Consider the following 111,837-nt stretch of genomic DNA (forward strand, 5'->3'; position numbering starts at 1 on the left):
CGCCACGAAGACCCGTCTGCTCGACGCCGGACGCAACCCGGTGACCGACCTGAAGGTGGCGGACGTGGGCTCCTTCGCGGTCGATCCCGCGACCGGGAAGGTGACCTTCACGCCGGTGACCGGCTATTCCGGGACGGTGACCGTGCCCTACCGGATCGTCGACATCGATGGAGGGACGAGCGACGCGATCCTCACCATCGTCGTGGGCACCCCGCCGACGGCGCAGGACGACAGCAAGACGGGAACGCCGGGAGCGGTGGTCACGGTCGACGTGATCGGGAACGACAAGCCCGGCTCCACCCCGATCGACCCCAGCTCGGTCCGTCTCGTGGATCCGACGTCGGGTGCGCTCGTGACGACCGTGACCGTGCCGAACGAGGGCACCTACGTGGCCCACCCGGACGGCACGATCACGTTCACCCCGGTGCCCGGGTTCTCCGGCACGTCGAGCATCACGTACTCCGTCGCCGGCGTGGACGGCAGCAGGGCTGTCGCGAAGCTGACGGTCACGGTCCCCGCGGCACCGGCGCTCGCGATCACCGGCGGGGCGCTGGCCTGGCCCGCGGTGCTCGTCGGAGTCGTGCTGCTCGCGGGCGGCGCGTGGCTCCTCGTGATCCGCCGACGCCGGAGCAGGACCGCCGACTGAGGCCTGACTGACCCCTCAGGGCCGGGTGCGCGAGAGCGCACCCGGCCCTCGTCCGTCGACCGGAGCCGCCCACGGGATCGGGATCCTTAGACGTCGCATAGCCGCGTCACAGCGCTGGCCGCCCGCGCGGCGCAGAATGGAAGCCACGACGGACACGTCCTGCACTTCGGAGCATGGGCGCACGGGTCCGCATGAGGCACGGACGAGGGACGGACGAGGGGAGCAGCGTGGCCGATCCGCAGAACCCGCAATCGACGGAGCGACACGACGCCGCCGCCGGACCGCTCGGCCTGCCGCCGCTGGCCCGGGCCGACGGCTCGCCCGCTCGGGCGCTCGTGGTCGACGACGAGCAGGCCCTCGCAGGAGCCGTCGGAGGCTCGCTCCGCGCCGACGGCTGGGAGGTGCGGGTCGAGCATCGGGGGCGCAATGCGCTCATCGCGGTGCGCGAGTTCCAGCCCGATGTCGTCGTGCTCGACATCATGATGCCGGACATCGACGGACTCGAAACGCTCGACCGGATCCGCGCGATCCGGCCCGAGATCCGCGTGCTCTTCCTCACCGCGCTCGACGGGCACGACGACCGGATCGCCGGACTGCGTGCCGGGGGCGACGACTACCTCACGAAACCGTTCGCCGTCGCCGAACTTCAGGCGCGGGTGCGGGTGCTCGCGCGGACCGCTTCGGCGATCGGGCGGCCGGAGGCGGCCGTCCTCCGCGTCGGCGATCTCGCGCTGGACAAGCCCCAGGCCACCGCCGCGCTGGGCGGACAGGCGCTCGAGCTCACGCCGACCGAGTTCGAGCTGCTGCTCCTGATGGCCAACAACGCCGGGCGGGTGCTGCGCCGCTCGCAGATCCTCGAGGCGGTCTGGGGCTACGACTTCGGCGCGGAGTCGAACCTCGTCGAGGTCTACGTCTCGAGCCTGCGGCGCAAGCTGGCAGCCAGCGCGGTGCTGACCCTGGAGACCGTCCGCCTCGTCGGATACGTGCTGCGGGTCGGGGACGGGGGCTCATGAAGCACGCGCGCAGCCTGCGGCTGCAGGTCGTGCTCATCGCGTCCGCACTCGTCGCGGCGGTGAGCATCGTCGTCGGCGTGCTCGCCGTCGTGTCGTTGAACGAGTATCTGCTCGGCCAGCTCGACAACCGCGTCGACGGCGCCGCTCACCGGGGGGCGGAGATCGTCGACGGCTCCTTCCCCGGGCGCCCCGACTCCGGGTCGACGCCGCCCGCCCGCGACGACGTCGTCGGCGCCCCCGGGCAGTTCCCCGGCACCGTCACCGCGGTCTTCCGAGACGGCTCCTTCACGGTCGGCGGATGGATCGCGGCCGATGGCGTGCGGCACGATCTGAGCGCGGCGCAGCAGAGCAGCCTCGCCGCCCGCCTGCCGAGCGCGGAGGGAGCGGATGCGCGGCCCACCACGATCGACCTGGGCGGATCCCTCGGCGCGTACCGGGTCGTCGCGCGGACCGCCTCGACCGGGGCGGTCGTCGTGACGGGACTGCCGCTCGACTCGGTCGAGGCCGCGACAGGGCGGCTGCTGCTCGTCGTCACGCTGGTCGGGATCGTGTGCATCGCGCTCGCCGTCGTGGCCGCGGCCTTCGCGATGGGCAGGACGCTGCGGCCGCTGCGCCGGGTGGCCGGAACCGCGGCCGCGGTGACGGCCGTGCCGCTGGATCGCGGCGAGGTCAGGCTCGCGCAACGGGTGGAGGCGAAGGACATCGCATCCACGACGGAGGTCGGTCAGGTCGGCACGGCCCTCAACGACCTGCTGAACCACGTCGAGCAGGCGCTCTCGTTGCGCGAGCAGAGCGAGTCGACCATGCGACGCTTCGTCGCCGACGCGAGTCACGAGCTGCGCACGCCCCTAGCCACGATCCGGGCCTACGCACAGCTGTCGGGGCGCCCCGGTGCGGACGCCGGAGAGGTCCAGGGGCATGCCGCCCTCATCGACGTCGAAGGCGTGCGAATGGGCGCTCTCATCGATCAGCTGCTCCTGCTCGCCCGGCTCGACGCGCTGCCGGAGGTGGCGCGCGAGGACGTCGATCTGCGCCTGCTCGTCGCGGAGGCCGTGCTCTCGGCACGTCTGGCCGGACCGGAGCACACCTGGACGATGGAACTCGGCGACGCCCCCGCCGTGGTCCGCGGCGACGCCGGCGACCTCCGCCGCGTCGTCGACAATCTGCTCGCGAACGCCCGTCTGCACACGCCTTCAGGAACGACGGTACGGATCCGCCTCGATCCGGTCCCTGCGCCCGCCGACGTCCCGGGCGCCGGGGGTGAGGCGGACCGGGAGGTGGCCGCGATCCGTCTCACGGTCGCGGACGATGGGCCGGGGCTGCCTGAGGCCGTCCGCGACACGGTGTTCGAGCGCTTCGCCCGCGGTGAGACCTCGCGCTCCCGCGAGGGCGGTGGAACCGGCCTGGGCATGGCGATCGCACGCGCGGTCGTCGAGGCGCACGGCGGCACGATCGCGGTCGGGTCGGGACGCGGCGCGGTCTTCCTCGTGACGCTGCCGACCGCCGCCGACAGTGCCGGAACGACAGAGCGGGACGAGAGCGACGGATCCTGACCCCGGAGCCCCGCTCACGCGCCGCGACGTCGAGGGAAACGACGCGGGAACCGGGAGCCGCCCCGTCCGGCGGACTACCCTGGACAGGTGTCAGCGTACGTCTCGGCCTTCGATCTCTTCTCCATCGGCGTGGGGCCCTCCAGCTCCCATACCGTCGGCCCGATGCGTGCGGGTCTCGACTTCGCCCGGCGTCTCGCGGCGAGCGGCGTGCTGGATCGCGTCGCGCGCGTGACGTGCTCGCTGTACGGCTCGCTCGGGGCCACCGGGCTCGGGCACGGCACGCCCGATGCGGTCGTCGCCGGGCTGCGCGGACTCGCGCCGGAGACGTGCGATCCGGCCGACGTGCGTCGCGCCTGGGTGGACTGGGTCGACGGATCGGCGCTGGCCCTCGACGGCACGCACGAGATCGTCTTCGCGAAGGACGACATCACGCTCGAGCCGCGCACGCGCCTGCCCGGCCACCCCAACGCGATGACCCTCCGCGCCCTCGACGCCGACGGGATCCATCTGGCCCAGGAGACGTACTTCTCGATCGGAGGCGGCTTCATCCGTCGCGACGGCGACGATCCGGGGCGCACCCTGGACGCCGCCGCCTTCCCGTTCGCCTACGCCGACGCGGCCTCCCTGCTCGCGCAGTGCGACGAGAACAATCTGACGATCGCCGAGCTCGCCCGCCGCAACGAGACCGCGCTGCGCGACGAGGAGGAGGTCGCCGCCGGCCTCGACGCGATCTGGGACGCGATGTCGGCGTGCGTCGACGCGGGCCTGCACGCCGAGGGCACCCTGCCCGGGATCCTCAAGGTCAAGCGTCGCGCCGGCGCGATGCGCGCGCAGCTCGACGAGGTGGAGTCGGAGGGGCATCCGGCTATCCCCGGCGAGTGGCTGGGTGCGTTCGCGCTCGCCGTGAACGAGGAGAACGCCGCGGGAGGCCGGGTCGTCACCGCGCCGACGAACGGCGCGGCCGGCATCCTTCCCGCGGTCGCGATGTACTGGTGGCGCTTCCTCGCCGACTCGGGACTCGGTGCCGGCAACGCGGTCACGCCGTACGGCGAGCTCGTGGGCAGCGCGCTGCTGGGCTTCGGCGCGGAGGCCTCGCTCGTCGCGGTCGGCGCGATCGAGGATCCGGACGCGCTCGCCGAGGCCAACCGCCGCCGCGGGATCCGCCGGTTCCTGCTCACCGCGACCGCGCTGGGATCGCTCTTCAAGGCGAATGCGTCGATCTCGGGGGCCGAGGGCGGATGTCAGGCCGAGGTCGGATCCGCATGCGCGATGGCGGCGGGCGGGCTGACCGCGGTCATGGGCGGGACGAACCGGCAGATCGAGAACGCGGCCGAGATCGCGATGGAGCACCACCTCGGGCTCACCTGCGATCCGATCGGCGGGCTCGTGCAGATCCCGTGCATCGAGCGCAATGCGATCGCCGCCTCGACCGCCGTGACCGCGGCACGGCTCGCGCTGCGCGGCGACGGAGAGCACTACGTCTCCCTCGACGCGGTCGTCGAGACCATGCGTCAGACGGGGCTCGACATGTCGACCAAGTACAAGGAGACCAGCGAGGGCGGACTCGCGGTCAACGTCATCGAGTGCTGAGCCGTCGGAGCCGGGACGGGGACCATGACCACGACGAGGCGACGCGGGCGGCCCAAGGGGGAGTCCGGCGCACGCGAGCGCATCGTCGCGGCCGCCGAGCACGAGTTCGGTGAGCACGGCTACGACAGCGCCACGATCCGCGCGATCGCCGCTCGCGCGGGCGTCGATCCCGCCCTCGTGCACCACTACTTCGGCACCAAGGCCGATCTGTTCGCCGAGGTGATCGGCATTCCGCTGCGCCCTGACGTCGAGGTGCCGCGGATCCTGGAGGGGCCGCGCGACGGGGTGGGCGAGCGGCTGCTGCGCTACGTGCTGCAGGCGTTCGAGCAGCCGGACGTGCGCCGGCGCGGGGTCACGATGATCCGGGTGGCGGTGGGGTCGAAGCTCATGGCGCAGCCGCTCGTCGGTTTCCTCTCGCGCGAGCTGCTGGGCCGCATCGCGGGAGCGCTCGACGTCCCCGACGCCTCGTTGCGGGCCAATCTCGTCGCCTCGCAGATGGCCGGGCTGCTGCTCACCCGCTACGTCGTACGCCTGCCGGCCATCGCCGAGGCCCCGATCGAGGAGCTGGTCGCGCGCATCGGCCCGACGCTGCAGCGCTACCTCTTCGACTGACCCCGTGCGGCTTCGCTGGCCCCACGGCGCCCCGTCTCGGTGCTCCGTGCGGCCCGGACCGTTCCCAGGACGGTTCGCGCTCTTCCGGGCCATCGGTGCCGATGGGCCCGCCCGGTGACAGTCCGACCTGAGAACGGTACGACTCGCGTCGTGCCCTTGACCCCCTTGTCCGGCCGGCAGATAATTCATCGCATGATGAATAATGCGGTGACGGTCGAGGGGCTGCGGGTGCGCCGCGGCCGGCACGACGTGTTCGCCGGTCTGGATCTCGCCATCCCGCGCGGGCAGGTGACGGGCCTGCTCGGTCCGTCGGGCTGCGGCAAGACGACGCTCCTGCGCGCGATCGTGGGCGTGCAACGTGTGCGCGGGGGGCGCGTGGACGTGCTGGGCGAGCGAGCCGGATCCGCGTCGTTGCGCCGCCGCGTCGCGTACGGGACGCAGGGCGCCGCGGTCTATCCGGATCTGTCCGTGCGGCAGAACCTGCGCTACTTCGCGACGGTGATCGGCGCCGGCAAGGACGAGGCCGAGCGCGTCATGGATCGGGTGGGGTTGACGCCGTTCGCCGGTCAGACGGTCGGGGCGCTGAGCGGCGGCCAGGCGAATCGGGTGTCGCTCGGGGTCGCGCTGCTCGGCGACCCCGAGCTCGTCGTCCTGGACGAGCCGACCGTGGGGCTGGATCCCGTGCTCCGCGCGGAGCTGTGGGCGCTGTTCCGCGCGATCGCGGACGCCGGCACGACGATGCTCGTGTCGAGTCACGTCATGGACGAGGCCCTCCGCTGCGACCGACTGATCCTGCTCCGTGAGGGCAGGATCGTCGCCGCTACGACACCGGCCCGGCTCCTCCAGGACACGGGGACCACGGATCCCGAGCGCGCGTTCCTCGCCCTCATCGCGCGGGATGCCGAGGTTGCGCCGGAGCATCGGACAACCCGACGCGAACGTCGGACGGAGGCTGGATCATGAACCCGCGGCGGACGTTCGCGACCGCCCGGCGGGTGCTGGCTCAGCTGAGGCACGATCCGCGTTCGATCGCCCTCATGGTGATCGCGCCGAGTCTGCTCGTGGGCCTGTTCGCCTGGCTGTTCACCGACGAGAAAGGCGTGTTCGACCGATTCGGCGGCGCGATCCTGGCACTGTTCCCGTTCATCGTGATGTTCCTCGTCAGTTCGATCACGACCCTGCGGGAGCGTCGCTCCGGCACGTTGGAACGCCTCATGACCACGCCGCTCGGCAAGGCGGACTTCGTGCTCGGCTATGCGCTCGCGTTCGGGCTGATGGCCGTGCTGCAGGCGGTCGTGACGGTCGCGTTCGCGGTGGCCGTGTGCGGGCTGAGCGTCGACGGACCGCTCTGGCAGCTCGGGCTGGTCGCGGTCATCGACGCCCTGCTGGGCACCTCCTTGGGCCTGCTGGCCAGCGCGTTCGCGCAGACCGAGTTCCAGGCCGTGCAGTTCATGCCGGTGCTCGTGTTCCCGCAGATCATCCTCGGAGGGCTCTTCATGCCGAGGGACAGGATGCCGGACGTGCTCCACACGATCTCGGACGTGCTGCCGCTCAGTCATGCGATCGACGCGATCCAGGCGGTGACCGCCGGGACGGAGGGCTGGGATCTCTGGCGGCCGGTGCTCATCGTCGCCGCGTTCGCCGTCGCGTTCCTGATCCTCGCGCCGCTCACCCTGCGCAGGCGCACGCCCTGAGCAGCCACGGGGCACGGCACCCGTCAGCCGCCGCGGAGCTTCTCCGTCAGCGCGGCGAGAGCACGCAGCTCATCGTCGTCCAGGCGGGACATGCGCTCGGCGATCGTACGCCCGTGGACGGTCGCGATCTGGCGGAACGCCTTCGTGCCGTGTTCGGTCGCGTGGACGAGGGATCCGCGCTTGTCCGCCGGATCCGGGCACTTCTCGAGCAGCCCTCGCGCCACCATGCGGTCGACGAGACGGGAGACGCTGGGCTGGCTGATGAGCATGTTCGCCGTGACGTCGCGCAGGCGGGCGGTGCCGCTGTCGCACCGGGTCACCGTGAGCAGGACGTCGTACTCGGCCGGAGCGAGGTCGGTGCCGTCGAAGTCGCCCGACATCTCGGTGAAGAGCTCGTGCTGCGCGCGGAAGAGGCTCTCCCAGGCCTCGACGGCCAGCTTCCGATCGCTCATCGCCTCAGGATATCCGTCTGCGCCGACACGGCGTCCTGCCGGGTGCAGTAAGGGCCGGTCGGAGAGGCTTCCGGCCGGCCCTTGTCCCTTGCACCAAGAGTGTCCTGCAATCACATGCGATGAGAGCCACAGCAAACTTTCACCGTGCGATCACTGTATAACAGGGAGGTCACGACGGCAACGGTTTGATAACGGACTGGGGAGATTCATAGAGTGCGGCGGGCCCGTGTGACGACCGGGCCGCCGCATGTTCTGTTGTCGAGATCAAGACTACTACACGACGTAGAAATAAATCGGACGCGTCTCGTCAGGCGCTCGTGAAGAACTTCTTGAGCCGGGGGATGCGGCGGATCAGCAGCTGGTCCAACGCGAGGATGATCAGCACCGAGAGCCCGAAGAGCGGGAGGAAGACCCCGAGGACGACGAGGGCGGCGATGATGATCCCGTTGCCCCAGATCGGCAGCGCGGCACGCGGCGCGGCCATGCCGGACGCGGTCCCGCGTCGCGTCCACCACATGATCGGCGCGGACACGCACAGGAACATGACGGCCACGCAGAACAGCGTCGACAGCACGGTGTTCACCGGCCCGAGCCGCCGACCCTCGTGGATCGCGATGCCCTGCGACACGATCTTGGCCGGGAGGGTGTAGTCGGCGTAGCTGTACTCGCGCACGACCTCGCCGCTGTACCGGTCGACGTGGACCGTCTTCTCCAGGCTCACCTCGGACTCGGCGGGGTTGCCGTTGTCCGACCACTGGCTCGCCATGACGCTGAAGACCCCCTTCTCGCCGTCGGGGTAGATCACGGTGAAGGGCGGCAGCGCCCCCGCGGTGCGCGCGGCGGTCGTCGCGGCATCGATGGAGATGCTGTGCGTGCCGGCAGCGGTGCTCTCGCCCTGCGGTCCGTTGCCGATCGCCCAGCCTGCTTCGGCGCTCGTGCCGTTCGTCTTCTCGATCAGCGTGTCGATCTTGGACTCCGCGCCGGGGTCCTGTCCCCACAGGGAGACGTTCCCGCCCGATGCCACCTGCTGCGCGACGGAGCCCCACACCCCGGTCCAGGGCAGGCCGGAGACGACCAGCATCAGGATTCCGAGGCCGACCGGGAGCCCGACGATCGCGTGGAGTCCCCGCAGCCGGCTGCCCCGGATGCCCTTCTGCCGAGCCGTCCGACGGGTCCTGCGTCCCAGGAAGAAGATGAGGAACCCGGTGATGGTGAGCACGATCGCCCAGCTCGCGCCGAGTTCGACGATCCGGTCGCCGACGCCATCGGTGCCGATGAGGAGGTCGCCGTGGATGCGCTCCGCCCAGTCCGAGACGAGCTGGTCCGCCGTCAGCGCGCCGGTCACCTTCTCGCGGTACGGATCCACGTAGACGTTCACGCTCTCGCCGTCCGCGCGCTGGGTCACGAACACGGTCGCGCGGTCGCCGACGTGGTCGACGACCGAGAGGATCGGCCGATCCGGGAACGCGGTGCGCACGACCTCCTCCTGTGCGGACAGCGGCGCCCTCGTCGCACCCGCCGGCTGCGAGACCGTGAGCACGCCCGGGTGCGTGAACGCGTCGACCTGGGCGCGGAACATGTAGGTCATGCCGCTCACGGCCAGGACGAACAGTACGGGGACGACGAGGATGGCACCATAGAAGTGCCATCGCCAGAGTGCGCCGTACCAATTGGTGCGGCGTCTCCGTGGCGATGCGGGGCGATCCCCCGGGTGCGGATCATCGGCGGCCGGGCTCGTTTCGGGGGCGGTCTCGGTGCTGGTCATCGGGTTCTCCTGGACGGATGAATTTTGTTCTACATAATGTAGTACTAAACTCGCCTCGTGATCGACGCGCCGTGGAACATCGTCCTGACCCTGCTCTTCGTCTTCACGGGTGCGGTGTGCGCCCGGGAGCTGATCGTGCGGCGCGGGCGACCGCGGACGCAGAGCGGCGTCTCCGACGACGCCGTGATCGACATCACGCACCTCGTCATGAGCGCGGCCATGATCCTCATGCTCTGGGTCATGGTGATCGACGCCGTCACCTGGGCGCAGGTCGCGCTGTTCGCCGTCTTCGCGCTGGCGCTCGTCCCCGCGTTCCGGACGAGCCGGGATGGGGCGGCGCGCATCTCGCTCGCCGGACACGTCGTGCTCGACGCCGCGATGATCTGGATGCTCGCCGCGATGCCCCTGCTCATGTCGGACATGCCGATGTCCGGAGGCGGCCACGCCGCGCACCACGGCGGCATGGCGATGGCGGAGCCGACGCCCACCCCCGTCTGGGCCGATGTGGTCAATGGGGTTTTCATCGTCCTCTGCCTGGCCGTGGCGCTGTGGTGGGCCGTGCAGCTCGTCCGAGTCCGCGGCCACCGCCTGCATGCGTCCTGTCATCTGCTGATGGGCGCCGGGATGGCCGCGATGCTCTGGCTGATGAACGCCTGAGCTTCAGGCGCGGTCCCGGCCCGGAGCCCGCAGCTCCTCGACGAGCGGCGCCAGGAAGTCCCGGGACAGTGCCGTGAGCTCGGTGCCCGCCCGCTCGGGCGTCCCGGCGTCGAAGGGCGGCTCGGGGGCGGTTACGGTGGTGCCACGGCCCGAGCCGTTCCGCGCAACCGCGAACGGATCAGTGCGCGTGGGCCTGCTGCACGGCGTCCACGAAGACCGTCGAGACGGGCGGGAGCAGGCGCGCCGGGCGCCACGCGTGGCCCTGGAGGCGTTCCGCGCGGAGCTGTGTGAGCTCGTCGCCCGTCGCCGCGCCGACCCGGGTCAACGCGTTGGCGAGGTGCACGGCGCCCGACGAGCGGGCAGCGCTGTCGTCGGCGATGAGCTCGACGAGCAGTCCGGTGGCCCGCCGCAGCTCACGGGCCGCCCTGCTGCGAGGCAGGCAGGCCTGGTTGAGATCCGCGAGCCGGAGTGCCCAGTGGTGCTTCTGGCGCAGATGCGCGCGTTCGTGGGCGACGACCGCTCTCAGCTGCGCCGGGGTGAGCACACCGATGAGGCCGGTCGTGACGAGCACCGTGTCGCGTCGATCCGGGATCGAGCAGGCGATCGGATCGGCGGCGTCGCACACGCGGAGCTCGGTGCGCGGATCCAGTGCTCTGGCGGAGTGGGGGAGCGCGAGCAGCGCGCCGCGATTCATCCGCGAGGCGGTACCCACACCGTCGCCGCCCGCGGCGACCGCCATGATGATCCCCCCGACACCGGCCAGGGCGATCCATCCGAGGACGGTCGCGACGACCGCTTCCGCCGCGTGCGCGCTCGTCACCGCGAGGGTGTCCGCGACGGCCAGGGCGATCGCGGTGACCGCCGCTCCCGCTCCTGCGAGGAACGCGAGGTGCCAGAGTGCGAGCGCGAGGCGGGGGTGGCGCACCTGCCAGTGCCCGCGGGTGAGCGCCCGAGGGGCGGACCAGATCAGCGCGAGCGCGAGCGCGAGGAAGGCGACGATGACCACGTCGTCACCGCGGGTCCAGGGCTGCGCGCAGGAGGGCGGCATCGCCCTCGTCGAGGTCGCCGACGAACTTGAGCAGCACCGCCCGTCGATCCTCGTTCGCAGAGAGCGCCTGCATCATGCTCGCGCTCGTGCTCTCGGCGGCGGTCTGCGTCGCCGAGAACCGGACCTTGCGCGGGGATTCCTGGTGGCGGACGACCTCGCCCTTGTCGTAGAGGCGGTCGAGCGCCGTGAGCACGGTGGTCGGCGCCGGCGTCTCACCGGCGACGGCGTCGCGGATCTCGTTCGCGTTCAGCGGCGAGGCGGATGCGCGGAGCACGCGAAGGATCGCGGCCTCGAGCTCCCCTCGATTGCGGGTCCTGATTCCAGCCATGTGCTCGACCTCCGCCTCGATTCTACGAGATGTCGAAGAGGTGTCCTCGATCGGCTTAGACTACATGCGGTAGAGAACTGCGGATCTCCCGTTCGGAAGGAAGGCTTTCATGACCACGTCGGACGTCGCCGCCCATACCCTGACGATCGAGGGGATGACCTGCGGCCACTGCGTCTCCTCGGTGCACGATGCGGTGTCGGCGCTGCCCGGCGTGCGGTCCGTGCGCGTCGACCTCGGGGCGGGCACCGCCGAGGTCGAGCACCACGGGACGTTCGACGTCACGGCGGCCTCGGCCGCGATCGCGGACGCCGGTTACCGCGTCACGGCGTGAGCACGACGGCCTCCGCCGAGCTCCGCGGCTACGAGCAGCCGTCCCTTCGCCGCAACGGGGGGCTCACCCTCTTCGTCGTGGCCGGAGGTCTCCTCCTCGCCTTCGTTCCCGCACTGCTGACCGCCGCCCTCGCGGGCGACACCTGGTTCGACAAGCTGCTGCGGGGCTACCCCGGGTCCCTGGACGTGCTCATCGCTGCGGGGATGCGCACGGCGACGGATCTGGCGGGATGGGTGACGGCAGGAGCGATCTTCGTCCTCCTGTTCCTCGTCGCGCGGCCGGGGCGGGATCGGTGGTCGCTCGACGAGCAGCCGGAATGGCGGCTCGCGCGCAACGCGGCGTTCGCCTGGTGCCTCCTCGCCGCCGCGATGGTGCCGATCGACGCAACCGACGCGAACGGCGCGCCGCTGTCGCGCCTGCTCATCCCGGGGGGTCTGGCGTACCTGATCCAGAACACCTATCTCCCGGGCGCCTGGATCGTGGTCTTCCTGCTCGCGCTCGTCGTGACGGTGTGGATCCAGTTCGCCCGCACCTGGACGGGATTGCTCGTGCCCGCCGCACTGACGGCCCTCGGCCTGCTGACGCCCGTCGTCGTCGGCCAGGTGCTCGTCGGCCCCGACCACGACTTCGGATCCGATGCCGCCACGTTCCAGACCCTCGCGGCTGCGGTGCTGTTCGGCTCGGTCGTGGTCCTCGCGCTGCGCGCGGCGAGCGGACGCCTGCTCCGCCCGGTCACGATCGCGCGCGCCTGGTCGGTCGCGGCCGGCTGCTGGATCCTGATCGTCGGCTCCGACATCGTCCTCGCCGCCTTCAAGCTCGCGGGCCCTGCGGCGGGCAACCCCACGGCGGCGCTGATCGCCGCTCGGGCGGGCGTGACGCTCGCGGTCGGGGTCGTCCTGCTCGTCGCCCGCGCGCGCCGTCGCTCCCTCACCGACCGAACGGTCTGCACGGTGCTCGCCGTGCTCGCGCTCCTCGCTTCGGCGTTCGCGGGCCTGACCGCGGCGATGCTGCGCGTGCCGCCGCCGATGTACTTCACGCCGACGAGCGTGCAGCAGCTGTTCTTCGGTTACGACCTCCCCGATGCTCCGTCGATCGTCGTGCTCGCACTGCAGTGGCGCCCCAACCTGCTCTTCCTGGGGATCGCGCTCGCCGCCTCCGCGCTCTACCTGCTCGCCGTGGCCCGGCTGCGACGCCGCGGCGACGCGTGGCCCGTCGGGCGCACCGTCTCCTGGATCCTCGGCTGGACGATCGTGGTCGTCGCGACGAGCTCGGGAGTCGGCAAGTACGCCGGGGCGAGCTTCGCCGTGCACATGGGGGCGCATATGACGCTCAACATGCTCGCGCCGGTGTTCCTCGTCCTCGGCGGGGTGGTGACGCTGCTCCTGCGGGCGACCCGGCCGGCTTCCCGGCACGCGGCGGCGGGGCCGCACGAGTGGCTCACCGCCGCCCTGCACTGGTCGGGCATGCGCATGGTGTTCCATCCGCTGCGCGTCTTCGTCGTCTATATCGCGACCTACTACGTGCTGTACTTCACCCCGCTCTTCGAGAGCTTCATCCGCTTCCACTGGGCGCACCGGGCGATGGACCTCGAGTTCCTCGCGGTCGGCTATCTCTTCTTCGCGCTCATCATCGGCGTCGACCGCCCGCCGCGCCCCCTGCCGCCGATCGGCAAGCTCGGCTTCACGCTCGCCGCGATGCCGTTCCATGCCTTCTTCGGCGTCATCCTCATGACGGCCGCCTCGCCGATCGCCGAGAACTTCTACGAGACCGTCGCCGCGCCCTGGCTCCACGACCTCATGGGCATCCAGTACGTCGGGGGCGGCATCGCGTGGGCCGGCGGCGAGATCCCGCTCCTCATCGTCGTCACGGCCCTCGGGATCCAGTGGGCGCGGCAGGATCAGCGCGAGGGACGACGCAAGGACCGACACATGGACGCGGGGCTCGACGACGACTTCGAGGCGTACAACCGGATGCTGCGCGAGCTCGAATCCCGATCCCACCGACGCCGTCCCGCCACCGTCGGCGGCGGCAGCAGCGTCGAGACACAGGAGGACTCCGATGAGCGCACCCGCGCCGATCGCACCGACGCGTGAGCCGGTCGCCCCGATCGAGCTGTCGATCGGCGGGATGACCTGCGCTGCCTGCGCAGGCCGGGTCGAACGTGCGCTGAACAAGCTCGACGGCGCCTCCGCGACGGTGAACTACGCCACCGAAAGGGCCATCGTCTCGGGCCTCGGTCCCGACGGCGCGGAGCGCGCGCTGGCCGCGGTCCGAAAGGCCGGATACGACGCCGCCGTGCGGGCCGACGGAGACGACGAATGGTCTCGTCGAGCCGCCCTCGACCGGATCGGGTCGCTGCGCCGCCGGCTGCTCGTCGCTGCGGTGTTCGCGTTCCCCCTCATGGACCTCACGCTCGTGCTCGCCCTGGTCCCGCGATTCCGCTTCCCCGGATGGGAGCTGCTGTGCATCGCGCTCGCGGTGCCGATCGTGACCTGGGCGGCGTGGCCGTTCCATCGCGCGACCCTGCGCAATCTCCGGCACGGTGCGGTCACGATGGACACCCTCGTGTCGCTCGGCATCGTCGTGTCCTTCGGCTGGGCCTGTGCGACGGCGCTGATGGGCGAGGGCGCCGGCAGCTATTGGATCGGGTACGGGGCGACGCCGGCGGGCGCCAGCTCCATCTACCTCGACGTCGCGGCGGGCATGACGACGTTCCAGCTTGCGGGCCGCTACTTCGAGACGCGTTCGCGACGACGGGCGGGGGACGTGCTCGACGCCCTCGCCGCGCTCGCGCCCGACAGTGCACGGGTGATCCGGGACGACATCGAGGTCGTGGTCCCGGCGGCGGCTCTGCGCCCCGGGGATCTCGTCGTCGTCCGCGCGGGCGAGACGATCCCGGCCGACGGGGTCATCGTCGAGGGGCGCGCATCGGTCGACACCAGCACGATCAGCGGAGAGCCCGTCCCCCGCGATCTCACGACCGGGGACACGGTGTCCACCGGCTCGCTCAGCACGGACGGGCGTCTCGTGTTCCGGGCCTCGGCGGTCGGCGCGCACACCCAGCTCGCCCAGATGACCGCCATGGCCGAGCAGGCGCAGGCGTCCAAGGCGCGAGTCCAGACCCTCGTGGACCGAGTGGTCCGGTGGTTCGTCCCCGCCGTCATCGTGCTCGCCGTGCTCGTCGCTGCGGCCTGGCTGTTCGGCGGGGCCTCCGCGTCGCACGCCATCGGCGTCGGCATCTCCGTGCTGATCATCGCGTGCCCCTGCGCGCTCGGACTCGCCACGCCCACGGCGCTCATGGTGGGCATCGGGCGCGGCGCACAGCTCGGCATCCTCATCAAGGGACAGGCGGCGCTGGAGGCGTCGGGTCGGATCGACACGGTCGTGCTCGACAAGACCGGCACCCTCACCCTCAGCGTTCTGCGCGTCGGGGGTCTCGACGTCGACGACGAGGCCCAGCGGGACAGGGTGATCCGTCTCGCCGCCGCGGTCGAGGCGGGATCGGAGCACCCGGTCGCCGACGCGATCCGCGTCTACGCCGAGTCGCACGTCGCCGACCTTCCCGAGGCGTCCGACTTCCGCACGCTGCCGGGGCGGGGCGCCCGGGCCGTCCTCGGGAGGAGAGAGGTCGCGGTGGGGGGCGAGGCGCTGCTCGATCTGGTCGGCGCGACGGTCCCCGGCTGGGCCGCGCCCGCGGTCGAGAAGGCACGCGACACGGGATCCACCTCGATCTACGTCGTCGAGGAGGGGCGACTCATCGGCGTGTTCACGGTCGCGGACGACGTCCGCGCGAGCGCCCGTGCCCTGACCGATCGTCTGCGGGAGATGGGGTTGGCCACGGTGCTCCTGACCGGGGACAGCCCGGCGGCCGCGCACCGCGTCGGGCGGGAGCTCGGCATAGACGACATCCGCGCCGGCGTGCTCCCCACCAACAAGGCGGGAGTGATCGAGACCCTCCAGCGGCGCGGGCACCGAGTGGCGATGGTCGGCGACGGCATCAACGACGCGGCGGCGCTCGCGACGGCCGACCTGGGCATGGCGGTCGTCGAGGGGACCGACATCGCGATCCGCTCCGCGGACATCGTCCTGGTCCGCGACGACCTGACCGTTGTCGCCGACGCGATCGCCCTCGCGCAGCGCACGCTGCGCACGATCCGCGCGAACCTCGTCTGGGCCTTCGCCTACAACGTCGCGGCGATCCCGATCGCGGCCGCCGGCCTGCTCAACCCGCTGATCTCCGCTGCGGCGATGTCGCTGTCGTCGGTGTTCGTGGTGTGGAACAGCCTGCGGCTGCGGTCCGTGCGGCTCCACTCGCGCTGACGCGCTACGCCGCGGGAATCGCTGCGCCTCACTCCCCGCGGGACTCGCGCGCTGCCAGGAGGATCCGCTGCCAGTCCCCGGGGACGCGCCCCGCGGGCCCCGGCGTGGGCTGGTCGAGGGGATGGTGCTCGGGCGGCGGCAGGATCCCGCCCGCGACCGGCCGCTCGTCCCGGTAGTCCCAGAACCAGTTCTCTCCGGGCTCGAAGCTGCGCAGATAGCGATGGCCGGTGGTGCGGTAGTGCCCGGTCGCATGACGGCCCAGCGAGTCGTCGCAGCAGCCGATGTGCCCGCATTCGACGCATCGCCGGAGGTGGAACCACCATCCATTGTCGGCGTCGCACTCCTCGCATCCGGTGCCCGAGGGGAGGGGCGCCTCTGCGAGGACGTCCTCGGGGATCCTGGCCTCGTCGCTCATGCGGCCGAGTCTACGACTCCGCGGCGCGCCGGAGGAGAGCACGCAGAGGGAGAGCGCGCCGGAAGCGGCGGCGGCGCGCGATCACTCCGCGGCGACGGGCTCGCTGACGCCGAGCAGCAGCTCCGGCAGCGTCTGCTGCACGTAGCTGGATCGGGCGAAGGACTGCTCGTTGCCGCCCGACATGATCCACGATTCGAAGGAGCGCTCGTAGGTGAGGATGAGGACTCGCACCGCGAGCGTGGGCTGCCAGGCGAAGCGCCGGCCGATCCGCCCCAGGAGCAGCTCGAACGCGTCGAGCAGCGCGGGCAGGAACGCGCGCTCCGCTTCGAGGACGTCCTCGCTGCGGGCTCCCGTCGATGCGGCGAGAAGGCGTTCGCGCAGCCGGATCGTGAGAGAGCTCCAATCCAACGGATACGCCTGGGCGAGCGCGACCGAGAGGGCGACCTCGGGCGCCTCTCCGGAATGCGCGTCCGGGTCGAACGCCTCCGCCGCCGAGCGCACGCGTTGGGCGCACTCCTCGAGGAGGGCGTGGTCGACCGCCTGGAGCAGATCGCGGTCGTCCGGGAACAGCGTCCGGAACGGTCCCTCGGCGAAGCCCGCCTCGCGCTGGAGCTGTGCGCGCAGTTCGCTCAGCGACCCGTTCCAGGTCGGCAGCAGGATGCGCGCCATCGTCACGATCCGCGACCGGTTCGAGCTGCGGGTCGCCTCGACGCGCGGTGAGGGGGGCGTATCGGCGGGCACGGCGATCCTTCGGTCCAGGCGGTCTGTCCCTCTCAGCGTAGAGCGCCGCGCCTTTCCCCGGGCCGGGCGCCCGGCTTTGCGGCTTCGGGGACGGCGTGCGTCGTCGTCGCGCGACCCCCGCCTCCGCACCTACGCTGGAACTCACCGCCGGATCGGCCGGGATCGAAAGGATCGAGGATCGTGACCACGCAGCCCCCAGGCAGCCCCTTCCTCGCGGGCGCGTCCGCGCGCCTGCTCGTCTGCGTGCTGATCGGCGCCGTCGCGGGGGCGGTGTTCGCCGTGTTCCGCGACGCGGGTCACGGCCTGCTCCTCGGCATCGCGCTCGCGGAGGCCCTGTTCGTCGTCGTGGGCTGGATCGGCCTGTGGCGGATGGACTCGGCGGCGACGGAGCGCACGTCGCGGCGGGACGGCGCGCACGCGCGGATGGACGAGATCGCGGTCGTCGGCTTCGCGGTCGCGGGTCTCGTGAGCATCGTCCTGCTCCTGCTCTTCGGGAAGGGGAGCGACCACGCGCTCACCTCGGTGCTCTCGTTCCTCGGCGCCCTCCTCGCCTGGGCGAGCTTGCACCTCATGTACGCGAGCCGTTACGCCCGCGAGTACTTCGCGGCGCAGGGCGGCATCGACTTCAATGACGACGAGCCGCCCACCTTCCAGGACTTCTTCTACTTCAGCTACAACCTGGGCATGACGTACCAGGTGTCCGACACGAGCGTGTCGAGCAGGGCGATCCGCGCCGTGGTCCTCCGGCACACGCTGCTGTCCTACCTCTTCGGCACGGTGGTGCTCGCGACGACGATCAATCTCGTCGTCTCGGCGATCGCCTCCTGACGTCCGCCGCCTCACATCCGCGCGTACCGGGCCCGCACGACGCAGAACAGGCCGTACACGATGAGACCGGCGCCGACGGCGTACAGCAGCGCGCGACCGAACGGGAGTCCCGCGAGGGATCGGAGAGCCGCGTCCAGCCCCGCGGCCTTCTGCGGATCGTGCGTGAGCGCGGCAACGACCACGAAGACGCCGGTCGCGCCCACCGCGATCCCCTTGGCCGCGTAGCCGACCGTCCCGAAGGCGAGGATGCCGATCCGGGCCGCGCCGGACGGAAGCGTCAGCTCTCTGGTGAACGACCGGGTGACCGCGCCGAAGGCGAATCCGACGCCGATTGCGATCACGGACAGGCCGACCACCACGAGCAGGAACACCCCTCCGGGGGCCGAGAGGATCCGTGAACTCAGCGTCTGCGACGTCCGGGACGAGTCGGTGCGCCCTCCGACGGCGAAGACGAGCGCGGTCGTGGCGAGCGCGAGGTAGACGACGGCGATGCCGAGCCCTTTCAGCCGACGGCCCCACGTCGTCGTGCCCTTCGGTGCGCGGGTGAGGAATGCGTCGGCGATCTGCCACACCGCGAGGGCGAGCAGAGCCACCGCGATCGCGCCGAGCACGAGGCCGCCGACGGCACTCTGGCGGATCTGCTCCATCGCGCCGGTCTGGTCGGCCTTCGCCCCGCCGGATCCGCCGCGGACCGCGACCGAGATCGCGGTCGCGCCGATCACGACGTGCAGCAGGCCCAGCACCGCGAACCCGGCCCGCGCGGTACGTCGGAGCACCGGCGAACGCCGCACCGTCCGTGCCGCATCCTTCGCCTTGTCCGTCGCATCGTCGCCGGTCGTCATCCGAGCAGGCTATCGCCTGGCGGCGGGAGTGGTCCGGCGTGCGGTTGAGGTCGTCGGCCCGAGGTCGTCGGGCTCGCGGTCGTCGCGTCTTCGGCGCCGGCGGCTCAGGCCGCGACGAGGTCGGTCTCCGCTTCCCGGGCGTCCCTGGTCGCCTCGGCGACGACCCGCCGCGAGCGCTCGAGCGCCGCGCCGACCATGACCAGCGTCACCCCGGCCGCAGCCCACAGGGCGAGGCGCAGCGCGGCGAATCCGATGCTCTGGTCGGGGAAGTAGGTGAGGTCGCGAGCGGCTTCGAGCCACGCGGCGCCGTTCCAGAAGGAGTGCAGACCGGCGAAGAACCAAGGGGACAGGGAGGCGGGGTAGACCCCGCCGGAGCTCGTGAAGTTGAGCATCACGAACAGGGCGGTGAGGGTCGGCGTCGTCCACTTTCCGAGGATCGGGTGCAGCCCGATGCCGATCGAGACGATGCCGAAGACGTAGAGCGCGCCGAGGAGCCAGATGTTCCATTCGCCGCCGTTGAGCGCCCGGTAGACGCCGCCCGTGATGACGACGGCGATCCCGGAGAGGGCGAGGGAGACGACGGCGCCGATGCCGAGGCGCCACGCGGCGCGCAGCTTCGCCGTGGCCGCGGCGATCGCGACGGCGCTCGCATAGGCGCCGACGCTCAACGCCACGAGCAGGAAGAACAGGGTCTGGCCGCCGGGGTCCTGGGCCGTGCCGGGGCGCACGTCCACGACGTCGACCGGAAGGTGCTGCTGGTACGCGATCGGCAGGAAGATGCTCTGCGCCGCCGCCGCTCCCGCCTCGGATGCGGCGTGCGAGACGTACAGGGTCGCGCCCTGGGTGCCGGTCTCGTACGCCGCGAGGATCTTCTGATCCTCGATCTGCGCCTTCGCCTGCGCGGCGTCGGCCACCGTGCGCACGGCGACCGCGCCGTCGCCCTTGTCGTTGAGGGTCTGCGCGAACACCGCGGTCTCCGGGGAGGTGCCGACGACGGCGACGGGGAGGTCGTGCGCGCTTGGGGCGTGGAACGCGCCGAGGTAGGCGAATGCCATCCCGATCGCGAGGAACAGCGGGATGAGCAGGTGCGACCCGATCGAGCGCCAGGTCGCCGCATCCGGGACGCCGAAGCCGCGACGGCGGTGGGCGGTCGCGCGGGTCGGAGCGAGGACGGTCGCGGGCGGCAGGACTGCCGTGGGCAGGGCCGCAGGGGACGGTGTCGCAGTGGACGGGGTCGTGCGGAGGGGAGTGGTCGTCATCGTGCTCTTTCGACGGATCGGCGATGTTGCACAAAGCAACTGTTGCAATAAGCATCATAACACTTCGTTGCATAAAGCAACGAAGACGTCTAGAATCCGGGGATGAGCCCCGACGATCCCACCGATCCCTCGGCGGAGCGGGATGCCGCCCTGGCCCGCGTGCACGGCGGGCTGAGCGTGGTCGCGCGGCGCGGATCGGCGCGCAACCGCCCCGCGGCCGGAACGCTCTCCCACGTCGATCAGACCCTGCTGCGCATGCTCGCGGACCATCCCGGTGCGCGCGTCGTCGACATCGCCGAGTACTTCGGGTTCAACCGCTCCACGGCCTCGCGGCAGACCGCCGCCCTTCTCGACGCGGGGCTCATCGAGGAGGTCCCCGCCGGCGACGACGCGGTCAGCCGGAGGGGTCAGCCGCTGCGCCTCTCGACCCGCGGGCGGGAACTGCTCGCGGCCCAGGCGGGGGCGATGCGGGCCGTCACGGACCGCCGCATGCGCGAGTGGACGACGGCCGACATCGAGCGCTTCGCCGACGTCCTCGATCGCTACAACTCCGGCCCCGAGGCCTGAGCCGCGCCGGACCGGAGGTCGGCTGCACCTCCGCACCGGGCGGATCCGCGTCCTCCGCGCCCGCCGTCTCGCCGACGAGGAGCGGCGACGCCGCGGGGAGCGGGTGCTGGGTGCAGATCTACGACGGCGACGGCGACGGCTTCGACGACAGCGACGGCGAGTTCACGCTCACGACCGCCGGCCGATATGCGACGGTGGCGAAGCTGCCTGGCGCGGACAAGGACTGGACGCGGGAGGCGGACAGCGTGAAGGTGGGGGACGCGGCGACCGTGACGGTCTGGGAGAAGGACGACTTCTCCTCGCTGGAGCTCGCCTGCGGCTGAGAAGGGGGCGATCCCGCACGCCGTAACAGGCTGTTCATCGCAGCACGCCCGCACGAAACCGATCCGAAACATGCGGCGAACCGAGGCGCAATGCGCCGGTGGGAGGCTGAACGCCACCCGACGCCGCAGGGGCGTCCTCACCCGAGAGGATCGGTTCGAGATGGATCAAGGGAACACGGCTTTCGTGTTGATCTCGGCGGCGCTCGTGCTGCTGATGACACCCGGTCTGGCTTTCTTCTACGGCGGTCTCGTCAAGGCGAAGAGCGTCATCAGCATGATGATGCTCAGCTTCGGCGCGATCGGCCTCATCGGCGTGCTGTGGGTCGTCTACGGCTACGCCATCGCTTTCCCCGGTAACAAGGGCACGGTCGCTCCATGGTCGATCGACTGGTCCGCGATCGGCCTGAACAGTCTGCTCGAAGTGCCCAAGGGCGCCGCTTACCCGCCGCTCGCCTTCGTCGCCTTCCAGGCGACCTTCGCGATCATCACCGTGGCGCTCGTCTCCGGCGCCATCGCCGACCGGGCCAAGTTCGGATCCTGGATGATCTTCGCGGGCGTCTGGGCGACGATCGTCTACTTCCCTGTCGCGAGTTGGGTGTTCAACTTCGGCCTCGCGAAGGACGGCAGCTTCGCCTACGGCGGCTGGATCACGCACGGTCTGCAGGAGCTCCTGGGGGTGGGCGCGATCGACTTCGCGGGCGGGACGGCGGTGCACATCAACGCCGGTGCGGCCGCCCTCGCCCTCGCCCTTGTGCTCGGCCGTCGCGTCGGCTTCCAGAAGGGCGCGGACGTGCCGCACAACCCGCCGTTCGTGCTCCTCGGCGCGGGACTGCTGTGGTTCGGCTGGTTCGGGTTCAACGCGGGCTCGGAGCTCGCCGCCGACGGCACCGCCGCGGTCGCCTTCGTGAACACCATCGCCGCCCCGGCTGCCGCCCTGCTGAGCTGGCTGCTCGTCGAGAAGCTGCGCAACGGCAAGCCGACCTCGGTCGGTGCCGCGTCCGGCGCGGTCGCGGGACTCGTCGCGATCACGCCCGCGTGCGCGTCGCTCACGCCGATCTGGGCGGTCGTGCTGGGCCTCGTCGCCGGTGCCGTCTGCCAGCTCGCGGTCGATCTGAAGTTCAAGCTGGGCTTCGACGACTCCCTCGACGTCGTCGGCATCCACCTCGTCGGCGGCATCATCGGAACGCTCTACCTGGGCTTCTTCGCGAACACCACGGGCCTCATCTACAGCGGCAGCTTCGCGCAGCTCTCCGCGCAGGCGATCGCGGCGATCTCGGTGCTCGTCTACTCGTTCGTGCTGGCGTTCGCGATCGGCTGGGTCGTCGAGAAGATCTTCGGCTTCCGGATCAAGGACGAGGACCAGATCGCGGGGATCGACACGCTCGTCCACGGCGAGGAGGGCTATGTCCTCATCGGCGCACGGGTCTGAGCCGGTGAATCCGGTGCCCTCGGTGCGGGAGGCGGCGCAGACGCGGCTGCTCTCCCTGCGCATCCTCCCGCGGCGGGGGCTCGCCGCGGGAGGCGGGCACGTCCGCGAGATCCACGCCTGGACGGACGCGAGCGGCCGCCACGCCGGGTCGTTGCAGCTCGTCGAGCTGCGCGGCCCGGTCGGGGTGCTGGCCCTGGCTCCCGACGCGGTGCACGTGCTCGCCGGGATCGGGGGACCGCAGGTCGAGGTGGGGACGAACCCCGCGATCGGGCTGCGCAAGGAGCGCGTGCTGCGCTGCACGGGCTCGCACGTCGAGCTGAGGCGGCCCCGCCTGCGGGCCGCCGAACTCAGCAGGATCGTGGTGCTCTCCGCGGCGGCGGAAGTACCGGTGCCGTCGCTGGTGTTCGCGGATCTGCAGGGCACCGCGGCGCTCCCGGAGCGCACCCGCGCGATCCTGGTGCGCTCGGGACGGGTGACCACGGGGGTACTCACGGGGCGGGCGATGGACGTGCTGCTGCTCGCCGACGGGCAGACGACCGTCGAGGCGGCCGACGCCCGAGTGCTCCTGCTCGTAGGTTGAGCAGGAGCGCAGGGCCGTCGTCGACGTGCGAACCCGTCTGCGCGATCGCCCCGGGCGGCGGCGATGTCGGAGGCGGCGGCTAGTCTCGGGCCATGGTCATCACCGGTCCCGTCTCCCCGGCGGCCGAGCAGCGCGCCGGGGTCAGCCGTGGCGTGCTCGACACGCCGGTCGGTGTGCTCGTCGTCGAGAGCGACGGCGCGGCGATCCGTCGCGTGGGGTGGTCCGCGCGCGCGGCGCGACCGTCCGGCGGCGATCCACTGCTGGCCGAGGCGCTCGCGCAGGTCGCCGCCTATTTCGCGGGGTCACGCCGCGACTTCGATCTGCCGCTCGATCTCGGCCCCCAGACGGAGGTCACCCTGGTGGTGCTGCGGACGCTGTTCGAGACCGTCGACCACGGCGAGACCATGACGTACGGCGAACTCGCGGAGCGCAGCGGCACCGGGGTGCCGGCGAGGGCGATCGGCTCGATCATGGGCGCGAACCCGATCCCCCTCATCGTCCCCTGCCACAGGGTCGTCGCGAGCGACGGGCTGGGCGGCTACTCCGGGGGAGAGCCGGGGCAGGGGCTCTCCACGAAGCGCTGGCTGCTCGAGCACGAGGGTGCCCTCCCGGCGGCGCTGTTCTGAGGCGTTCGCGGATAGGGGTCCGGACGCGCGCGGCCGCTCAGCCGCGACCGAACAGCGCCCCGCCGTTGACCTGGAGGATCTGGCCGGTCGTCCAGCCGCCTTCGGGGCCGGCGAGATAGGCGACCGCCCCGGCCACCTCGTCGGGCGTGCCGGCACGGTTCATCGGGACCTGCGCGAGGCGCGAGGCGACGATGTCGGGGGTGCGGCGCCCGTCCCAGAAGCCGGTATCCGGCACGTAGCCGGGGGCGACGGCGTTGACGGTCACGCCCTCGGGGGCGAGATCGGCGGCGAGGCCCATCATCCAGCCGTGGATCGCCGCCTTCGCCGCGCCGTAGCCGTTGGCCCCGCGCAGCGCCGCGATCGAGCTGATCGAGACGATCCGGCCGCCGGGCCGGACGATGCGCGGCAGCAGCGCTTCGGTCAGGAGCACCGTGGTGAGCACGTTGAGGGAGAAGTTCGCCTCGAAGTTCGCGGCGATCCCGGCCAGTCCTTCGCCCCGGTCGAGCACGTTGCCGCCGGCGTTGTTCACGAGCACGGCGACGGGGCCCTCGATCTCGCCGGCCGCCCGGGCCACGTCGTCAGGATCGCGGAGGTCCGCCGGGATCGTCTGCACCCGCGCCTCCGGGGTCTGCCGCCGGACCCGTGCTGCCGCATCGTCGAGGACCTCGGCGCGGCGGCCCAGGAGGACGAGATCGAAGCCGTCCCTGGCGAGGCGGAGGGCCGAGGCGAACCCGATGCCCGTGCCCCCTCCGCTGATCACGGCCTGAGGGCGGGACGATCCTGCGTGCGGCGTACCGGTTGCGCTCATGCGCACCAGCCTAGGAGCACGTGCGCCGATCCGGAGAGCGGGAACGGCGATGCCGCACCGCTCTCCGGATGGCCGCTGCGCCTTACGGCGGGAAGGAAGCGCGCGCTACGAGGCCACGAAGAACGGGATCGCGCCGGTGAGAATGCCCACTCCGAGCATCACGAGCGAGACGATCGCCGCACGCCAGAGCACCTTGCGGTGGTGATCGCCGAGGTTGACGCTCGCGAGCGAGACGAGCAGCAGGATCGCGGGGACGAGCGGGCTCTGCAGGTGCACGGGCTGCCCGGTGATCGAGGCGCGGGCCATCTCGACGGGATCGATGCCGAAGTGCGCCGCGCTCTGCGACAGCACGGGCAGGATCCCGAAGTAGAACGCATCGTTCGACATGAAGAACGTGAAGGGGATCGAAAGGACGCCGGTGATGGGAGCAAGGAACGGTCCGAGCGCGGGGGGCAGCACGTTCGTGATCCACGTCGCCATCGCGTCGACCATGCCGGTGCCGGTCAGCACTCCGACGAGCACGCCCGCGGCGATCACCATCGAGACGACGCCGACGATGCTGGGCGCGTGGGCGACGATCTCCGCGGACTGCTCCTTGAGCCTGCGGAAGTTGACCACCAGGGCGACGGCCGCGCCCACCATGAACACGTACGGCAGCGGCAGCACGTCGAGCACCAGGAGCACCATGACCGCGACGGTGAGCACGAGGTTGAACCAGATGAGCTTCGGGCGCAGCGTCTTCCGGTTCGGGTCGAGCATCGTGTCGGCCATCGCCGTGTCGGCGAGATCGACGCCCGTCGCGACGACGGCCCCGTGGCCGCCCGCGACGGTGACGAGGTTGCCGGTGTGCAGCGCCGCCCGGGCGCCGGGCTTCGTGTCCCTCCCGCGGAAGAGCCGCGGGGCGGAGGCGAGCAGACCGTCGTCCGGGGAGCCGGAGAGGCGGCCGGCGTCGATGCTTCCCAGGCGGCGGCGCTCCTGCACGCCGAGCATCCAGGCGAAGGCCAGCGCGACCACGATGCCGACGCCGAGCGCGGGGAGCATCGGCACGAAGATGTCGGTCGGCTGCACGCCGAGCGCAGTCGCCGCGCGCACGGTCGGCCCGCCCCAGGGGACGATGTTCAGGGTTCCGTTCATCAGACCGGCCACGCACGTCAGCACCACGGGACTCATGCCGAGGCGCAGGTAGATCGGCAGCATCGCGGAGGTCGTGATGATGAAGGTCGTCGAGCCGTCGCCGTCGAGCGAGACCGCCGCGGCGAGGATCGCGGTGCCGAGCACGACCTTGGCCGGGTCGTTCCCGAGGACCCGGGTGATCACGCGGATGAGCGGGTCGAACAGGCCGACGTCGATCATGATCCCGAAGAACATGATCGCGAACATCAGCAGCGCCGCGGTCGGCGCCATCTTGGCGATGGAGTCGAGGATCATGTCGCCCAGGCCCAGCCCGGCGCCCGCGAAGAGTCCGAAGGCGGTGGGCACGAGGATGAGCGCCACCATCGGCGTCAGACGCTTCGTCATGATCAGCGTCATGAAGACCAGCACCATGGCGAAGCCCAGCAGCACGAGGACCCACTCCGGGGGCACGAAGGCCACGTCGTAGCTGGGTTTGTCGTCGGCCGCGTGCACGAGGGACGGCACAAGGGACAGCTCAAGGATCTGGGCGGTGAGCATGGGACTTCCTCGTCTTTCTCTCCTCCGTCGACGTCGACGGACAAGGCGACGCTAGGGGTGACCGGCCGGGGGGACCGGGTATGTCGCATTGCGAGGACTAATGCGCGTAGCGTGACTTCTGCGCATATTGCTCAACGACGAGGGAGGGGGCGACGATGCGGACACGGACGGGCCGGATCGGGGATCCTCCCGCGGCCGCCGAGCGCACCGCCGCGCGGGTCGTGCCTCGCCGCCGGCGCATGCGGCTCGCGACGCGTGCGCTGCTGCTGCAGCTCGGAACGGTGATCCTCGTCGTGGCGCTCTGCACGGGGGTGTATCTCGCGCTCGCCGTCCAGCAGCTCCGGGCCGAAGCGCAGTCCTCGGCGCTCGCGATCGCCCGCACCCTCGCCGAGGACCCGCAGATCCGCGCGGACGTCGCGCTCGCCTCTGCCGGCCCCGGCACGCCCTCGGCCCCGGCGCTGCGCGACGGCTCCCTCCAGCGCACCGCGCTCGCGGTCATGCATCGCACCGGGGCGCTGTTCGTCGTCCTCACCGACGACCACGGGGTGCGCCTGAGCCACCCGGATCCGGACCGCCTCGGCGAGCAGGTGAGCACGCCGTTCCGCGAGGTGCTCGCCGGCAAGGAGGTCGTCGAGTGGGATACCGGCACGCTCGGGGAGTCCGCGCGCGCGAAGGTCCCGGTGCGGAACGCGACCGGCACGCCCGTCGGCGAGGTCAGCGTCGGTTTCGCGCGGGCCGGGGTCTTCGACGACCTCCCTCCGCTGCTCGCGGTGGTCGGCCTCTCCGCCGCGGGCGCGCTCGTGCTCGCGACCGTCGCCGCGCTGCTGCTGCGGCGACGGTGGGAGCGCGTGACCCTCGGGGTGCAGCCCGAGGAGCTGGTGGCCCTCGTACAGAACCGGACCGCGGTGCTCGACGGCGTGGTCGACGGGGTGCTCGCGGTCGACGAGGACGGCGTGGTGCAGGTCTGCAACGCGGCCGCCCAGCGCCTCCTCCGAGACGGCGGCGCCGACGACCCCGTCGGGAGGCCCCTCTCCTCCCTCGGCCTGCCGCGCCCGATCCTCGACGCGGCCGCCGGTCGTCGCCCCCGCGCCGAGGCCGTGCTGGGCGCGCGCGTGCTCTACGTCGACGCGCACCGGGTCGTCCGGGACGACCGCAGCCTCGGCACGGTCGTGATCCTGCGCGATCGCACGGATCTGGTCGCGCTGTCCGAACGGCTGGAGACCGTGCGCGCCATGACGGCGGCCCTGCGTGTGCAGCGGCACGAGTTCGCGAACCGGATCCATGTCGCCGCGGGGCTCATCGACGCCGACCGGGTGCCGGAGGCGCGCGCGTTCCTCGACGACCTGCGCGAACGCGGATCCGTCGACTTCCCCGTCCCGGGGCTGGAGAGGCTGACGGATCCGTTCCTGCACGCCTTCCTCGGGGCGAAGGCGATCGAGGCGACCGAACGCGGAGTCGGGCTGCGCGTGGCCGAGGACACCCAGATCCACGGGACCGTGATCGAGGCGGAGGATCTCGCCGCGGTCCTGGGCAACCTCGTCGACAACGCCGTGACCGCCGCCGTCGCAGGCCGTGCCCCCCGCTGGGTGGAGGTCGCGTTCTTCGACGACGGGGACGCTCTCGTGTTCACGGTCGCCGACTCCGGTCCGGGCATGGACAGTGGCTCCGGGCTCCCCACCGCGGAGACCGGGTCCGGCGCGGACGCCTCGCGCAGCGCCGCGGAGCACGACGCCGGAGACCTGCCCGACACGGTGCACGGCCACGGCCTCGGGCTCCCGCTCTCGAGGGAGATCGCGCGTCGACGCGGTGGCGACCTCTGGATCGTCGACCGGGGCGGAGAGGGACGCGGTGCCGTCTTCGCGGCCCGGCTCGGCGCGGCCCTCGCGCCCGCCGCCGCCTTCCCCGCGGGCACCCCCGCGAGCCCCCGTTCCGAGGAGAACCCATGACCGACCCGATCCGCGTGCTCGTGCTCGACGACGACTTCCGTGTGGGCGGGCTGCACCACGGGGTCGTGGCGGCGCGCGCGGGGTTCGCCGCTCTCGACCCCGTCCGCACGATCGCCGAGGCGCGCGCGGCGATCCGCGACCATCGACCGGACCTGCTCCTCGCCGACGTGTACCTGCCCGACGGGGACGGGATCGCCCTCGTGCAGGAGGCCGCCGTCGACGCGGTGCTCATCTCCGCGGCGGACGATGCCGGGACCGTGCGGCGGGCGTTGCGCGCGGGCGCGATCGCGTACCTCATGAAGCCCTTCGAACAGCGACGGCTCGTCTCCGTGCTCGACCGCTACGCGCGCTATCGCAACCTGTTGTCCGGGGAGCACGCGATGCGGCAGCAGGACGTGGACCGGGCACTCGCGGTGCTGCACGGCGCAGGGGAGGCGAGCACGACGCCGTCACGCTCGGCGACCGAGCAGCTGATCCTCGAGGCGCTCGGCTCCGACGAGGCCTCCGCAGCGGAGATCGGCGAGCGGGTCGGCATCTCGCGCGCGACGGCTCAGCGCCATCTCACCGCTCTGGCAGAGCGGTCCGCGGTCGACGTGCGACTGCGCTACGGTGCGGCGGGGCGCCCCGAGCACCGCTACACGGTGCGCGGCTGAGGCGCGACGAGCCGACGCGGTGTGCGGCTCGCGCGGTGCGGCTCGGGCGGTGCCGCCCGGTGGGACCCGGTCCCGCGGGCGAGGACCTCCGGTCCCACCGGCGTCGCTTTCGCGGCTAGCATGACCTCGATGAACGCACCCGCCCCGGGCATCGCCGACCGGCTGTCCCGCATGATCCAGCTCCCCACGGTCTCGGCCGAGCTGGATGAGCGGGGATCGGAACCCTTCGACCGGTTCGTCGCCCTGCTCGCCGAGCTGTACCCGAGGGTGCATCAGGCGCTCACGCTCGAACGGCACACCGACTTCGGGCTGCTCTTCCACTGGCGGGGACGCCGTGTCGCGGCGGACGGCCCCCTCGTGCTCATGGCCCACTACGACGTGGTCCCGGTCGATGCCTCGGACGCATGGACCCATCCGCCGTTCGCGGGGACGATCGCGGGCGGATCCGTGCACGGACGAGGAGCGCTCGACGACAAGGGCCCTCTCATCGTGATCCTCGAAGCGGTCGAGAACCTGCTCGCCGACGGATTCGTGCCCGCCCGCGACGTCTACCTGTCCTTCGGAGGCAACGAGGAGACGTTCGGCGCCGCCGCGATCGCGATCGCCGAGGCGTTCCGTCGGCGCGGGATCGTCCCCTGGCTCGTGATCGACGAGGGCGGGGCGGTCGTGGACGCCCCCCTGCCCTTCGTGCCGGGGCGCGCCGCGATGATCGGGGTCGGGGAGAAGGGCGTCCTCACCCTCCGCCTCAGCGCGCGCGGGGAGGGCGGACACGCCTCCGCACCGCCGGCGCGCACGGCGGTGCGCCGGATCGCGCGCGCCGTGGAGAGGCTGGGGCCCGCCACTTTCCGCCCGCGCGCGCCCCGGGCGATCTCGCACATGCTCACGCGCCTGTCGGCCGGCGCGTCGGGTCCTGCGCGGCTGCTGCTGCGCACGCTCGGCGCCCTCCCGCCGGTGACCGCGCGGGTGTTCGCCGCGCTCGGGGGCGAACCGGCCGCGCTCGTGCGGACGACCGTCGCGGCGACCATGCAGTCGGGAGGAACCGCCGCGAACGTCCTCCCGTCCCAGGCGTCCGCGACGGTGAATCTGCGGATCGCGCTGGGGGAGAGCGTGCAGAGCGCCGTCGCGCGCGTGCGCCGGAGGATCGCGGACCCCGCCGTGAGCGTCGAGGTCGTCGAGGGCAGCGATCCTTCGCCGGAGTCGCCGACGGACGGGGCGCCGTTCGCGCTCCTCGCCGAGGCGCTCGCCGTCTCGCACCCCGGCGTGCCCGCGGTGCCCTACGTGATGATGGCGGCGACCGATGCGAGGCATTTCCACCGCTTCTCCCCGGCGGTGTACCGGTTCGCGCCGCTGGAGATGTCGAACGCCCAGCGTGCGTCGATCCACGGCGTCGACGAGAGCGTGGAGATCTCGGCGCTCGAACGCGGCGAGCGTTTCCATCGCACCCTTCTGCAACGACTACAGTGAGCTGACCCGGGGCGCGCGGACGCGCCCGCACCCGTCCGGTCCCTGGGGCCGGACTCGGAAGGAAGAGTCGCGATGACGCGCACCGCTACCCTCGGCACCCTCGTCGCCGTCGTCGGGTTCCTCGCCTTCGTGGAGTTCACCAGCGGGGTGCTGCAGGGGTACTACACGCCGATGCTCACCGACATCGCGAGACATCTGCAGATCCACGACGCCGACGTGAACTGGTTCGAGGGGGCGCAGCTCATGCTCTCCGCCCTCGTCGTCCCCGCCTTCGCGAAGCTCGGCGACATGTTCGGACGCAAGCGCATGCTGCTGGTGTCCACGGCGATCACCGCGGTCGCCGCCTTCGTGCTGCCCTTCACGACGAGCTTCGGCGTCTTCCTCGTCGCGTGGGCCTTCATGGGGTTCTACGTGGTCTGGCTTCCGCTGGAGATCGCGCTGATCTGGTCGCGCGCGCGTCGCGCCGAGGGCAGTGCGTCGGTCACGGCGAAGGCGGCGGGGATCCTCGTCGCGGCGCTCGAGGGCGGGGCGATCGTGGGCGCGCTCGCGGGCGGCGCGCTCGTCGACGTGCTTCCTCTCGCCGTCGTGCTCGCCGTGCCGGCGTTCCTCATCGCGGTGTGCTTCTTCGTGATCCTCTTCGGCGTGGCGGAGTCGCCGGAGGTGTCTGGCGGCCGGTTCGACACCACGGGGCTCGTGCTCGTGTCCCTCGCGCTTCTCGGTCTCACCGGCGGGCTCAGCCTCCTGCGCCTGCCCGGCGGCGTCGCCAACCCGCTGTCGTGGATCGTGATCGTCGTGGGCGTCGCGATTCTCGTGCCGTTCGCGCTGTGGGAGCTGCGCCATCCGGATCCGCTCATCGACGTGCGCATGTTCCGCAGCCCTGCGCTCGGCCCTGTCTTCCTGACCGCAGGGCTCTTCGGTGTGAGCGTGCTCGGCGCCCAGGCGCCGCTGTCCACGTTCGCCCGCACCGATCCCGCGGTCTACGGCTACGGACTCGGCACGACCGGATTCCAGACCTCGCTCATCATCGGGATCTACCTCATCGCGATGATCGGGGGCGCGCTGTCCTTCCCCGTCGTCGCCCGGCTCGCCACGCCGCGGATCACGCTCGTCGGCGCCTCGCTGCTCGTCGCGATCGGTTTCCTGCTGTTCCTGCGCTTCCACGCGACCTACGGGCAGCTCCTCACGAACATGGTCGTGGCGGGCATCGGGTCGGGCGCCCTGGTCGCGGCCCTGCCGGCCGCGGCCGCCTCGGCCGCTCCCTCGGCGCAGACCGGCGTCGCGACGGGACTGACGAACTCGGTGAAGACCGTCGGAGGCGCGGTCGCGTCGTGCGTCTTCGGGATCGCGCTCATGCACGCGGTCGCGGGATCCGGCGGCGGCGCGGAGGGCACCGCAGGATCGTTCTCCGGCTACGTCACCGTCTGGGTGGTCTGCGGGGTGACCGCGCTCGTCGCGGCGATCCTCCTGCTCTTCGTGCCCAAGCAGGCCTTCACCGACCGCGTGCAGGACCCGGTCGCCGCAGCCTGACGTCCTCGCCCGTCCTCCCGGGGTCGTTGAGCGAGGACGCCGCAGGCGCCCGAGACGAAACGCCGCCCCTCAGCGCTCGCCTCGGCTGAGCTTCGAGGGCCACCACACCGCGCGGCCGACGTCGTGCACGAGCGCCGGCACGAGCAGCGAGCGGACCACGAACGTGTCGAGGAGCACTCCGAACGCGACGATGAACGCGAGCTGGGCGAGGAACAGGATCGGGATCACCGCCAGGGCCGCGAAGGTCGTCGCGAGGACCAGGCCCGCGGAGGTGATGACGCCGCCGGTGATCGCCAGACCGCGGCGCACGCCCTCGCGCGTGCCGTGCCGGCGCGACTCCTCGCGCACGCGCGTCATGAGGAAGATGTTGTAGTCGATCCCGAGCGCGACGAGGAACACGAATCCGTACAGCGGCACGGCGGGGTCCGCCCCGGGGAAGCGGAAGATCCCGTTGAACACGAGCGCGGAGACGCCCATGGCCGCGCCGAAGGAGAGCACGGTCGTGAGGATCAACAGCACCGGAGCGAGGATGGCGCGCAGCAGCAGCATGAGGATCAGCATGATCACGACGAGGATCACCGGGATGATCAGCGCACGGTCGTGCAGCGACGCGTCGTTCGTGTCGATGGCGGTGGCGGTCACCCCTCCGACGAGCGCGCCCGTGGCGGTCAGGTCGGGGTCGGCGCGCAGTCGGCGCACGGTGTCCTCCGCCGCGGAGGAGTCGGCCGCGGCGGTGAGCGTGCCCTGCAGCAGCACGTCGCCGTCGACGACGGTCGGATCCGGCGCGGGGGTGCCGGGGCGGCCGACGGGCTGGATGCCGTCGGAGGTGACCGGTGCGGATCCCGAGGGAGAGTCCTTCGCGGTGACCGAGACTCCGTCGATCCCCTTGTCCGCGAGCAGCACGTCCGCGGCGCGCTGCAGATCGTCCTGCGCCACCACGACCTGCACGGGGCTGCCGGATCCGCCGGGGAAGTGCTCGCCGAGCGCCTTCTGTCCGTCGCGCGCCTGGGAGGTGCCGAGCACGAGGTCGGACTGCGGAACGCCCGAGGCGTCGAGCTGGGCGACGCCGACCGTGCCCGCGGCGAGGACGACGGTCGTGACGATCCAGACGACCCTGCTGTGCCGCCGGATCAGCTCGGCGAGCCGCGCCCACACGCCGCGGGTCGGCATGCCGCCCTCCGCGGCCACCGCCTCGGGGTCGTAGGCGGGTCGTCGCGGCCAGAACGCGGCCCGGCCGAACGCCATGAGAAGCGCGGGGAGGAGCGTGAGTGCGGAGAGCATCGCGAACACGATGCCGATCGCGGCCACCGGACCGAGGGCGCTGTTCGACTTCAGGTCGCTGAGAAGGAGGCAGAGCAGTCCCGCGATCACGGTGCCGCCCGAGGCGAGGATCGGCTCGACGGATCCCGTCCAGGCGGTCAGCACCGCCGTGGTGCGGCTCTGCTCACTGCGCAGGGCCTCTCGGAAGCGGGAGACGAAGAGCAGCGCGTAATCGGTCGCGGCGCCGATCACCAGGATGAACAGGATCCCCTGCGTCTGCCCGCTGAGGAGCAGCACGCCCCATTTCGCCAGCCACCAGACCAGCAGCAGCGCGACGCAGAGAGCGAAGAGGCTCGTCAGCAGCACGACGACCGGCAGGAGCAGCGAGCGGTAGACGAGGACGAGGATCACGAGGACCGCCGCGAGGGCGACCCCGAGGAGGATCCCGTCGATCCCGGCGAAGCCGGCGACGAGGTCCGCGCTGAATCCGGCAGGGCCGGTGACGTAGATCCGGACCCCGTCGGGCGCGGCGGCGGCCAGGTCCGTGCGCAACTCCGACACGACGTCGGCGATCTCGGCGTCGGCATGGATCGGCACGAAGGCCTGCATCGCCTTGCCGTCCTCGGAGGTGATCGCGGGGGAGACCTCGTCGGCGACGCCCGGGATGTCCGGCGTCTTCTCGACCGCGTCCGAGACGGCGGTGCGCTCCGCCTCGGTGAGAGCGGAATCGGAGACCGCGACGACGATCGCGGGAAGCTCGTCGGATCCGGCGAAACGGGTCTGGAGCTCCTGCACGCGCGTGGCGTCCGCCGAGGAAGGGAGGTAGGCCGTGCGGTCGTTGGAGGAGACCTCGTCGACCTTGCCGAACAACGGGCCCCCGAAGGAGGCCGCCGCGAACCAGGCGAGGATGATGACCGCGGGAAGGAAGACGCGCAGGATCCGGAAAACGGTGCCGGGACGTGCGGCGTGCTGCGGGGAGGTCATCGGGATCCTTTCGTCGCTTCCTCGAAGCCTAAAGCCCTTTCTCTAGCCAGGCAAGTAATAAACATGGTGTATAGAACGCTCGGAGTAGCATGGACGCATGATCCAGCGCGGAGCGGCGACGGATCGGGCGGCCAGAGAGACCGACGATCCGTCGCAGGACGGGGTCGAGCCTGACACGGTCTACGACATCGAGGCGACCGATCCCTCTGGCGTGCTTCTGGACCGCAGCGGTGTCGACCCCGGCTCGCTGCGGCAGATCGCCGTGCTGATGACGGCGCTGGCGGGCCTGCGCGATGCCGAGCAGCGACTCGCCGAGGCCTCCCGCGCCTACATGCGACTCAACGAAACCGATATGCGGGCCCTGCACTACCTCATCGTCTGCGCGAACCGCGGTGTGGTCGCGACCCCCGGCGGCATCTCGCAACACCTGGGCATCTCGACCGCGTCCACGACGAAACTGCTCGATCGCCTGCAGCGCGGCGGGCACATCATGCGCGAGCCGCACCCCTCCGATCGGCGCGCGCTGGCGATCTCGATCGCGGAAGACACGCACCGCGCGGCGATGGAGACGGTCGGACGGCAGCAGGCGCGGCGATTCCACGCCGCCGCGCGCCTCACGCCGGACGAACGCGACGTCGTGATCCGGTTCCTCCGCGACATGACGCAGGAGCTCGCGATCGTCGAGCTCGGCGATACGGGAGGCACCGGCTCTCGCGGGGGCTCGTCGTCCGGCGGCGCCAATGGGCATCGCGAGGACGACGAGCCCGCACGAGAGGCCTGACGCCGACCGTCGTCGTCGCCCGGTCTGGCCGGTGCGGATCGATCAGGCTGGGCTCTGACCGGCCGAGAACATCCACGGGGTCCCGAAACGGTCCACGAGCATCCCGAACTGATCTCCCCAGGGGGCGGGGCCGAACGGCAGCGTGATCGTCGCGCCCTCCGAGAGTCGGTCCCACACCGCACGCAGGGCGGACTCGTCGTCTCCGGCGAGAGAGACCGACATGCCCTGCGCGGGCTGATGGGACATGCTCGACGGGGTGTCGGAGCCCATGAGCACCATCCCGTCCGCCGTGGTCAGCTGGGCGTGCATGACGAGGTCGTTCTCGGACGGATCGGCCATGCCGGGATAGTCGCCGAACGAGAAGATCCGCAGCTCTCCGCCCAAGGCCTGCTGGTAGAACGTCATGGCCTCGCGCGCGTCGTCGCGGAAGGACAGGTACGGGTTGAGGATCGTCATGGCATGCTCCGTCGCTGCTCGAGTCGCGCGCCGAATGCGCGCACGATCAGTCTGAGCGCCGGGAGCCGAACGGGCAACGGGTTCGGGCCGCTATCTCAGTCTGCGGGCTTCTCGCGCGGCGGATTGTGCATGAACTCGAGGCGGATGCCGTCGTCGTCCTCCACGAAGGACGCGTAGTAGCGCTCGCTGAAGCGGGGATAGACCTTCGGATCCCGCACCGTCGTCCAGCCCGCGGAGGTCGCGATCGCGTGCAGGCGATCGACCTCCTCGCGCGAGTCGACAGCGAAGGCGAGGTGCTGCCAGCCGACGCGGCCGTGCCGATGCGTCTCCGGTCGATGCGGATCCTCGTCGTCGATGCGCGCGCGGTAGAGGATCAGCTCCGTCTCGCCGTCGCGCCACCAGGCGACCCCGCCCTCCAGCTCACCGCCCTCGGTCTCGCAGCCGAGGGCGGTGAGGACCGGGTTCCACTGGCTGAACGCCCGGTCGAGGTCGGAGACGGTGAGACCGAGATGGTCGAAGAGGGGCATGCGGTCAGTCTGCCGGATCGCGCGTCTTCGCGCAGTGGACCTTCGGTGCTCCGGCGGCGCGGCGCTCGACGCGGCGGGTGCGCATCTGACCGATGTCATCAGCACCCGGGTCCTGGTCGCATCGAGCGATCGCGAGGAGCTCAGGGCGGCTTGGGGCGTCGTGCGGGACGCGTTCGGAGCACATTCCGTGCCGAGCACGCTCCTGGGCGTCACCGTGCTCGGCTACGACGACCAGCTCGTCGAGGTCGAGGCGGTCGCCGCCGTCGTCGATTGATCAGTCGCGGTCGAGACCGAAGGTACGTTTCACGAGCGCCTGCACATCCCGGTCGATGCCGTCCATCCGCACGTTGACCGCGTCGAAACGGGCATTCATCTCGGAGCGGAGCCCGCCGAGCTGTCCGTTCATCTCCGACCGGAGCCCACCGATCTCGCTGCGGACCACGCGGACGAAGAGTGTGGAGACCACGGTGAGCATGCCGAACATCAGGGCGGTGAAGGCCCCGACCATCGTCCAGATCTGTGCGTCGTTCATGTGTCCCACTCCCTCATCGTCGCACCGTCTCGTCGAGCGTGCCAGAGAGAACACGCCCTCGGGTGCGCCAGACAGAATCGGTGCACTCTGGGGGAAGAGTGCGATCGGTGCAGGGGGAAGGATCAGTGCGGCGCGTGGTACTCCGCCTCGCCGCGCTTCCAGTAGCCCTTGACGACCGCGTGCGCGGCGTCGAGGCCCCAGTGCTCGAGCAGCGCACGGCCCGGCTTGACGATCGTCTGCTCGGCGGCGACGAACACGAACGGCACGGCGCCGGGGCGGTCGCCGACCTCGAGATCCTCCAGGAACGCGGAGAGCGCCGAGCCGGCCGGGTCCTCGCCGCGATGGATCCAGGTCACGTCGACGGGCGCATCGATCGCGATCTCGCCCCGCGCATCCCGCACCTCGATCGCGATGCGCGCGGGCGCGCCCGCCGGGATCCGCCCCGCGAACCGCCGGATCGCGGGGATCGCGGTCTCGTCGCCGGCGAGGAACCAGCCCTCCGGCTCCCCCTCGATCACGAGCGATCCGCGGGGGCCGCCGACGCCGATGGTCGAGCCCAGAGGGGCCTTCGCGGCCCACGGCGCGGCGATGCCCTGGTCGCCGTGCACGGCGAATTCGACGTCGAGCCAGTCCTTCCCCCAGGCGAGCGGCGTGTACTCCCGGCTCGGGAACGCCCGGAGCTCGTCGACCGTGGCCGCCGCGGCGTCGGTGCCGGGCTCGGCGATGAAGAGTCGCATGTGATCGTCTGCCCCGAGGGAGTCGAAGCCGGTGAGATCGGGTCCGGTGAGGCGCACCCGGACGTAGTCGGGCGTCAGCCAGTCCCGCGCGGCGAGGGTGAGCGTGCGGAAGCGCAGCTCCAGCGGACGACGGACGAGGGCGAAGGAAGCCATAAGGCAAGCCTAACCTCATCTCTGACCTGGTCGGCGTCGGCCCTGTCGGCGTCGGCTCTGGTCAGCGTCGGCGGTGATCCTCGGGCGCGAGCCGCGGACCGCGGCGCGGCTCGATCGCACCGCTCATCCGGATCAGTCGAACGACCCGCTGCCGATGCCCCGACCACGGGGCGAGGAGCGCGAGCATCCCGGCATCGTCCGTGCGCCTCCCGGTCAGCGCGTAGCCCACCTCGTGCGCCAGGTGGTAGTCGCCGACGCTCACCGCATCGGGATCGCCGAGGGCGCGGATCCGAGTCTCCGCGGCGGTCCACGCGCCGATCCCCGGCAGGCTGGTGAGGACGGCGTCCCTCGCCGGGCCGTCGAGTGCGGAATGCAGCGCCCGTGCGATGCTCGGGGCGCGCTCCGCGGCGCGGACGATCGTGCGTGCCTGCGGCGGTTCGACGCCGGCGCGATGCCACGCCCAGGACGGGATCCGTCGCCAGGTCTCCGCGGAGGGAGCGGCCTGCAGAGGGCGGGGCGCGGGCCCCGGCGCCGGATCGCCGAACCGGGTGACCAGCGCGCGCCAGGCGCCGAAGGCCTGCAGCCCGGTGACCTTCTGCTCGATGGTCGCGCCGGCCAGCGCGTCGAACACGGCGTCGGTGCGGGTCAGACGGACTCCGGGTCTGCGTCGCGCGGTCGCCGCGAGCAGCGGATGCGACGAGGGATCGAAGTCCGAGGGATCGTCCTCGGCCCCGCACAGCCGGGGAACCTGCGCGAGCGCTTCGCCGGCACCGGCGCCCCAGGCGGTCGCGCGCACCTCGCCGCCCGCCGCGCGCAGGGCGAGCGTCGCGATCCCGGCCGGCGTGCGCAGCGCCCGCCAGATCACCGGACCGTCGATCGCCATGGTCGGATCCCGCCGCCCGCGCTGCAGGATCCCGACGGTCGCGAGCAGATCCAGCGGGTGCCTCGGGCGGTAGGTCGTCGTGCGCGGCTCATCGGACGCGTCGGCGGGGAGCGCTGCCGGATCCGCCGCGAGAGTCATGGGAACACGATAGATCGCACCGCTGACAATCACGCGCGACGGACGATCACACGCGCCGGCCGCCCGGCCCGGAGGCGACGCGGGGAGCCGCGTTCCTGCCGCAGTGCCCGCAGCGGAGAAGGGTCAGAACCGGTCCGGAGACGGGGTGCCCACGCCGTAGCGGATCGCGACGTCCGCGTGCCGGTCGAAGCGGTAACCCACACCGCGGACCGTGCGCACGATGTCCTCGTAGCGACCGAGCTTGGCCCGCAGTCGACGCACGTGCACGTCGATCGTGCGCTCGCCGGGGGCCTCCTCGTCGGAGGTCTGCCACAGCGCAGAGACGAGTTCGCTGCGCTCGATCGTCGAACCCTCGCGCAGCACCAGGTACTGCAGCAGCTCGAACTCCTTGTAGGTGAAGGCCGCGGAGTCGCCGTCGATGAGCACGCGCTTGCGGGAGATGTCGACCACGACGCCGCCGCCGTCCTGGGGCTCGCGCTCCTCGGCCTCGGCCTTGGAACGGGCGATCGCGCCGGGCTCGTGCAGCGCCAGCCGCACGACGTCGAGATCGCGGCCGCCCGCGGTCTGCGGAGCGAGGGCGACGGTCGCGTGCGTCTCGGCGTCGGGGGCCAGCTCGGCGAGCGTGCGGCGCAGCGCGTCGACGAGGAGCGGAAGGCTCACGCCGTTCGTGGCGGCCTTGAGCTCGTCGATGCCGACGTAGAGGGCGAAGCCACGCGGGGAGCGGGTCGGCGCGGCATCGGCGGGCGGGGCGTCGATCTGCGTGCGGGGCACGGCGTGCAGACGGGGGGCGACGGATGCGGAGGGACGCTCGAGGAGGGCGGAGTTCGACATGATGATGGGTCCTTGGAAGGAAGGAGTCGGTCGACGACTCGGAGTGCGTTGCGAAGGTGGACCGGCGAGCCGGGGATCGAGCACGCGGATGGGTGCTCGAGGACTCAGCTCGCGACGATCACGACGAGCGAGTCACACGGAGTGTTGTGGCTTCAGCGACACATTCGGCAACACATGCCAACGCAACCGGGCATCATCATCCCGGTCGTCCCGTTCGCCTCCTGGGCGGACATGGGGCGTGCGTTGGTGGTCATGGGGCCGATTATTACCGAACACGACGCGAAGTGTCAAAACGAGCCCTCGGGCGTCCGCGCGGGCGTAGCGTGACGGGGTGGACATCGGAACGGGCCAGGGCGCACTCGTGATGACGCACGAGCCTGACGCCTCGCGCTACACGCTGACGCGCGACGGAGCGCTGCTCAGCGTCCTCGACTACCGCGACGACGGCCGCACCATGGCGCTCACCCGTGCGTACACGACCCCGGTTTTCCGCGGATCCGGATACGCCGGAGTGCTCGTGGAGGGCGCGGTCGACGAGATCGCCGCGCGCGGAGACCGGCGCATCGACGCCGTCTGCTGGTACGTCGCGGACTGGTTCTCCGCTCATCCCGAGCGCGCCGACCTTCTTCGCGTGCGCTGAACGGCGGTCGGGGACGCGGTGTGTGACGCCGTGTTACGACCCGGAGCGCCCAGGCGAACCCGACTTTCCGGACCGGGTCCACCATCGAGCGTGAGGGCCAGGGCGAGCGGATCCGGCACGCCTCGCCAGGAATGTCCGACGCCCTCCCTAGCGTTGAGGCATGAGGATCCTGCACACCTCCGACTGGCACATCGGCCGGGCGTTCCACGGGCATTCCACGCTCGACGCCCTCACCGCGGTGCTCGACGCGCTCGTCGCACAGGTGCGCGAGAACGACGTCGATGTGGTGATCGTCGCGGGAGACGTCTTCGATTCGGCGACGCCCGCCTCCTCCGCCTACACGGTGCTCACCGACGTCCTCGCCGCCATCCACGACGCGGGGGCGCGGGTCATCGTCACGAGCGGCAACCACGACTCCGCCGCGCGGCTCGGCTTCCAGGCGCGTCTGCTCCGAAGCGGGATCCACGTGGTCACGGACCCTCGCACGGTCGGCGAGCCGATCACGATCGAGGATGCGCACGGCCCTGTCCGATTCTTCGGCATCCCCTATCTGGAGCCGGCGATCATGCGCCGGCACTGGCCGACCGACGCGGAAGGGCGTCCGCTCCGCACTCAGGCGCAGGCGCTCGCGCAGGCGATGAGCCTCGTTCGCGCGGGAAGGGAGGCGAACCCCGGCCGTGCCGTCGTGATCGCGCACTGCTTCGCCGCGGGGGTCGACCCCACGGCCGGACTCGAGCGTGAGATCCGCCAGGGCGGGATCGACCTGGTCCCCGTGTCGGTCTTCGACGGCGCGGACTACGTCGCGCTCGGGCACATCCACGGACGACAGGTCCTCGACGAGCGCGTCCGCTACGCCGGCGCGCCGCTGCACTACAGCTTCGGCGAGCAGCACAAGGAGCGCGGATCCTGGCTCGTCGACCTCGCCGCCGACGGCACGCTCGCGACCGAGTGGCTTCCTCTGCCCGTCCCCCGCCGGCTCGTGACCCTGACGGGGACGTTCGACGAATTGCTCGATCCCGCCCTCGGGGAAGCGCATCGCGACGACTGGGTCTGCGCCGTCTACACCGACGACCTGCCGCAGACCGACCCGATGCGCCGGCTCCGCGACCGCTACCCGTTCTGCGCGCTCGTGCAGCACGCTCCCGTCATCGCCCCGGATTCCTCGGAGCGTTCGTACGGCGAACGTCTGCGTGCGGCACGGAGCGACGAGGAGCGGATCGACGCCTTCCTCGCCCACGTGCGTGGCGGCGTCGGCGCGACCGAGCGGGAGCGGGAGCTGATCCGAGACGTGCTCGGCGACAGGGCGCGAGCCGAGGCGCTCGTCTAGTGCGGCTGCACCGACTCGAGATCGAGGGGTTCGGCCCCTTCCTGCGCCGGCAGAGCATCGACTTCGACGCCTTCGCCGACGATGGGATCTTCCTCATCGGCGGGAGGACGGGCGCGGGCAAGTCCAGCATCCTCGACGCCGTCTGCTTCGGGCTCTACGGCGGGGTGCCGCGCTACGAGGGCGGGGAGAAGCGGCTGCGCAGCGATCACTGCGCACCGGGCGACCCCACCGAGGTGGTCGTCGAGTTCAGCACGACCGCGGGGCGGTTCCGGGTGACGCGATCGCCTGACTACGAGCGCCCGGCGAAGCGCGGCGGGGGGATGACCACGCAGGCGGCGGCCGTCGCGCTCGAGGAGCGGATCGACGGCGCCTGGATCGGTCGCGCGGCGCGCGCGGTCGACGTCGCGCACGAGCTCGACGGGATTCTGCAGCTGACCATGCAGCAGTTCCTGCAGGTGATCCTGCTCGCGCAGGGGCGCTTCGCGCGCTTCCTCCTCGCCGACAGCAAGGAGCGACAGTCGCTGCTGCGCAAGCTCTTCGGCACCGACCGGTTCGACGACTACCAGTCCCGGTTCGACGAGCGGCGCCGTGCCTCGGAGCAGACGCTCGGCGCGGGGAGGGCGACCACGCTCGCGCGGATCGAGGAGGCCGAACGCCTCGTCGACGAGAACGGCCTCGCGCCGGAGGGGGCCGGCGGCGACGTCCTCGCAGGCACCGACATCGGCGCGGCTGCGGCCGGGCCCGGCTCTGCCGAGAGGGCGACGGACGTGGATGGCCGCCTCGATGCGCTGGCCCGCGCACAGGCGCGTGCCGACTACCGTGCAGAGCGACGCGCGGCAGAGCGGGACGAGGCCGAGGCCACGCACCGGGCCGCCGCCGCGGCGCTCGTCGTCGTCCGAGAGGAGCGACAGGCGCAGGCCGAGCGGGACAGGGCGCGATCGGCGCTGGCGAGGTTGGACGCGGAGACGGACCGCATCGCCGCCGACCGACGCGCTCTCGACGATGCGCGCGCCGCCGAGGCGATTCGCGGCGCACTCACCGCCGCCGAGCGGGCGCACACGGTGCTCGAGACGGCCGCCGAGGCGGCGGAGACGGCAGCGGAAGGCTGGGCCCCGCTCGTCGTGGCGGATCCGACCCTGCCCGACGGCTCATCCGCTCGGGCACTCCGCGATTGGGCGCAGGAGCGCACCAGGGAGAGCGGCGCCTGGACGCAGGCGGCCGACGCCGAGAGCCGCCTTCCCGCTCTCGCCGCTGCGGTGCGACAGGCCGAGGCCGCGCTCGCGTCCGCCGAGGCGGCTCAGTCCGCAGCGGACGCCGAGCGCGCCGCCCTTCCGGCCGAGGTGACCGCGTTGATCGTCGAACGGGATACGCTGCGTCGTCGGGCGGATCGTGCGCCCGACCTCGCCCGATCGGTGGAGCAGGCGTTCTCCCGCCTCACCGGCGCCCGGGAGGCCGAGCAGCTCGCCCTGCGGCGCTCCGCCCAGGCGGATGCCGTGGCGCGCCGGGAGGACGAGGCCTCCGCCGCATTCTCCCGCGCGGCCGAGCTGCGCCGCCGTCGCGAGGCGGGGATGGCCGGGGAGCTCGCTCTCGCCCTCGTCGAGGGCGAACCCTGCAGCGTGTGCGGATCGACGACCCATCCCCGTCCCGCCGAGCACTCCGATCCCGTGTCCGCCGCCGACGTCGCGGCGGCCACGGAGGCGCGCGAGCAGGCCGCCGAGGTCGCCCGCCACGCCACCTCGGCGCTCGCGGCCATCGATGCGGAGCTGGCCGCCGCCACGGCCAGGGCCGACGGACGGACGCTCGCCCAGGCGGACGCGGAGCACGGGGCGGCCGTCGCCGATCACGCGGCGTCGCAGGACGCGCAGGCGCAGGCCGACCACGTCGCGGCGCGCCTGCAGGCCGTGCAGGAACGCTCGTCCGAGCTCGACGAGGAGGCGGCGGTCCTCGCCGGTCGGCGCGCGGAGACGGCTCAGTCGCTCGCCCTCGCGCGGCAGGCCTTGGGTGCGGCCGAGGAGATCGTCGAGGAAGCGCGAGGGGATTGCGCGACCGTCGCCGAGCGGATCGCCGCCGCCGCCGAGAGCATCGGAGCGGCCCAGGCGCTCGCGAGGGCGCGGGAGGAGGTCTCTCGGCGGGAGTCCGCGGCCGCAGAGGCCCGGACGGACCTCGCCCAGCAGCTCGCGAACTCGTCTTTCGTCGACGAGAGTGCTGCCCGGGCAGCCCTTCGTCCCGCCGCGGAACAGGCCGCTCTCGACGAGCGCATCACGGCGCATGCCGTCGAGCGCCGCAAGGAGCGCGAGATCCTGCTCGACCTCGAACTGCGTGCCCTCCCCGAAGACCCGATCGACGAGGCGCCCGCGCTCGCGGCCGAAGCGGCCGCCCGCACGGCGTGGACCGCCGCCGTCGACGCAGCGAGCCGCATCGCGACCACCGCCGCGCAGCTCGGCGCGCTCCGGGAGTCCGCCCGCGCAGCGCACGAGAAGGGCGCAGAGGCCGCGCGGGAGCACGAGATCCTGCAGGGGCTCGCGGACGCCTTCGCGGGACGCGGATCCAACTCCTATCGCATGAGTCTGGAGACCTTCGTGCTCGCCGCCGAGCTGGAGGAGATCGTCGACGCGGCGAACCTGCGTCTGAGCGACATGTCGTCGGGTCGCTACGCCCTGAGGCACAGCGACGCGCGCGCGGCCCGCGGCGCGGCGAGCGGGCTCGGGATCGTGGTGTTCGATGCGTTCACCGGGCAGACCCGTCCACCGCAGTCGTTGTCGGGAGGGGAGACGTTCCTCAGCTCCCTCGCGCTCGCCCTCGGACTCGCGGAGGTCGTCACCGCGCGCGCGGGCGGGATCCAGCTCGACACGCTGTTCATCGACGAGGGCTTCGGCTCACTCGACGGCGAGACGCTCGAGATCGCGATGCGCACGCTCGACGAACTGCGCGCCGGGGGTCGTACCGTCGGGGTGATCAGTCACGTCGAGGCGATGCAGGAGCAGATCCCCGCGCAGATCGCGGTGCGCGCGACCGCCGACGGCCCGAGCGTGATCGAGGCCTGAGGGCGAGGCGCAGAGCGCTCAGTTCAGATGCATGTCCGCGAGGACTCCGGTGCGGGTGCGCGTGAAGGCCGTGACGATGCCCCGGTCGCCGGTGCCGACCCAGAAGGAGGCTCCGTGGTCGGGCCGGTCGACCGGATCGCCCCAGAGCTCGCGGCACGCGGCGGACAGATCAGCGCGCCGACCATACCGGTCCCTCTCCTCGCCGCCGACGACGGTCACGTTCACGCGATGATGCTCCGCGACGGGAACCGTGGCGACGAGAACGTCGCGCAGCACGTCCGACGGCACGATGACCGTGTCCTCCGTGCCGTCGGCGGACGCGGAAGGATCGGTGGAGGAGGACGGATCCGGCGCGTCCGCCTCGGCGGCGGGCGATGTCGCGGGGGCCGACGGCCCGGGGAGGATCTGCACCTCGAGATGCAGGTTGCAGGCGCCCTCGCAGTCGTCCGACCCGCGCAGGGCGACGAAATCCCACCGTCCCTCACGGGTGTCGACATCGGTGAGGGCAGACTGCGCGGCTCGGACGGAGGCATCCGTCTCAGCGCGGCGAGCCCCGTCCGGCGAGTCGAACGGTGATCGCCCGTCGATCAGCGGAACCACGAAACATCCCGAAAGCGCGAGCGACGATGCGATCGCCAGCGCAGCGATGGCAAGGAGTCTCGGAACGGCACGTCGCAGGTCCATGGTCACGATTGTGATAGGGCGCACGGAGGCAGCGGATCAGAGCAGTTCGTACACGGTGGCGTTCGCCATTCCGCCGCCCTCGCACATGGTCTGCAGGCCGTAGCGGAGGCCATTGCGTCGCATGTGGTGCAGCAGTGTCGTGGTCAGCCGCGCCCCGGAGGCGCCGAGCGGGTGACCGAGCGCGATCGCGCCGCCCAGCGGGTTGACCCGCTCCGGGTCGGCCCCCGTCTCGCGGAGCCAAGCGAGCACGACGGGGGCGAAGGCCTCGTTGACCTCGAAGGCTCCGATGTCGTCGATGCCGAGCCCCGCACGGGCGAGCACCTTCTCCGTCGCCGGGATCGGTCCGGTCAGCATGAGGATCGGGTCGGATCCGACGACGCAGACGCTGTGCACGCGGGCGAGCGGGGTGAGCCCGAGTGCGGACGCCCTCTCGCTCGTCATCATCAGGACCGCGGCCGATCCGTCCGAGATCTGCGAGGCGCTGCCCGCCGTCACGACGCCGTCGGCGCGGAACGGCGTCGGCAGTGCCGCGAGCCGTTCGACCGTGGTGTCGGGGCGGATCCCCTGATCGGTGGCCACGGTGCCGTCCTCGGTCGGGACCGGCACGATCTCCTCGTCGAAGAGGCCCGCCGCCCGTGCGGCGGCGGCCCGGGTGTGGGAACGCGCCGAGAACGCGTCGAGCTCGACGCGGCTCAGGCCCCACCGCTGCGCGATGAGCTCTGCGCCCCGGCCCTGGTCCCCGAGCTCGGGGTAGCGGGCGTGCATGAGCGGCCCGAAGGGATCCACGCCGACGGTGCTCGAGAACATCGGCACCCGGGACATGGATTCGACCCCGCCCGCGACGATGACGTCGGCGTGGCCGGCGATGATCGCGGCGGCGCCGGCCTGGATCGCCTGCTGCGACGAGCCGCACTGCCGGTCGATGGTCATGCCGGGAACGTGTTCGGGCAGCCCAGCCGCGAGGGCGGAATTGCGGCCGACGTTGAAGGACTGCTCGCCGACCTGCGAGACGCAGCCCCATAGGACGTCGTCCACGAGAGCCGGATCCAGGCCCGTCTCGGCCAGGACGGCGCGGATCGGATGGGTGGAGAGGTCGACGGGATGGATCCCGTACAGCGCTCCTCGCTCCGGCTTGCCGATCCCGACGGGGGTGCGGCGCGCGGCGACGACGACGGCGTCTCTGGTCATGGCACCATTCTCGGTCACAGCCCGAGGCTGCGGGCGATCAGCATGAGCTGCACCTCGCTCGTGCCCTCGCCCACCTCGAGGATCTTCGAGTCCCGGTAGTGCCGGGCCACGCGGTACTCGTTCATGAAGCCGTTGCCGCCGAACACCTGGGTCGCCGCGCGGGCGTTGTCCATCGCGGCGTCGCTCGCGGTGAGCTTGGCGATCGCCGCCTCCTGCTTGAACGGCTTGCCCGCGAGCATGAGGGCGGCGGCGTGGTAGTACGCCCGGCGGGCGACCTGCGCCCTGGCCTCCATGCGCGCGATCGTGAACGCGATGGACTGGTGGCCGCCGATGTGCGTGCCGAAGGCCTGGCGCTCCTTCGCGTAGCGCACCGCCTCGTCCACGCACCCCTGCGCGGCCCCGACCGCGAGCGCCGCGATCGCGATGCGGCCCTCGTCGAGGATCCGCAGGAAGTTCGCGTAGCCGCGGCCGCGCTCCCCGAGCAGGTTCCCCGCGGGCACGCGCACGTCGTCGAACGACAGTCCGTGCGTGTCGGACGCGTTCCAGCCGACCTTGTCGTACGGCGGGGCGACGGTGAAGCCCGGGGTGCCCGAGGGCACGGTGATGGTCGAGATCTCCTTGCCCCGCTCCGTCTCGCCGGTGACCGCGGTGACCGTGACGAACGCCGTGATGTCGGTGCCGGAGTTGGTGATGAACTGCTTCGAACCGTTGATCACCCATTCGTCGCCGTCCAGGCGGGCGGTGGTGCGGGTGCGCCCGGCGTCGCTGCCCGCGTCGGGCTCGGTGAGGCCGAAGGCGCCGAGCGTGCTGCCCGCGGCGAGGGAGGGCAGCCAGCGCTGCTTCTGCTCCTCGGTTCCGAAGCGGAAGATCGGCATCGCGCCGAGCGAGACCCCGGCCTCGAGCGTGATCGCGACGCTCTGGTCCACCTTCGCGAGCTCCTCCAGGGCGAGGCAGAGGGCGAAGTAGTCGCCACCCATGCCGCCGTACTCCTCGGGGAAGGGCAGACCGAAAAGGCCCAGCTCCGCCATGCCGGCGACTACCTCGTACGGGAAGCTGTGCTCGCGGTCGTGCTGGGCGGAGACCGGGGCCACCACCTGCTCGGCGAAGTCGCGGACCGTCGCGGACAGCTCGCGATACTCCTCGGGGAGTTCGGACGGGATGGTCTCGGACACGCTGATCAGCTCCTCGGTGAACGATCGGTAACTGAAATAGATGTTATCGACCGTTCACCCGGCTGTCCAGGATCGCTATCCTGGCGGCATGACCACCGCAAGGGCGCAGGGGAAGGCGCGTACCCGACAGCGCTTTCTCGACGCCGCGGCGCACCTGTTCGCGGATCGAGGCTTCCACGCGGTCTCGATCGGCGAACTCGGCACCGCGGTCGGCGTCAGCGGTCCCGCGCTGTACCGGCACTTCCCGAGCAAGGATGCGATGCTCGAGGAGATCCTCATCGGCACGAGCGAGTACCTGCTGCAGGGCGGCCAGGACATCGTCGCGGCCGATTCCCCCTCGGACGAGGCGACGCTCGACGCGCTCATCGACTTCCACCTGACTTTCGCGCTCGGCCATCGGGACATCATCCGGGTCCAGGACCGTGAACTCGGGACGCTGCCGACGTCCGCGAACCGCCAGGTGCGCAAGCTGCAGCGGCAGTACCTGACGCTGTGGGCGGAGGTCGTGGGCCGGATCCGCCCCGAGACGACGCCCGCGGACCGTCAGGTCGCCATGCACGCCGTCTTCGGGCTGCTGAACTCCACCGCGCACAACCGGGACAGGCTCGCCTCGGCCGACGAACGGGGGATCCTCTCCGCCTCGGCGCGTCGCGTGCTCGTCGGCTGAGCCGTCCTGCCTCGCGGGTGCCGAACGCGGGTGCCGAACCGGGGGGACGCGGAGTCGGCCTGCACCGTTCTCAGGACGGGCGTGCCGTCCCGACGGCAGGGCGCGTCGGAACGGTCGATGTCGCGATTCCGGCCTGAGAACGGTTCGTCGGACGGGCGCTGAAGATCCGCACCAGCGCTGCAGGACCGCCTAGCGCCCCAGCACCGCTCTGGCCTGCCGCAGCACCGGTTCGTCGATCATGCGGCCCTCGAACCGGAAGACGCCGGGCTGATGCGCGGCCTCCGCGAGCACGCGCTCGGCCCAGGACCGTTCCTCGTCGGTCGCCGCGTAGCCGTCGCGGATCACGGCGACCTGGCTCGGGTGGATGCAGGCGGTCGCGTCGAAGCCGCTCGCGGCGGCATCGACCGCCTCTGCGCGCAGCCCCTCCCGATCGGCGATGTCGAGGTGGACCGCATCGATGGCCGCCCGCCCGAACGCCTTGGCCGCGAGCAGCACGCGCGCACGGGCGTGCCGCGCGACGTCGCGGTAGACGCCCGCGGAACCGCCCTCGTCGATGCGGCTGGACCGGCCGCCCAAGCTGGCGACGAGGTCCTCCGCGCCCCACATCAGCCCGAGCGTCGCCGGATGCGCGGCGATCTCCTCGGCGTGCACGACGCCCTTCGCGGTCTCGCACAGAGCGAGCACGCGGAGTCCCGCCGCATGCGCCGCGTCCAGATCCGCCGCGCGCTCGGCCTTCGCCAGCATCACCGTGTCGTAGCGCGTGGCTGCGAGCGCGGCGAGGTCGAGGGCGTGCTCCGGCGACGCGGCGGGGTTGATCCGCACGATCGTGCGCCGGGGATCCAGGTCGCTCGCCACGAGCTTGTCCCGGGCTGCCGCCTTTTCGCCGGGTGCGACGGCGTCTTCGAGATCGAGGATCACCGCATCCGCGGCGGCCAGGGCCTTGGCGTAGCGGTCATTGCGATCGGCCGGGCAGAACAGCAGAGCGGGACCGGGGAGGCGTCGATCCGCGGCCCCGTCGAAGGCATCCTCGGCGCTCATGACGGATCCCCCGCCGCAGGCTGGCACCGCACGAGCGTGGCGCGTGTGGCGAGCGCGACGACTTCGTCGCGCTGATTGCGCATCGTGTGTGCCAACTCCACGATCCCCTGTCCCGGCCGGGTCGACGAGAGTCGCTTCGAGACGATCCGGGTCTCGGCGTAGAGCGTGTCGCCGACGCGGACCGGGGCCGGGAAGGACACATCGGAGAAGCCGAGATTCGCCACGATCGTGCCCATCGTGAGCTGCGCGACTGAGAGACCGACGAGGGTCGACAGGGTGAACATGCTGTTCACGAGCCGTTCGCCGAACTCGGTCTGCGCGCTCCAGGCCGCGTCCAGGTGCAGCGCCTGGGTGTTCATGGTCAGGGTCGTGAAGAGCACGTTGTCGGCCTCGGTGACCGTGCGCCCCGGACGGTGCAGGTAGACCGCGTCCTCCGCGAACTCCTCGAAGAACAGCCCACGCTGTTCGATGCGTCTCTCGGTCATGCGTCCTCCTCGTTCGCGGCCGCGCCAACCAGCGGATCCGTTCCGTCCCCCGTCGGTGCGGCATCCGGATCCGCGGGCAGGATCACCGCGAGGGTCTGCCCGCGTGCGACGGTCTCACCGGGGGCAGCCTTCAGCGAGACCGTTCCCGCGACGCCGGCGCGCAGCACGTGCTCCATCTTCATCGCCTCGACGACGAGGATGGGATCGCCCTCGGCCACGGTGGCGCCGTCCTCGACCTGCACCAGCACGACCGTGCCGGGCATGGGCGAGTCGAGGTGCGGCGCTGCGGCCGCGGGCCCGCCCGGAGCGTGGGCGGTGCGCGCGAGGGACACCTCGAACACGGCGCCGTCGACAGCGATCGAGACGCGGTCGGATCCGTCCTGCAGTGCGGCGATCGTGCGGGTCGATCCGTCCACGGTCGTGGTGACGGCCAACCCGGCCGGGGTGCGGAGGGCCGCGGGCACGAACGCGCCCGATCGATCCGGGTCGCTCCCTGCCGCGGTATCCGCCGCGGGGTCGGCGACGACGGAGATCGCGAGATCGGCTCCTGAGCCGCGCACCCGAACCGCTGCGCTCCGGTCCTCGCTGACGAGCCGGTAGCGACGGTCGACGGCGGGTCCGAGGCGCCAGCCGTCGCGTCGCGCCCAGGGTCCCGCTCCCGGATGCCCCGCGCCCTCCGAACACGACGCAGGAGATCCGGCAGTAGCGGCCTCGGATCCGACACCCACACCGGCCGAACTCCTGCGTCCTGCACCGGAGGAGGCCGTATCGAGCAGCAGCGCCGCCTCGGCGAATACCCGGACGTCCGCCTCGGCGAACGCGAGCTCGGAGAACCGGCGTGCGATGAGGCCGGTGTCGAGGTCGCCCGCGGCCACCTCCGGCAGCTCCAGCAGGGCACGCACGAACTCGACGTTCGTGGGGAAGCCGAACACCGCGGTGTCCGAGAGGGCGCCGACCAGTCGTCGCCGCGCCTGCTCGCGGTCCGCTCCGTGCGCCACGATCTTCGCGAGCATCGGGTCGTAGTCGATCGAGACGTCCAGTCCGTCCGCCAGCGCCGTGTCGACCCGGATCCCGGCGCCTCCCGGGTGGATCACGCGGGCGACGCGTCCTCCCGTGGGCAGGAACCCCGCCGCGGGGTCCTCCGCGTAGATCCGCGCCTCGATGCTGTGCCCGTGCAGCTCCACGTCCTCCTGGGCGAAGGGGAGCCGCAGGCCGGCGGCGATGAGCAACTGCTGCTCGACGAGATCCAGACCCGTCACCTGCTCCGTCACGGGATGCTCCACCTGCAGACGGGTGTTCATCTCCATGAAGAAGAACTCGTCCGGACGGGTGGCCTCCACGATGAACTCGACGGTGCCGGCGCCGCGGTAGTCCACGCTGCGCGCGGTCTCGCACGCGGCCTCGCCGATCGCGGCGCGGGTCCGCGCGTCGAGCAGGGGGGAGGGTGCCTCCTCGATGACCTTCTGGTGGCGCCGCTGCAGCGAGCACTCGCGCTCGCCGAGGTGGACCACCGTGCCGTGGGCGTCGGCGAGGATCTGCACCTCGATGTGCCGCGGCGTGGTCAGGTAGCGCTCCAGGAACAGTGCGTCGTCGCCGAAGCTCGCCGCCGCCTCCCGTCGTGCCGCGGCGAGGCGATCGGGCAGGGCGGACGCGTCCTCGACGACGTGCATGCCCTTCCCGCCGCCGCCCGCGGAGGGTTTGATGAGCAGCGGGTATCCGATCTCCGGGGCCGCGGCGATGAGCTCGGCGTCCGTCAGACCGGGACGGGCGATGCCAGGGACGGTCGGCACGCCCCGCTCGGCGACGGCGAGCTTGGCGGTGATCTTGTCGCCCATCGTGCGGATCGCGGCCGGCGTCGGCCCGATGAACGCGATCCCGGCGTCGGCGCAGGCCTCGGCGAACGCCGCGTTCTCGGCGAGGAAGCCGTATCCGGGGTGGATCGCCTCCGCACCCGTCGCGCGCGCGGCGTCGAGCACGGCCTCGATCGAGAGGTAGCTCTGCGCGGCGGGGGCAGGGCCGATGCGCACGGCGACGTCGGCGAGCGCGACGTGGCGGGATCCGGCGTCGGCGTCGCTGTAGACGGCGACCGAGCGGATGCCGAGTCGGCGCAGCGTCGCGATGATGCGGCAGGCGATCTCGCCGCGGTTGGCGATGAGGACGGTCTGGAACATGCGCATCACATCCGGAAGACGCCGTAGCCCGGCTGGTCGGCCGCGGCGCGGGGCGCAGGGTCGGGGAAGGAGCGCAGCACCACGTCGAGCGCCAGGCCCAGCACGTCGCGGGTCTCCTCCGGCGCGATGATGCCGTCGTCCCAGAGCCGGGCCGTCGAGTAGTAGGGGCTGCCCTGCTCCTCGTAGGCCGCGCGGATGGGAGCCTGGAACTCGGCCTCCTCCTCGGCGGACCAGGATCCTCCGGCCGCCTCGATCTGGTCGCGGCGCACAGTGGACAGCACGGAGGCCGCCTGGGGGCCGCCCATGACCGAGACGCGCGCGCCGGGCCAGAGCCAGAGGAACCGGGGGGAGTACGCCCGCCCGCACATCGAGTAGGTGCCGGCCCCGAAGGATCCGCCGACGACCACCGTGAGCTTCGGCACCGAGGTCGTCGCGACCGCGTTGACCATCTTCGCGCCGTGTTTGGCGATGCCCGAGGCCTCGTACTCCCGGCCCACCATGAAACCAGTGATGTTCTGCAGGAACAGCAGCGGGGTGCGACGCTGCTCGCACAGCTGGATGAAGTGCGCCCCCTTGAGCGCCGACTCCCCGAAGAGCACGCCGTTGTTCGCGATGATGCCGACCCTGTGCCCGTGGATGCGGGCGAAGCCGGTCACGAGCGTGGTGCCGTACTCGGGCTTGAACTCGGCGAAGGTGTCCCCGTCGACCACGGCGCGGATGATCTCCCGGGCGTCGTAGGGGGTGGTGAGCTCGACCGGCACGGTCGCACGCAGATCGACCGGTTCCGGATCCACCACCGGGGCGGGCGCCTCGGCCGGCGCGGGGGAGGGCGGGAGCGTCGCGACGATGTCGCGGACGATCTCCAGGGCGTGCTCGTCGTTCTCGGCGAGGTGGTCGGCGACGCCGGAGATCCGCGTGTGCACCTCGCCGCCGCCGAGCTCCTCCGCGGTCACGATCTCGCCGGTCGCGGCCTTCACGAGGGGAGGTCCGCCGAGGAAGATCGTGCCCTGGTTGCGCACGATGACGGTCTCGTCGCTCATCGCGGGCATGTACGCGCCGCCCGCCGTCGACGATCCCATCACCGCGGCGATCTGCGGGATCCCGTCGCGGGACATCCGCGCCTGGTTGTAGAAGATCCGCCCGAAGTGGTCGCGGTCCGGGAAGACCTCGTCCTGCAGGGGCAGGAAGGCGCCGCCCGAGTCGACGAGGTAGATGCACGGGAGGCGGTTCTCGGCGGCGATCTCCTGAGCGCGGAGGTGCTTCTTGACCGTGATCGGGTAGTACGTGCCACCCTTGACGGTCGCGTCGTTCGCGACCACGCACACCAGCCGGTCGTGCACGAGGCCGATCCCGGCCACGACCCCTCCCGAGGGCGCGTCGCCGTCGTACAGGCCGTCGCCGGCGAGGGGGGCGATCTCGAGGAAGGGGCTTCCGGTGTCGAGCAGGTGGTCGATCCGGTCGCGGGCGAGCAGCTTGCCCCGTTCGGTGTGCCGTCGACGGGCCTTCTCCGGGCCGCCGAGGGCCGCGGCGGCGCGCCGCGCGTGCAGCTCGTCCACCAGCTGCTGGTAGGTCGGCGCTGGCGCGTTCGGGGCGGATGTCATCGACACGGGATCCTCCATCGGCACTGACGGCGTTCCCGTTTAGATTAGCGGCCGTTAACTGAAATGTCCACGGGTGGGAGCTCGTCGGACCGCCCGGTCCTCAGACGCCGTACTCGGCGCGGATCCGATCGCGCAACTGCACGCTGCACGCCGCCACCGTCTCGTCCCAGACGGTCGTGGCGCCGTCCTGCGCGGTGTCGGAGATCGCGCGCAGCACGCGGATCGGCACGCCGAACTGGTCCGCCACCCAGACGTAGGCGAAGGTCTCCATGTCCACGAGCACGCCGCCCAGGCCCTGGATCCGCTCGACGGCCGCGGCGTCGTCGACGAAGATGTCGCCGGTCGCGATCACCAGACCCTCCCTGCCCGTCTCCACCCGCGGCGGGAGCGACACGTGCTGCCCGATCACGCCGTCCAGATCCTGCACGTCGTGCTGGATCGCCGCGGTCACCTCGTACACCCCGCCCGGCAGCTGCGGATCCACTCCGCCCGCGGTGCCGACGACGACGACCTCCTCGTACGGGGCCGCGTCCAGCGCTCGCGTGAGACCGTACGCCGCCTTGAGCTTGCCCGGTCCTGTGACGAGCCGCTCGAAGCCGGCGAGGTCTTCCGGGAAGGCCTGGAGTTCGGATTCGAGCGCGGCGACGAGGAGTCTCATGCCTCCATCCTCCCGCACGTTCACATTCCCGAAACGTGTGAGGGCGGATACTGGGAGGACGAGCGAAGGAGAGCCATGACGCTGCAGCAGGAGATCGCCGAGGATCTGGGCGTTCGGCCGGAGATCGACCCCGCGGCCGAAGTCGAGCGGAGGGTCGGCTTCCTCGCCGAGTACCTGCGACACACCGGGGCGAAGGGCTACGTGCTCGGCATCTCGGGCGGCCAGGACTCGACGCTCGCCGGACGTCTGGCCCAGCTCGCGGTGGAGCGCGTGCGGGCCGAGGGCGGCGAGGCCGTGTTCATCGCCGTGCGCCTGCCCTACCGCGTGCAGCACGATGCGGCCGACGCCGCGGAGGCGATCGCGTTCATCCGCGCGGACGAGGTCGTCGAGGTCAACATCGAACACGGCGTCGACGGGCTCGAGCAGGATCTGGAGGCCGCGGGCGTCGGAGAGATCAGCGACTTCACCCGCGGCAACATCAAGGCGAGGCTGCGGATGGTCGCGCAGTATGCGATCGCCGGCCAGCGCGGCCTGCTCGTGATCGGCACAGATCATGCCGCGGAGGCCGTGACGGGGTTCTTCACGAAGTTCGGCGACGGCGCCTGCGACCTCACCCCGCTCGCCGGGCTCAGCAAGCGGCAGGGGCGCGCGCTGCTGCGCGTGCTCGAGGCGCCGGAGCGGCTGGTGGTCAAGGTGCCCACGGCGGATCTGCTGGACGGCACGCCCGGACGGACGGACGAGGACGAGCTCGGCCTCGCGTACGAGCAGATCGACGACTACCTCGAGGGGCGCGTGGTCGCCGCCGACGTGGCGCAGCGCATCGAGGCGCGCTATCTCTCGACCGCGCACAAGCGCCGCCAGCCGGTCACCCCCGACGATACGTGGTGGCGCTGACGGCCCTCGGGACGGCCGTGTCCGCGGTCCCGTCTAGGGTCGAGGCGACGGCCTGATCGGGTCGCCACCCGAAGACAGGAGCCGTCGTGCGCGTGATCACCCCCTCCGGATCCGACCGGAATCGCGTGATCTGGAGCGCCACGGATCTGAAGCTCGCGGCGGAGTGCGAGTTCGCCTGGGTGCGGTCGCTCGACGCGAAGCTCGGGCGCATCGACGCCGTCGAGGATCCGGAGGATGCGACGCTCGCCCGTGCCGCGGCGATGGGCGACGCGCATGAGCAGGTCGTGCTGGAGGACTACCTCGAGCGTCACGGACGCGCGGTCGACGGCGGGCCGGGCGTCGTCGAACTGCCCAAGGTGTCCTCGACCGACGCCGGGGCCCTCGCGGCGGTGGTCGCCGACACCGAGCGTGCGCTGCGTTCCGCGGCGACGGTCGTCTACCAGGCCGCTTTCTCGACGCCCGAGTTCGTGGGCTTCGCCGACTTCCTGCTGCGCGATCCCGACGGCCGATGGCGCGTGCAGGACTCCAAGCTCGCCCGTACCGCGCGCGTGACCGCGCTCATGCAGCTTGCGGCATATGTCGATCAGCTCGACCGCCTCGGCATCCCTCGCTCGGACGAGGTCGACCTCATCCTCGGGGATCGCCGGGTGTCGACGCATGCCGTGGCAGATCTGCTGCCGCTGTTCCGCGTGCGCAGGGCCCGGCTGCGGGCCCTCATCGCCGACCGCAGGATCGAGCTCGGCGCGCGGGGCGAGCCGCTGGCCTGGGGCGACGATCGCGGCGACCTCCAGGTGGTGGCCTGCGGCCGATGCGCGACCTGCACGATCGAGGTCGAGACGCACAGGGACCTGCTGCTCGTCGCGCGCATGCGCCCGGTGCAGCGCGCGCGGCTGCGTGCGGCCGGCATCGAGACGATCGATGCCCTCGCGTCCGCCGAGGTCGGGCCGGAGGGGATGAACGCCGAGTCGTTCCATGCCCTGCGCGCACAGGCCCGCCTGCAGGTGAGGGCCCTGGCAGAGGCGTCGGCGGCCGAGGTGGCCGAGTTCCCTCCGGGGGCCGAGCAGGGCGGTGTGCCGGTCGCTCCAGTCGTCCCGCCGTTCGAGGTCGTGTCCGCCGCGGCCATCGGGATGATGCCGCGGCCCAACCGCGGCGACCTGTTCTTCGACTTCGAGGGGGATCCGCTCTACACCGAGCCGGGCGAGAAGCAGCCCTGGGGGCTGGACTACCTCTTCGGCTGGGTCGACGACGCCGAGCAGTACTCCGCGCTCTGGGCGCACGACTTCGCGGCGGAGCGTCAGGCCTTCCTCGACTTCCTCGACTTCGTCACCGCGCGCCGGGCGGCGCACCCGGACATGCACATCTACCACTACGCGCCCTACGAGACCTCGCACCTGCAGAACATGGCGGAGCGCTACGGCGTCGGGGAGGCCGAGGTCGACCGGCTGCTGCGCGACGGCGTCTTCGTGGATCTGTACCCGCTCGTGCTGCGGACGGTGCGCGTCGGATCCCGGTCGTACTCGATCAAGAAGCTCGAACCGCTCTACATGGGGGCGGAGATCCGCACGAGCGAGGTGCAGAAGGGCGACGAGTCCATCGTCCAGTACGTGCAGGCGCGGGAGCTCGCCTCCGCGGGACGCACGGCCGAGGCGAAGGAGATCCTCGACGACCTCGCCGACTACAACCGGTACGACTGCGTATCGACGCGGCGGCTGCGCAACTGGCTGATCTCGCTCGCGCGCGAGGCGGGGGTCCTCCCGGCGCCGCCGGACGAGCCCGAGGCCCGCGCGTACGAACCCGCACCGCTCTCCCTGGCGCTGCAGGCCGAGGCGCGGCGCGCGCAGGCGTTCGCGGGAGCAGAGCCGACCGATCCCGACGGCGACGCGCAGACGTACCGGGTCGCCGCCGCGGCGATCGACTACTTCCCCCGCGAGGCGAGGAGCTTCTGGATCGGGCACTTCCAGCGCCTGCGCGAGCCGGTCTCGCTCTGGGAGTCGACGCGCGACGTGCTGCGCGTGGATCCCGATCGTTCCGAGGTCGTCGAGGACTGGGGGATGGACGAGGGCGCACGGGCCGTCACCCGCCTCGTCGACGTGCGCGGCGAACTCGCTCCGGGCAGCACGCTCGGAGTGGGCGGAACGCCGTTCGCGCTCTACTCCGCGCCGGCGCCCTTCTCGGGTTCCTTCCCCTCTCGGGTGATCCATGTGCCGCACGAGGTGCAGATCATGGAGGTGCTCGACGACGGATATCGTGTGCGCGAACGCTCCGTCGGGGGGCAGACGTGGGACGAGCTGCCCCTGGCCCTTACTCCGGCCGCGCCGCCCCGCGTGTTCTCCCTGCAGGGCGCGATCGAGGAGTGGGCGGCGACTCTGTTGAACACCGCGCCGGTGTTCCCGCACGACGCCGCGACCGACATCCTCCGACGCGCGGTGCCCCGCACGACGTCCGGGGCCCCGCTGCCCGTCGCCGAGCCCCGCGGCGACGCCGAGAGCGGCGACAGCATCGACACGGCCGACGCGATCGTGCGCGGCGTGCTCGACCTCGACCACAGCTATCTCGCGGTCCAGGGCCCGCCGGGCACGGGCAAGACCTTCACCGGCGCGCAGGTGATCGCGCGACTCGTGAACGAGCACGGCTATCGCATCGGCGTCGTCGCCCAGTCGCACGCCATCGTCGAGCATCTGCTCGACCGGGTGGTCGCGGCGGGTGTCGACCCGTCGCGGGTTGCGAAGGCGCCGAAGGATCCGCACGGCGCCGAGCCGGTCTACACGCCGATCCGCAAGGACGGCATGGCCGCGTTCCTCGCGCAGCGCGGTCCGATGGGCGACGGGACCGGTGCGGTCGTGGGCGGGACGGCGTGGGACTTCAGCAGCACCAAGCGCGTCGGGCGCGGCGAGCTCGATCTGCTCGTCGTCGACGAGGCAGGGCAGTTCTCGCTCGCATCGACGATCGCGGTGGCCGCGAGTGCCCGGAACCTGCTGCTGCTCGGCGACCCGCAGCAGCTCCCCCAGGTGAGCCAGGGCACGCATCCGGAACCGGTGGACACGTCGGCGCTCGGCTGGATCATGCACGATCGCGCGGTGATCGATCCCGCGTACGGCTCCTTCCTCGCGCGATCCTGGCGCATGCACCCCGCGGTGGCGGCGCCCGTCTCGCAGCTCGCCTACGCGGGACGGCTCGCGTCGGCCGAGGGGGCGCAGCGGCGGCGGATCGAAGGGGTCGCGCCCGGGCTGCACGTGCGGCCGATCCGGCACCGCGGCAACGCCACGCAGTCGCCCGAGGAGGCGGCCGAGGTGGTCCGGATCGTCGAGGACCTCATCGGACGCGTCTACATCGACGGGATGGACGGCGACGGGCAGGACAGCGACGCCGGGATCGGCATCGGTGAGGGCGCTCGTCCGCGCCCCCTCGTGCCCTCCGACGTGATCGTGGTCGCGCCCTACAACGCGCAGAAGCAACTCATCCACGATGCGCTGGACGCGGTCGGACTCGGCGACGTCGCGGTCGGCACCGTCGACAACTTCCAGGGGCGGGAGGCGGTCGTCTCGATCACGTCGCTGGCGGCCTCGAGCGGCCGCGATGCCCCGCGGGGACCGGAGTTCCTGCTCCTGCAGAACCGGCTCAACGTGGCGATCTCGCGCGCGAAGGTCGCGGCGTTCCTCGTGCATTCGCCGGCGCTGCTCGACGACCTGCCGTGGACTCCGGAGGGCGTGGCGCGTCTCAGCGCTTTCGCGCACCTCGTCGGGGCGGATCGGGAGGACGATCCCGCCGTCTGATCCGCCCCGTCAGCCCGTGCGGTTCCGCGCCTCAGACCGTGCCGTAGAGGCGGTCTCCGGCGTCGCCGAGGCCCGGCACGATGTAGCCCTTCTCGTTCAGGCGCTCGTCGAGGGCGCCCAGCACGAGGGTCACGTTGCGGTCGCCCACGAGATTCTCGATCGCGGCGACGCCCTCGGGGGTGCCGAGGAGGCAGATCGCGGTGACGTCGTCCGCACCGCGATCGAAGAGGAACTGGATCGCGGCCGCGAGGGAGCCGCCGGTCGCGAGCATCGGGTCGATCGCGAAGCACTGCCGTCCGCTGAGGTCGACCGGCAGCCGCTCGGCGTACGTCGTCGGCTCGAACGTCTCCTCGTCGCGGACCATGCCGAGGAAACCGACTTCGGCGGTGGGGAGCAGCTTGACCAGCCCTTCGAGCATGCCGAGCCCGGCGCGCAGGATCGGGACGACGATCGGTCGAGGCTCGGAGATCTTCACCCCCATCGTCTTCGTGACGGGTGTTGTGATCTCGATCGGCGTGACCCGTACGTTGCGCGTCGCCTCGTAGGCGAGCAGCGTGACGAGCTCTTCGGTCAGCTGGCGGAACACCGGCGACGGGGTGCGCTCATCGCGCAGCACCGAGAGCTTGTGGGTGATGAGGGGGTGATCGGCCACGTGAACGCGCATGGGTACAGGGTATCCGGTGCGCTGCTCGGACTAGGCTCTGGCGTGGGGAGGCCCGGTGGACGCAGCAGGATCCGCGATCGACGACGCGGCGATGGCGCGTGCCCTGGCCCTGGCCGCGGAGGCCGCCGTCGCGGCGGAGATCCCCGTCGGCGCCGTCGTGCTCGATCCTGACGGAGCCGTGGTGGGAGAGGGTCGCAACGACCGCGAGGAGACCGCGGACCCGACGGGGCATGCGGAGATCGTCGCGCTGCGTGCCGCGGCCGCGGCCCGTGGATCCTGGAACCTCTCCGGGTGCACGCTCGTCGTGACGATGGAGCCGTGCGTGATGTGCGCCGGCGCGATCCTGCAGGCGCGCGTCGGGCGCGTCGTCTTCGGCGCCTGGGACGAGAAGGCGGGCGCGGCCGGCTCGCTCTACGATGTGCTCCGCGACCGACGGCTCCCCTCGCGCGCCGAGGTGGTCGGTGGCGTCCGCGAGGCCGAGGCGACGGAGCTCCTGCGCGCGTTCTTCGCCGCGCGCCGCTGAGGCCTCGCCGGCGAGGTCTGTGCGCCGGCCCGTTCAGCGCGCATCAGCGGCGTGACGCCCGACGGGACAGCTGGTCGACCACGAACAGATACGCCTGCCCGTCCGTGGCGAAATAGCCCCGATGGACCTCGCCGTCCTCGTCGACCGCCGTGCGCGAGGCGTGCCCTTCGGTCGCCTCGCCGCGGACGCCCCGCGTGCCGGGCACCGTGCCGCCGTCCGCCCCGAACACGACCGCCCCGTCGATGTCGCGGGGATCCACGGGATGCGCACCGAGCCGGCCGAGCGGCGCGGTGGTGTCGCTCGACGCCTCCGTCGCGAAGAAGGCGAGCCGTCGCTCCGCGATGGCCTCCGCGACGGCGTCGGCGGCCATCCGGGTCATCCCCGCCGACGCGATCGAGAACGCCTGGGACACGGGGCCCGCCCCGTCGATCAGGATCAGCTCGCCGAGCAGCGTGGACGAGTAGGAGTACGCGACGAGCGAGAGACGCGCCGTGGGATTGCCGTGCCGGATCCGCACGAGATCACCCGCGAGCCGGGCCGCTCCGATCGTGGCGTGCCCGGTCGCCAGCGCCGTCAGATGGCTGCCGGAGTCGTAGCCGAACCAGGCGACCGTCGCGACCCTGTCCGATCCGCCGCGGCGTGCGCTCGCGCGGATCACATCCGCGCACAGCCGGCGGGCGATCGCCGCCCAGCCGGGCAGAGCGGAGAGATCGGTGTCGACCCCGTGCAGCAGGACGACGACGAGGTCCGCGCTGCCGACCTCCCCGAACGCGATCGAGGCGCGCGGCTCGTCGCCGTCGAAGAAGAGAGACAGCAGCGCCGCCTGCGGATCCGCGTCGAGCTCCTCGCGCAGCAGTCGGAGCGTCGCCCGCGCGGGCGCGGGCAGAGCCGGATCGCCGAGCGCTTGGGCGAGCGGATCCACCATCGCAGAGTCCCGGCGCCTCGGCGCGTCAGTCCGCGGAACGCAGCACGAAGGCGTCGGTGGAGGGCGACGGATCCAGCGAGGGACGGTAGACGTCGGGTTCGAGGTAGATGACCCGGGCGGCCGGGACGGCGGCGCGGATGCGTCGTTCGATCACGTCGATGTCGTCGGACGCCGCCCGGACGGTCTTGTCCGAGGGCAGGCCGATCTTGGCGGCCACGAGCAGCTCGTCCGGGCCCAGGTAGAGCGTCTTGATGTGGATCAGCTTCTCGACCTCGTCGCCGTCGAGGATCGCGTCGACGATGCGGTCGTGGTCGGCGTCGGAGGCCCCTTCGCCGACGAGCAGGCTCTTGGTCTCGATGCCGAGCACGATCGCGATCGCGACGAGCAGGAGGCCGATCATGAGCGTTCCGAGGGCGTCGAACACCGGATTGTGCGTGATGAGGGTGAGGCCGACGCCGAGCAGCGCGAAGAGGAGTCCGGTGAGGGCCCCCGTGTCCTCGAGCAGCACGATCGGCAGCTCGGGCGCCTTGGCGCGGCGGATGAACGACACCCAGGACTGGCCCTTCGGGCGCACGTGATTGCTCTCCTTGATCGCGGTGCGCAGCGAGAACGACTCCAGGGCGATCGAGACGACCAGCACGGCGAGCGGCAGCCACCACCAGGCGCGGTCGATCTCGTGCGGGTGGATCAGCTTCTGCACGCCTTCGTAGACGGCGAACATGCCGCCGACCGAGAACAGGATGATCGAGACGACGAAGGCGTAGACGAACCGTTCGCGACCGTGCCCGAACGGGTGCTGGCGGTCGGCGGCCCTGCGCGCCCTGCGTCCGCCCAGCATGAGCAGGAGCTGGTTCCCCGAGTCGGCGACGGAGTGGATCGCCTCCGCGAGCATCGAGGCGGAGCCCGAGAGCGCCCACGCGATGAGCTTCGCGAGGGCGATGCCCATGTTCGCGAGGAACGCCGCCAGGATCGCCTTGCCGCCACCGGATGCACTCATGCCACGAGTGTATGACGGGGTCCGTGCGCCCGGGGTGCGCTCCTAGACTGGACGCATGGTCGATGCACTCGAATCCGTCGCATTCATCGGAGCGGGATCCATGGGAGGCGCGATCCTCCGGGGCCTCGTCGCCAGTGGCATCCCCGTCTCGGGCGGGATCACCGCCACCAACCGCTCGGTGGAGAAGGCGTCCGAGCTGGCCGAGCTCGACGGGGTGCGTTCGATCGCGCTCGCGGAGGAACCGGACGGCAACGCGGTCGCCGCCGCGGCGCGGATCGTCGTCGTGGGCGTCAAGCCCGCCATGGTCGAGGACCTGCTGGCGGAGATCGCCCCGCACCTGGCGGAGGACGCGATCGTCGTGTCGATCGCGGCGGGCGTCACGCTCGCGACGTTCCGGCGAGTGCTGGGCGACGGGGTCAGCGTGCTCCGCGCGATGCCGAACACGCCGTCGACCGTCGGTCGTGGGGTGACCGGGCTCGCGGCCGCGGAGGGGGTGACCGACGAGGAGCGCGCCCTCGTGCGGAGCCTGTTCGAGACGGTCGGCACGGTCATCGAGGTCCCGGAGGAGCAGATCGATCCGCTCTCCACGATCTCCGGATCGGGCCCCGCGTACGTCTACCTGCTGATCGAGGAGTTCACGAAGGCCGCGACCGGCAAGGGCTTCGCGGAGCGCGAGGCGCGGATCATGGCGGAGCAGACCTTCATCGGCGCGACCGCGCTGCTGGAGGCTTCGGGAGAGAACCCGGCCGAGCTGCGCCGTCGCGTCACGAGCCCCAAGGGGACGACCGAGCGCGCGGTCGCGGTGCTGCAGGACGCGCGGCTCGACGACGTGTTCGCCCGGGCGACGGATGCGGCGCTCGCCCGTGCTCGCGAGCTCGCCGGCGGAGCCTGAGCGCACACCCCGCGCGCGGGAGAGCGGAGGGCGCCGCCGCCCTCAGCGGTCGAGGGTCGAGAAGCGCTCGATGTCGCTGTTCGTGCCGGAGACGATGATGAGGTCGTGGTTCGTGACCACCGTGTCCGCCTCGGCGTAGCGGAACGGCTTGCCCGGGCTCTTCACGCCGACGACCGTCACGTTGAACTTGCTGCGCACCCCGGACTGGCTCAGCTTCACGCCGCGGATGAACTTCGGCGGGTACATCTTGGCGAGGGCGAAGTCGTCGTCGAACCGGATGAAGTCGAGCATCCGCCCCGAGACGAGGTGTGCCACGCGCTCTCCGGCCTCGCGCTCCGGATAGATGACGTGGTTGGCGCCGACGCGCGCCAGGATCTTGCCGTGCGACTGGGAGACGGCCTTCGCCCAGATCTGCGGCACCTTGAGGTCGACGAGGTTCGCGGTGATGAGCACCGACGCCTCGATGAGCGACCCGACTGCGACCACCGCGACCTGGAAGTCCTGGGCGCCGATCTGACGCAGCGCGTCGATGTTCCGCGCGTCGGCCTGGACGGCGTGGGTGACCCGCTCCGACCACTTCTGCACGAGCTCGAGGTTGCCGTCGACCGCGAGCACCTCTCGGTCCAGCCGGTCCAGCTCCCCGGCGCACGCGGCGCCGAATCGTCCCAGGCCGATCACGAGCACCGGGGCGTCGTTGCGCAGCACATCCACCATGCTCATACCTTACGAGGTCGACTCACCCGACGATGGGGCGCTCGACCGGCAGGGAGTACAGCTGGCTGCGCGAGGTCGCCGCGACGGCGGCGGCGAGGGTCACCGTGCCCACGCGTCCCATGAAGATCGTCGCCGCCATGATGTAGCTCGCCGCGTCCGGCAGGCGCTCGGTGATCCCCGTCGAGAGGCCGACGGTGCCGAACGCCGAGACGACGTCGAAGAGCACGTCGACGACGGGGAACTTCGTGATCTGGCAGATCGCGATCGTGGACACGGCGACGATCGTGGATCCCCAGGCGACGACGCTCAGCGCGACGCGCTGCACGTCGGAGGGGATCCGCCGTCCGAACGCCTGCACGGACGGGCGTCCCTTCGCCTCGCTGATGACTGCGAGGGCGAGGACCGCGAGGGTCGTCACCTTGATGCCCCCCGCGGTGGAGGCCGACCCGCCGCCGACGAACATGAGCATCGCGCCGGCGAGCAGCGACGAGCCGTTGAGGTCGCCGATGTCGATGACGTTGAAGCCCCCGGAGCGGGTCATCGCGGAGAGGAAGAACGCCTGGAAGGTGGTGTCGCCCGCGTCCATCGACCCGAACGTGCGCGGGTTGTCGTACTCGAGCAGGAGGAACACGGCGGCCCCCGCCACGAACAGCAGCACGGTCGTGATGACCGTGAGCTTGGCGTGCAGGGACCACCGGCGCACGTGCCACCGCTGACGGGCGAGCGCGTAGATGACCGGGAAGCCGAGGCTGCCGAGGAAGACGCCGAGCATGAGGACGGACAGCACGTAGTAGTTCTGCGCGAAGGGGGCGAGACCCCCCGTGTTGGGCACGAAGCCGGTGTTCGTGAAGGCCATCGCCGAGTAGAACGGGGCCTCCCAGAGCGCGGTGAGCGGATCGACGCCGGCGAGGAGCAGCGCCGGGTACAGCAGGACCATGAGCCCGGCCTCGATCGCGAGGGCGGAGATCGCGACGGTGCGCAGCAGCGCGCCGACCTCGCCCAGCCGCACGGTCTGGCTCTCGTTGACCGGGCCGCCGTGCGCCCGCATGGGGTTCGTGTCGCCGGCCGCGATGAGCTTGGCCCGCAGGCCCAGGCGCTTGGAGATCACGAGCCCCATCACGCTCGCGAGCGTGAGCACCCCGAGCCCGCCGATGTTGACACCGATGAAGATGACCGCGCGCCCGAAGCCGGACCAGTGCGTGGCCATGTCGACCGTCGCGAGGCCCGTCACGCAGATCGTGGAGACCGCGGTGAACAGCGCGTCGGAGAAGGGCGTCGTCGTGCGGTCGGCGCTCGCGATCGGCAGCGAGAGCAGCACGGTCGTGATGACGATCAGCGCGGAGAACACGATGATCGCGAACCGGGACGGCGACGACGTCGTGATGGTCCGGCCGATCCTCAGCGTGCGTCGGACGAGATCGCCGAAGGATCGCGTGGCTCGGGTGGCGGCCATGGCGGCAGTCCTCCGATCCTCCGCTCGCGGGCGTTCGTCATGGTACTCCGCCCGCGGCGCGGCTACTGTGAAAGCATGACCGACATCTTCGACGTGATCGCCGACGGCACGAGGCGGGACATCCTGCAGCTCCTGCGCCGACGCTCTGCGGACGGCGATTCGGGCACGAGCGTGACGCAGATCGTCAGCGAACTCGGGATCAGCCAGCCCACGGTGTCGAAGCATCTCAAGGTGCTGCGCGAGGCCGAACTGGTGACGGTGCGCGAGGACGGTCAGCGCCGCTTCTACAGCATCGAGGCGGGACCGCTCGAAGAGGTCGACGACTGGCTCGTCCCCTTCCTCGCCGACGCCTACGGCGAGTCCGCGCCGGACGTCTTCGGAGTGGTCCCGCCGCTTCCCGACAGCGCCGCGCATGCAGCCGAGGTCGTCGGTCGTGCGGCGGCGAACGCCAAGCACGTGGTGCAGACCGCGCTCAAGCGCCTGGGGGCGTGACCGTCCCCGGATCCCCGCTGTCACAGGGGTCACACGGGTTTACACGCGTCCTCGCCAGCCCCTACAGTTGACGGAACCGCTCGTGCATGGTGCGCGGCGGCCGAGGGGGTAGATGGGGATGCCCGAGCAGCTTCCGGACGTGCGTTTCCTGACCGTGGCGGAGGTCGCCGCGATCATGCGCGTGTCCAAGATGACGGTGTACCGGCTGGTGCACTCCGGCGATCTCCCCGCCGTGCGCTTCGGCCGCAGCTATCGCGTGCCCGAGTCCGCCGTCACCGCCGCGCTGCAGCGGCCGATCGCGGACGTCGGCTGAGCATCCCGGGCGGTCGATCGGGAGGCGATCCGTCGCGAGGTCGGGCCCGCGCGCCCGGTGCGCTAGACTGTTCCGAGGCATTTTCCGTGCCCCGATCCCGGGCGTCGTCCTGCATGACGCCCAGCCCCTGACTTAGTGAGGTTTCCGTGGGTTCTGTCATCAAGAAGCGCCGCAAGCGCATGGCGAAGAAGAAGCACCGCAAGCTGCTTCGCAAGACTCGCCACCAGCGCCGCAACAAGAAGTAAGCGGCCAGTCACCAAGCGCCCCGATCGATCCGATCGCCGGGGCGCTTCGTGCATCTTCGTCCCCGTCGCGCGCGACGCCCTCGCCGCACGCGCCTCTCCCTGCGCAGACCTGGAAGAATCGGATCCATGAAGTCGATCACCGTCGCCGAACTGGCCGCACGCACCGGGACCCCGCTCATCGACGTCCGCGAGCGCGACGAGTTCGCCGGCGGTCACGTCCCTGGCGCGGTGAACCTGCCGATGTCGGAGCTCGGCGACCTCTTGCACGAGCTTCCCGACGGCGCCTTCGACGTGATCTGCCAGCTCGGCGGCCGCTCCGCGCGGGTCGTGGAGGCGCTCGAGGCCCGCGGCTACGACGCGACGAACGTCGACGGCGGCACCGCGCAGTGGATCGCCGAGGGGCGCGCGGTCGAGACCGCGACGTCGTGATCGCGCTCACGCTGATCGGCAAGCCCGACTGCCATCTCTGCGACGTCGCCTCGGACGTGGTGGACGCGGTCGTCGCCGAGCTGCCCGACGCGCTCGCCGAGGACCTGGAGATCACGGAGCTGTCGATCCTCGACGACCCCGCACTGTACGAGCGGTACGGGGAGAAGATCCCCGTGCTGCTCATCGACGACGAGGTGCACGGGCACTGGCGGATCGCGCCGGACCGCCTGCGCGAGGCACTGACCGCGAAGGCGGCGGAAGGAGCAGGACGATGACGCTGCGACACGTGGTGACCTGGAAGATGGCGGCGGGGGACGCATCGACGCGCGCCGAGCATGCGGAGGGGATCGTCGCGCGGCTCGAAGGTCTCGTCGGCGTCGTCCCGTCGATCCGCGCGCTCTCGACGGGCGTGAACGCTCTCGACATCGAAGGCAATTGGGACGTGACCCTCGTCGCAGACTTCGACGACGCCGAGGGCCTCGACGCCTACCAGGTGCATCCGGCGCACCAGGAGGTCGTCGCATACGTGCGGTCGGTCGCGGGCGGTCGCTCCGCCGTGGACTTCCTGATCTGAGATCGGGCGGCGGATCTCCGGACTCGGCGACGGGTTCTCGCCGCGAACAGCAGCCGGATCGGCCGGATCGCGACGGCTTCTGCAGTCCGTGTCTCGGATCTCAGACTTTCGGCGGGGATCCGAACGCCCGCGTGGCGCGGTTTTGCGCGCGCCGCATCGCCGTCGAGACCGAACCGAGACCCGGCGGAACCGGGCGACGTTACATACCGGTAACTGTCCCGTGCCAAACTGGTCCGCAACCCGCCCGCGGACAACAGCGTCCTCGACACAGGAGTCGGACATGAACCGTCGCTCGACCATCGCCTCTGCCCTCGCCCTCACGGCCGTCGCCGCCCTCGCGCTCGCGGGCTGCTCGACCGGATCGAGCTCCGACCCGACCGCGAGCGCGGCCGGGGGCAAGGACTACGGATTGATCACCGCAGGCACCCTCACCGTCTGCTCGGACATCCCCTACAAGCCGTTCGAGTACGAGGAGACCGCCGGCTCCGGCAAGTACACCGGCTTCGATGTCGACCTGCTCACGGCGATCGGCGAGAAGCTGGGCCTCAAGACCCAGTTCCAGGTCACGAACTTCGACACGCTGCAGTCGGGGACCGCGCTGCTCGCCGGGCAGTGCGACATGGGCGCCTCGGCCATGACGATCACCGACGACCGCAAGAAGAACATCGACTTCTCCGACGGCTATTACGACTCGCTGCAGTCGCTGCTCGTGAAGACCTCGTCCGGTATCAAGGACATCAACGGACTGAGCGGCAAGAACGTCGGCGTGCAGCAGGGCACCACCGGCGAGAACTACGCGAAGGAGCACGCGAAGGGCGCGAACCTCGTGCAGTTCTCCGACGACGGCGTGCTGTGGCCGGCGCTGCAGGGCGGACAGGTCGACGCGATCCTGCAGGACCTGCCGGTCAACCTCCAGCACGAGAAGGACGACCCCGCCTACAAGGTCGTCGAGACCTACAAGACGGACGAGCAGTACGGCTTCGCGTTCGCGAAGGGCAAGAACGAGGCTCTGCGCACGGCCGTCAACGAGCAGCTGAAGGCGCTCAAGGACGACGGCGAGTACAAGAAGATCTACGACAAGTACTTCAGCACCTCGAAGTGACCGGGGTCTGACTTACGCCGATGGCTCTGAAGAAGCGGACCCGCACGCGGGTCTACCACTACACCGTCTACGCGGTGATCATCGCCCTCATCCTGTGGGCGGTGGTCGCCACCGATTGGCAGACGGTCCTGAAGCAGTTCGCGAACCCCGAGGTCGCGCTGAAGCTGCTGCCCGGGATCATCACCGTCGGCCTGAAGAACACCATTCTCTTCACGATCTACTCGTTCTTCGGCGGTTTGATCCTCGCGGTCGTACTCGCCCTGATGAAGCTGAGCGACATCCCGCCGTTCCGGTGGGCGGCGACCGCGTGGATCGAGTTCTTCCGAGGGATCCCTGCACTGATCACGATCTTCGGGTTCGGGATCATGCTGCCGATCGCGACGAAGGTCACGATTCCGGGAGCACCTGTGGGCGCCGCGGTGCTCGGCCTCATCGTGGTGTCGTCGGCCTATATGGCAGAGACGATCCGCGCGGGGATCCAGGCGGTGCCGAAGGGCCAGACGGAGGCGGCGCGGTCGCTCGGCATGTCGTCGTCGCGGACCATGTTCTTCATCGTGCTGCCGCAGGGGTTCCGCATCATCATCCCGCCGCTCACGAACGAGTTCGTGCTGCTGCTGAAGGACACGTCGCTGTTCTTCGTCATCGGCGCGACCCCGTTCACGTATGAGCTGACGACCTTCGCCCGCAACGGCCTGTCCACCTATGCGAATGCCACGCCGCTGGTGATGGCGGCGCTGCTGTACCTGATCGTGACGCTCCCGCTGACGCGGCTGACGGCATGGCTCGAGCGACGGATGGCGAGGGAGCGATGAGCACCGACCTGATCAACCTGAACGCGCCCGCGATCGACATCCAGGGTCTCGTCAAGCACTACGGCGACAACGAGGTGCTCAAGGGCATCGACCTGACCGTGAACGCCGGCGAGGTCGTCTGCGTGATCGGCCCGTCCGGCTCGGGCAAGTCGACGCTCCTGCGCTCGGTGAACATGCTCGAGGAGCCGACGGGAGGCACGATCCTCATCGAGGGGATCGACGTCACCGACCCGGACGTCGACATCGACCGCGTGCGCGCACGCATCGGCATGGTCTTCCAGAGCTTCAACCTGTTCCCGCACATGAGCGTGCTGGGCAACCTCACGCTCGCGCAGCGTCAGGTGAAGAGGCGCGGCAAGGCCGAGGCGGAGAAGGTCGCCCAGGAGATGCTGGAGCGCGTGGGCATGGGCCACAAGGCCGACGCCTACCCGAGCCACCTCTCCGGCGGCCAGCAGCAGCGCGTCGCGATCGCGCGGTCGCTGTGCATGAACCCGGACATGATGCTCTTCGACGAGCCCACGTCGGCGCTCGACCCCGAGCTCGTCGGCGAGGTGCTCCAGGTCATGCGCACGCTCGCGGACGAGGGCATGACGATGATGGTCGTCACGCACGAGATGGGCTTCGCCCGGGAGGTCGGCTCGCGACTGATCTTCATGGACGGCGGGCACATCCTCGAGGAGGGGGACCCGCGCGAGGTCCTCGCGAACCCGCAGCACCAGCGGACGAAGGACTTCCTCGCGCGCGTGCTGTGACCTCGCCGCACCGATCATGACGAGCCCGGATGCCCCGCAGAGTTGCGGAGCATCCGGGCTCGCAGCGTACTCACGGCTCCGACACAGCCGCGGGCACAGGTTCGCCCGAGGAGGTCTGCATACGATGAGTGGTCGCCCCCGCCCGGAGGCGGGAGAACGAGGACCCTCATGCTGCAGTGGCTGCTGACCGTCGACCTCGTCGACGGACCGGCACCGTGGATCATCTGGGGTCTCGCCGCGGCGGGCGTGATCGCGCTGCTGATCCGCCCGCTCCGCCGACGCTGGGTCGTGCGCGCGGCGATCGGCCTGGTGATCGGGGCGCTGGTCGGCTGGTTCCTCGTCGTCTGGGCCGACACCACGAACGCGTTCGAGCTCCCGCTGCCCGCAGACGTGAAGTGGTGGACCACGGGGGGCTTCGCCGCGATCGGTCTCGGGGTCGTGAGCCTGTGGTCGTCCCGCTGGTGGCGCAAGGTCGTCGCCGTCGTGACCATCCTCACCTCGCTCATGTCGATGACCGTCGGCATCAACCAGGCGTTCGGGCAGGACGCGACGCTCGCCGACATCCTCGGCATCAGTACGCTGCGCTCCTTCGACGACTTCGCCCCGCCGCTGACGCACCCCGTCGACGACACGACGCCGCTCTACAAGACGTGGAAGCCGCCGGCGAACATGCCGAAGGAGGGGCGCTACGGCGCACTCCGGGGCACGCACGCGATCCCCTCGACGGGCGGCTTCGTCCCGCGCTCCGCGACCGTCTACCTGCCGCCGGCCGCCCTCGTGAAGAACCCCCCTGCGCTGCCCGTCGTCGTCTTCATGATGGGGCTGCCCGGCTGGCCCAGCCCGCAGCCCATGGTCGAGACGCTCAACGCCTTCGCCAAGAAGCACAACGGTCTCGCGCCGATCGCCATCATCGCCGACCAGCTCGGAAGCGAGGACGCGCAGAACCCCGGATGCGTGAACTCCACCCGCTACGGCGGGGTGGAGACGTACTTCAACAAGGACATCCCGAACTACATCCGCACGCACATGCGGGTGCTCACGGACTCGAAGTACTGGACGATCGCGGGCTACTCCAACGGGGGCGCGTGCGCGTTCATGTGGGGCGCCCGCCACCCCGACATCTGGGGCAACATCGCCACGGCGTCCGGCGAGCCCTGGGCGGGCTCCGCCGACCCCGCCTCGGTGCTCGGGCCGGTGTACGCCGGAGACAAGGCCGCGTTCGACGCCAACAAGCCGGCCGCGATCCTCGCGGAGCACCCGGGGGAGTACGCGGGGCACGTCGCCGTGTTCTCCGCGGGCGCTCTCGACCGCAAGTACGCGCCGCTCAACCGGCAGTCGGCCGACCTCGCGGCGGCCGCCGGATTCCGCACCACTTACTACCTCGTGCCGAACGCCTCGCACACCGGACCCGGGCTGACGGGCGGCCTCGACAAGGCATTCTCGGTACTGTATCCCCGGTGGGGATTGGCGGCGGGATGACCTTCTCTTTTCGGACGGCGACGGTTGCGGTGGCGCGTCGCGCAGGCGCCTACGCGCGCCGTCACCCCTTCGCGCTCGGGCTCGCCGCGCTGCTGCTGATCACCGGGCTGACGTTCGGCACGCTCCGGGGCACGCATCCGAACGGTCTGGGCGTGAGCCCGCTCGTGTTCGGCCGGGAGCGCCAGTGGTGGACCCCGCTGACCGCGCTGCTCGTGCCGGACGGATGGGTCGAGCTGATCGTCTCGCTCCTGCTCGCGCTGACGCTCCTCGCGTACGCGGAGCGGCTGATGGGCACGCTGCGGACCATGCTCGTGTTCGCCGTGACGGGCGTGCTGGGGATCCTCCTCGGCGTCGGCACGCAGACCCTCGCGTGGTCCTGGGGGCAGGTCTGGGCGCGGGTCGATGCGCGTGGCGAGGTGTTCGACCCCACGGTCGGCATCATCGGTGCCGTCATGGCGGCCAGCGCCTTCGCTCCGGCTCTGTATCGGCGCCGGATCCGCCTCATCGGCTTCTCGCTGCTGCTCACCTTCACGCTCTACGGCGGCGACTCGGACAGCGTCTATCGGCTGTACGCGGCGCTCATCGGCCTCGTGACCGGCGTGATCCTCACGAACGGGCGAGCCAAGGCCGCCTGGCACCGCAGCTCCTATCGCGAGACGAGGACGCTGGTCGCGGCCATGGTCGCCGTCACCGGCCTCGGTCCGCTGATCGTGCTCGTCACGGGCGTCGGCACGGGTCCGCTCGCGCCCGTGATCGCGGGTCTGCGCGGCGTCGACATCTCCGGGATCATCTCGCGCTGCTCCCAGGACGCCACGGACCACTGCGTGACCGACGTGTCCACCGCGCTGGCCACGGGCACGGGCGTCGTGCTGATGAGCCTCGTACCGCTGCTGCTGAGTCTCGTGGCGGCATGGGGACTGCGTGCGGGGCGCAGGGCCGCGTGGTTCCTCGCGATGGGGGTCAACGCGGTCATGGCGCTCCTCACGGGTATCAGCATCGCGGTCCGCGAGCTCTCGCACCCGGCGGACGTCGTCACGATCGACCGCCAGTTCCCCGGCTTCTCCGTGCTCGCGATCCTCATCCCCGTGGGGATGTGCGCCCTTCTCGCGATCACGCACCGCCGGTTCGCGGTGCTCGCCTCGCGCCGCGCGGTGGGCCGCTTCGCGCTCACCGTCGGCATCGCGTTCGTGGTCCTCGTCGCCGCCGACATGGTCCTCGTGATGACGGTCGCGCACCCCGGCAACTTCTGGGGAGCGCTCGGATCCACCCTGCGCCGGTTCCTGCCGACCGGGATCGGGCACCCCGGATCGCGGACCGCGCTGACCGGTCTGCCGCGAGCGATCCACCGCGACGTCGGCGGCGTGTTCTGGCTCGTCTTCGCCGTCGCGATGCTCGGGCTGCTCCGAGGGCGCTCGTCGAAGACCGCGGACGATCAGGACCGCTTCCGCGCGCAGCTGCGGGAGACCGACGGCGGGACGCTCGGCTTCATGGGCACGTGGGAGGGCACAGAGCACTGGTTCACGCCCGACGGGCGCGGCGCTGTCGCGTACCGCGTCGTCTCGGGGATCGCGATCGCGGTCGGGGATCCGGTCTGCACGCCGGGGGATGCGCCGAACACGATCCGCGGGTTCCTCGACTTCTGCGACTCGAACGCCTGGACCCCGGTGTTCTACAGCACTCACGAGCAGTTCGTGCCGACGTTCCGCGACCTCGGCTGGAAACGGATCTCGGTCGCCGAGGAGACGGTCGTGCCGCTGGACCGGTTCGAGCTCACCGGCAAGGTCTGGACGAAGGTCCGCCAGCCCTACAACCGTGGCCAGCGCGACGGCCTCACCACGCTCTGGACGACCTGGGAGAAGCTGCCCGCGGGCCTCGTCGCGCAGCTCGACGCGCTCAGCGAGCAGTGGATCGCGGAAAAGGCCCTGCCCGAGATGCGCTTCACGCTCGGCGGCATGGAGGAGCTGCGCGATCCGGACGTCGCGATCCTGCTCGCGATCGGGCCGGAGGGCGAGCTCCAGGCCGTGACGAGCTGGATGCCCGTGTGGCGGGAGGGCGAGCTGATCGGTCGCACGCTGGACTTCATGCGGCGCGCGGACGGGGCGATGCCCGGCGTCATGGAGTTCGCGATCGCGTCGGCGGCCCTGCACATGAAGGAGCTGGGTCTGCAGGTGATGAGCCTGTCGGGCGCCCCGCTCGCTCAGAACGTCGACGGGACAGACGGCGACGACCAGGGCGAGCCGGAGTCGATCAAGCGCCTGCTGGGGTGGTTGAGCCGTGTGCTCGAGCCCGCCTACGGATTCGCGTCGCTGCTGCGGTACAAGGGCAAGTTCAACCCGGACTATCGGCCGATGTACCTGTTCTACGCCGACAACGGGCAGCTGCCCGCGATCGGCCTGGCGATCGGCCGGGCCTATCTGCCGAGCGCGTCCACTGCGGAGTACGTCGCGCTCGTCCGCTCCCTCGCGGGCTGAGGCCGCGCGCGGACGCGGCGAACCGCGACCCTCCGGCGAACACGGACGAGGCCCCGCGGTCGGAACGCGGGGCCTCGTCCGTGTGCTGCGGAGATCAGTCCTCGGTCTCGACGACCTCGGCGTCTGCGGCGTTGCGACGCACGGAGTCGATGCCGTTCAGCGCGCTCGCCTTGGAGGCGTAGGCCTGACCGGAGGCGATGGTCTCGCCGTTGCCGGCCTTGAGACGGAAGCGCCACTTGCCGCCCTTGTCCTCGTAGAGCTCGAACTTTCCTGCCATGGTGTTCCTCTCGAACCGAGGGGCGGCCCTCGCCCCACGCTCAAAATAGCGGGGCGCGGGGCTCCCCGTCGAGAGTCGGATCGCGACGCCGCGGATCCGCGCGAGCCGCCGGCGTCGGGCACCGCGTGGGTAGCATGGGCGGACGATCGTCGGGAAGGCGGGTGCGCCATGCGTGCAGATGGTGCGGGGCGCCGCGTCTCGGCGAGCGTGCTCGCGGCGATGCTCCTCGTCGCGGCGCTCGCGCTCGTGATCGGCGTCCTGAGCGGTCCCGCCGTGCAGCGCCCGCAGGCCGCGGCGACCACCGCGAGCACGGGCACGGATCCGCTCTTCCGCACGTGGAGACCGCCGGCCGACCTGCCGACCCACGGCACCGTGACGACATTGACGGGGGAGCAGCGGATCCCGTCCTCGGCGGGGTTCGCACCCCGCGACGCCTCGCTCTACCTGCCTCCCGCGGCGCTCGTGAAGGACGCTCCCGCGCTCCCGCTCGTCGTGTTCATGATGGGCCAGCCCGGGGATCCCGACCCCGAGCCGATCCAGGCGGCGATGGACGATCTCGCGGCCCGGCACCACGGCCTCGCGCCGATCGTCGTCGTCGCCGATCAGCTCGGCACGCCGGACGCGAATCCGGCGTGCGTGGACTCCTCCGCGTTCGGAGGCGTGCACACGTACTTCTCCGAGGACATCCCGGCCTGGGCGCGCGCGCATCTGCGGATCCAGGACGCGCCGGCGGCGTGGACGATCGCGGGCTTCTCCAACGGGGGAGGGTGCGCACTGGACTGGGGGCTGGCGGATCCCGACGTCTGGGGATCGGTCGTCAGCATCGCCGGGGAGTCGTATCAAGGCACGGAGCATCCGGACGAGGTCCTGCAGGAGGCGTTCGGCGGGGATCGGGTCGCGTACGAGGCCGCGAAGCCGGCCGCGAAGGCGGTCGAGAACGCGGGGAGGTTCGGCGGGCACGTGGCGGAGTTCGCGGCGGGGACGCAGGACGCGCCGTTCACCGAGCAGGTGCGGCTGTCGGCGCGGATCGCCCACGACGCCGGGTTCTCGACGCAGGTCTTCGCGATCCCCGGCGAGGATCACAGCGGCGCGCTCCCCGAGGGGCTGCGGAAGACCTTCGGCGCCCTCTTCCCGCACCTCGGTCTCGCGGCCCCGGGGAGCTGAACGCTCAGGCCGGCAGGCGCACCGCGACCGGCTCGGGATCGACCGCGAGGCCCACGACGTCGCCGTAGCCCGGGCGGATCCGTGCCGGGTGCTGCACCCGTACGAGCGCGCCGTCCTCGGTGCGCACGAGCGTGCGGCGCATGCTGCCGAGGAACATGCTCTCCTCGACCGTGCCCGCCACGGCCGCGCCCGCCGCGTCGACGAGCCGCACGTTCTCCGGGCGCAGCAGCACGTCGACCTCGCCGGTGGCGGGCGTCTGCAGCGGCACCTCGATGCCCCAGACCCGCGCCGACCTGCCGTCGGCGAGGCCGCGCACCACGCTGGAGAGGCCGACGAAGGCGGCGACGTGCGCGGTGGCCGGGCGCAGATAGAGCTCCTCCGGAGTGCCGATCTGATCGATCCGCCCCGCGTCCATGACCGCGATCCGATCGGAGACGCTCAGCGCCTCCTCCTGATCGTGGGTGACGAACACCGTGGTGATGCCGAGGCGCAGCTGCAGGCGGCGGATCTCGTCCCGCAGCTGCACGCGCACCTTCGCGTCGAGCGCCGAGAGGGGCTCGTCCAGGAGGAGGACCCGGGGTTCCGTGACGAGGGCCCGGGCGAGCGCGACCCGCTGCTGCTGCCCGCCCGATAGCTGATGCGGATACTTGTCCGCGTGGGCGTCGAGGCCGACGAGGGCGAGGGCGTCCATCGCCCGGCGCCGCGCCGCCGCCGTACCGACCCGACGCCGGCGCAGGCCGAACGCCGTGTTGTCGATCACGCGGAGGTGCGGGAAGAGCGAGTAGGACTGGAACACCATCCCGATGTCGCGCCGGTTCGTGGGCACGCCGGAGACGTCGCCGCCACCGAGGAGCACGGCGCCCGCATCCGCGTCTTCGAGGCCGGCGAGCACGCGCAGCAGCGTGGTCTTGCCGCAGCCGGAGGGCCCCAGGAGGGAGACGAACTCGCCGGGGGCGATGTCGAGGTCGATGCCGTGCAGCACCGCCGTGCGTCCGTAGCTCTTCACGATGCCCCGGAACTCGACGCGCGTGCCGCCCCGAGGATCGGCGAGAAGGGTGTTGTCCGCGGTGCGGGGGCGTGCGATGTCGCTCATGAGCGGGCCTTTCCGGCGCGCCCTCGAGCGGCGCGTCCGATGATGAGGAGCAGGAGGAAGCTGAACGCGAGGGCCATCAGCGCGAACATCGCCGGAGCCCAGCCGTCCTGCTTCTGCACGACCACGAGCGCGGTCTGCAGCACGTCGCGGTTCAGCAGGGAAGCGATCGTGAACTCGCCGAGCACCACGGCGACCGCGAGCAGCGAGGCGGCGAGCAGACCCTGCCGCAGGTTGGGTGCGAGCACGCGCAGTACGACCGTGGGCCATCCCGCGCCGAGCGACCGTGCCGCCTCCGCCAGGGTCCGCAGATCGACGGCGTCGATCGAGGCCTGGATGGAGCGGTACGCGAAGGGCAGCACCGTGATCCCGTAGGCGAACGCAAGGGTCCAGGCCCCGGTGCCCAGACCGCGTCCGATCTGGAGGTAGATCGGGGTGAGCCCGACCACGAGCACGATCGCCGGGAGGGAGATTGGCAGCAGGACGGCGAACTCGAACACCGCGCGCAGTCGGGGGAACCGGAGGTTCACGAGGAGCATGGTCGGCGCGAGCACGAGCAGCACGATCAGCACGGTGACCGCGGCGAGGGCGACCGAGTTGCCCAGCCCCGTCCACACCGGCCGGTAGAGCGCGGCCCTGGCGGGATCGCCGAGTCCGGCCCAGTGCGCGAGGGTGAACCCGCCGTCCTCCGCACGGAACGTGTACGCGAGCGTCGCGACGAGGGGAACGAGGAAGAACAGGCCGACGAGCACGCCGACGATCCATCGCGTGGCGCGGGAGGGCGCGAGGCGGTTCACGACTGCCACCTTGTGGCTCGGCGCTGCACGAGCGAGTAGGCCCACATCACGATCGCGACGACCACGATCATGCCGAGCGCGAGCGCGCCGGCCAGGTTCTCCCTGCCGAGCACCGTCTCGCTCGTGAGCGCGGCACGGATCTGCAACGGCACGATCTGTGCACCTTGACTGGCGAGCGCGGCGGCCGTCGCATACGACGAGAACGCGTTGGCGAACAGCAGGAGGAAGCTGGCGAGGAAGGCCGGGGCGAGCACCGGGATCCCGATCCGCAGCCAGAAGCTCGCCCGCGTCCCGCCGAGCGTCAGGTTCGCCTCGCTCCACTGCGGCTTGAGGGCGGAGAGGGCGGGCATGAACGTGATGACCATGAGCGGGATCTGGAAGTAGAGGTAGGGAAGGATCAGGCCGGGCAGCTCGTAGATCCACGGTCCGTGGGCGTAGAGCTCCAGCCCGAACGCGTCCTTCAGCAGCCCGGTGACGATGCCGCGCAGACCGAGCGTGGCGATGAACATGAACGCCAGCATCACTCCGCCGGTCTGGGCGAGCACACCGGAGGCGGCGTCGACGACCGTGCGCACGCCGCCGTCGGGGCGCAGCCCGAGCAGCGCGTAGCAGACGAGCGCCCCGACGATCGCTCCGATCGCGGCGGTGAGCACGGAGAGCCCGGCGGAGTTCGCGAACGTGAGCAGCACGGTCGGATCCCCGAGCGCCGAGAGGTTGCTCGTGGTGAAGCGGCCGTCGCGCGTGAAGAACCCGGTGCCGACCGCGAGGATCGTCGCAGGACAAGGAACAGCAGCAGATAGGCCGCGAACGGGACGAGGCCGAGGGCGGCGAGGACGGTGCGCACGCGAGCGGGCAGGGAACGGGACGCCCCGTGCCGGGCCGGAACGCGAGGTTCCGACCCGGCACGGGTGGCGGCGGGCGCCGCGCTGACGGACGAGGTCACTGGACCGCCGCAGCCCACTTCTCGCCGAGGAGCTTGCCGGCCGCGGTGCTCTGCGCCTCGGTCGGGACGACCGTGGTCTTCGGCGCGGCGGGCAGGGCGGCGGCGAGGGTCTTGTCGATCGTGCCTGCCTTGGTCATCGCGTCCATGCGGGCAGGGCGAGCGCCTCCCTTGAGCCAGAGGTTCTGCACGTCGTCGCTGTAGAGGAACTCCTGCCAGAGCCGTGCGGCGGCAGGGTGCGGGGCGGTCTTGTTGATCGCCTGGTTGTAGTACGCGGCGTAGCCGGTACCCGGAAGGACGACCGTCTTCCAGCTCTTGTTGTCCTTGGTGTGGGCGGCGTTCAGGTAGTCCCAGTCGAAGACGACGGGCGTCTCGCCGCTCGCCACGGTCGCGGTGGTGACGTCGACCTTGAGCAGGTTGCCGGCCTTCTGCAGGTCGGAGAAGAAGGTGATCCCCTTCTGGTAGTCGTCGAGCGTGCCGCCCGACTGCACGGTGGCGAGGCCGACGGCGGCGAAAGCCGCACCGGCCTGCGTCGGGTCGCCGTTGAGCGCGACCGCGCCCTTGTACGCGGGCTTCGCGAGATCGGAGAGGGCCTTGGGCTCCGGGAAGGCGGAGGAGTCGTAGCCGATCGACATGTACCCGCCGTAATCCCCCGTGAACGCGCCGTCCGCGGCCTTGAGCTCGGAGGGGATCTCGTCCCACTTCTGCACCTTGTACGGCGCGAAGCGGTCGGTGTTCTGCAGGGCGACGGTGAGTCCGAGGTCGAACACGTCGGGGGCGGTGTCGAGGCCCTCGTTGGTCTTCGCGGCCTGGATCTCCTCGGCGCTGGAGGCGTCCGGCGTCGCCTCGTTGATCGTGATCTTCGGGTACTTCTTGGCGAACGCCGCAAGGATCTCGCCGTAGTTCGCCCAGTCGTGCGGGAGGGCGACGACGTTAAGGGCGCCCTCCGTCTCCGCGGCCCTCTCGAGGTCGGCCAGGGTCCCGATATCCGTGAGCGAGGTCGCGGTGGCGGCCTTTCCGGCGGAACCCGCGGACGACGTGGGATCCGCCGAGGCGGAGCCCGAGCAGGCGGAGAGCAGGAGGACCGCGCCGGTGGCCAGCGCGAGGCCGGCGCCGATGCGGGTGCGGCGGGAGACAGGGGACATGGTTTCCTCTCGGTGTCCGGCAGATGCCGGTGTCGGGTCGTGAGGAATGTACGGGGGCCGGGTTACCGAGGCTCCCGGCGCGCGTGAACGGCCGATGAACGCGGGGGATCGGATCCGCCGCGCCGCGTCCCGTGCGGCGACGGTACCGCGCGACGCCGGGGCCTGGTTGGATCGGATCATGGATCTTCCCGATGAGATCGCCCTCGACGGCGTCACGCTCGTCCGCGTCGAGACCCCCGAGGGCGTCGCCTGCTGGAGTGCCGGGCTGCCCGGCGGGGACGGCGGCCGGACCGTGAGCATCATCGCGGATCCGGCGGAGGAGCCCACGCTCGAGGCGCGGGACGCGGCGCAGGGGATCGCCCAGGACTTCGGCGCGCTCGTCGACGCGGGGATCCGCTACCTGGTGGAGGAGTTCGCGGGGCCGCGCAGCGTGCTGCCGGAGCAGGAGCGCGCCTTGCTGGATGTCGAGGATCCGCCGTTCGGCGCCCCGGAGGCCGTGGTGTGGCAGGACGGCACGTGGATGATGCGCTTCGCCGAATGCGGGCTGTCCGTGGGCGACGAGGACGGGATCGGCGTGATGTTCGCCGGCCGCATCCCCGTCGCGGTCGAGGACCTGTCCGACCCCGACGAGGTCTGAGCGCTGTTCAGCGGCCCGGGAGGGGCGCGGCGTACTTGAAGCCGCGGTGGGAGCCGGCGAATCCGAGTCGTTCGTAGAAGCGATGAGCATCCACGCGCTGCGCGTCCGAGGTGAGCTGCACGAGGGGGCTGCCCAGTTCGGCGGTCGCGACGTCCATGACCCAGCGCATCAGCGCGGATCCGACGCCGGCCGAGCGCAGCTGCGAGCTCACCCGCACCGCCTCGACCAGCAGGCGGGTGGACCCCCGGCGGGACATCCCGGGGATGCGCGTGAGCTGGAAGGTGCCGACCACCGTGCCGTCGTGCTCGGCGACGAGCAGGTCGTTGGATCCGTCGGCCAGCACGGATTCCAGGCCCGCCCGATAGGCGGGGAGGTCGGCGTCCGCAGCGGTGTCGCCGCGCGCCGCGCTGATCGCGTCGTCGGCGAGCAGTGAGACGATCGCGGCGGTGTCGTCGGGGCGTGCGCGGCGTAGGGTCACGATGCCGATCCCGGTCTCGATCGGCGCGGGCAGGGTGAGGTCGGCGAGCATGCTTCGATCCTGTCACGTCGGGGTCGTTGAGCGAGCAGCGACGAAGGAGCAGCGAGACGAAACGCGGTCTCCCGAGGGAAGCCGCGTTTCGTCTCGGTCGGCTTCGCCGTCCTCGCTCAACGACCCCGGGTGCTCGGTCGGCTTCGCCGTCCTCGCTCAACGACCCAGGGGAGGGCTCAGGCTTGGGCGTCGTCTCGAACGGCGTCGACGCCGGCCTCCTTGCGCTGTTCCGGGCTGATCGGCGCCGGTGCCGCGGTGAGCGGATCGAAGCCGTTGCCGGTCTTGGGGAACGCGATGACCTCGCGGATCGAGTCGGTCTTGGACAGGTGCTGCAGCACGCGGTCCATGCCGAGGGCGATGCCGCCGTGCGGCGGGGCGCCGAACGCGAAAGCGTCGATGAGGAAGCCGAACTGCTCCTCGGCCTGCTCGTCGCTGATCCCCATGACCTGGAACACCCGCTTCTGGATGTCCTCGCGGTGGATGCGGATCGACCCTCCGCCGAGCTCGGAGCCGTTGCAGACGATGTCGTACGCGTAGGAGAGCGCGGATCCAGGGTCGCTGTCGAACGTGCCCTCGAACTCCGGCTTGGGTCCCGTGAAGGCGTGGTGCACCGCCGTCCACTTCCCGGCGCCGACCGCGACGTCGCCCGAGGCGACCGCGTCGGCGGCCGGCTCGAACATCGGCGCGTCGACGACCCAGGTGAACGCGAAGACGTCGGGGTCGAGCAGGCCCAGGCGGCGTCCGATCTCGACGCGGGCGGCGCCGAGCAGAGCGCGCGACTCCTTCGCGGAGCCGGCCGCGAAGAAGGCGCAGTCGCCCGGCTTCGCGCCCACGAGCTCGGCGAGGCCCGCCTGCTCGGTCTCGGAGAGGTTCTTGGCGACAGGGCCGCCGAGCGTGCCGTCCTCGTTGAAGAGGACGTAGGCGAGGCCGCGGGCGCCGCGCTGCTTGGCCCAGTCCTGCCAGGCATCCAGCACCTTGCGGGGCTGCGAGGCGCCGCCGGGCATCACGACCGCGCCGACGTACTCGGCCTGGAACACGCGGAAGGTCGTCTCCGAGAAGTAGTCGGTCGCCTCGACGAGCTCGAGGCCGAAGCGCAGGTCCGGCTTGTCGGATCCGTACCGGGCCATCGCGTCGGCGTAGGTCATGCGCGGGAGCGGAGTCTGCACGTCGACGCCGATGGTGGCCCACATCGCGCGGATGACGGCCTCCATCATCTCGATGACGTCCTCCTGGTCGACGAACGCCATCTCGATGTCGAGCTGCGTGAACTCGGGCTGACGGTCGGCGCGGAAGTCCTCGTCGCGGTAGCAGCGCGCGATCTGGAAGTACTTCTCGACGCCGCCGACCATGAGCAGCTGCTTGAACAGCTGCGGGCTCTGCGGGAGGGCGTACCAGCTGCCGGGGTGCAGGCGCGCCGGCACGACGAAGTCGCGAGCGCCCTCCGGCGTGGAACGCGTGAGCGTCGGCGTCTCGACCTCGGTGAAGCCGCGCTCGTGCAGCACGTCGCGGGCGGCCTTGTAGACCTGCGAGCGCAGGTGCAGGGGCGCGACGGCGGCCGGACGGCGCAGATCGAGGTAGCGGTGCTTGAACCGCACGTCCTCGCCGACCGGGTCGGTCTCGGCGAGGCCGGAGGAGACCTGGAACGGCAGCGGCGCGGACTCGTTCAGCACCGTCAGGTCCTGCACGACGATCTCGACCTCGCCCGAGGGGAGGTGGGGGTTCTCGTTGCCCGCGGGGCGACGCGAGACCTCTCCGGTGACCTGGAGGACGAACTCGCTGCGCAGCGGGCGCGCCATCTCCTCGTCGCGGATGACGACCTGGGCGATGCCCGACGCGTCGCGCAGATCGATGAAGGCCACTCCTCCGTGATCACGACGGCGATCGACCCACCCGGCGAGGGTGACGGTCTGACCGATGTGCTCGGCGCGCAGGGCGCCGGCCGTGTGGGTGCGAAGCACGGAGATGCCTCCAGTTCGAGGGTCGAAAGGGGAATGCCTCATTCTACGGGGGTCCGAAACGCCGCGCCGGTGGGGGAGTTCTCAGTAGGATCACAGCACAGGTCCGATGCACCCCTCCGAAAGGCGCTCCCATGAACCTCCTTCCCACCGCAGACCCGACCGATTCGGTGAGCGACCTCTACTCCGCACTGTTCTCGGGGACGGGGAGCGTGTTCGCGATCATCTTCTACGTGATCGTGGTCATCGCCCTCTGGAAGGTGTTCACGAAGGCCGGCTACCCCGGTATCCTCGCGATCATCCCGATCGTCAACCTCATCTTCCTGATCAAGATCGCGGGGATGAGCGGATGGTGGGTGCTGCTCTACCTGATCCCCGTCGTCAACATCGTGATGGCGATCGTGGTCGCGGTGAAGGTGGGCAGGAACTTCGGCAAGGGCGGGGCGTTCTCGTTCTTCCTGCTGTGGCTGATCCCGTTCATCGGGTACTTCATCATCGGCTTCGGCTCGGCGCAGTACCGCCGGGTCTGAGCGCCGGTCAGGGATGCCCGCCGAGCGCCTTCACCTCGTCCGGCACGGCGAGGTCTTCAATCCGGACCACGTGCTCTACGGACGGCTCCCGGACTATCACCTGAGCGAGGCCGGTCGCCGCATGGCGCGGGCCGCGGCCGACCACGTCTTGTCGCTCGGGCGGCCGGTGACCGCGCTGCGGTGCTCTCCTCTGGAGCGCACTCGCGAGTCGGCGGAGCCCTTCACCGCCGTGTTCGGCGACGAGCCCGTCCTCGAGCCGCGCATCATCGAGCCCTGGAACGTGTTCGAGGGCACGCAGATGCGGCGCGCACTGCGCAACCCCTGGAACTGGCGCCATCTGCGCCGTCCCTCGGTGCCGAGTTGGGGCGAGCCGTACGTCTCGATCGCGGAGCGCATGCGTGCGGCGATGAACGACGTCTGGCACACCACCGACGGCGGCGATGCGGTGCTCGTGTCCCATCAGGCGCCGATCTGGATCGCGCACCTGTCCGTGGCGGGCCTGCGGCTGCGGCACGATCCGCGCACGCGTCGCTGCGCCCTGTCGAGCGTGACGTCGTTCGAGCGCGTCGGCGACGTCTGGCGCGAGGTGGCCTACGCCGAGCCAGCCGCAGCGGGGATCGACCTGGGCGCCGTCTGACCCTGCGCTCGACGACCCGGGGCGGGGATCAGCCGAGCGCGTCGCGGACCGCGAGCATGCCGTGCAGCGTCTCCTCGTGGGAGGTGCTGAGCGGGGAGAGCCCCAGCCGGATCCCGTTCGGGAAACGGAAGTCGGGGATCACGCCCTCGCCCCAGAGCCGCTGCGTGATGGCGCGGAAGTCCGGGTGGCCGATCGTCACGTGACCGCCGCGGGCCGCGCTGTCGCGGGGGCTGAGCAACCGCACGCCGAGCGGAGCGAGCTGCTCGTCGAACACCTGCACCGCGAAGTCGGTGAGGGAGACGGACTTCGCCCGCACCGCATCGATCCCCGCCTCCGCGATGAGATCGAGCATGGCCTGCATCGCGATCATCGACGTGACGGCGGGGGTGCCGCTGAGCAACTGCCGGATCCCCGGAGTCGGTGCGTACTCCGGCCCCATCGCGAAGATGTCGGCCGCTCCGAACCATCCCTGAATGGGCTGGCGGATCCCGCCCTGCAGGTCGGCGCGGACGTAGGCGAACGCGGGAGAGCCGGGGCCCCCGTTCAGGTACTTGTATGTGCAGCCCACGGCGAGATCGACTCCGCACGCGTCCAGCCGCATCGGCACCGATCCGGCCGAGTGGCACAGATCCCACAGCATGAGCGCGCCCGCATCGTGGACGCGGGCGGTGATCGCCGCCATGTCGGCGAGGGCGCCGGAGCGGTAGTCGACATGACTGAGCACGACGAGCGCGGTCCGCTCATTCAGCAGGGCGTCCAGGTCCTCCGGCTGCACGCCGCGCACGGAGTCGGGCTCGACCCACACCAGCGTCGCGCCCGTCTCGGCGGCGACGCCCGCGGCGATGAACCGGTCGGTCGGGAAGTTACCGGCCTCGATCACGATCTCCGACCGGCCGGGCCGGGCGGCGACCGCCGCGCGCATGAGCTTGTAGAGCAGCACGCTCGTGGAGTCGGCGACGATCGTCTGACCCGCCGCGGCGCCGAGCGTGACCTCGGCGATGCGGTCTCCGACCCGCTCGGGCAGCGCCATCCACTGCTCGTCCCAGGAGCGGATCAGCCGGGTGCCCCAGTCCTCCCGCACGAATCGGTCGAGCAGGTCAGGCACGACGGCGAGCGGGCGCCCGAGGGAGTTGCCGTCGAGGTACGCGCTCACCCCCGGCGCCTTCACGAAGGCGTCGAGGTGGTGGCGGAGCGGATCCGCGGCATCCAGGGCGCGGGCGGCGGTGAGCAGGTGCTCGGTCATCGGATCCCCTCGGGGCTCGGCGAGACGGCGGTCGCCGTCTCGGGGTCGGCGGGGCGGATCTCGAACGGATCCGCGTCGCGGGCGGGCAGGAGGAAGCGACGTCCGGACGATGCCGCGACGGGCACGAGCGCGCGGATCAGCGCCGCACCGCGGACCCCGGCCTCGCGCAGCGCCTCGACCTCGGCGGGATTCAGGTCGACGGGGGAGGGACCGTTGCCCATGTCGGTGCCGTAGCGGACCGTTCCACCGTGCGCGTGGAAGCGGCGGACGTTGTCGATCGCGATCTCTCTGGCGTCGCCCTCGTGGATCGAGAGGGTCGAGATCCACGCGATCCGTCCCGCCTGCCGGGCGACCTCGGTGTCGCTCAGCCGTTCGGTGAAGGGGGCGTGCGCGAGCGCGCGCACGCCGAGCCGTGGCATGCGCTCCGCCTGGCCGGGGCCTTCGGCATGCGCCACGACGGGCAGACCGAACCGGTCCGCCGTGCGCACGATCACGTCGATCATTTCGTCGGAGAAGACCGGCCCGGCGACGCTGTTGCTGGTGATCTTGATCACGGAGGCGCCCGCGTCCTTCATCTCGGCGATCGCGGACGTCGCGTCGCCGGGCGACCCGATCTCCCTCACCGACCCCTCCGGCGCCCAGGCGCGGTCGGTCGGATAGCCGCCGGGTGCGGTGAGGAAGGCGCCGGCGTACGAGACGGCGACCCCGCCCGGGTCGTCCCCGAAGCGCTCGGAGACGAACCGGGCGAACCGGGAGATCTCCGCGGGGGCGGCTCCGAGATCCAGCACCCGTCCGAGCCGTCCGTGCTCGAGCAGGTACGGGTCCACAAGCTGCAGATGCACGTGGTGGTCGGTGAAGCCGCCGATGTAGGTGCCCTCGGCCATGCGCCTCATCGACCGATCTCGGTGCGCACCGCGTACAGCTCCGGGAAGAACGTCAGATCCAGCGCCCGCTGCAGGAAGTCGACGCCGCTGGATCCGCCGGTGCCGATCTTGCGTCCGATCGTGCGGGTCACGGTGCGCAGGTGCCGGAAGCGCCAGAACTGGAAGTTGTCCTCGACGTCGACGAACTCCTCGCAGGCCTCGTACAGGTCCCAGTGCTCGTGCGGGTTCTCGTAGATCTCCCGGAACACCGGGACGAGGTCGTCGTGCATGCGGTACGGCTCGCGGACGTCGCGGTCGAGGATCTCTGCGGGCACGGGCAGGCCGCGCCGGGCGACGAGGCGCAGGAACTCGTCGTAGAGCGTCGGACGTTCGAGCTCGGCGGTGAGCAGGGCGAGGTTTCCCGGGTGGTCGGCGAAGACCCCGAGCATGCGGGCGTTCTTGTTGCCCAGCGCGAACTCGACGGCGCGGTACTGCACGGACTGGAAGCCGGAGGAGTTGCCGAGGTCGCCGCGGAACTGCGCGTACTCCGTGGGCGTCAGGGTCGCGAGCACCGACCACTGCTGCGTCAGCACCTCCTGGATGTGCTTGACCCGGGCGACGTGCTTGAGGGCGGAGCGCAGATCGTCGTCCGCGAGGCGGTCGCGCGCAGTGCCGAGCTCGTGCAGCACGAGCTTGAGCCACAGCTCGGTGGTCTGGTGCTGGATGATGAACAGCATCTCGTCGTGGTGCTCCGGCACGCTCACCGGATGCTGGGCGCCGAGCAGGCGATCGAGGTCGAGATAGGAGCCGTAGGTCATCCGATCCCGCAGGTCGGTGACGATCCCGTCCTCGAGCGCGCGTTCGTTCTCCGCCACCGGATGACCTCCTCGTCTGGGTATGGAACCCAGTATCCCATCGCGATCCGAGGCGTCCGCCGGGAGAATCGGGCGCCCAGTGCGCACGCTGGGTCGGGGCCGCGCGGCGCTCGCCCGGGGTCGCGCGGGAGGCCACCTAGGCTGGCGAAGCCGGCGAACGGCGCCTGCCGGGTCCCCGCCGGGCGCCTCGCGGCGGAATGGTGCCCCTTGTCTCTTCTCGCTTTCGTGCTGGTCTTCTCGGCCGCTCTCGCGCATGCGACGTGGAACGTCCTCGCGCACGGCCTCAGCCGCGCGGGCTCTCCGTTCCTCTGGTGGGGCGCGGTCGCGAGCACGGTGGTGTGGGTCGGTGCGGTGCCGTTCACCGGCGGACTCGGGACCTCGGATCTCGGAACCTTCGCGCTCGGCGTGCTCGTCTCGAGCATCCTGCATGTCGGGTACATGGTCGTGCTCCAGCACGGCTATCGCGTGGGCAATCTCTCGACCGTCTACGCGACCGCACGCGGCACGGGTCCGTTCCTGTCGGTCCTCGTCGCGATCGCGGTGTTCGGGGAGCGTCCGAGCGGACTCGCCCTGGCCGGCGTCGCGATCGTGATCGCCGGGATCGTCGCGATCGGTTTCGTGGATCGGGCGGGCACGGTGCGTCCGGCGGTATCGGACGGGCGGCGCCGGATCGACCCCGGGCTGTTGTTCGGGCTGCTCACGGGTGTCGCGATCGCGGCGTACACGGTGTGGGACGCGTCCGCCGTGCGCACGCAAGGGTTCTCCCCCGTCGCGTTCATGGTCGGCACCGCGCTCCTGCAGATCCCGTTCTACTCCGTGGCCGTGCGGGGGCAGTGGGGCGCGGTCGCCGCGCTCGGCCGCCGGCACTGGCGCCGGATCCTCGTCTTCGGGATCCTGTCCCCGCTGTCGTACATCCTCGTGCTGAACGCGGTCAGGATCGCGCCGGTCGCCCTGGTCGCGCCGCTGCGCGAGGTGAGCGTCGTGCTCGTGAGCCTGTTCGGCGCCTTCGTGCTGCGCGAGGGCAGGCCGGGATGGCGGGTCGGGGCGTCGGCCGTGGTCGTCGCGGGGATCGCGCTGCTGGCCGTGTGAGCGGGTCGGCCGTCGCCGGGGGGATCAGCCGCCCACCGCGCGGAGGTACTGACCGTCGGCCGAGATCCCCGAGGCCGACACCGTGAAGCGGACGAAGCGCGAGAGGTAGCGGTCCTCGCTGGCCTCGAAGACGCGGCCCGAGGCGTCGCGGGACGTGCGGCTGAGGCGCAGGATCGGCGTCCCGGTCGGTACCTCGAGGAGGGCGGCGTCCTGCTCGTCGGCGGCGACGGCGTCGATCTCGTGCTGAAGCCCCACGATCGGATGCCCCTGGGAGGCCAGGAACTCCGTGAGGGAGACCGAGTCGGGATCGATCGTGAAGAGCAGACGGCCCACGTCCTCCGTGTAGAAGAGGCGCTCGAGCATGGTCGGGCGGTCGTCGAGCGAGCGCAGGCGCACCACGCTGACGATCGTGTCGTCCGGAGAGACGCCGAGCGCCTGCGCCTTCTCCGCCCCCGCCCTGCGCAGGCTCAGTTCCTGCGTCCTCGCGCCAGGGCGCGCGCCGATCTCGCGCGCCCATCGCGTGAACGGCACCGACACGTCGACGGCCTGGGTCGCCTTGCGAGCGACGACCCGCGCGGGTCTTCCCCGGGCCGTCTCGATGAGGCCTTCGCTGCGCAGCGTCGCGAGCGCGTTGCGGATCGGGCCGCGCGACGTCCGCCATCGATCGGCGAGCTCGGCCTCCGTGGGCACGGCGTCGCCGGGGCGGAGCTGCCCCGACGCGATCCGGGCGCGCAGCTCGTCGGCGATCTGGGTGTAGACAACCTCGGGCACATAGGCATACTACTTCGTCTGAAAGTCTCGCCGATCTCGTTTCTCATCTGTTCACTTGCGGGATCGTGGGGGTGAACACTCGGGGAACGGTGCCGAGATAGGTATACATCTCGATCTCGACCCTGCGAGAGTCGTGGAGGAATCCCTCCGCACCACCTCAGCCCTGCACTCTCCGCACTCGAAAGGTCCTCATGAAGCTCCGTGCTCTCACCGCCGTGGCCGGCGCCGCCGTCCTCGCTCTCGGCCTCGCCGCCTGCTCCGGCGCCGCCAACGCCTCCGGTGACTCCACTGCGGCTGCCGCGCCGAACGGCGGCTACGCCGTCGATGCGAACACCCTCGTCTTCGGCGTCGTGCCCGACTCGGTCGACACCCAGACCAACTACCAGCCGCTCATGGACTACCTCGTCAAGGAGACCGGCAAGAAGGTCGAGTACCACGAGTCCACCGACTACGCGGCTCTCATCGAGGCGGCCGTCGCAGGCAAGGTCGACGTCGCCTCGTTCTCGGGCTTCACCTACGTCACCGCCACCAACGCCGGCGCGAAGCTCACCCCGATCTCCTCGATCGTGACCAAGCAGGGCCAGGAGCCCGGCTACTACTCCGAGGCGATCGTGCCGAAGGGATCCTCGATCACCTCGATCAAGGACTTCGCGGGCAAGAAGGTCTGCTTCGTCGATCCGTCCTCGACGTCCGGCTACCTGTTCCCGAGCTACAACCTGCTCAAGGACGGCATCGACCCGAAGACGGGCGTCACCCCGGTCTTCGCGGGCAAGCACGACGTCAGCGTGCAGAAGGTCGGCGACGGCAAGGAGTGCGAGGCCGGCTTCGCCGAGGACTCCGAGGTCGCGAAGAGCGACAAGGTCACCGTGGTCGACAAGACGATGGTCCCCGGAGCGCCGATCGTGTTCCACTCCACGCTGCCGAAGGACGTCTCGGCGAAGGTCGTCACGGCGCTGAAGCAGGTCACGATCGACGACATCGTCAAGGCCGGCGTCAAGAACGCCGACAGCGACGCGTTCAAGGCCACCTTCTATGCCACGAAGCCGGTCGACGACGCGTACTACGACATCGTCCGCGACATCTGCGAGAAGACCAAGGCCGACCAATGCAAGAAGTGAGCTGACGGAGCACGCCCCGCGCGGGCGCAGCGGGCGAGGCGGGACGCGGTCTTCGACGGATGCCGCGTTTCGTCTCGGTCGCCTCCGGCGGCCTCGCTCAACGACCCCGACGGGGGCGGATCCGGCTGCCTCGCTCAACGACCCCGACGGGGGCGGATCCGGCTGCCTCGCACGATGGCCCCAGAGAGGGGCGGATCCCGCAGACCCGCACGACGACCATGTCCCAGACCCAGGAGCGCAACACCATGACCACCCCCGACCTGTCCGCACCGGTCATCCGGCTCTCCGGCGTCACCAAGCGCTTCGGCGCCACGACCGCCTTGAAGGACGCCGATCTGAGCGTGGAGCGCGGGGAGATCGTCGTCCTGCTCGGACTCTCCGGATCCGGGAAGTCGACGCTGCTCCGCCACCTCGACGGCCTCGAGACGCCGACCGCGGGCACGGTCGAGGTCCTCGGATCCTCGGTCCCCTCCCTGAGCGGCGCCGCGTTGCGGGCGCTCCGCAGTCGGGTCGGCTTCATCTTCCAGCAATTCGAGCTCGTGCCCTCCCTCACCGTGCTGGAGAACGTGCTCACGGGCTCCCTCTCGACCGTGCGGGGTCCGCGTCTGGGCCTGTGGAGCTACTCCCGAGCAGCCAAGCTGCGTGCGCTCGGTCACCTGGAGCGCGTCGGTCTGCTCGATCGCGCGTATCAGCGCAGCGACACCCTCTCGGGGGGACAGCAGCAGCGGGTGGCGATCGCGCGCGCCCTCATGCAGCGACCCGAGATCCTCCTCGCCGACGAGCCGGTGGCCTCGCTCGACCCCGAGTCCAGTGACCAGGTCATGGCCCTCATCCGCGAGATCGCGGCCGACGAAGGCCTCACCGTCGTGTGCAGCCTGCATCAGGTCGACCTCGCGATCAGCTGGGCCGACCGCATCGTCGGGCTGCGCCACGGCGAGATCGTGCTGGACACCTCGACGACCGGGCTCAGCAAGGCGGAGGTCATGGAGATCTACGGCCGGGTCGCCACGACCACCGCCGAGCTCGCGGTCGTGGCCGACGAGCTCGGCGCAGGATCCGCTTCCCTGGTCGGCGGCGTGCCCGTCGCCACTGGGACGCGCGCATGACCGCGCTCGCCGCTCCGACCCGGCCCGGTCGTCCGCGACCCGTCGGCGACGTCCCTGCGCGCGCACCCCGGCCGCGGACCTCCCCGGAGCGGATCGCGGCCGTCACGGCCCTCGTCCTGCTCGTCGGGGCGGGCATCGTCGCGCTCGGCCAGAGCGGCTTCTCGCTCGCGGGTGTCCTGCAGAGCGGCGGCAACGCGGAGCGCTTCCTCGCCCGGGTCGGCGGCCTGAGCTTCCCGGAACCCCTCGACCTCCTCCGGCAGATCGCGCTCACCGTGGGCCTGGTGCTGCTCGGGACCCTCCTGGCCGCCGTCGTCTCGGTGCCGATCGCCTACCTCGCCGCCGCCAACACGACCCCCGGTCCGATCTGGCGGGGAGCGGCGCGATTCGTCGGCGTGCTGACCCGCTCGATCCCGGACGTCGTGCTCGCGATGGCGTTCGTCCTCGTCTTCTCCCTCGGCACGCTCCCGGGCATCCTCGCGATCGGGGTGCACTCGATCGGCATGATCTCGAAGATGTTCGCCGATGCGATCGAGCAGATCGACGAGGGACCGCGCCGGGCGATCCGGGCTGCAGGAGGCACGACGCTGCAGCAGTTCGCGGCGGGCGTGCTGCCGCAGGTGCTGCCCAGCTGGGTCGCCACCGTGCTGCACCGCAACGACATCAACCTGCGCGGCAGCGTGGTCCTCGGCTACGTCGGCGTCGCCGGATTGGGCCTGGAGATGTCGTACGCCTTCAAGGCGCTGAACTACGGGCGGGGCCTCGGCATCGCCCTGATCATCTTCGTGCTGTGCGTCGTGATGGAGATCGTGTCCAGCGCGGTCCGCGGCGCGATGCTCGGCGAGACGGCGCAGACCCGTTCGTGGATCGACCGGATCCTGCATCCGCGGATTCGCCGCGCACGCGGGAGCGATCGTGCCCCGGCCTGGGCGGCGACGCCCGAGACGGCCCTGCGCCGCCCCTGGACCCGCGAGCGCCGCCGCAACGCGGTCGCGGGGGGCGTCGCGGGCGCGATCGTCGTCGCGAGCGTGCTCGTGTGCCAGATCCAGTGGGGCGACCTCCTCACGGTGTGGGCGAGGTTCCCCGACACCGCGGCGAAGTTCTGGCCGCCGAGCTTCGGCGACTACGACGCCGAGGTCATGGTGGGCGCGATGCGCGACACGATCGCGATCGCCCTCGCCGCGACCGTGCTCACCCTGCTGCCGTCGCTGATCATCGGATCCTTCGCCGCGCGCAACGTCGCGCCCACCCGGGGCGTGCGTGGACTCGCTCGCGTGCTGCTCGTGGGGATCCGGGGCATCCCCGAGCTGATCCTCGCGATCGTGCTCATCGTCGTGACCGGCCTCGGCGCGACCGCCGGGATCGTGGCCCTCGCGATCGGCGGGATCGGGCTGCTCGGCAAACTCGTCGCCGACTCCTTCGAGGAGGTCGACCGGGGGCCGGAACGCGCCCTGCGCGCGGTCGGCGCGACCCGGCTGCAGACCCACGCCGCCGCGACCGTTCCGCAGGGCGTCCGCGCGCTCCTCGGGCACGGCTTCTACATGCTCGACACGAACATCCGCGCCGCGACGATCCTCGGCATCGTGGGCGGCGGGGGCGTCGGCTACTACCTGTTGAACGCCGGGCAGGGCTCCCGGTACGCGGTGGTGACCGCGATCGTGCTGATGATCCTCGTCACCGTGCTCGTGGTGGAGGGGCTCGCGATGTGGATGAGGAAGGTGTTCCGATGATCTCTCCGCGCGACAGGTTCGACGTGGCCGTGGTCGGATCCGGGATCGTGGGTCTCGGGGCGGCGTACGCGGCCGCGCGACGCGGCAAGCGCGTGGTCGTCGTCGACCGCACCGAACGCCCGATCGGCGCGACCGTGCGCAACTTCGGGCATCTGTGCATCGGCGCGCAGGACGGCGCGGCACGGGCGTACGGCGAGGTCTCCCGGGGGATCTGGCGGCGGCTCGCGCAGGACGCGGGCTTCTGGCTGCGCGAGTCGGGCACCCTCGTCGTCGCGCGGGAGTTCGACGAGCTCATGCTGCTGGACGAGGCCGCTCATGCGCCGGGCGGCGAGGACATCCGCCTGCTCGGCCCCTCGGAGGTGCTCGCCGCCGCGCCCGTGCGCCCGGAGGTCGCGCGCGGCGGTGCGCTCGTCGGCGGCGATCTGCAGGTGAACCCCCGCGAGGCGGCCGCCGCGATCGTGCGGCTGCTCGCCTCCGAGGGCGTGGAGTTCCGCTTCCGCACCGCGGTGATCGGAGTGGAGCAGGGGCGCGTACGCACCGCCCGTGGGGATCTCCTCGCGGAGGACGTGATCGTCGCGGTCAATCACGACATCGACCAGCTTCTTCCGGAGCTCGCCGAACGTGCGGGGGTCGTGCGGTGCGCGCTCGACATGATGCGGGTCGCGGTCGACCTGCCGGGGGCGCTCGTCGCCCCGGTGCTGACGGGCTGGTCGCTCGTGCGGTACGCGCGCTTCGCCCGGCTGCGGACCGCGGGCGCCCTGCGCGAGCGTCTGCACGCACGCCGTCCCGATCTCGCCGCGCTCGACCTGAACCAGATGTACACCCAGCTGCCCGACGGCACCCTCATCCTCGGCGACTCGCACCGCAGGGAAGTCCAGCCCGATCCGTTCCAGCCCGAGACCGCCTTCGACGCCTTCCTCGAGGAGGTGCATGCGCTGTTCGACATCCGGCGCCTGCGCGTGCTCGAGCGCTGGCAGGGGGTCTACGCCTCCGCGGCGGAGGAGTTCCTCGTCGAGCAGCCGGCGCCCGGAGTGCTCGTGCTCGCCGCGACGACCGGCATCGGCATGACCACCGGCCTCGGGCTCGCCGAGACCGAGGCCTCCCGCGCCTTCGGCTGGCAGGCCGCCGGGCCGGTTCCGGATCCCCTCGCCGCGGCGGCGCAGGCCGTCGCGGCCGACCCCACCTCGCACATCCCCCAGGAGGAGAACGCATGAGCACGCGCACCGCATCCACCCCGATCGAACTGGTCGCCCTCGACATGGCGGGAACGACCGTGCAGGACGACGGCGTCGTGGAGGAGGCGTTCCGCCGGGCCGCGGATCGCACGGGCGTCGCGGCCCGTCGCGGGTGGGAGGCGGCGCTCCAGTACGTGCGAGACACGATGGGGCAGTCGAAGATCGAGGTGTTCACGCACCTGGCCGCTGGCGACGTCGCCGCGGCGGAACGGGCGACCGCGCAGTTCGAGACCGCCTACGCCGAGATCGTCGCCGAGCGCGGCGTCACGCCGATCCCCGGCGCCGAGACGACGATCCGCGCCCTCCGCGACGCGGGCCTGCAGGTGTGGCTCACGACCGGATTCGCGCCCGTCACGCGGGACGCCCTCCTGGACGGCCTCGGCTGGCGCGCCCTCGTCGACGGTGCGCTGTCGCCGATCGACGCCGGGCGCGGCAGGCCGGCGCCCGATCTGGTGCTGACGGCCCTGCTGCGCGCCGGCGCTTCGTCGGTGCGGTCCGTCGCCGTCGTGGGGGACACCGTGAGCGACGTGGAGTCGGGGCGACGGGCCGGAGCGGGCTTCGTCGCAGGTGTGCTGACCGGAGCGCACGACCGGGCGGCGCTGGAGGCCGCGGCCCCCGACGCCGTGCTCACGGGCGTCACGGAGCTCCTCGCCACGCTCGTCGAGCGGGGGCTGATCGCCGTTCCTCCCGTGGTCCCGGCGTCGGCCGGGGTTGCGACGCCGTCCGTTCCGGTCTCGGTGGGCTGAGCATGCGCGCGGCGCTGGTCCGTCCCGCCGAGCCCGTGCCCCGCCACGACGTTCCGCTGCGTCCGGCGGCGATCGCGATGGCGTGGCTCGGCGTCGGCCTGCCCTTGGAGGAGCTGGCCGTGCCGGGTGTGGCGCTGGGGCCGCACGACGCGCTCGTCGCGGTCGAGATGTCGACGATCTGCGGATCCGACGTGCACACCGTCCAGGGCCGCCGGCACGCTCCTGCGCCGCTCGTCCTGGGCCATGAGAGCGTCGGGCGCATCATCGCGCTCGGCGACGAGGGCGCGCGCGGCGTCGACGGTGCGGAGCTGCAGGTGGGGGACCGTGTGGTCTGGTCCGTCACGGTGTCGTGCGGACGCTGCGATCGGTGCGCGGCCGGGCTGACCCAGAAGTGCCGCGCGCTCGCCAAGTACGGTCACGCCCGCATCGAGCCGCGGTGGGAGCTGACCGGGGGTTTCGCGGGGCACGTGCACCTGCGGGCCGGCACCGCGATCGTGCGCGTCCCCGAGGCGCTGCCCGCCGCCGCTCTCGCTCCGGTGGGCTGTGCCACGGCGACGGCCTGGGCCGCGGTCTCGCGCGGCGCGGTCCTGCGCGGACGGGTGCTGTCGGATCCGGCCGCGACCGCGCCCGCTCCTGTCCGTGCGCTCGCGGGCGAGAGGGTCGTCGTCATGGGCGCGGGCCTGGTCGGCCTGACCGCCGCGGTGATCGCGGCAGAGGAGGGAGGGGCGGTGATCGTCTCGGATCCGGATCCCTCTCGCCGCGCGTTCGCAGCGAGGTTCGGACTCACCGCCGTGGCGCCGGAGGACGTCGCGGAGGAGGGTGCGGATCTGGTGCTGGAGGCGTCGGGCCATGCGGTGCGCGCGGCGCTGGACGCGGTGGACGTGGGCGGTGCCGTCGTGCTCGTCGGCAGCGTGTTCCCCGCCGATCCGGTGCCGATGGATGCCGAACGGATCGTGCGCGGACTCGTCACCGTCTCCGGCGTGCACAACTACACGGCTGCGGAACTGAAGGCGGCCGCCGGATTCATGGCCGGCCGGGGGAGGACCTATCCCTTCGCCGACGCCGTCGGGGCCGTGCTTCCTCTCGCGGCGGCCGACGAGGCGCTGCGCCGGGCGGCCGGCGCGGAGTCGCCCCTGCGGGTCGGGTTGACACCGCGCTGACCGCACAGGGCGGGCGGATGTCGGTGGCCACCGTCATGCTCGGTCCATGACCTCCGAGCAGACGAAGGATCTCGCCTGGCGCGGGCGCACCGTGCGGTGGAGCCGCCGGGGCACGGGACCGGCGCTCGTGATGCTGCACGGCACGCCGTGGTCCTCGGCCCTGTGGCGTCCGTTCGCCGAGGCGCTCGCAGCGCGGTTCACCGTCTATCTCTGGGACATGCCCGGCTACGGCGCATCGTCGAAGGATCCGAGGCACGACGTCGACCTCGGTGTCCAGGGGGAGCTCTTCGCCTTTCTGCTGAAGCACTGGGGCCTCGAACGTCCGCACGTCGTCGCGCACGACATCGGAGGTGCCGTGGCGTTGCGCGCGCGTCTGCTTCACGAGACCTCGTTCGCCTCCCTCGCCCTCGTGGACGTCGTCGCGCTGTCGCCGTGGGGGTCCGACTTCTTCCGTCTGGTGCAGCGGAACGCAGACGTGTTCGCGCAGCTGCCGGCGGCGATCCATCGGGGCGTGGTCGAGGCGTACATCCGCGGTGCCGCCCATCGGCCGCTGCGGGACGACGACCTCCGGACGCTGGCCTCCCCGTGGCTGGACGAGGAGGGGCAGCAGGCGTTCTACCGGCAGATCGCGCAGGCGGACGAGCGCTTCACCGAGGAGGTCGTTCCCCTGCTCGCCTCGATCGCCGAGCCGGTCCGCGTGATCTGGGGCGCCGAGGACCGCTGGATCCCTCCGGATCGCGCCACGCGTCTGCGAGCCGCGATCCCGCACGCCGAGGTGCGCCTCGTCCCCGACGCGGGGCACCTGATTCAGCTCGACGCCCCCGCGGTGCTCGCAGCCGAACTCTCGGGATGGCTGGCCGACGTGTCGTGAACGACGATGTCCGTCTTGTCGTGAACGACGATGTCCCGTGCGGATCCCGATCCATGAAACGCTGGACGGATGAACGCGCGGATCTCGGGGCAGCAGCACGCCCTCGGGATCGCGCTCGTCGTCGGATCCTGTCTCTCGCTGCCCTTCGGAGCGGCCGTCGCGGCGCAGCTCTTCCCGGCCCTCGGCTCGTGGGGGGTCACGTCGCTGCGCGTCTCGATCGCCGCGCTCGTCGTGCTCGTCGCGGTGCGCCCGAAGCTCGGCCGGTGGACGCGGCGGCAGTGGATCGTCTCCGCCCTGTTCGGGCTGTCCCTCGCGGGCATGAACGGCTTCTTCTACGCGGCGGTCGCGCTGATCCCGCTCGGCCCGGCCGTGGCGATCGAGTTCCTCGGTCCGCTCGTGCTCGCGGCCGTGCTGACCCGCCGGATGGCGGACGGGGCCTGGGTCGGCGTCGCCGTGCTCGGCATCGCCCTGCTCGGCGTCGACGGGATGGTCGGCGCCGAGCCGCTCGACCCGCTCGGAGTCGTCTTCGTCCTGGTCGCGGCCGCGTTCTGGGCGCTCTACATCCGTCTCAGCGCCAAGGTCGGCGAGGTCACCCCCGGCCATGAGGGTCTGTCGGTGGCTCTCGTGATCGGCGCGATCGCCCTGCTGCCGGTCGGGGTCCCCGCGGTCGGCACCGTGACGCGGGAGCCGCAACTGATCGTGCCCGCGGTCGTCACCGCGATCCTCTCCTCGGCGATCCCCTACACGTTCGAGCTGGCCGCCCTCCGGCGCATCCCCCAGCGCGTCTTCGGCGTCCTGCTCGCCCTCGAACCGGCGTTCGCGACGCTCGCGGGCCTGCTGCTGCTCGGGCAGCAGGTGACGGTTCTGCGCCTCGCCGCGATCCTCCTCGTGATCGCCGCGAGCGTCGGCGCCGCCCTCGGCGCACGCCGTTCGGATCCTCCTCCGACGACCACGGGAACGTTCCCCGCGATCCCGGACTGAGCGGCACGGCGGGGTCTGCTCGATCCGGCGCGGCGCGCGCGGGCGTAGCCTCGGTGGGGTGAGCGCACTCCTCGGCCTCGACCTGCCGATCGTCCTCGGTCCGTTCGGAGGACTCGGTTCCGTCCCGCTCGTCGCAGCGGTGAGCGAGGCGGGCGGTCTCGGATCCTTCGGGCTCTACGGCTACGACGGGCCGCAGATCCTGCAGACCGCGGCAGCGATCAGGCAGGCGACCGACAAGCCGTTCGCCCTCAACCTCTGGCTGCCCCGGGGCGACGAGGTCGAGCCGACCACGGAGCACGACGCCTTCGTACAGGCCCTCGCCCGGTACTTCGCCGAGGTGGGCGGCGAGCCGCCCACCCGCCCGGCTCGCTATCTGACCCCGCTCGACGAGCAGCTCGACGCGATCTGGGAGGCGGCGCCCTCCGTCCTCAGCCTGGTGTTCGGCGTGCCCTCGCCGACTCTCGTGGCCCGCGCGCACGAGCGAGGGATCCGCGTGATCGGCACGGCGACGACCGTCGCGGAGGCGGTCGCGCTGGAAGCGGCCGGGGTCGACGCAATCGTCGCGACCGGTGCGGAGGCCGGAGGGCACAGGGTGTCCTTCCTGAAGCCGGCCGAAGACTCCCTCGTCGGGCTGTTCTCCCTCCTTCCCCAGGTCGTCGATGCGGTCTCGGTCCCCGTCATCGCCGCGGGAGGCATCGCGGATCGACGCGGCGTCGCGGCCGCGTTCGCGCTCGGCGCGGCGGGGGTGCAGGTCGGCACCGCGTTCCTCGGCACCGCCGAGTCGGCGGCGAACGCCGCGCACCGCGCCGCGATCCGCACGACGGCGGCGGACGCGACCGTGCTCACGCGGGCGATGAGCGGGCGTCTCGCCCGTGGCGCGCGCAACCGGGTCGTGGACGAGATCGAGGCGACCGGATCCATCGCCCCCTTCCCCGCGCAGAACTGGATCACAGGACGCTTCCGCGCGCTCGCCGGGGCGCAGGGGAAGGGCGACCTGCAGTCGCTCTGGATGGGACAGTCGGCACCGCTCGCCCGCTACGGCACCGCGGCGGAGGCGCTCGCCGAGCTCCGGGCAGGGCTCCCCGCCGACGCGTGAGCCGGGAAGGATCCGCGAGGATCCGCGTCAGAGGATGACGGTCGAGCGTCCGTGCACGATCACGCGATCCTCCGCGTGCCACTGCACCGCGCGCGCGAGCACGAGCCGCTCGACGTCGGCTCCCCGGCGCTGCAGCTCGGCCGCCGATTCCGCGTGGGTCACCCGCGTGACGTCCTGCTCGATGATGGGGCCCTCGTCCAGGTCCGCCGTGGCGTAGTGCGCGGTCGCGCCGATGAGCTTCACGCCGCGCTCCTTGGCGCGGGCATAGGGGTTCGCGCCGATGAACGCGGGCAGGAACGAGTGGTGGATGTTGATGACGGGGGCACCGAGCTCGCGGATGAAGTCGTCGCTGAGGATCTGCATGTAGCGCGCGAGCACGACGAGGTCGACGTTGCCCTGCAGCAGCTCGAGCTGGCGGCGCTCCATGGCGGCCTTGTCCTCCGGGCCGGATCCGGAGGGGATGTGCACGAACGGCACGCCGAACGAGCGCACGGCCTCGGCCAGGTCCGGGTGGTTGGACACGACCATCGTCACGTCGACGTCGAGCTGCCCGCGCTGCGCCCGCCAGAGCAGTTCCATGAGGCAGTGGTCGTACTTCGAGACGAAGATCGCGACCCGCTTGCGCTTGGCCGCGTCGTGCAGCGACCATTCCATTCCGAAGCGCTCCGCGACGGCGGCGAGGTCGGCCTCGAGTGCCGGGCGGTCGGCGGCGAGCCCGTCGCGATGGATCACGGTGCGCTGGAAGAAACGGCCGCCCTCGGCGTCGGTGGAGTGCTGGTCGAGGGAGATGATGTTCGCCTCGTGCCTCGCGAGCACTCCGGCGATGGCGGCGACGATGCCGGGCTGGTCGTCGCAGGCGATCAGCAGTCGGGCGGTGTCGGGCTGCGCCATGTCGTCTCCTCGTGTGCGGGGGTGTCCGTCGATTCTGCCGTGCCCGCGGGCGCGGTGGCGAATCGGGGGCACCGCGCAAGAGAGGGGATCCGGAGTGCGATCCGGATCCCCTCTCTTGCGCCCACTCGTCAGGAACGGCGAGCGCGCAGGCGACGCCGCACCAGCAGACCCGTCCCGGTGAGGACGAGCACGCCGGCGGCGATCAGGGGGATGACGGCGAGTACGCCTCCGGTCGTGGCCAGGTCGCCGGATCGGGCAGCGCCGGCATCGGTCGCGCCGGGGGAGGCGGATCCGGTTCCCGTCGATCCGGACCCCGACCCGGGCGCCGGTGTCGTGCCCGGTCCGGTGCCGGTGCCGGGCGCGGGATCGGCGAAGACGGCGAGTCCGATGACCTGGCTCGACGCGGAGGGGAAGCCGGCCGGTGCGGCGCTCGCCGCCCTGACCGCCCGCGCCTGGCCCGTCGTGGCCGCGGGCGCGTCCCAGGTGCGACCGGGCGTGGTCGCCGCCGTCGTGCCGTCCAAACCGAGGACGAGGCCGGAATACCGGTTCACGAGACGCACCGTGCCGGTGGTGGTACCCGTGGCGGGGTCCGTGTTGGGCACCACGAACCACTGCTGGCCGACGCCCGCGGTCGTGGTGAGCGTGAGACCGGCGCCCCACGCCCTCCCCGCGGTCGAGGAGCCGTCCACGCCGAGGAGCAGGCCGCTCTGCGTCGCGATCGTGTAGGCGCCGTCCCCGGTCGCCGCGAACGTCCATGCGCCGTGCGCGCGGTCCGGCCCGCTCGCCGCGACGAGGCTCTTCCCGTCGGCACCCACCGCGAGGGCGCGTCCGTCGGGGTTTGCCACGGAGTAGGCCTTCGACGTGTCCACCGCCGTGGCGGGCGACACGGAGGGGCCGGCGTCGATCGTGATGTTCGCGAACTGGGCCGCCGCGTCGTTCATGCACCCGAAGGAGCAGTACGAGCGGAAGGACTTGCCGACGATCGCGGAGCTCGTCTTGTTCGCGGGATCGACGAACCACCGGTACCAGGACGCGGTGGTGTACGCGGATCCGGTGTCGCCGAGGCGGAACCACTTCTGCGTCGCGAGGTTCTTCGTGGCGTAGAACTCCTGCGGCGCGTTGCCCGACTGGTCGGGGTTCTGCGGCTGGCCGATGTAGAGCCCGAGGTACGCGTCGTAGGTGACGTCCATCACGAACAGCGGCGAGGTCGCGGGCATCTGCCCGTTCGCGATCTGCTGCTGCGCCGTGCCGGGCGTGTTCGGGTCGTACTCCTGATCGACCGGTGTGTAGCCCGTCTCGCTGTCGTCGGCGACGGGGACCATGTTGCTCTCCTTGCCGGAGATCCCGGGCTCGGTCCAGGTGCCGTCGTACCACTTCTGCCAGGTCCCTGTCGCCATCTTCCCGGAGATCGGGGCGCGGGCGACGTGCTCGTAGAACGCGACCCAGCCGCCCGTCTTGTTCACGACGCGGGAGCCGTAGAACGCGTAGAAGTAGCCGGAGGCGTGGTCGACGTAGAGGCGCGGGTCGCCGTCGCCGTAGGAGTAGGTCTGCTGCGGGAACGCCGTGGTGTCGCCGCGGGTCGTGCTGTACGGCGAGGTGATCGCGTGACCGGGGATCGACCACGTCTTGCCCTGGTCGGTCGAGACCGCGTAGTCGATCGCGTCGTAGTGCAGCCCGTCGCCGAAGGGCTGGGGGGTGAACTCGTTGTGCACGAGGCCGTACCAGTCGCCCGAGTCGGGATCGACCCACATCTGCGTGATGTCGCAGTAGTTCGGCTGGGTGTAGCTGGATCCGGCCGGCGCCTTCGTCGAGTCCACGCCGGTGGGGCTCGCGTTGCAGAAGTCCGTGGTGTCGGGGTTGGTGCCCGCGGCGTTGAGGGCGTCGTCCGGCTTCGCGGTGTCGAAGTCCGTTCCGGTGTACCAGTTCCACTGCCGGATGTCGCCGTTGCTGCCGTCGGCCTCGTTGTAGTAGTTCGCGTGCGACTCGCCGAAGTGGAACGTGCCGTCGGCGTCGACGAACGGGCTCGCGGGGGTGTCGTCCGGGTACCGCCAGGTGCTGCCGTCGACCGAGTCGGTGGTCACGGTCGCCGCGGCGGGACGCGGAGGCGCGACGGGGGTCGTGTCGTCGTCGGTCGAGTAGGCGACGATCTCGGCGGCGGACGCGTTGGACGAGCCGTTCACCGCGTTCGCCGCCTGGAAACGCACGTATCGCGCCTTCACCCGCTGGTCGAACACGACGTTCTGCACCTGCGTGCTGCTCGTCGGCTGGGCGAACGTCGCGCTCCCCGCGGCGGTCCACCCGGCCGCGGCGGGATCCTTCGCCACGTCCCGGTCGTCGGTCGTGAAGACCGAGACGTCCTTGACCGGACCGTTGGGCTGCACCTTGACCGAGTATCCGAGACCGGTGAGGGTGAAGGATCCTCCGACGTCGAACGTGATCCAGTGCGGATAGTCCGTCGCCGTGGGGGACCATTCGCTCGCCCACTGCGAGGAGTAGTCCTCGTCGAAGGCGGCGCCCGCCGATCCGTCGCCCGACTCGCTCTGCTGCGAATCGGTGCCGACGACCGCGTACTGCGTTCTCGGGATCGGCCGCCCCGCGGGCACGCCGGCGAGGCTGTCGGTCGTGTAGACCACGAGCTCCGACGCCGAGGCGTTGGCGGAGCCGTTGATGGCGTCGAGCACGCGGAATTGCACGTAGCGGGTCGAGACGGGCTGCGCGAACGTGACGTACTGGATCTGGGCGTTGGTCGTCGGCTGGGTGAAGGTCGCCGTGCCGGCCGACACCCACTGCGTGCTCGCCCCGTCCTTCGCCACGGCGGGGTCGTCGGTGGTGAGGACCTCGACGTCCTTGGCCGGACCGTTGCCCTGCACCTTCACGGAGTAACCCAGGCCGGTGAGCGTGTGCACTCCGCCGATGTCGAAGGTGAGGTAGTGCGGCATCGGATCCGGGGAGCCCCCGTTGTACGCGGATGCCCACTGGGTCGAGTCGTCGCCGTCGAACGCCCCTTTCGCGGTGCCGTCCAGCGAGGGCGGTGCCGGGTAGGGCGCCGATTCGGAATCGACGTCGAGAAGCGTGTAGCCGGTGCTCGGAAGGACCGATCCGGGCGGTGGGGAAGGATCGGCCTGCGCGGGGGCGACGGCGCCGAGAGCGAGGGACGCGGCGGCGACCGCGATCACGGCGCCGGCGGCGAGGGCGACGCGCGAGCGGCGACGGACCTCGGGGGGTTGAGTGGGCATGGGGCTCCTTGCAGCGTCATCGAGGCGGGGAGAACAGCGACAAGCTATCCACAAGTTTGCGTAAACATCAAGAAGCAAGCGAGGAAAAGGGGCAAACACACGGCTTGACAGAGAGCGCAAACATCGCGATCCGGCGCATCGGGCGCATCCGGGTCCGGCACGACGGTTCTCGCTCCTGGAGCGACGGCACCCGGACGGCGCTCGTTCCGCGGCCGCGTCGCACGCCGCCGGGCATACGCTGAGCGGGTGATCGCTCGAGACCCGGCCGCGGATATCGCCGCTCTGCTCGCCGACGCCCGTCTGGCGCTCGAGGGCGTGCCCCGGGAGGCGCTGGGAGTGCCCAGGACCTCGCGCTGGAGGGCCCCTCGGATCGTGCGCGCGGGAGCAGCGTGGCACATCGGCGTGCTGCTGCTCACCGACGACGGCCTGCGCTCGACGGGGGAGGTGCTGCGCGCGGCGGCCCCCGTGCGTCGCGGGTACGCCGCGGAATCCGCCCGGGCGAGGGCGGAGCGGAGGGCCGAGGCCTCGCGCGGCGGGTTCGCCGACGGGGAGACGGTGCACCTCGGCTCGACCCCGGTCGACCTCGCGGCCGTCGCGCGCGGAGAGGCCTCGGGGCCGATCGCGCTGGTCGATGGGATCCCGATGGTGCGCTGGAGCCGGGCCGCCGATCATATGCCGCTGGCCGCATACCTCCGCGAGCAGATCGCGCTGCTTCGGGACCGAGGCGTGTGACCGGAGGCGCCCGCCCGCGGCGTCCCCGATGCGTCAGCGGGCCAGGGCGCGCGCCCCGAAGCGCTCCAGGATCCGGGTCGGCGCCGTCACGACGGAGGAGAGCACCGTCTGCTGCACCGCGTGGAAGGCGTCCGGATCGAAGTACCCGGTCGTCCGGTAGAACACCATGCGGTCGGCGAAGTCCCGCGGCGTGGGCTCCGGGTGGAACTGCGTCGCGTAGAGGTCGTCGCCGACGCGATAGGCCTGCACGGGGCAGGCGTCGTTCTCGGCGAGCAGCACGGCTCCGGGTGGCGCGTCGACGGATCCCTCCTTGTGCGCGGTGAACGCGCGGAACACGGGTCCTGCCGGTCCGACCACCGGGTCGGCATCGCCCGCGGCGGTGGTGCGGATCGCCGCCGCAGAGGCCTCTTCCGGATGCAGGGTGTCGACGGATCCGCCGAGCAGCCGGGTGGCCACGCCGATCCCGAAGCAGGTGAAGAACGCCGATGTCGCACCGTCGAGGGCGCGGGTCGCGATCCGTTCGAGGTCCGCCTCCACCCGGCGCTGCGTGGCGGACTTGTCCGTGTCGGTGACGTTGTAGGGGGATCCTCCGATCACGAATCCGGCATAGCGGTCGAACACGTCGTCCGGGAGCGCGCTCGCGGTCAGATCGACCCGGTCGAGCGCGTCGATGCCGAGGGCGATGCGGAAGGAAGCGTGCTCCGCCGTCGCCGCATCCAGCTCAGGGCGCACGCCGACGTAGAGAAGCGAGGCCATCCCTGGATTCTAGGGGGCTCCGCGGGATCGCCGGCGCCGGTATGACCTCGCGCGACGCCGACGCGCACGCCGACGCGGGGCGGGCTCGCCGGGGCGAGGCGAGGCGGGCGCGGTCAGCGGGAGGAATTCGCGGTGCGTCCGCGGACGATCCCGACGAACGCCTCGATGTCCTCCGTCGTGGAGCCCGAGGGCCAGGCGAGCAGCACGGGCGACACCGGAGCCTCCCGCAGAACCCGGTACTCGACGTCCTTGCGATGGTGCAGCCGTGCGAGTGACATCGGCGCGACGACGATCCCCACGCCCGCCGCGGCCGTCGCGATCGCGTCCTCGACGGTGTTCAGCGGCGGCACGCGCGATGGCACGGTCGGCAGGTCGAGATCGTCCCAGACGTCCTCCGCGCTCGTGAGCAGTGTCTCGCCGGCGAGGTCGGCGGGCGACAGCTCGTCGGCGGCGAGCAGGTGCGACTCCGACGACACGACGACGACGGGGAGCTCCTCGTAGAGCGGGATCGCGTGCATCCCCTCCGTGGCGAACGGCGCGCGCACGAGGGCGAGGTCGACGATTCCGTCGACGAGCGCCTCGCGCTGCGAGCGGAACGCGAGGGGGACCAGCTCGAGCCTCACGTGCGGCATCCGTGTGCTCCACGTGTCGATCCAGCGCCCAGGGGTCGCTCCGGGGACGGCGCCGAGACGCAGCGTGCGCGGGGCGGCGTCTGCCGGCCGGGGCGCGTCGAACACGACCTTCTCCCGCTTCGGCGATCCCTTCTTGGCGGGGGCCTTCGACGGTGCGGCGCGTTTCGCACCCGATCCTCGCCCTGGCGTCGAAGGGCGCCCGGGGCGTGCCGGCTTGCGACCGCCCGAGGCGCCTCTTCTGCTCATGCGCTCAGCGTACCGGGCAGCCCCGGCGGGAGGGCCTCAGGCGGCCAGCCAGAGCCCCTTGCGATCCGTGTCGATCGCCATGCCGGCGCCGACCGTCTCGTCGTCCCCGATCCGCGCGCCGCGTGCGATGCGCGCTCCCGGACCGACGTCCGTGCGCACGCCGACGCTCGCTCCGTCGCCCACCATGGCGCCTTGACCGATGTGGGCGTGGGCGTCGATCCGGGCGTTCACGCCCACGATCGCGTCGGGCTCGATCCAGGCACCGCGCGCGACCCGCGCACCGGCCCCGATCTTCGCGCCCGGTTCGACATAGGCGCCCGCTTCCACGACCGCCTGGGGGTGCACCTTGGCACCGTTCGCGATGAGGCCGCGGCCGTTGGCGTGCTTACGGTAGCGCAGCGTTCCGCCCTTGCCGTCCTCGATATCGACGTAGTTCTTGCCCACGAAAACCTCCCGTGCCCGGGACTTTTCCCGGATATATCAACAACCGCGTCTCGGCGGGATCTATTCCCGGGCACGGAAGGGCGGTGTGTCGTGCCCCCGGGGGTCGTGCGCCGGGGTCGTGCGCGGGGCTCCGCGCGGGTCGTGCGCGGGTTCCTCGCGGGTCGTGCGCTGGTTCCTCGCGGGTCGTGCGCTGGGCCGTGCACCGGGTCGCTCAGTGCTGGCAGGTGGGGCACCAGAACGTGCGACGCTCCTCGGTCGGAACCGCGCCGAGCTCCCCGGCGCGGATGAGCGTCCCGCAGCGCAGACACGGGCGTCGGGCGCGTCCGTAGACCCAGTCGGTGCGCCCCCGATGCGTGACGCCCGTGAATGTGCGGTCGAGGCGATCCTTGTTCGCGGCGATGGTCCGCGCACCGAGTTCGAGCAGCGCCCGTGCGTCGACCTCCGTCGCGGGGCGATCGGGGCGCACGCCGCGCAGGAACAGCAGCTCGGCCGCGTACTCGTTGCCGAATCCCGCGACATTGCGCTGATCGAGCAGCGCCACGTGAATCGGCCGGGGATCGGCTCCGACGCGCCGGGCGGCCTCGTCGAGGTCCCAGTCCGCGCCCAGCGGATCCGGCCCGAGGTGCCCGACGAGCTCGCCTTCGGAGGAGCTCGGGACGACGGCGAGCATCGACACCTCGAACCCGACGGCCTCCGCGTCGGCGGTCGCCACGATGGCCCGTGCCTGGTGGGCCGGCGCCCGCCAGCGCTCGCCGGGTCGGTACAGATGCCAGGCGCCGTCCATGCGCAGGTGCGAACGGAGCGTGCGGTCGCCGATCCGCATCAGGATGTGCTTCCCGCGGGGGACGACCTCGCGGATCACGGACCCGGTGAGATCGAGCGTCGCGAGCGCCGGCACCCGGAGGTCGAAGCGCGTCACCGTGCCGCCGGCCAGGGCGCGGTCGAGCCGGTGCGAGGCGCGGTAGACCGTGTCGCCCTCAGGCATGGGACGGCTCCGTCGGTTCCTCGGCGCGGGGCGAGCGCGGATCCGTCGGGGTGCGCGGATCCGTCGGCGTGCGCGGCACTGTCGGGCCGTGCGAGAGCAGGCTCCGCGCGAGCATGGTCGATCCGGCGACCGCCGCGGGCATGGTGACGACCGCCCCGAACGGCGCGAGGAAGCAGAGCTGGGTGGCGATGCCGAAGCCCAGCACCCGCGCCCGTCCGCCGCGCAGGAGCCGTGCGCGCTCCTCCGCGGTCACGCCACGGGCGTCGAAGGCGCGCGCGGTCAGCTCCCTCGCGAGGACACGACCGGAGAGCACTACGCCGGTGATCGCGGCGAGCGGTCCGCCGACCACGGGGATCAGCCCCAGCAGGAGGGTGAGCAGGGCGATGAGCGCGCCGAGGACGATCAGGCGCAGACCCTCGCCGATCGTCGCCCAGAACCCGATGTCGCCGCGGGGTTCCTCGCCACCGAGTGCGCGCTCGGTGCCCCGCCAGATCCGCTGGTAGAACGGGTCGCCGATCGTCAGGGCGAGGGCCGAGAACGTGAGCCCGGACAGCACCGCGGCCGCCACGAACAGCACCGCGCCCAGCGCGATCCGCAGCGCGTCGCGCCAGCCGTCGGCCCACGCCTCGGCGAAGGGCGTCATCCAGGCCGTGATCGGTCCCAGGGCGAAACCGAACGGGACGAGCACGGCCAGCAGCACCGCGAACGCGAGGATCGCGGGGATCAGACCGAGCGCGAGCAGCCGCGGATGCGAACGCCACATCGCGAAGCCGCGCAGCAGCGCGCCCACCCCCGCACGGAATTCCCGGATCATGCTGCCCAGCGTACGGCGCTGCATCGGGCGCCCTCAGAGCGCCCTGCGCAGCGTGTAGCCACGCGGAGTCGCGACGAATCCGGCCTCCTGCAGCAGTCGACCGAGGCGCGTTCCGGCCTCGGTTCCGTACATCCCCTCGCCGTTGACCTTCTCGACCGTCAGGGTCTCCAGACGGTGGGCGCGCGCGGTGGCGGCGAGCTCGGCGGTGGCGGCGCGCAACTCGTCCTCGTCTTCGGTGAAGGCGAGCACGGTCTTCCCGCCGCGTTCCAGGTAGAGCGCCAGGGCGCCGTCGACGAGCACCACGAGTGCTCCGGCCTTGCGGCCAGGACGATGGGAGACCGCATCGAGGCGCGGCCAGCCGAGTCCAGCTCCGTAGGGATTGGCCGGATCCGTCGCGGCCAGCGCGCGGGCGATCCGCGGGGGAGGATCCGCGAGACCGGCGAACGTGCGGAGCCGGTCGATCGTCGCGGAGGCCGCGAACTGCGCCGCGCCGAGATGCTCGATCACGTAGCCGCGTCGGCAGTGCCCCGCCTGCTCGAACCCGGCGAGCACGCGATAGGCCTGCGCGAAACCGCCCGGCAGACCCTCGGCCTGCACGGATCCGCGCGTGACGACGCCGTAACGGTCCAGCAGGAGCCCTGCGGCGACGGTCGCGCGCCGGGCGGGGTCCGTCTCGACCTCCGGGAGCAGCGACCAGCGCCCGCCGACGCTCAGGGGGCGCGGCGCCGAGGAGGGGCGGGCGAGGCTCATGCCTCGGAACGTGCGGGTGCGGGGAGCCCTCCGGGTGACCTTGTGCGCCTGGTTGCCCCCGCTGATCAGGGCGCGGATGGGCGTGAAGGTGTCGTTGGTGACGAGCCCGGCCCAGGCGAGGTTCCAGAGTGCCTCGACGACCGAAGCCTCGTTCTCGGCGCCGGTCGCCTCCTTGAGCTGTGACGCGAAATAGGCCCCGCCGGACCCCAGTGCCGCCCGCAGTTGCGCCTCGAGAGAGCCCTCCTCCGGCAGCTCTTCCGCGAACGGCGCGGTGAACGGCGCGAGATCGGCGGGGTGCAGGGAGACCCAGCCGTCGCGGCCGGGCAGCGCGCCGTGACCGGCCCAGACGACCTCGCCGGAGCTGGTCAGCTCGTCCAGCATCGCAGGGCGGTAGTCGCGCACGCGCTGGGGAAGGATCAGCGACTCCCACGCGCTCGCGGGGATCGGCACGCCCGCGAGCTGTTCGATCACCGTCGCGACGCCGTCGACGCCCTCGAGAGGGCGTCCGAGGTGCTGCCACTCGGGCAGGAAGCGCGCGAAGGCGGCCGGCGGAACGGGCTCGACGCTGCCGCGGATCGCCGCGAGCGACCGCATCCGCAGCCGTCGGAGGACCTCGGCGTCGCACCACTCCGTCTCGTCCGGGCCGGCGGAGGTGGCCGATGCGCGACCGGCTCCGGATGCGCCTGCGGGCGGATCCGGCAGGAAGTAGCCGCTGGTCAGCCGCCCGTCGGCCTCGAGCCGCTGCAGCGTCTGGCGCACGATCGCAGGGCCCAGTCCGAAGCGCTCGGCGACGGCGGATCCGAGGAACGGGCCGTGCGTGCGGGCGTGCCGGGCGACGAGGTCTCCCAGCGGGTCCGCGAGGGGTTCGAGGAAGGCGACGGGGATCCCGACCGGGAGCGGCACCCCGAGCGCGTCGCGCAGACGTCCGGCGTCCTCGATCGCGGCCGTGCGCCGCACCCCGCCGATCGTGACCTCGATCGCGCGGCGCGCCTTCACGAGCGCGCGCAGGTGATCGGCGGCCTCGGAGACCGTCGCCGTCCCCTCCGCGGCGTCGCCGTCGTCCATGCCATCGGCGGGTGCTGCGCTCGGGGCGGGATCGGTGCTCGGGGCGGGGTCTGTGCTCGCGGCGGGATCGAGCCGGGCGGCGACCTCCTCGGCGTCGAGCGGTCCGAGGATCCGGAGCAGGTCCGCGACCCCTTCCACGCCGCGAGCACGACGGGACGGATCGAGCCGCTGCGCCTCGCGCTCGAACTGCGCGATGACGTCGGGGTCGAGCAGCTCTCGCAGCTCGACCGTACCCAGCAGCTCGCCCAGCAGAGCGGGGTCCACCGAGAGCGCGGCGGCGCGACGTTCGGCGAGCGGGGAGTCGCCCTCGTACATGAACGCACCGACGTAGCCGAACAGCAGATCGCGGGCGAACGGCGACGGCTGAGCGGTCTGCACCTCGACGAGCCGGATCCGTCGCTCGGCGATGCCGGTCGCGAGACGTCGCAGCGACGGGAGATCGTAGACGTCTTGCAGCACCTCGCGCAGAGCTTCGAGGATGATCGGGAACGTCGGGTGCTTGCGGGCCACCTCGAGCAGCTGGGCCGAGCGCTGCCGCTGCTGCCAGAGGGGCGTGCGCCGGTTCGGATTCGTGCGCGGCATGAGCAGCGCACGGGCCGCGCACTCGCGGAATCGCGAGGCGAAGAGCGCGGATCCGCCGACCTCCTCGGTGACGATGCGCTCCAGCTCGTCGGGCTCGAACACGAACAGCTCGGCGCCGGGCGGTTCGGTGTCGGCGTCGGGGATGCGCACGATGATGCCGTCGTCGCTCGCGACCGCGGAGCCCTCGACGCCGAGGCGCTCGCGGATCCGTGCGTTCACGGCCAGCGCCCACGGCGCGTGCACCGTCTGGCCGTAGGGGGAGTGCAGGATGACCCGCCAGTCGCCGATCTCGTCGCGGCCGCGCTCGACGGTGAGGGAGCGATCGGTCGGCAGCGTGCCGGTCGACTCCCTCTGCTCGGTGAGGTGGGCGAGCAGGTTGACCTGCGCGCGCTCGTCGAGGCCGGCCGCGGTGAGACGCTCGCGTGCCTTCTCCGGCGTCGCGCCCTCCACCTCCCGGTTGAAGGCGCCGAGCGCCTCGCCGAGCTCGAAGGGGCGGCCGAGGCCGTCGCCGTGCCAGAACGGCACCTTGCCCGGCTGGCCATAGGCGGGGATGACGTTGACGCGGTCGTGCGTGATCTCGGCGATCCGCCAGCTCGTCGTGCCGAGGGTGAACACGTCGCCGACGCGCGACTCGTACACCATCTCCTCGTCGAGCTCGCCGACCCGTGCCCCGGTCGACTCCCCCGCGACGAAGACCCCGAAGAGTCCGCGATCCGGGATCGTGCCCCCGCTCGTGACGGCGATCCGCTGCGCCCCGGGGCGTCCGGTGAGCGTGCCCGCATCGCGGTCCCAGACGAGGCGCGGACGCAGCTCGGCGAACTCGTCCGAGGGGAAGCGCCCGGCCAGGAGGTCGAGGGTCGCCTCATATGCCGAACGGGGGAGAGCGGCGAAGGGGGCGCTGCGGCGCACCGTGTCGAACCACGTCTCGACGTCGATCGGGTCGAGGGCGCACGCGGCCACGGTCTGCTGCGCGAGGATGTCGAGCGGGTTGCGCGGCACGGCGATCGCCTCGATCTGCCCGGCGAGCATGCGCTCGGTGACGATCGCGGTGTGCAGCACATCGCCGCGGTGCTTGGGGAAGAGGGATGCGCGGCTGATCTCGCCGACCTGATGGCCCGCGCGACCCACCCGCTGCAGGCCGGACGCGGCGGACGGAGGGGCCTCCACCTGGATCACCAGGTCGACCGCGCCCATGTCGATGCCGAGCTCGAGGCTGCTCGTCGCGACGACGCAGCGCAGCACGCCCGACTTCAGCTCCTCCTCGACGATCGCCCGCTGCTCCTTCGACACGGAGCCGTGGTGCGCCTTGGCGAGCACCGGATCCGCGCCGGCCGTCGACCCCGCCTGCGCCATCATCGCGGCGGGCATCATCGCTGACGGCAGATCCAGCCCGATCCGCTCGCTGTAGATCTCGTTCAGCCGCCCCGTCAGCCGCTCGGCGAGACGGCGGGAGTTGGCGAACACGATCGTCGAGCGGTTCTGCAGGATCTTGTCGACGATCGCCTCTTCGACGTGCGGCCAGACAGATCCGGTCATCTCGGTGCTCTCGCCGAAGGCGTCCGCACCGCCCTCCTCGACCCGCTCCGCGCCGGGGGGCCGCGGCGTCTCGTCGGTGCCGGGCGGAGGAGGGGGATTCAGCATGTCCTCGATGGGCACCACGACCTGCAGGTCGAACGTCTTGGACGCCGGCGGCGCGACGATCTCGACCGGCTGCGCACCGCCGAGGAAGCGCGCGACCTCGTCGATCGGACGCACCGTCGCCGACAGCCCGATCCGCTGCACCGGGGTCTCGTGCCCTGCCGCGCGACGGAGCTCGTCGAGCCGTTCGAGGCTCACCGCGAGATGGGCGCCGCGCTTGGTCGCCGCGACCGCGTGCACCTCGTCGATGATGACCGTGTGCACGTCGCGCAGTGTCTCGCCGGCGCGGCTCGTGAGCATGAGGTAGAGCGATTCCGGCGTCGTGATGAGGATGTCGGGCGGATCGGCGACGAGCTTGCGGCGGTCGGAGGAGGTCGTGTCTCCCGAGCGGACGCCGACGGTCACCGCCGGGGCGGGCACTCCGAGTCGGCGCGCGGACTGGCCGATGCCGATGAGCGGAGAGCGCAGGTTGCGCTCGACGTCGACGCCCAGGGCCTTGAGCGGGGAGATGTAGAGGATGCGGGTGCGGCCCGGGCGGTCGTCCGCCTTGTCCTTGCCCTTCCTGCGGCGCCCGCCCTTCGAGGCGGACGCGGGCGGCGTTTCGGCGTCCTCGGCCGTCGCCCCCTCCTCGGTCCGCTCGCGGAACACCCGGTCGATGGCCCAGAGGAACGCGGACAGCGTCTTGCCTGACCCGGTCGGAGCGACCACGAGCGCATGGCGCCCCGCGGAGATGGCCTCCCATGCCCCCGCCTGCGCCGCCGTGGGCTCGGCGAACGCCCCGCGGAACCAGTCCTGGGTCGCGGGGGTGAAGCGGTCGAGCACGTGCTGCGCCGGATCCGTCGCAGCACCGGGTGCCGAGGCGGTCACGGGCATGACTCCATCATCCCTGCCGCCACCGACATCGGGGCAGGATCCGCCAGGGGCGGAATCGGCTCGACGTGATTTTCGCCACCTGGGCGCTGCGACATGGCATCGACCCCGAGGACTCCTCAGCACGTGAGGCCTTCTTCGCTCGCGGACAGGCCTGCCTGCGCGCATCGCCACTGGGAAAGAGGTATGGCTGGGGAGTGCTGAGCGACGCCGAGGGACGGGTCACGCTCGTGGCGCGAGAATCCGAGGACTACGCGCGGCACGCCGCGGATCCCGCGCTCGCCCACACCAGGGCGATGCGGTCTCGGCGCGCGTGAACTGCGGGAGCACCCGTCCGTGCCCGCTCACTTCTCCTTCGGGATGAGGATCCACAGCACGATGTAGACCCACAGCGGCAGGCCTGCGAACACCATCAGCACGACGGCGAGCAGACGCATGAGGAACACGGGCCAGCCGAAACGATTG

General features: G+C 71.6%; 106 protein-coding genes and 2 pseudogenes (1 of these 108 only partly in view). 58 read left to right on the forward strand and 50 right to left on the reverse strand.

Annotated elements, in window-relative coordinates:
• From Q0P88_RS00895 to Q0P88_RS00925, 7 genes are all read left to right on the forward strand, one after another.
• Positions 1-646: Ig-like domain-containing protein (locus tag Q0P88_RS00895; protein WP_295010403.1), on the forward strand; the 646-nt coding region annotated here is incomplete at its 5' end.
• Positions 647-873: 227 nt separating this feature from the next.
• Positions 874-1,659 carry a response regulator transcription factor gene (locus tag Q0P88_RS00900; protein WP_295010404.1) on the forward strand — a complete coding sequence of 262 codons (786 nt, stop codon included), beginning with the start codon at positions 874-876 and terminating at the stop codon, positions 1,657-1,659.
• Positions 1,656-3,212 (forward strand): cell wall metabolism sensor histidine kinase WalK, encoded by a 1,557-nt coding sequence (locus tag Q0P88_RS00905; protein WP_295010405.1) that lies wholly within the window; start codon positions 1,656-1,658, stop codon positions 3,210-3,212. Before Q0P88_RS00900 ends, Q0P88_RS00905 begins: the two co-directional genes overlap by 4 nt.
• Positions 3,213-3,299: 87 nt before the next feature.
• Positions 3,300-4,802: an L-serine ammonia-lyase, iron-sulfur-dependent, subunit alpha gene (locus Q0P88_RS00910; RefSeq protein WP_295010406.1), complete on the forward strand. Its 1,503-nt coding sequence runs from the start codon at positions 3,300-3,302 to the stop codon at positions 4,800-4,802.
• A 24-nt stretch (positions 4,803-4,826) separates the two neighbouring features.
• Entirely contained in the window at positions 4,827-5,414 is a 588-nt protein-coding gene (locus tag Q0P88_RS00915; RefSeq protein WP_295010407.1) for a TetR family transcriptional regulator, read from the forward strand.
• Between the two features lie 192 nt (positions 5,415-5,606).
• Positions 5,607-6,377, forward strand: coding sequence for an ABC transporter ATP-binding protein (locus tag Q0P88_RS00920; protein WP_295010408.1), 771 nt, complete (start codon positions 5,607-5,609; stop codon positions 6,375-6,377).
• Entirely contained in the window at positions 6,374-7,108 is a 735-nt protein-coding gene (locus Q0P88_RS00925; protein WP_295010409.1) for an ABC transporter permease, read from the forward strand. The genes Q0P88_RS00920 and Q0P88_RS00925 overlap by 4 nt, the downstream gene beginning before the upstream one ends.
• 23 nt (positions 7,109-7,131) lie before the next feature.
• Here Q0P88_RS00925 and Q0P88_RS00930 read toward each other — a convergent pair whose 3' ends face one another.
• Both Q0P88_RS00930 and Q0P88_RS00935 read right to left on the reverse strand, forming a co-directional pair.
• Complete coding sequence (locus tag Q0P88_RS00930) at positions 7,132-7,560, reverse strand: MarR family winged helix-turn-helix transcriptional regulator (protein WP_295010410.1); 429 nt, start codon at positions 7,558-7,560, stop codon at positions 7,132-7,134.
• Positions 7,561-7,867: 307 nt separating this feature from the next.
• On the reverse strand, positions 7,868-9,325 hold the full coding sequence (locus Q0P88_RS00935) for a PepSY domain-containing protein (protein ID WP_295010411.1): 1,458 nt from the start codon (positions 9,323-9,325) through the stop codon (positions 7,868-7,870).
• A 57-nt stretch (positions 9,326-9,382) separates the two neighbouring features.
• Here Q0P88_RS00935 and Q0P88_RS00940 point away from each other — a divergent pair, with 57 nt between their 5' ends.
• Positions 9,383-9,982 (forward strand): DUF5134 domain-containing protein, encoded by a 600-nt coding sequence (locus Q0P88_RS00940; RefSeq protein WP_295010412.1) that lies wholly within the window; start codon positions 9,383-9,385, stop codon positions 9,980-9,982.
• Positions 9,983-10,160: 178 nt separating this feature from the next.
• On the opposite strand, the gene Q0P88_RS00945 is transcribed toward Q0P88_RS00940, so the two are convergent.
• Together Q0P88_RS00945 and Q0P88_RS00950 are read right to left on the reverse strand one after the other, a co-directional pair.
• Positions 10,161-11,030: a M56 family metallopeptidase gene (locus tag Q0P88_RS00945; protein ID WP_295010413.1), complete on the reverse strand. Its 870-nt coding sequence runs from the start codon at positions 11,028-11,030 to the stop codon at positions 10,161-10,163.
• Entirely contained in the window at positions 10,993-11,358 is a 366-nt protein-coding gene (locus tag Q0P88_RS00950; protein WP_295010414.1) for a BlaI/MecI/CopY family transcriptional regulator, read from the reverse strand. The genes Q0P88_RS00945 and Q0P88_RS00950 overlap by 38 nt, the downstream gene beginning before the upstream one ends.
• Before the next feature lie 109 nt (positions 11,359-11,467).
• On the opposite strand from Q0P88_RS00950, the gene Q0P88_RS00955 reads away from it, so the two are divergent.
• From Q0P88_RS00955 to Q0P88_RS00965, 3 genes are read left to right on the forward strand one after another with little or no spacing between them, the layout of a single operon-like run.
• A complete protein-coding gene (locus Q0P88_RS00955; protein ID WP_295010415.1) occupies positions 11,468-11,689 on the forward strand; it encodes a cation transporter in 222 nt (73 codons plus the stop codon).
• On the forward strand, positions 11,686-13,782 hold the full coding sequence (locus tag Q0P88_RS00960) for a cytochrome c oxidase assembly protein (protein WP_295010416.1): 2,097 nt from the start codon (positions 11,686-11,688) through the stop codon (positions 13,780-13,782). Before Q0P88_RS00955 ends, Q0P88_RS00960 begins: the two co-directional genes overlap by 4 nt.
• Positions 13,748-16,009 carry a cation-translocating P-type ATPase gene (locus tag Q0P88_RS00965; protein ID WP_295010417.1) on the forward strand — a complete coding sequence of 754 codons (2,262 nt, stop codon included), beginning with the start codon at positions 13,748-13,750 and terminating at the stop codon, positions 16,007-16,009. Before Q0P88_RS00960 ends, Q0P88_RS00965 begins: the two co-directional genes overlap by 35 nt.
• Before the next feature lie 28 nt (positions 16,010-16,037).
• On the opposite strand, the gene Q0P88_RS00970 is transcribed toward Q0P88_RS00965, so the two are convergent.
• A complete protein-coding gene (locus Q0P88_RS00970; RefSeq protein WP_295010418.1) occupies positions 16,038-16,424 on the reverse strand; it encodes a UBP-type zinc finger domain-containing protein in 387 nt (128 codons plus the stop codon).
• An 81-nt stretch (positions 16,425-16,505) separates the two neighbouring features.
• Positions 16,506-17,165: a hypothetical protein gene (locus Q0P88_RS00975; RefSeq protein ID WP_295010419.1), complete on the reverse strand. Its 660-nt coding sequence runs from the start codon at positions 17,163-17,165 to the stop codon at positions 16,506-16,508.
• A gap of 180 nt (positions 17,166-17,345) precedes the next feature.
• On the opposite strand from Q0P88_RS00975, the gene Q0P88_RS00980 reads away from it, so the two are divergent.
• Complete coding sequence (locus Q0P88_RS00980) at positions 17,346-17,993, forward strand: DUF1345 domain-containing protein (RefSeq protein ID WP_295010420.1); 648 nt, start codon at positions 17,346-17,348, stop codon at positions 17,991-17,993.
• Between the two features lie 11 nt (positions 17,994-18,004).
• Here Q0P88_RS00980 and Q0P88_RS00985 read toward each other — a convergent pair whose 3' ends face one another.
• A complete protein-coding gene (locus Q0P88_RS00985) occupies positions 18,005-18,835 on the reverse strand; it encodes a DUF1206 domain-containing protein (protein WP_295010421.1) in 831 nt (276 codons plus the stop codon).
• 104 nt (positions 18,836-18,939) lie between these two features.
• Positions 18,940-20,094, reverse strand: coding sequence for a hypothetical protein (locus tag Q0P88_RS00990; protein WP_295010422.1), 1,155 nt, complete (start codon positions 20,092-20,094; stop codon positions 18,940-18,942).
• Positions 20,095-20,196: 102 nt separating this feature from the next.
• Here Q0P88_RS00990 and Q0P88_RS00995 point away from each other — a divergent pair, with 102 nt between their 5' ends.
• From Q0P88_RS00995 to Q0P88_RS01015, 5 genes are all read left to right on the forward strand, one after another.
• Complete coding sequence (locus tag Q0P88_RS00995) at positions 20,197-20,661, forward strand: MarR family winged helix-turn-helix transcriptional regulator (RefSeq protein ID WP_295010423.1); 465 nt, start codon at positions 20,197-20,199, stop codon at positions 20,659-20,661.
• A 110-nt stretch (positions 20,662-20,771) separates the two neighbouring features.
• A complete protein-coding gene (locus Q0P88_RS01000) occupies positions 20,772-20,984 on the forward strand; it encodes a hypothetical protein (RefSeq protein ID WP_295010424.1) in 213 nt (70 codons plus the stop codon).
• Between the two features lie 160 nt (positions 20,985-21,144).
• Entirely contained in the window at positions 21,145-22,413 is a 1,269-nt protein-coding gene (locus tag Q0P88_RS01005) for an ammonium transporter (RefSeq protein WP_295010425.1), read from the forward strand.
• Positions 22,388-22,993, forward strand: coding sequence for a hypothetical protein (locus Q0P88_RS01010; protein ID WP_295010426.1), 606 nt, complete (start codon positions 22,388-22,390; stop codon positions 22,991-22,993). The genes Q0P88_RS01005 and Q0P88_RS01010 overlap by 26 nt, the downstream gene beginning before the upstream one ends.
• A gap of 92 nt (positions 22,994-23,085) precedes the next feature.
• Positions 23,086-23,619 carry a methylated-DNA--[protein]-cysteine S-methyltransferase gene (locus tag Q0P88_RS01015; protein ID WP_295010427.1) on the forward strand — a complete coding sequence of 178 codons (534 nt, stop codon included), beginning with the start codon at positions 23,086-23,088 and terminating at the stop codon, positions 23,617-23,619.
• Between the two features lie 37 nt (positions 23,620-23,656).
• Here Q0P88_RS01015 and Q0P88_RS01020 read toward each other — a convergent pair whose 3' ends face one another.
• Complete coding sequence (locus Q0P88_RS01020; RefSeq protein ID WP_295010428.1) at positions 23,657-24,427, reverse strand: SDR family NAD(P)-dependent oxidoreductase; 771 nt, start codon at positions 24,425-24,427, stop codon at positions 23,657-23,659.
• Between the two features lie 105 nt (positions 24,428-24,532).
• Positions 24,533-26,098, reverse strand: coding sequence for a CitMHS family transporter (locus Q0P88_RS01025; protein WP_295010429.1), 1,566 nt, complete (start codon positions 26,096-26,098; stop codon positions 24,533-24,535).
• 239 nt (positions 26,099-26,337) lie between these two features.
• Here Q0P88_RS01025 and Q0P88_RS01030 point away from each other — a divergent pair, with 239 nt between their 5' ends.
• The 4 genes from Q0P88_RS01030 (at position 26,338) to Q0P88_RS01045 (ending at position 31,688) form a co-directional block, all read left to right on the forward strand.
• On the forward strand, positions 26,338-28,044 hold the full coding sequence (locus Q0P88_RS01030; RefSeq protein ID WP_295010572.1) for a sensor histidine kinase: 1,707 nt from the start codon (positions 26,338-26,340) through the stop codon (positions 28,042-28,044).
• Entirely contained in the window at positions 28,041-28,697 is a 657-nt protein-coding gene (locus tag Q0P88_RS01035; RefSeq protein ID WP_295010430.1) for a response regulator, read from the forward strand. Before Q0P88_RS01030 ends, Q0P88_RS01035 begins: the two co-directional genes overlap by 4 nt.
• Positions 28,698-28,826: 129 nt before the next feature.
• Positions 28,827-30,161, forward strand: coding sequence for a M20/M25/M40 family metallo-hydrolase (locus tag Q0P88_RS01040; protein WP_295010431.1), 1,335 nt, complete (start codon positions 28,827-28,829; stop codon positions 30,159-30,161).
• 72 nt (positions 30,162-30,233) lie between these two features.
• Positions 30,234-31,688 carry an MFS transporter gene (locus tag Q0P88_RS01045; protein WP_295010432.1) on the forward strand — a complete coding sequence of 485 codons (1,455 nt, stop codon included), beginning with the start codon at positions 30,234-30,236 and terminating at the stop codon, positions 31,686-31,688.
• Between the two features lie 69 nt (positions 31,689-31,757).
• Here Q0P88_RS01045 and Q0P88_RS01050 read toward each other — a convergent pair whose 3' ends face one another.
• Complete coding sequence (locus Q0P88_RS01050) at positions 31,758-33,932, reverse strand: efflux RND transporter permease subunit (RefSeq protein ID WP_295010433.1); 2,175 nt, start codon at positions 33,930-33,932, stop codon at positions 31,758-31,760.
• 97 nt (positions 33,933-34,029) lie between these two features.
• Between Q0P88_RS01050 and Q0P88_RS01055 the strand changes: the two genes are divergently transcribed.
• Positions 34,030-34,713, forward strand: coding sequence for a MarR family winged helix-turn-helix transcriptional regulator (locus Q0P88_RS01055; protein WP_295010434.1), 684 nt, complete (start codon positions 34,030-34,032; stop codon positions 34,711-34,713).
• A 42-nt stretch (positions 34,714-34,755) separates the two neighbouring features.
• Here the strand turns inward: Q0P88_RS01055 and Q0P88_RS01060 are convergent, their stop codons facing one another.
• The gene (locus Q0P88_RS01060; RefSeq protein WP_295010435.1) at positions 34,756-35,169 is read right to left on the reverse strand and encodes a VOC family protein; all 414 of its coding nucleotides are present in this window, start codon (positions 35,167-35,169) and stop codon (positions 34,756-34,758) included.
• Positions 35,170-35,264: 95 nt separating this feature from the next.
• Positions 35,265-35,696, reverse strand: coding sequence for a VOC family protein (locus tag Q0P88_RS01065; protein WP_295010436.1), 432 nt, complete (start codon positions 35,694-35,696; stop codon positions 35,265-35,267).
• Positions 35,697-35,757: 61 nt separating this feature from the next.
• Between Q0P88_RS01065 and Q0P88_RS01070 the strand changes: the two are divergent.
• Positions 35,758-35,970: pseudogene (locus Q0P88_RS01070) on the forward strand (RidA family protein); the annotation flags it as partial.
• Here Q0P88_RS01070 and Q0P88_RS01075 read toward each other — a convergent pair.
• The 4 genes from Q0P88_RS01075 to Q0P88_RS01090 all read right to left on the reverse strand — a co-directional run bounded on the left by Q0P88_RS01075 (position 35,971) and on the right by Q0P88_RS01090 (position 38,970).
• A complete protein-coding gene (locus Q0P88_RS01075; RefSeq protein WP_295010437.1) occupies positions 35,971-36,228 on the reverse strand; it encodes a hypothetical protein in 258 nt (85 codons plus the stop codon).
• Positions 36,229-36,350: 122 nt separating this feature from the next.
• A complete protein-coding gene (locus tag Q0P88_RS01080; RefSeq protein ID WP_295010438.1) occupies positions 36,351-37,118 on the reverse strand; it encodes a siderophore-interacting protein in 768 nt (255 codons plus the stop codon).
• 61 nt (positions 37,119-37,179) lie between these two features.
• Positions 37,180-38,139: a DNA-3-methyladenine glycosylase gene (locus tag Q0P88_RS01085; protein ID WP_295010439.1), complete on the reverse strand. Its 960-nt coding sequence runs from the start codon at positions 38,137-38,139 to the stop codon at positions 37,180-37,182.
• Between the two features lie 123 nt (positions 38,140-38,262).
• Positions 38,263-38,970, reverse strand: coding sequence for a winged helix-turn-helix domain-containing protein (locus tag Q0P88_RS01090; protein WP_295010440.1), 708 nt, complete (start codon positions 38,968-38,970; stop codon positions 38,263-38,265).
• 364 nt (positions 38,971-39,334) lie between these two features.
• Here Q0P88_RS01090 and Q0P88_RS01095 point away from each other — a divergent pair, with 364 nt between their 5' ends.
• The 3 genes from Q0P88_RS01095 (at position 39,335) to Q0P88_RS01105 (ending at position 43,981) form a co-directional block, all read left to right on the forward strand.
• Entirely contained in the window at positions 39,335-39,610 is a 276-nt protein-coding gene (locus tag Q0P88_RS01095; protein ID WP_295010573.1) for a GNAT family N-acetyltransferase, read from the forward strand.
• Positions 39,611-39,770: 160 nt separating this feature from the next.
• The gene (locus Q0P88_RS01100; protein WP_295010441.1) at positions 39,771-40,937 is read left to right on the forward strand and encodes an exonuclease SbcCD subunit D; all 1,167 of its coding nucleotides are present in this window, start codon (positions 39,771-39,773) and stop codon (positions 40,935-40,937) included.
• On the forward strand, positions 40,937-43,981 hold the full coding sequence (locus tag Q0P88_RS01105) for an SMC family ATPase (protein WP_295010442.1): 3,045 nt from the start codon (positions 40,937-40,939) through the stop codon (positions 43,979-43,981). The genes Q0P88_RS01100 and Q0P88_RS01105 overlap by 1 nt, the downstream gene beginning before the upstream one ends.
• 18 nt (positions 43,982-43,999) lie before the next feature.
• Here Q0P88_RS01105 and Q0P88_RS01110 read toward each other — a convergent pair whose 3' ends face one another.
• From Q0P88_RS01110 to Q0P88_RS01120, 3 genes are all read right to left on the reverse strand, one after another.
• Entirely contained in the window at positions 44,000-44,581 is a 582-nt protein-coding gene (locus Q0P88_RS01110; protein WP_295010443.1) for a hypothetical protein, read from the reverse strand.
• A gap of 120 nt (positions 44,582-44,701) precedes the next feature.
• Positions 44,702-45,853 (reverse strand): thiolase family protein, encoded by a 1,152-nt coding sequence (locus Q0P88_RS01115; RefSeq protein ID WP_295010444.1) that lies wholly within the window; start codon positions 45,851-45,853, stop codon positions 44,702-44,704.
• A gap of 14 nt (positions 45,854-45,867) precedes the next feature.
• Positions 45,868-47,013: an acyl-CoA dehydrogenase family protein gene (locus Q0P88_RS01120; RefSeq protein WP_295010574.1), complete on the reverse strand. Its 1,146-nt coding sequence runs from the start codon at positions 47,011-47,013 to the stop codon at positions 45,868-45,870.
• A gap of 100 nt (positions 47,014-47,113) precedes the next feature.
• Here Q0P88_RS01120 and Q0P88_RS01125 point away from each other — a divergent pair, with 100 nt between their 5' ends.
• Complete coding sequence (locus tag Q0P88_RS01125; protein ID WP_295010445.1) at positions 47,114-47,692, forward strand: TetR/AcrR family transcriptional regulator; 579 nt, start codon at positions 47,114-47,116, stop codon at positions 47,690-47,692.
• 189 nt (positions 47,693-47,881) lie between these two features.
• On the opposite strand, the gene Q0P88_RS01130 is transcribed toward Q0P88_RS01125, so the two are convergent.
• From Q0P88_RS01130 to Q0P88_RS01150, 5 genes are all read right to left on the reverse strand, one after another.
• Positions 47,882-48,730, reverse strand: coding sequence for a CoA ester lyase (locus Q0P88_RS01130; protein WP_295010446.1), 849 nt, complete (start codon positions 48,728-48,730; stop codon positions 47,882-47,884).
• Entirely contained in the window at positions 48,727-49,215 is a 489-nt protein-coding gene (locus tag Q0P88_RS01135) for a MaoC family dehydratase (RefSeq protein ID WP_295010447.1), read from the reverse strand. The genes Q0P88_RS01130 and Q0P88_RS01135 overlap by 4 nt, the downstream gene beginning before the upstream one ends.
• A complete protein-coding gene (locus Q0P88_RS01140) occupies positions 49,212-51,386 on the reverse strand; it encodes a biotin carboxylase N-terminal domain-containing protein (RefSeq protein ID WP_295010448.1) in 2,175 nt (724 codons plus the stop codon). Before Q0P88_RS01140 ends, Q0P88_RS01135 begins: the two co-directional genes overlap by 4 nt.
• A gap of 5 nt (positions 51,387-51,391) precedes the next feature.
• A complete protein-coding gene (locus tag Q0P88_RS01145; RefSeq protein ID WP_295010449.1) occupies positions 51,392-53,005 on the reverse strand; it encodes a carboxyl transferase domain-containing protein in 1,614 nt (537 codons plus the stop codon).
• Positions 53,006-53,087: 82 nt separating this feature from the next.
• Positions 53,088-53,645, reverse strand: coding sequence for a nucleoside phosphorylase (locus Q0P88_RS01150; protein ID WP_295010450.1), 558 nt, complete (start codon positions 53,643-53,645; stop codon positions 53,088-53,090).
• A gap of 75 nt (positions 53,646-53,720) precedes the next feature.
• Between Q0P88_RS01150 and nadE the strand changes: the two genes are divergently transcribed.
• Both nadE and Q0P88_RS01160 read left to right on the forward strand, forming a co-directional pair.
• A complete protein-coding gene (gene nadE / locus Q0P88_RS01155) occupies positions 53,721-54,539 on the forward strand; it encodes an ammonia-dependent NAD(+) synthetase (RefSeq protein ID WP_295010451.1) in 819 nt (272 codons plus the stop codon).
• Between the two features lie 86 nt (positions 54,540-54,625).
• Positions 54,626-58,312: a bifunctional RecB family nuclease/DEAD/DEAH box helicase gene (locus Q0P88_RS01160; protein WP_295010452.1), complete on the forward strand. Its 3,687-nt coding sequence runs from the start codon at positions 54,626-54,628 to the stop codon at positions 58,310-58,312.
• Positions 58,313-58,343: 31 nt separating this feature from the next.
• On the opposite strand, the gene upp is transcribed toward Q0P88_RS01160, so the two are convergent.
• Positions 58,344-58,976 (reverse strand): uracil phosphoribosyltransferase, encoded by a 633-nt coding sequence (gene upp / locus Q0P88_RS01165; RefSeq protein ID WP_295010453.1) that lies wholly within the window; start codon positions 58,974-58,976, stop codon positions 58,344-58,346.
• A gap of 91 nt (positions 58,977-59,067) precedes the next feature.
• Here upp and Q0P88_RS01170 point away from each other — a divergent pair, with 91 nt between their 5' ends.
• A complete protein-coding gene (locus tag Q0P88_RS01170) occupies positions 59,068-59,499 on the forward strand; it encodes a nucleoside deaminase (RefSeq protein ID WP_295010575.1) in 432 nt (143 codons plus the stop codon).
• Positions 59,500-59,542: 43 nt separating this feature from the next.
• Here Q0P88_RS01170 and Q0P88_RS01175 read toward each other — a convergent pair whose 3' ends face one another.
• Together Q0P88_RS01175 and Q0P88_RS01180 are read right to left on the reverse strand one after the other, a co-directional pair.
• Positions 59,543-60,424 (reverse strand): alpha/beta hydrolase, encoded by an 882-nt coding sequence (locus Q0P88_RS01175; RefSeq protein ID WP_295010454.1) that lies wholly within the window; start codon positions 60,422-60,424, stop codon positions 59,543-59,545.
• Between the two features lie 25 nt (positions 60,425-60,449).
• Positions 60,450-61,421, reverse strand: a complete 972-nt coding sequence (locus Q0P88_RS01180; protein ID WP_295010455.1) for a cation diffusion facilitator family transporter — start codon at positions 61,419-61,421, stop codon at positions 60,450-60,452.
• 55 nt (positions 61,422-61,476) lie between these two features.
• Here Q0P88_RS01180 and proC point away from each other — a divergent pair, with 55 nt between their 5' ends.
• On the forward strand, positions 61,477-62,313 hold the full coding sequence (gene proC, locus Q0P88_RS01185) for a pyrroline-5-carboxylate reductase (protein WP_295010456.1): 837 nt from the start codon (positions 61,477-61,479) through the stop codon (positions 62,311-62,313).
• A 42-nt stretch (positions 62,314-62,355) separates the two neighbouring features.
• On the opposite strand, the gene Q0P88_RS01190 is transcribed toward proC, so the two are convergent.
• Positions 62,356-63,027 (reverse strand): TrkA family potassium uptake protein, encoded by a 672-nt coding sequence (locus Q0P88_RS01190; RefSeq protein ID WP_295010457.1) that lies wholly within the window; start codon positions 63,025-63,027, stop codon positions 62,356-62,358.
• Positions 63,028-63,049: 22 nt separating this feature from the next.
• Positions 63,050-64,480, reverse strand: a complete 1,431-nt coding sequence (locus Q0P88_RS01195) for a TrkH family potassium uptake protein (RefSeq protein ID WP_295010458.1) — start codon at positions 64,478-64,480, stop codon at positions 63,050-63,052.
• Between the two features lie 75 nt (positions 64,481-64,555).
• Here Q0P88_RS01195 and Q0P88_RS01200 point away from each other — a divergent pair, with 75 nt between their 5' ends.
• The 11 genes from Q0P88_RS01200 (at position 64,556) to Q0P88_RS01250 (ending at position 73,149) form a co-directional block, all read left to right on the forward strand.
• Positions 64,556-64,972, forward strand: coding sequence for a helix-turn-helix transcriptional regulator (locus tag Q0P88_RS01200; protein WP_295010459.1), 417 nt, complete (start codon positions 64,556-64,558; stop codon positions 64,970-64,972).
• Between the two features lie 118 nt (positions 64,973-65,090).
• Entirely contained in the window at positions 65,091-65,285 is a 195-nt protein-coding gene (locus Q0P88_RS01205; RefSeq protein ID WP_295010576.1) for a helix-turn-helix domain-containing protein, read from the forward strand.
• Positions 65,286-65,431: 146 nt separating this feature from the next.
• Entirely contained in the window at positions 65,432-65,530 is a 99-nt protein-coding gene (locus tag Q0P88_RS01210; protein WP_003792170.1) for a 30S ribosomal protein bS22, read from the forward strand.
• A 126-nt stretch (positions 65,531-65,656) separates the two neighbouring features.
• A complete protein-coding gene (locus Q0P88_RS01215; protein ID WP_295010460.1) occupies positions 65,657-65,959 on the forward strand; it encodes a rhodanese-like domain-containing protein in 303 nt (100 codons plus the stop codon).
• Complete coding sequence (locus Q0P88_RS01220; RefSeq protein WP_295010461.1) at positions 65,956-66,234, forward strand: glutaredoxin family protein; 279 nt, start codon at positions 65,956-65,958, stop codon at positions 66,232-66,234. The genes Q0P88_RS01215 and Q0P88_RS01220 overlap by 4 nt, the downstream gene beginning before the upstream one ends.
• On the forward strand, positions 66,231-66,533 hold the full coding sequence (locus Q0P88_RS01225; RefSeq protein ID WP_295010462.1) for a Dabb family protein: 303 nt from the start codon (positions 66,231-66,233) through the stop codon (positions 66,531-66,533). The genes Q0P88_RS01220 and Q0P88_RS01225 overlap by 4 nt, the downstream gene beginning before the upstream one ends.
• A 280-nt stretch (positions 66,534-66,813) precedes the next feature.
• The gene (locus Q0P88_RS01230; protein WP_295010463.1) at positions 66,814-67,635 is read left to right on the forward strand and encodes a basic amino acid ABC transporter substrate-binding protein; all 822 of its coding nucleotides are present in this window, start codon (positions 66,814-66,816) and stop codon (positions 67,633-67,635) included.
• Positions 67,636-67,655: 20 nt separating this feature from the next.
• Complete coding sequence (locus tag Q0P88_RS01235) at positions 67,656-68,447, forward strand: amino acid ABC transporter permease (RefSeq protein WP_295010464.1); 792 nt, start codon at positions 67,656-67,658, stop codon at positions 68,445-68,447.
• On the forward strand, positions 68,444-69,199 hold the full coding sequence (locus Q0P88_RS01240; protein ID WP_295010465.1) for an amino acid ABC transporter ATP-binding protein: 756 nt from the start codon (positions 68,444-68,446) through the stop codon (positions 69,197-69,199). Before Q0P88_RS01235 ends, Q0P88_RS01240 begins: the two co-directional genes overlap by 4 nt.
• Before the next feature lie 168 nt (positions 69,200-69,367).
• Positions 69,368-70,678, forward strand: coding sequence for an alpha/beta hydrolase-fold protein (locus tag Q0P88_RS01245; protein WP_295010466.1), 1,311 nt, complete (start codon positions 69,368-69,370; stop codon positions 70,676-70,678).
• 29 nt (positions 70,679-70,707) lie between these two features.
• Positions 70,708-73,149 (forward strand): bifunctional lysylphosphatidylglycerol flippase/synthetase MprF, encoded by a 2,442-nt coding sequence (locus tag Q0P88_RS01250; RefSeq protein ID WP_295010467.1) that lies wholly within the window; start codon positions 70,708-70,710, stop codon positions 73,147-73,149.
• A gap of 94 nt (positions 73,150-73,243) precedes the next feature.
• Here Q0P88_RS01250 and Q0P88_RS01255 read toward each other — a convergent pair whose 3' ends face one another.
• On the reverse strand, positions 73,244-73,426 hold the full coding sequence (locus Q0P88_RS01255) for a YegP family protein (protein ID WP_295010468.1): 183 nt from the start codon (positions 73,424-73,426) through the stop codon (positions 73,244-73,246).
• A 168-nt stretch (positions 73,427-73,594) separates the two neighbouring features.
• Between Q0P88_RS01255 and Q0P88_RS01260 the strand changes: the two genes are divergently transcribed.
• Positions 73,595-74,590: an esterase family protein gene (locus tag Q0P88_RS01260; protein ID WP_295010469.1), complete on the forward strand. Its 996-nt coding sequence runs from the start codon at positions 73,595-73,597 to the stop codon at positions 74,588-74,590.
• A gap of 4 nt (positions 74,591-74,594) precedes the next feature.
• Here the strand turns inward: Q0P88_RS01260 and Q0P88_RS01265 are convergent, their stop codons facing one another.
• The 4 genes and pseudogenes from Q0P88_RS01265 to Q0P88_RS01280 form a co-directional block, all read right to left on the reverse strand.
• Positions 74,595-75,683 (reverse strand): ABC transporter ATP-binding protein, encoded by a 1,089-nt coding sequence (locus Q0P88_RS01265; RefSeq protein ID WP_295010470.1) that lies wholly within the window; start codon positions 75,681-75,683, stop codon positions 74,595-74,597.
• The gene (locus Q0P88_RS01270) at positions 75,680-76,477 is read right to left on the reverse strand and encodes an ABC transporter permease (RefSeq protein WP_295010471.1); all 798 of its coding nucleotides are present in this window, start codon (positions 76,475-76,477) and stop codon (positions 75,680-75,682) included. Before Q0P88_RS01270 ends, Q0P88_RS01265 begins: the two co-directional genes overlap by 4 nt.
• Positions 76,474-77,333 (reverse strand): annotated as a pseudogene (locus Q0P88_RS01275) (ABC transporter permease). The gene Q0P88_RS01270 and the pseudogene Q0P88_RS01275 overlap by 4 nt, the downstream one beginning before the upstream one ends.
• An 83-nt stretch (positions 77,334-77,416) precedes the next feature.
• Positions 77,417-78,562: an ABC transporter substrate-binding protein gene (locus Q0P88_RS01280; protein WP_295010472.1), complete on the reverse strand. Its 1,146-nt coding sequence runs from the start codon at positions 78,560-78,562 to the stop codon at positions 77,417-77,419.
• A 178-nt stretch (positions 78,563-78,740) separates the two neighbouring features.
• Here Q0P88_RS01280 and Q0P88_RS01285 point away from each other — a divergent pair, with 178 nt between their 5' ends.
• On the forward strand, positions 78,741-79,199 hold the full coding sequence (locus Q0P88_RS01285; protein ID WP_295010473.1) for a hypothetical protein: 459 nt from the start codon (positions 78,741-78,743) through the stop codon (positions 79,197-79,199).
• A gap of 7 nt (positions 79,200-79,206) precedes the next feature.
• Here the strand turns inward: Q0P88_RS01285 and Q0P88_RS01290 are convergent, their stop codons facing one another.
• Together Q0P88_RS01290 and aspS are read right to left on the reverse strand one after the other, a co-directional pair.
• Positions 79,207-79,728 carry a GNAT family N-acetyltransferase gene (locus Q0P88_RS01290; RefSeq protein ID WP_295010474.1) on the reverse strand — a complete coding sequence of 174 codons (522 nt, stop codon included), beginning with the start codon at positions 79,726-79,728 and terminating at the stop codon, positions 79,207-79,209.
• 176 nt (positions 79,729-79,904) lie between these two features.
• Entirely contained in the window at positions 79,905-81,686 is a 1,782-nt protein-coding gene (gene aspS / locus Q0P88_RS01295; RefSeq protein WP_295010475.1) for an aspartate--tRNA ligase, read from the reverse strand.
• Between the two features lie 131 nt (positions 81,687-81,817).
• Between aspS and Q0P88_RS01300 the strand changes: the two genes are divergently transcribed.
• Both Q0P88_RS01300 and Q0P88_RS01305 read left to right on the forward strand, forming a co-directional pair.
• Positions 81,818-82,213, forward strand: coding sequence for a DUF5684 domain-containing protein (locus Q0P88_RS01300; protein ID WP_295010476.1), 396 nt, complete (start codon positions 81,818-81,820; stop codon positions 82,211-82,213).
• A gap of 13 nt (positions 82,214-82,226) precedes the next feature.
• On the forward strand, positions 82,227-82,850 hold the full coding sequence (locus Q0P88_RS01305; RefSeq protein WP_295010477.1) for a histidine phosphatase family protein: 624 nt from the start codon (positions 82,227-82,229) through the stop codon (positions 82,848-82,850).
• 28 nt (positions 82,851-82,878) lie between these two features.
• Here the strand turns inward: Q0P88_RS01305 and Q0P88_RS01310 are convergent, their stop codons facing one another.
• From Q0P88_RS01310 to Q0P88_RS01320, 3 genes are read right to left on the reverse strand one after another with little or no spacing between them, the layout of a single operon-like run.
• Positions 82,879-84,093 (reverse strand): kynureninase, encoded by a 1,215-nt coding sequence (locus Q0P88_RS01310; RefSeq protein ID WP_295010478.1) that lies wholly within the window; start codon positions 84,091-84,093, stop codon positions 82,879-82,881.
• Positions 84,090-84,977, reverse strand: coding sequence for a hydrolase (locus Q0P88_RS01315; RefSeq protein ID WP_295010479.1), 888 nt, complete (start codon positions 84,975-84,977; stop codon positions 84,090-84,092). The genes Q0P88_RS01310 and Q0P88_RS01315 overlap by 4 nt, the downstream gene beginning before the upstream one ends.
• A 5-nt stretch (positions 84,978-84,982) precedes the next feature.
• Positions 84,983-85,774, reverse strand: coding sequence for a tryptophan 2,3-dioxygenase (locus tag Q0P88_RS01320; protein WP_295010577.1), 792 nt, complete (start codon positions 85,772-85,774; stop codon positions 84,983-84,985).
• 264 nt (positions 85,775-86,038) lie between these two features.
• On the opposite strand from Q0P88_RS01320, the gene Q0P88_RS01325 reads away from it, so the two are divergent.
• Positions 86,039-86,920 carry an EamA family transporter gene (locus tag Q0P88_RS01325; RefSeq protein ID WP_295010480.1) on the forward strand — a complete coding sequence of 294 codons (882 nt, stop codon included), beginning with the start codon at positions 86,039-86,041 and terminating at the stop codon, positions 86,918-86,920.
• Positions 86,921-86,944: 24 nt separating this feature from the next.
• Here the strand turns inward: Q0P88_RS01325 and Q0P88_RS01330 are convergent, their stop codons facing one another.
• Positions 86,945-87,691, reverse strand: coding sequence for a GntR family transcriptional regulator (locus tag Q0P88_RS01330; protein ID WP_295010481.1), 747 nt, complete (start codon positions 87,689-87,691; stop codon positions 86,945-86,947).
• 191 nt (positions 87,692-87,882) lie between these two features.
• Here Q0P88_RS01330 and Q0P88_RS01335 point away from each other — a divergent pair, with 191 nt between their 5' ends.
• The 9 genes from Q0P88_RS01335 (at position 87,883) to Q0P88_RS01375 (ending at position 97,731) form a co-directional block, all read left to right on the forward strand.
• A complete protein-coding gene (locus Q0P88_RS01335) occupies positions 87,883-88,809 on the forward strand; it encodes a phosphate/phosphite/phosphonate ABC transporter substrate-binding protein (protein WP_295010482.1) in 927 nt (308 codons plus the stop codon).
• Between the two features lie 245 nt (positions 88,810-89,054).
• The gene (gene phnC, locus Q0P88_RS01340; RefSeq protein ID WP_295010483.1) at positions 89,055-89,915 is read left to right on the forward strand and encodes a phosphonate ABC transporter ATP-binding protein; all 861 of its coding nucleotides are present in this window, start codon (positions 89,055-89,057) and stop codon (positions 89,913-89,915) included.
• Positions 89,912-91,642: an ABC transporter permease subunit gene (locus tag Q0P88_RS01345; protein WP_295010484.1), complete on the forward strand. Its 1,731-nt coding sequence runs from the start codon at positions 89,912-89,914 to the stop codon at positions 91,640-91,642. Before phnC ends, Q0P88_RS01345 begins: the two co-directional genes overlap by 4 nt.
• The gene (locus Q0P88_RS01350) at positions 91,639-92,856 is read left to right on the forward strand and encodes a TIGR03364 family FAD-dependent oxidoreductase (RefSeq protein WP_295010485.1); all 1,218 of its coding nucleotides are present in this window, start codon (positions 91,639-91,641) and stop codon (positions 92,854-92,856) included. Before Q0P88_RS01345 ends, Q0P88_RS01350 begins: the two co-directional genes overlap by 4 nt.
• Complete coding sequence (locus Q0P88_RS01355; protein ID WP_295010486.1) at positions 92,853-93,623, forward strand: phosphonatase-like hydrolase; 771 nt, start codon at positions 92,853-92,855, stop codon at positions 93,621-93,623. The genes Q0P88_RS01350 and Q0P88_RS01355 overlap by 4 nt, the downstream gene beginning before the upstream one ends.
• Before the next feature lie 2 nt (positions 93,624-93,625).
• Positions 93,626-94,783 carry an alcohol dehydrogenase catalytic domain-containing protein gene (locus Q0P88_RS01360; RefSeq protein WP_295010487.1) on the forward strand — a complete coding sequence of 386 codons (1,158 nt, stop codon included), beginning with the start codon at positions 93,626-93,628 and terminating at the stop codon, positions 94,781-94,783.
• Positions 94,784-94,829: 46 nt separating this feature from the next.
• A complete protein-coding gene (locus tag Q0P88_RS01365; protein ID WP_295010488.1) occupies positions 94,830-95,654 on the forward strand; it encodes an alpha/beta fold hydrolase in 825 nt (274 codons plus the stop codon).
• 69 nt (positions 95,655-95,723) lie between these two features.
• Entirely contained in the window at positions 95,724-96,635 is a 912-nt protein-coding gene (locus Q0P88_RS01370; protein ID WP_295010489.1) for a DMT family transporter, read from the forward strand.
• A 58-nt stretch (positions 96,636-96,693) separates the two neighbouring features.
• Positions 96,694-97,731: a nitronate monooxygenase family protein gene (locus Q0P88_RS01375; protein ID WP_295010490.1), complete on the forward strand. Its 1,038-nt coding sequence runs from the start codon at positions 96,694-96,696 to the stop codon at positions 97,729-97,731.
• A gap of 27 nt (positions 97,732-97,758) precedes the next feature.
• Here the strand turns inward: Q0P88_RS01375 and purU are convergent, their stop codons facing one another.
• Together purU and Q0P88_RS01385 are read right to left on the reverse strand one after the other, a co-directional pair.
• Positions 97,759-98,622: a formyltetrahydrofolate deformylase gene (gene purU, locus Q0P88_RS01380; protein ID WP_295010491.1), complete on the reverse strand. Its 864-nt coding sequence runs from the start codon at positions 98,620-98,622 to the stop codon at positions 97,759-97,761.
• A 128-nt stretch (positions 98,623-98,750) separates the two neighbouring features.
• Positions 98,751-101,858, reverse strand: coding sequence for a discoidin domain-containing protein (locus Q0P88_RS01385; protein ID WP_295010492.1), 3,108 nt, complete (start codon positions 101,856-101,858; stop codon positions 98,751-98,753).
• Between the two features lie 246 nt (positions 101,859-102,104).
• Between Q0P88_RS01385 and Q0P88_RS01390 the strand changes: the two genes are divergently transcribed.
• The gene (locus Q0P88_RS01390) at positions 102,105-102,590 is read left to right on the forward strand and encodes a glutaminase (protein ID WP_295010493.1); all 486 of its coding nucleotides are present in this window, start codon (positions 102,105-102,107) and stop codon (positions 102,588-102,590) included.
• Positions 102,591-102,623: 33 nt separating this feature from the next.
• Here Q0P88_RS01390 and Q0P88_RS01395 read toward each other — a convergent pair whose 3' ends face one another.
• The 6 genes from Q0P88_RS01395 to Q0P88_RS01420 all read right to left on the reverse strand — a co-directional run bounded on the left by Q0P88_RS01395 (position 102,624) and on the right by Q0P88_RS01420 (position 111,375).
• On the reverse strand, positions 102,624-103,346 hold the full coding sequence (locus tag Q0P88_RS01395; RefSeq protein ID WP_295010494.1) for a glutamine amidotransferase-related protein: 723 nt from the start codon (positions 103,344-103,346) through the stop codon (positions 102,624-102,626).
• A 113-nt stretch (positions 103,347-103,459) separates the two neighbouring features.
• Complete coding sequence (locus Q0P88_RS01400) at positions 103,460-104,224, reverse strand: LysR family substrate-binding domain-containing protein (protein ID WP_295010495.1); 765 nt, start codon at positions 104,222-104,224, stop codon at positions 103,460-103,462.
• A gap of 36 nt (positions 104,225-104,260) precedes the next feature.
• Positions 104,261-104,668, reverse strand: a complete 408-nt coding sequence (locus Q0P88_RS01405; RefSeq protein WP_295010496.1) for a transferase — start codon at positions 104,666-104,668, stop codon at positions 104,261-104,263.
• Between the two features lie 211 nt (positions 104,669-104,879).
• The gene (locus Q0P88_RS01410; protein WP_295010497.1) at positions 104,880-105,653 is read right to left on the reverse strand and encodes a DNA-formamidopyrimidine glycosylase family protein; all 774 of its coding nucleotides are present in this window, start codon (positions 105,651-105,653) and stop codon (positions 104,880-104,882) included.
• Positions 105,646-106,467 carry an EI24 domain-containing protein gene (locus Q0P88_RS01415; RefSeq protein WP_295010498.1) on the reverse strand — a complete coding sequence of 274 codons (822 nt, stop codon included), beginning with the start codon at positions 106,465-106,467 and terminating at the stop codon, positions 105,646-105,648. The genes Q0P88_RS01410 and Q0P88_RS01415 overlap by 8 nt, the downstream gene beginning before the upstream one ends.
• A gap of 33 nt (positions 106,468-106,500) precedes the next feature.
• Complete coding sequence (locus Q0P88_RS01420; RefSeq protein WP_295010499.1) at positions 106,501-111,375, reverse strand: DEAD/DEAH box helicase; 4,875 nt, start codon at positions 111,373-111,375, stop codon at positions 106,501-106,503.
• A 65-nt stretch (positions 111,376-111,440) separates the two neighbouring features.
• Between Q0P88_RS01420 and Q0P88_RS01425 the strand changes: the two genes are divergently transcribed.
• On the forward strand, positions 111,441-111,689 hold the full coding sequence (locus tag Q0P88_RS01425) for a DUF6157 family protein (protein ID WP_295010500.1): 249 nt from the start codon (positions 111,441-111,443) through the stop codon (positions 111,687-111,689).
• 27 nt (positions 111,690-111,716) lie between these two features.
• Here Q0P88_RS01425 and Q0P88_RS01430 read toward each other — a convergent pair whose 3' ends face one another.
• Positions 111,717-111,837 carry the 3' portion of a PspC domain-containing protein gene (locus Q0P88_RS01430; protein WP_295010501.1) on the reverse strand. The gene runs 62 nt beyond the window's last position, so the window shows 121 of its 183 coding nt (coding positions 63-183); its start codon lies off the right edge, out of view — the gene reads right to left on this strand; its stop codon occupies positions 111,717-111,719.

The sequence above is a fragment of the uncultured Microbacterium sp. genome (assembly GCF_945952435.1).
Taxonomy (GTDB): domain Bacteria; phylum Actinomycetota; class Actinomycetes; order Actinomycetales; family Microbacteriaceae; genus Microbacterium.

Bases quoted from the DNA above. Each gene is read 5' to 3' on its own strand.
- Q0P88_RS01115 (WP_295010444.1), bottom strand. From the start codon at position 45,853: ATGACCAGAGACGCCGTCGTCGTCGCCGCGCGCCGCACCCCCGTCGGG.
- phnC (WP_295010483.1), top strand. From the start codon at position 89,055: ATGACCACCCCCGACCTGTCCGCACCGGTCATCCGGCTCTCCGGCGTC.
- Q0P88_RS00955 (WP_295010415.1), top strand. From the start codon at position 11,468: ATGACCACGTCGGACGTCGCCGCCCATACCCTGACGATCGAGGGGATG.
- Q0P88_RS01260 (WP_295010469.1), top strand. From the start codon at position 73,595: ATGCGTGCAGATGGTGCGGGGCGCCGCGTCTCGGCGAGCGTGCTCGCG.
- Q0P88_RS01005 (WP_295010425.1), top strand. From the start codon at position 21,145: ATGGATCAAGGGAACACGGCTTTCGTGTTGATCTCGGCGGCGCTCGTG.
- Q0P88_RS01180 (WP_295010455.1), bottom strand. From the start codon at position 61,421: ATGAGTGCATCCGGTGGCGGCAAGGCGATCCTGGCGGCGTTCCTCGCG.
- Q0P88_RS01200 (WP_295010459.1), top strand. From the start codon at position 64,556: ATGACCGACATCTTCGACGTGATCGCCGACGGCACGAGGCGGGACATC.
- Q0P88_RS01245 (WP_295010466.1), top strand. From the start codon at position 69,368: ATGCTGCAGTGGCTGCTGACCGTCGACCTCGTCGACGGACCGGCACCG.
- Q0P88_RS01335 (WP_295010482.1), top strand. From the start codon at position 87,883: ATGAAGCTCCGTGCTCTCACCGCCGTGGCCGGCGCCGCCGTCCTCGCT.
- Q0P88_RS01130 (WP_295010446.1), bottom strand. From the start codon at position 48,730: ATGAGCGCCGAGGATGCCTTCGACGGGGCCGCGGATCGACGCCTCCCC.
- Q0P88_RS01030 (WP_295010572.1), top strand. From the start codon at position 26,338: ATGCGGCTCGCGACGCGTGCGCTGCTGCTGCAGCTCGGAACGGTGATC.
- Q0P88_RS01360 (WP_295010487.1), top strand. From the start codon at position 93,626: ATGCGCGCGGCGCTGGTCCGTCCCGCCGAGCCCGTGCCCCGCCACGAC.
- upp (WP_295010453.1), bottom strand. From the start codon at position 58,976: ATGCGCGTTCACGTGGCCGATCACCCCCTCATCACCCACAAGCTCTCG.
- Q0P88_RS01420 (WP_295010499.1), bottom strand. From the start codon at position 111,375: ATGCCCGTGACCGCCTCGGCACCCGGTGCTGCGACGGATCCGGCGCAG.
- Q0P88_RS01170 (WP_295010575.1), top strand. From the start codon at position 59,068: ATGGCGCGTGCCCTGGCCCTGGCCGCGGAGGCCGCCGTCGCGGCGGAG.
- Q0P88_RS00905 (WP_295010405.1), top strand. From the start codon at position 1,656: ATGAAGCACGCGCGCAGCCTGCGGCTGCAGGTCGTGCTCATCGCGTCC.
- Q0P88_RS01015 (WP_295010427.1), top strand. From the start codon at position 23,086: ATGGTCATCACCGGTCCCGTCTCCCCGGCGGCCGAGCAGCGCGCCGGG.
- Q0P88_RS01350 (WP_295010485.1), top strand. From the start codon at position 91,639: ATGATCTCTCCGCGCGACAGGTTCGACGTGGCCGTGGTCGGATCCGGG.
- Q0P88_RS01370 (WP_295010489.1), top strand. From the start codon at position 95,724: ATGAACGCGCGGATCTCGGGGCAGCAGCACGCCCTCGGGATCGCGCTC.
- Q0P88_RS01140 (WP_295010448.1), bottom strand. From the start codon at position 51,386: ATGTTCCAGACCGTCCTCATCGCCAACCGCGGCGAGATCGCCTGCCGC.
- proC (WP_295010456.1), top strand. From the start codon at position 61,477: ATGGTCGATGCACTCGAATCCGTCGCATTCATCGGAGCGGGATCCATG.
- Q0P88_RS00970 (WP_295010418.1), bottom strand. From the start codon at position 16,424: ATGAGCGACGAGGCCAGGATCCCCGAGGACGTCCTCGCAGAGGCGCCC.
- Q0P88_RS01045 (WP_295010432.1), top strand. From the start codon at position 30,234: ATGACGCGCACCGCTACCCTCGGCACCCTCGTCGCCGTCGTCGGGTTC.
- Q0P88_RS00990 (WP_295010422.1), bottom strand. From the start codon at position 20,094: ATGACGACCACTCCCCTCCGCACGACCCCGTCCACTGCGACACCGTCC.
- Q0P88_RS01050 (WP_295010433.1), bottom strand. From the start codon at position 33,932: ATGACCTCCCCGCAGCACGCCGCACGTCCCGGCACCGTTTTCCGGATC.
- Q0P88_RS01080 (WP_295010438.1), bottom strand. From the start codon at position 37,118: ATGGCTTCCTTCGCCCTCGTCCGTCGTCCGCTGGAGCTGCGCTTCCGC.
- Q0P88_RS01225 (WP_295010462.1), top strand. From the start codon at position 66,231: ATGACGCTGCGACACGTGGTGACCTGGAAGATGGCGGCGGGGGACGCA.
- Q0P88_RS00985 (WP_295010421.1), bottom strand. From the start codon at position 18,835: ATGACGACCGGCGACGATGCGACGGACAAGGCGAAGGATGCGGCACGG.
- Q0P88_RS01315 (WP_295010479.1), bottom strand. From the start codon at position 84,977: ATGGCCGAGGGCACCTACATCGGCGGCTTCACCGACCACCACGTGCAT.
- Q0P88_RS01135 (WP_295010447.1), bottom strand. From the start codon at position 49,215: ATGACCGAGAGACGCATCGAACAGCGTGGGCTGTTCTTCGAGGAGTTC.
- Q0P88_RS01145 (WP_295010449.1), bottom strand. From the start codon at position 53,005: ATGGAGGATCCCGTGTCGATGACATCCGCCCCGAACGCGCCAGCGCCG.
- Q0P88_RS01150 (WP_295010450.1), bottom strand. From the start codon at position 53,645: ATGAGACTCCTCGTCGCCGCGCTCGAATCCGAACTCCAGGCCTTCCCG.
- Q0P88_RS01010 (WP_295010426.1), top strand. From the start codon at position 22,388: ATGTCCTCATCGGCGCACGGGTCTGAGCCGGTGAATCCGGTGCCCTCG.
- Q0P88_RS01100 (WP_295010441.1), top strand. From the start codon at position 39,771: ATGAGGATCCTGCACACCTCCGACTGGCACATCGGCCGGGCGTTCCAC.
- Q0P88_RS00950 (WP_295010414.1), bottom strand. From the start codon at position 11,358: ATGGCTGGAATCAGGACCCGCAATCGAGGGGAGCTCGAGGCCGCGATC.
- Q0P88_RS01395 (WP_295010494.1), bottom strand. From the start codon at position 103,346: ATGGCCTCGCTTCTCTACGTCGGCGTGCGCCCTGAGCTGGATGCGGCG.
- Q0P88_RS00945 (WP_295010413.1), bottom strand. From the start codon at position 11,030: ATGCCGCCCTCCTGCGCGCAGCCCTGGACCCGCGGTGACGACGTGGTC.
- Q0P88_RS01095 (WP_295010573.1), top strand. From the start codon at position 39,335: ATGACGCACGAGCCTGACGCCTCGCGCTACACGCTGACGCGCGACGGA.
- Q0P88_RS01025 (WP_295010429.1), bottom strand. From the start codon at position 26,098: ATGCTCACCGCCCAGATCCTTGAGCTGTCCCTTGTGCCGTCCCTCGTG.
- Q0P88_RS01085 (WP_295010439.1), bottom strand. From the start codon at position 38,139: ATGACTCTCGCGGCGGATCCGGCAGCGCTCCCCGCCGACGCGTCCGAT.
- Q0P88_RS01125 (WP_295010445.1), top strand. From the start codon at position 47,114: ATGACCACCGCAAGGGCGCAGGGGAAGGCGCGTACCCGACAGCGCTTT.
- Q0P88_RS00930 (WP_295010410.1), bottom strand. From the start codon at position 7,560: ATGAGCGATCGGAAGCTGGCCGTCGAGGCCTGGGAGAGCCTCTTCCGC.
- Q0P88_RS01400 (WP_295010495.1), bottom strand. From the start codon at position 104,224: ATGAGCAGAAGAGGCGCCTCGGGCGGTCGCAAGCCGGCACGCCCCGGG.
- nadE (WP_295010451.1), top strand. From the start codon at position 53,721: ATGACGCTGCAGCAGGAGATCGCCGAGGATCTGGGCGTTCGGCCGGAG.
- Q0P88_RS01285 (WP_295010473.1), top strand. From the start codon at position 78,741: ATGGATCTTCCCGATGAGATCGCCCTCGACGGCGTCACGCTCGTCCGC.
- Q0P88_RS01205 (WP_295010576.1), top strand. From the start codon at position 65,091: ATGCCCGAGCAGCTTCCGGACGTGCGTTTCCTGACCGTGGCGGAGGTC.
- Q0P88_RS01265 (WP_295010470.1), bottom strand. From the start codon at position 75,683: ATGAGCGACATCGCACGCCCCCGCACCGCGGACAACACCCTTCTCGCC.
- Q0P88_RS01280 (WP_295010472.1), bottom strand. From the start codon at position 78,562: ATGTCCCCTGTCTCCCGCCGCACCCGCATCGGCGCCGGCCTCGCGCTG.
- Q0P88_RS01415 (WP_295010498.1), bottom strand. From the start codon at position 106,467: ATGATCCGGGAATTCCGTGCGGGGGTGGGCGCGCTGCTGCGCGGCTTC.
- Q0P88_RS01355 (WP_295010486.1), top strand. From the start codon at position 92,853: ATGAGCACGCGCACCGCATCCACCCCGATCGAACTGGTCGCCCTCGAC.
- Q0P88_RS01090 (WP_295010440.1), bottom strand. From the start codon at position 38,970: ATGTCGAACTCCGCCCTCCTCGAGCGTCCCTCCGCATCCGTCGCCCCC.
- Q0P88_RS00920 (WP_295010408.1), top strand. From the start codon at position 5,607: ATGATGAATAATGCGGTGACGGTCGAGGGGCTGCGGGTGCGCCGCGGC.
- Q0P88_RS01410 (WP_295010497.1), bottom strand. From the start codon at position 105,653: ATGCCTGAGGGCGACACGGTCTACCGCGCCTCGCACCGGCTCGACCGC.
- Q0P88_RS01195 (WP_295010458.1), bottom strand. From the start codon at position 64,480: ATGGCCGCCACCCGAGCCACGCGATCCTTCGGCGATCTCGTCCGACGC.
- Q0P88_RS00925 (WP_295010409.1), top strand. From the start codon at position 6,374: ATGAACCCGCGGCGGACGTTCGCGACCGCCCGGCGGGTGCTGGCTCAG.
- Q0P88_RS01065 (WP_295010436.1), bottom strand. From the start codon at position 35,696: ATGCCCCTCTTCGACCATCTCGGTCTCACCGTCTCCGACCTCGACCGG.
- Q0P88_RS00995 (WP_295010423.1), top strand. From the start codon at position 20,197: ATGAGCCCCGACGATCCCACCGATCCCTCGGCGGAGCGGGATGCCGCC.
- purU (WP_295010491.1), bottom strand. From the start codon at position 98,622: ATGGCGCAGCCCGACACCGCCCGACTGCTGATCGCCTGCGACGACCAG.
- Q0P88_RS01255 (WP_295010468.1), bottom strand. From the start codon at position 73,426: ATGGCAGGAAAGTTCGAGCTCTACGAGGACAAGGGCGGCAAGTGGCGC.
- Q0P88_RS01305 (WP_295010477.1), top strand. From the start codon at position 82,227: ATGCCCGCCGAGCGCCTTCACCTCGTCCGGCACGGCGAGGTCTTCAAT.
- Q0P88_RS01215 (WP_295010460.1), top strand. From the start codon at position 65,657: ATGAAGTCGATCACCGTCGCCGAACTGGCCGCACGCACCGGGACCCCG.
- Q0P88_RS01060 (WP_295010435.1), bottom strand. From the start codon at position 35,169: ATGACGATCCTCAACCCGTACCTGTCCTTCCGCGACGACGCGCGCGAG.
- Q0P88_RS01230 (WP_295010463.1), top strand. From the start codon at position 66,814: ATGAACCGTCGCTCGACCATCGCCTCTGCCCTCGCCCTCACGGCCGTC.
- Q0P88_RS01385 (WP_295010492.1), bottom strand. From the start codon at position 101,858: ATGCCCACTCAACCCCCCGAGGTCCGTCGCCGCTCGCGCGTCGCCCTC.
- Q0P88_RS01035 (WP_295010430.1), top strand. From the start codon at position 28,041: ATGACCGACCCGATCCGCGTGCTCGTGCTCGACGACGACTTCCGTGTG.
- Q0P88_RS01055 (WP_295010434.1), top strand. From the start codon at position 34,030: ATGATCCAGCGCGGAGCGGCGACGGATCGGGCGGCCAGAGAGACCGAC.
- Q0P88_RS01300 (WP_295010476.1), top strand. From the start codon at position 81,818: ATGAACCTCCTTCCCACCGCAGACCCGACCGATTCGGTGAGCGACCTC.
- Q0P88_RS01290 (WP_295010474.1), bottom strand. From the start codon at position 79,728: ATGCTCGCCGACCTCACCCTGCCCGCGCCGATCGAGACCGGGATCGGC.
- Q0P88_RS01240 (WP_295010465.1), top strand. From the start codon at position 68,444: ATGAGCACCGACCTGATCAACCTGAACGCGCCCGCGATCGACATCCAG.
- Q0P88_RS01175 (WP_295010454.1), bottom strand. From the start codon at position 60,424: ATGGTGGATCCGCTCGCCCAAGCGCTCGGCGATCCGGCTCTGCCCGCG.
- Q0P88_RS01235 (WP_295010464.1), top strand. From the start codon at position 67,656: ATGGCTCTGAAGAAGCGGACCCGCACGCGGGTCTACCACTACACCGTC.
- Q0P88_RS01365 (WP_295010488.1), top strand. From the start codon at position 94,830: ATGACCTCCGAGCAGACGAAGGATCTCGCCTGGCGCGGGCGCACCGTG.
- Q0P88_RS00915 (WP_295010407.1), top strand. From the start codon at position 4,827: ATGACCACGACGAGGCGACGCGGGCGGCCCAAGGGGGAGTCCGGCGCA.
- Q0P88_RS01345 (WP_295010484.1), top strand. From the start codon at position 89,912: ATGACCGCGCTCGCCGCTCCGACCCGGCCCGGTCGTCCGCGACCCGTC.
- Q0P88_RS00935 (WP_295010411.1), bottom strand. From the start codon at position 9,325: ATGACCAGCACCGAGACCGCCCCCGAAACGAGCCCGGCCGCCGATGAT.
- Q0P88_RS00965 (WP_295010417.1), top strand. From the start codon at position 13,748: ATGAGCGCACCCGCGCCGATCGCACCGACGCGTGAGCCGGTCGCCCCG.
- Q0P88_RS01075 (WP_295010437.1), bottom strand. From the start codon at position 36,228: ATGAACGACGCACAGATCTGGACGATGGTCGGGGCCTTCACCGCCCTG.
- Q0P88_RS01310 (WP_295010478.1), bottom strand. From the start codon at position 84,093: ATGACCGAGCACCTGCTCACCGCCGCCCGCGCCCTGGATGCCGCGGAT.
- Q0P88_RS01190 (WP_295010457.1), bottom strand. From the start codon at position 63,027: ATGGTGGATGTGCTGCGCAACGACGCCCCGGTGCTCGTGATCGGCCTG.
- Q0P88_RS01320 (WP_295010577.1), bottom strand. From the start codon at position 85,774: ATGACCTACGGCTCCTATCTCGACCTCGATCGCCTGCTCGGCGCCCAG.
- Q0P88_RS01040 (WP_295010431.1), top strand. From the start codon at position 28,827: ATGAACGCACCCGCCCCGGGCATCGCCGACCGGCTGTCCCGCATGATC.
- Q0P88_RS01020 (WP_295010428.1), bottom strand. From the start codon at position 24,427: ATGAGCGCAACCGGTACGCCGCACGCAGGATCGTCCCGCCCTCAGGCC.